The organism is Alteraurantiacibacter palmitatis, from assembly GCF_037154115.1.
Taxonomy (GTDB): Bacteria; Pseudomonadota; Alphaproteobacteria; order Sphingomonadales; family Sphingomonadaceae; genus Alteraurantiacibacter; species Alteraurantiacibacter palmitatis.
In genome coordinates, this window is the sequence record NZ_JBANRO010000003.1 from 113,796 (window position 1) to 223,670 (window position 109,875).

Annotated in this window: 114 protein-coding genes, 4 tRNA genes and 1 other RNA gene (2 of these 119 running past the window's edge); 43 read left to right on the forward strand and 76 right to left on the reverse strand. The window is 64.6% G+C overall.

The genetic code is table 11. The features are described from left to right. The 5 genes from WFP44_RS04365 to WFP44_RS04385 all read right to left on the reverse strand — a co-directional run. On the reverse strand, positions 1 to 331 hold the start of the coding sequence (locus WFP44_RS04365) for a UdgX family uracil-DNA binding protein (RefSeq protein ID WP_336925159.1). 1,163 nt of this gene lie to the left of the window's left edge; 331 of the gene's 1,494 nt are visible here — the first part of the coding sequence; its start codon is at positions 329 to 331; its stop codon lies off the left edge, out of view. After that, positions 331 to 1,572: a putative DNA modification/repair radical SAM protein gene (locus WFP44_RS04370; RefSeq protein ID WP_336925161.1), complete on the reverse strand. Its 1,242-nt coding sequence runs from the start codon at positions 1,570 to 1,572 to the stop codon at positions 331 to 333. Before WFP44_RS04370 ends, WFP44_RS04365 begins: the two co-directional genes overlap by 1 nt. A 54-nt stretch (positions 1,573 to 1,626) precedes the next feature. Next, a complete protein-coding gene (locus WFP44_RS04375; protein ID WP_336925162.1) occupies positions 1,627 to 3,255 on the reverse strand; it encodes a Y-family DNA polymerase in 1,629 nt (542 codons plus the stop codon). Then, positions 3,143 to 3,913, reverse strand: coding sequence for a hypothetical protein (locus tag WFP44_RS04380; RefSeq protein ID WP_336925163.1), 771 nt, complete (start codon positions 3,911 to 3,913; stop codon positions 3,143 to 3,145). Before WFP44_RS04380 ends, WFP44_RS04375 begins: the two co-directional genes overlap by 113 nt. Before the next feature lie 97 nt (positions 3,914 to 4,010). Then, entirely contained in the window at positions 4,011 to 5,426 is a 1,416-nt protein-coding gene (locus WFP44_RS04385; RefSeq protein ID WP_336925165.1) for a sodium-dependent transporter, read from the reverse strand. Positions 5,427 to 5,544: 118 nt separating this feature from the next. Here WFP44_RS04385 and panB point away from each other — a divergent pair, with 118 nt between their 5' ends. Next, a complete protein-coding gene (panB, locus tag WFP44_RS04390) occupies positions 5,545 to 6,414 on the forward strand; it encodes a 3-methyl-2-oxobutanoate hydroxymethyltransferase (protein ID WP_336925166.1) in 870 nt (289 codons plus the stop codon). 69 nt (positions 6,415 to 6,483) lie between these two features. Continuing rightward, positions 6,484 to 7,548: a DUF475 domain-containing protein gene (locus WFP44_RS04395; protein WP_336925168.1), complete on the forward strand. Its 1,065-nt coding sequence runs from the start codon at positions 6,484 to 6,486 to the stop codon at positions 7,546 to 7,548. Here WFP44_RS04395 and WFP44_RS04400 read toward each other — a convergent pair. The 5 genes from WFP44_RS04400 to WFP44_RS04420 are packed head-to-tail and all read right to left on the reverse strand — an operon-like array spanning position 7,532 to position 15,196. Then, positions 7,532 to 8,497 carry a bile acid:sodium symporter gene (locus tag WFP44_RS04400; protein ID WP_336925169.1) on the reverse strand — a complete coding sequence of 322 codons (966 nt, stop codon included), beginning with the start codon at positions 8,495 to 8,497 and terminating at the stop codon, positions 7,532 to 7,534. The two genes, WFP44_RS04395 and WFP44_RS04400, sit on opposite strands and share 17 nt — an antisense overlap. A 46-nt stretch (positions 8,498 to 8,543) precedes the next feature. Next, positions 8,544 to 10,319 carry a tetratricopeptide repeat protein gene (locus WFP44_RS04405; RefSeq protein ID WP_336925170.1) on the reverse strand — a complete coding sequence of 592 codons (1,776 nt, stop codon included), beginning with the start codon at positions 10,317 to 10,319 and terminating at the stop codon, positions 8,544 to 8,546. Further along, positions 10,303 to 11,667 (reverse strand): PEP-CTERM-box response regulator transcription factor, encoded by a 1,365-nt coding sequence (gene prsR, locus WFP44_RS04410; protein ID WP_336925171.1) that lies wholly within the window; start codon positions 11,665 to 11,667, stop codon positions 10,303 to 10,305. Before prsR ends, WFP44_RS04405 begins: the two co-directional genes overlap by 17 nt. After that, positions 11,664 to 13,811 (reverse strand): XrtA/PEP-CTERM system histidine kinase PrsK, encoded by a 2,148-nt coding sequence (prsK, locus tag WFP44_RS04415; protein ID WP_336925172.1) that lies wholly within the window; start codon positions 13,809 to 13,811, stop codon positions 11,664 to 11,666. Before prsK ends, prsR begins: the two co-directional genes overlap by 4 nt. Further along, positions 13,811 to 15,196, reverse strand: a complete 1,386-nt coding sequence (locus WFP44_RS04420; protein ID WP_336925173.1) for a TIGR03013 family XrtA/PEP-CTERM system glycosyltransferase — start codon at positions 15,194 to 15,196, stop codon at positions 13,811 to 13,813. The genes prsK and WFP44_RS04420 overlap by 1 nt, the downstream gene beginning before the upstream one ends. A gap of 214 nt (positions 15,197 to 15,410) precedes the next feature. Between WFP44_RS04420 and WFP44_RS04425 the strand changes: the two genes are divergently transcribed. Continuing rightward, positions 15,411 to 15,929 (forward strand): hypothetical protein, encoded by a 519-nt coding sequence (locus tag WFP44_RS04425; RefSeq protein ID WP_336925174.1) that lies wholly within the window; start codon positions 15,411 to 15,413, stop codon positions 15,927 to 15,929. Positions 15,930 to 15,936: 7 nt separating this feature from the next. On the opposite strand, the gene WFP44_RS04430 is transcribed toward WFP44_RS04425, so the two are convergent. The 4 genes from WFP44_RS04430 to efp form a co-directional block, all read right to left on the reverse strand. Continuing rightward, positions 15,937 to 17,736 (reverse strand): SLC13 family permease, encoded by a 1,800-nt coding sequence (locus WFP44_RS04430; RefSeq protein ID WP_336925175.1) that lies wholly within the window; start codon positions 17,734 to 17,736, stop codon positions 15,937 to 15,939. A gap of 88 nt (positions 17,737 to 17,824) precedes the next feature. Next, a tRNA-Leu gene (locus WFP44_RS04435) sits at positions 17,825 to 17,908 on the reverse strand. A 94-nt stretch (positions 17,909 to 18,002) separates the two neighbouring features. Then, a complete protein-coding gene (locus tag WFP44_RS04440; protein ID WP_336925176.1) occupies positions 18,003 to 18,824 on the reverse strand; it encodes an inositol monophosphatase family protein in 822 nt (273 codons plus the stop codon). Between the two features lie 6 nt (positions 18,825 to 18,830). Next, entirely contained in the window at positions 18,831 to 19,394 is a 564-nt protein-coding gene (gene efp / locus WFP44_RS04445) for an elongation factor P (RefSeq protein ID WP_336925177.1), read from the reverse strand. A 129-nt stretch (positions 19,395 to 19,523) separates the two neighbouring features. Between efp and WFP44_RS04450 the strand changes: the two genes are divergently transcribed. Further along, positions 19,524 to 19,883 carry an elongation factor P gene (locus WFP44_RS04450; RefSeq protein ID WP_336925178.1) on the forward strand — a complete coding sequence of 120 codons (360 nt, stop codon included), beginning with the start codon at positions 19,524 to 19,526 and terminating at the stop codon, positions 19,881 to 19,883. Here WFP44_RS04450 and thiE read toward each other — a convergent pair. Continuing rightward, positions 19,880 to 20,509: a thiamine phosphate synthase gene (gene thiE, locus WFP44_RS04455; RefSeq protein WP_336925179.1), complete on the reverse strand. Its 630-nt coding sequence runs from the start codon at positions 20,507 to 20,509 to the stop codon at positions 19,880 to 19,882. The two genes, WFP44_RS04450 and thiE, sit on opposite strands and share 4 nt — an antisense overlap. An 80-nt stretch (positions 20,510 to 20,589) precedes the next feature. Between thiE and WFP44_RS04460 the strand changes: the two genes are divergently transcribed. After that, positions 20,590 to 21,000: a hypothetical protein gene (locus tag WFP44_RS04460; protein ID WP_336925180.1), complete on the forward strand. Its 411-nt coding sequence runs from the start codon at positions 20,590 to 20,592 to the stop codon at positions 20,998 to 21,000. Positions 21,001 to 21,008: 8 nt separating this feature from the next. Here WFP44_RS04460 and WFP44_RS04465 read toward each other — a convergent pair whose 3' ends face one another. From WFP44_RS04465 to tkt, 3 genes are read right to left on the reverse strand one after another with little or no spacing between them, the layout of a single operon-like run. After that, positions 21,009 to 22,211, reverse strand: coding sequence for a phosphoglycerate kinase (locus WFP44_RS04465; protein ID WP_336925181.1), 1,203 nt, complete (start codon positions 22,209 to 22,211; stop codon positions 21,009 to 21,011). A gap of 45 nt (positions 22,212 to 22,256) precedes the next feature. After that, positions 22,257 to 23,264 (reverse strand): type I glyceraldehyde-3-phosphate dehydrogenase, encoded by a 1,008-nt coding sequence (gene gap / locus WFP44_RS04470; protein ID WP_336925182.1) that lies wholly within the window; start codon positions 23,262 to 23,264, stop codon positions 22,257 to 22,259. Positions 23,265 to 23,296: 32 nt separating this feature from the next. Then, the gene (tkt, locus tag WFP44_RS04475; RefSeq protein ID WP_336925183.1) at positions 23,297 to 25,294 is read right to left on the reverse strand and encodes a transketolase; all 1,998 of its coding nucleotides are present in this window, start codon (positions 25,292 to 25,294) and stop codon (positions 23,297 to 23,299) included. A gap of 194 nt (positions 25,295 to 25,488) precedes the next feature. Here tkt and WFP44_RS04480 point away from each other — a divergent pair, with 194 nt between their 5' ends. The 5 genes from WFP44_RS04480 to WFP44_RS04495 all read left to right on the forward strand — a co-directional run bounded on the left by WFP44_RS04480 (position 25,489) and on the right by WFP44_RS04495 (position 27,028). Beyond that, positions 25,489 to 25,704: a hypothetical protein gene (locus WFP44_RS04480; protein ID WP_336925184.1), complete on the forward strand. Its 216-nt coding sequence runs from the start codon at positions 25,489 to 25,491 to the stop codon at positions 25,702 to 25,704. Further along, positions 25,701 to 26,012, forward strand: a complete 312-nt coding sequence (locus WFP44_RS04485) for a cell division protein ZapA (protein WP_336925185.1) — start codon at positions 25,701 to 25,703, stop codon at positions 26,010 to 26,012. Before WFP44_RS04480 ends, WFP44_RS04485 begins: the two co-directional genes overlap by 4 nt. Positions 26,013 to 26,022: 10 nt before the next feature. After that, positions 26,023 to 26,176: non-coding RNA, 6S RNA (gene ssrS, locus WFP44_RS15865), on the forward strand. Between the two features lie 43 nt (positions 26,177 to 26,219). After that, the gene (locus tag WFP44_RS04490; RefSeq protein ID WP_336925186.1) at positions 26,220 to 26,816 is read left to right on the forward strand and encodes a 5-formyltetrahydrofolate cyclo-ligase; all 597 of its coding nucleotides are present in this window, start codon (positions 26,220 to 26,222) and stop codon (positions 26,814 to 26,816) included. Next, positions 26,816 to 27,028 (forward strand): DUF2842 domain-containing protein, encoded by a 213-nt coding sequence (locus WFP44_RS04495; RefSeq protein WP_336925187.1) that lies wholly within the window; start codon positions 26,816 to 26,818, stop codon positions 27,026 to 27,028. The genes WFP44_RS04490 and WFP44_RS04495 overlap by 1 nt, the downstream gene beginning before the upstream one ends. An 81-nt stretch (positions 27,029 to 27,109) precedes the next feature. Here WFP44_RS04495 and WFP44_RS04500 read toward each other — a convergent pair. After that, positions 27,110 to 27,186: transfer RNA gene (locus tag WFP44_RS04500), tRNA-Asp, on the reverse strand. Between the two features lie 95 nt (positions 27,187 to 27,281). Then, entirely contained in the window at positions 27,282 to 28,226 is a 945-nt protein-coding gene (thyA, locus tag WFP44_RS04505; RefSeq protein WP_336925188.1) for a thymidylate synthase, read from the reverse strand. A 162-nt stretch (positions 28,227 to 28,388) separates the two neighbouring features. Here thyA and WFP44_RS04510 point away from each other — a divergent pair. The 4 genes from WFP44_RS04510 to WFP44_RS04525 all read left to right on the forward strand — a co-directional run bounded on the left by WFP44_RS04510 (position 28,389) and on the right by WFP44_RS04525 (position 31,275). Further along, positions 28,389 to 28,465 (forward strand) — tRNA-Pro (locus WFP44_RS04510). Positions 28,466 to 28,640: 175 nt separating this feature from the next. Beyond that, positions 28,641 to 30,116: an amidophosphoribosyltransferase gene (gene purF / locus WFP44_RS04515; protein WP_336925190.1), complete on the forward strand. Its 1,476-nt coding sequence runs from the start codon at positions 28,641 to 28,643 to the stop codon at positions 30,114 to 30,116. 2 nt (positions 30,117 to 30,118) lie between these two features. Beyond that, a complete protein-coding gene (locus WFP44_RS04520; protein ID WP_336925191.1) occupies positions 30,119 to 30,847 on the forward strand; it encodes an SDR family NAD(P)-dependent oxidoreductase in 729 nt (242 codons plus the stop codon). A 77-nt stretch (positions 30,848 to 30,924) separates the two neighbouring features. After that, on the forward strand, positions 30,925 to 31,275 hold the full coding sequence (locus WFP44_RS04525; RefSeq protein WP_336925193.1) for a PilZ domain-containing protein: 351 nt from the start codon (positions 30,925 to 30,927) through the stop codon (positions 31,273 to 31,275). Here WFP44_RS04525 and WFP44_RS04530 read toward each other — a convergent pair. The 6 genes from WFP44_RS04530 to WFP44_RS04555 are packed head-to-tail and all read right to left on the reverse strand — an operon-like array spanning position 31,272 to position 39,058. Next, complete coding sequence (locus WFP44_RS04530; RefSeq protein WP_336925194.1) at positions 31,272 to 32,459, reverse strand: serine hydrolase domain-containing protein; 1,188 nt, start codon at positions 32,457 to 32,459, stop codon at positions 31,272 to 31,274. The two genes, WFP44_RS04525 and WFP44_RS04530, sit on opposite strands and share 4 nt — an antisense overlap. Next, entirely contained in the window at positions 32,456 to 33,682 is a 1,227-nt protein-coding gene (locus WFP44_RS04535) for a cyclopropane-fatty-acyl-phospholipid synthase family protein (RefSeq protein WP_336925195.1), read from the reverse strand. The genes WFP44_RS04530 and WFP44_RS04535 overlap by 4 nt, the downstream gene beginning before the upstream one ends. Before the next feature lie 37 nt (positions 33,683 to 33,719). Continuing rightward, positions 33,720 to 35,105, reverse strand: a complete 1,386-nt coding sequence (locus WFP44_RS04540; RefSeq protein WP_336925196.1) for a cryptochrome/photolyase family protein — start codon at positions 35,103 to 35,105, stop codon at positions 33,720 to 33,722. A gap of 4 nt (positions 35,106 to 35,109) precedes the next feature. Then, positions 35,110 to 36,018: a metal-dependent hydrolase gene (locus tag WFP44_RS04545; RefSeq protein WP_336925197.1), complete on the reverse strand. Its 909-nt coding sequence runs from the start codon at positions 36,016 to 36,018 to the stop codon at positions 35,110 to 35,112. A gap of 20 nt (positions 36,019 to 36,038) precedes the next feature. Then, on the reverse strand, positions 36,039 to 37,085 hold the full coding sequence (locus WFP44_RS04550; RefSeq protein WP_336925198.1) for a 2-oxoacid:ferredoxin oxidoreductase subunit beta: 1,047 nt from the start codon (positions 37,083 to 37,085) through the stop codon (positions 36,039 to 36,041). Then, complete coding sequence (locus WFP44_RS04555) at positions 37,082 to 39,058, reverse strand: 2-oxoacid:acceptor oxidoreductase subunit alpha (RefSeq protein WP_336925343.1); 1,977 nt, start codon at positions 39,056 to 39,058, stop codon at positions 37,082 to 37,084. The genes WFP44_RS04550 and WFP44_RS04555 overlap by 4 nt, the downstream gene beginning before the upstream one ends. A gap of 179 nt (positions 39,059 to 39,237) precedes the next feature. On the opposite strand from WFP44_RS04555, the gene WFP44_RS04560 reads away from it, so the two are divergent. Next, positions 39,238 to 39,720 (forward strand): RNA pyrophosphohydrolase, encoded by a 483-nt coding sequence (locus WFP44_RS04560; RefSeq protein WP_336925199.1) that lies wholly within the window; start codon positions 39,238 to 39,240, stop codon positions 39,718 to 39,720. Positions 39,721 to 39,724: 4 nt separating this feature from the next. Here WFP44_RS04560 and WFP44_RS04565 read toward each other — a convergent pair whose 3' ends face one another. From WFP44_RS04565 to guaB, 3 genes are all read right to left on the reverse strand, one after another. Continuing rightward, entirely contained in the window at positions 39,725 to 40,228 is a 504-nt protein-coding gene (locus WFP44_RS04565) for a tetratricopeptide repeat protein (RefSeq protein ID WP_336925200.1), read from the reverse strand. 77 nt (positions 40,229 to 40,305) lie between these two features. Continuing rightward, positions 40,306 to 41,484, reverse strand: coding sequence for an RsmB/NOP family class I SAM-dependent RNA methyltransferase (locus WFP44_RS04570; protein WP_336925201.1), 1,179 nt, complete (start codon positions 41,482 to 41,484; stop codon positions 40,306 to 40,308). A gap of 6 nt (positions 41,485 to 41,490) precedes the next feature. Further along, the gene (gene guaB / locus WFP44_RS04575; RefSeq protein ID WP_336925202.1) at positions 41,491 to 42,942 is read right to left on the reverse strand and encodes an IMP dehydrogenase; all 1,452 of its coding nucleotides are present in this window, start codon (positions 42,940 to 42,942) and stop codon (positions 41,491 to 41,493) included. Between the two features lie 315 nt (positions 42,943 to 43,257). Between guaB and WFP44_RS04580 the strand changes: the two genes are divergently transcribed. Beyond that, positions 43,258 to 43,560 carry a cold-shock protein gene (locus WFP44_RS04580; protein WP_336925203.1) on the forward strand — a complete coding sequence of 101 codons (303 nt, stop codon included), beginning with the start codon at positions 43,258 to 43,260 and terminating at the stop codon, positions 43,558 to 43,560. Between the two features lie 70 nt (positions 43,561 to 43,630). Beyond that, positions 43,631 to 43,840 carry a hypothetical protein gene (locus WFP44_RS04585; RefSeq protein WP_336925204.1) on the forward strand — a complete coding sequence of 70 codons (210 nt, stop codon included), beginning with the start codon at positions 43,631 to 43,633 and terminating at the stop codon, positions 43,838 to 43,840. Between the two features lie 11 nt (positions 43,841 to 43,851). On the opposite strand, the gene WFP44_RS04590 is transcribed toward WFP44_RS04585, so the two are convergent. Together WFP44_RS04590 and WFP44_RS04595 are read right to left on the reverse strand one after the other, a co-directional pair. Then, on the reverse strand, positions 43,852 to 44,184 hold the full coding sequence (locus WFP44_RS04590) for a YnfA family protein (protein ID WP_336925206.1): 333 nt from the start codon (positions 44,182 to 44,184) through the stop codon (positions 43,852 to 43,854). Further along, positions 44,181 to 44,936, reverse strand: coding sequence for a 3-hydroxybutyrate dehydrogenase (locus WFP44_RS04595; protein WP_336925207.1), 756 nt, complete (start codon positions 44,934 to 44,936; stop codon positions 44,181 to 44,183). Before WFP44_RS04595 ends, WFP44_RS04590 begins: the two co-directional genes overlap by 4 nt. Before the next feature lie 122 nt (positions 44,937 to 45,058). Here WFP44_RS04595 and ypfJ point away from each other — a divergent pair, with 122 nt between their 5' ends. Beyond that, positions 45,059 to 45,937: a KPN_02809 family neutral zinc metallopeptidase gene (ypfJ, locus tag WFP44_RS04600; RefSeq protein WP_336925208.1), complete on the forward strand. Its 879-nt coding sequence runs from the start codon at positions 45,059 to 45,061 to the stop codon at positions 45,935 to 45,937. After that, positions 45,897 to 46,538, forward strand: coding sequence for a hypothetical protein (locus WFP44_RS04605; RefSeq protein WP_336925209.1), 642 nt, complete (start codon positions 45,897 to 45,899; stop codon positions 46,536 to 46,538). The genes ypfJ and WFP44_RS04605 overlap by 41 nt, the downstream gene beginning before the upstream one ends. On the opposite strand, the gene WFP44_RS04610 is transcribed toward WFP44_RS04605, so the two are convergent. Further along, positions 46,535 to 47,914, reverse strand: a complete 1,380-nt coding sequence (locus WFP44_RS04610) for a M56 family metallopeptidase (protein WP_336925210.1) — start codon at positions 47,912 to 47,914, stop codon at positions 46,535 to 46,537. The genes WFP44_RS04605 and WFP44_RS04610 overlap by 4 nt on opposite strands. Continuing rightward, positions 47,911 to 48,315, reverse strand: a complete 405-nt coding sequence (locus tag WFP44_RS04615; RefSeq protein ID WP_336925211.1) for a BlaI/MecI/CopY family transcriptional regulator — start codon at positions 48,313 to 48,315, stop codon at positions 47,911 to 47,913. The genes WFP44_RS04610 and WFP44_RS04615 overlap by 4 nt, the downstream gene beginning before the upstream one ends. Positions 48,316 to 48,439: 124 nt before the next feature. On the opposite strand from WFP44_RS04615, the gene WFP44_RS04620 reads away from it, so the two are divergent. The 3 genes from WFP44_RS04620 to WFP44_RS04630 all read left to right on the forward strand — a co-directional run bounded on the left by WFP44_RS04620 (position 48,440) and on the right by WFP44_RS04630 (position 50,785). Then, complete coding sequence (locus WFP44_RS04620; protein WP_336925212.1) at positions 48,440 to 49,615, forward strand: alpha-hydroxy acid oxidase; 1,176 nt, start codon at positions 48,440 to 48,442, stop codon at positions 49,613 to 49,615. A 91-nt stretch (positions 49,616 to 49,706) separates the two neighbouring features. Further along, the gene (locus WFP44_RS04625; RefSeq protein ID WP_336925213.1) at positions 49,707 to 50,306 is read left to right on the forward strand and encodes a peptidylprolyl isomerase; all 600 of its coding nucleotides are present in this window, start codon (positions 49,707 to 49,709) and stop codon (positions 50,304 to 50,306) included. A 113-nt stretch (positions 50,307 to 50,419) separates the two neighbouring features. Next, positions 50,420 to 50,785: a CZB domain-containing protein gene (locus tag WFP44_RS04630; protein WP_336925214.1), complete on the forward strand. Its 366-nt coding sequence runs from the start codon at positions 50,420 to 50,422 to the stop codon at positions 50,783 to 50,785. 54 nt (positions 50,786 to 50,839) lie between these two features. Here WFP44_RS04630 and sdhA read toward each other — a convergent pair whose 3' ends face one another. From sdhA to sdhC, 3 genes are read right to left on the reverse strand one after another with little or no spacing between them, the layout of a single operon-like run. Then, positions 50,840 to 52,675: a succinate dehydrogenase flavoprotein subunit gene (gene sdhA, locus WFP44_RS04635; RefSeq protein ID WP_336925215.1), complete on the reverse strand. Its 1,836-nt coding sequence runs from the start codon at positions 52,673 to 52,675 to the stop codon at positions 50,840 to 50,842. Then, positions 52,675 to 53,076 (reverse strand): succinate dehydrogenase, hydrophobic membrane anchor protein, encoded by a 402-nt coding sequence (gene sdhD / locus WFP44_RS04640; RefSeq protein WP_336925217.1) that lies wholly within the window; start codon positions 53,074 to 53,076, stop codon positions 52,675 to 52,677. The genes sdhA and sdhD overlap by 1 nt, the downstream gene beginning before the upstream one ends. Positions 53,077 to 53,091: 15 nt before the next feature. Next, the gene (gene sdhC, locus WFP44_RS04645) at positions 53,092 to 53,472 is read right to left on the reverse strand and encodes a succinate dehydrogenase, cytochrome b556 subunit (protein ID WP_336925218.1); all 381 of its coding nucleotides are present in this window, start codon (positions 53,470 to 53,472) and stop codon (positions 53,092 to 53,094) included. Between the two features lie 125 nt (positions 53,473 to 53,597). Between sdhC and bla the strand changes: the two genes are divergently transcribed. Genes bla through WFP44_RS04665 form a run of 4 tightly spaced genes read left to right on the forward strand, consistent with a single transcriptional unit; the run spans position 53,598 to position 57,377 of the window. Then, complete coding sequence (gene bla / locus WFP44_RS04650; protein WP_336925219.1) at positions 53,598 to 54,530, forward strand: subclass B3 metallo-beta-lactamase; 933 nt, start codon at positions 53,598 to 53,600, stop codon at positions 54,528 to 54,530. Beyond that, the gene (locus WFP44_RS04655) at positions 54,527 to 55,432 is read left to right on the forward strand and encodes a 50S ribosomal protein L11 methyltransferase (protein WP_336925220.1); all 906 of its coding nucleotides are present in this window, start codon (positions 54,527 to 54,529) and stop codon (positions 55,430 to 55,432) included. Before bla ends, WFP44_RS04655 begins: the two co-directional genes overlap by 4 nt. A gap of 35 nt (positions 55,433 to 55,467) precedes the next feature. Beyond that, the gene (locus WFP44_RS04660; protein ID WP_336925344.1) at positions 55,468 to 56,109 is read left to right on the forward strand and encodes a DUF2459 domain-containing protein; all 642 of its coding nucleotides are present in this window, start codon (positions 55,468 to 55,470) and stop codon (positions 56,107 to 56,109) included. Beyond that, on the forward strand, positions 56,082 to 57,377 hold the full coding sequence (locus WFP44_RS04665) for a glucuronyl esterase domain-containing protein (protein WP_336925221.1): 1,296 nt from the start codon (positions 56,082 to 56,084) through the stop codon (positions 57,375 to 57,377). Before WFP44_RS04660 ends, WFP44_RS04665 begins: the two co-directional genes overlap by 28 nt. Positions 57,378 to 57,407: 30 nt before the next feature. On the opposite strand, the gene WFP44_RS04670 is transcribed toward WFP44_RS04665, so the two are convergent. The 9 genes from WFP44_RS04670 to WFP44_RS04710 form a co-directional block, all read right to left on the reverse strand. Continuing rightward, a complete protein-coding gene (locus tag WFP44_RS04670; RefSeq protein ID WP_336925222.1) occupies positions 57,408 to 59,507 on the reverse strand; it encodes a TonB-dependent receptor in 2,100 nt (699 codons plus the stop codon). Positions 59,508 to 59,609: 102 nt separating this feature from the next. Next, positions 59,610 to 60,713 carry a DUF2059 domain-containing protein gene (locus tag WFP44_RS04675; RefSeq protein ID WP_336925223.1) on the reverse strand — a complete coding sequence of 368 codons (1,104 nt, stop codon included), beginning with the start codon at positions 60,711 to 60,713 and terminating at the stop codon, positions 59,610 to 59,612. Between the two features lie 64 nt (positions 60,714 to 60,777). Then, positions 60,778 to 61,158: a hypothetical protein gene (locus WFP44_RS04680; RefSeq protein WP_336925224.1), complete on the reverse strand. Its 381-nt coding sequence runs from the start codon at positions 61,156 to 61,158 to the stop codon at positions 60,778 to 60,780. Positions 61,159 to 61,210: 52 nt separating this feature from the next. Further along, entirely contained in the window at positions 61,211 to 61,387 is a 177-nt protein-coding gene (locus WFP44_RS04685; protein ID WP_336925225.1) for a hypothetical protein, read from the reverse strand. A gap of 32 nt (positions 61,388 to 61,419) precedes the next feature. Then, positions 61,420 to 63,480, reverse strand: a complete 2,061-nt coding sequence (ligA, locus tag WFP44_RS04690; RefSeq protein ID WP_336925226.1) for an NAD-dependent DNA ligase LigA — start codon at positions 63,478 to 63,480, stop codon at positions 61,420 to 61,422. Next, positions 63,480 to 63,986, reverse strand: coding sequence for a hypothetical protein (locus WFP44_RS04695; protein WP_336925227.1), 507 nt, complete (start codon positions 63,984 to 63,986; stop codon positions 63,480 to 63,482). The genes ligA and WFP44_RS04695 overlap by 1 nt, the downstream gene beginning before the upstream one ends. Before the next feature lies 1 nt (position 63,987). Beyond that, complete coding sequence (gene recN / locus WFP44_RS04700; RefSeq protein ID WP_336925228.1) at positions 63,988 to 65,652, reverse strand: DNA repair protein RecN; 1,665 nt, start codon at positions 65,650 to 65,652, stop codon at positions 63,988 to 63,990. Between the two features lie 66 nt (positions 65,653 to 65,718). Next, a complete protein-coding gene (locus tag WFP44_RS04705) occupies positions 65,719 to 66,555 on the reverse strand; it encodes an outer membrane protein assembly factor BamD (RefSeq protein WP_336925229.1) in 837 nt (278 codons plus the stop codon). Between the two features lie 89 nt (positions 66,556 to 66,644). Then, positions 66,645 to 67,568: a CmcJ/NvfI family oxidoreductase gene (locus WFP44_RS04710; protein WP_336925230.1), complete on the reverse strand. Its 924-nt coding sequence runs from the start codon at positions 67,566 to 67,568 to the stop codon at positions 66,645 to 66,647. Between the two features lie 136 nt (positions 67,569 to 67,704). On the opposite strand from WFP44_RS04710, the gene WFP44_RS04715 reads away from it, so the two are divergent. Both WFP44_RS04715 and WFP44_RS04720 read left to right on the forward strand, forming a co-directional pair. Beyond that, positions 67,705 to 68,763: a methyltransferase gene (locus WFP44_RS04715; RefSeq protein WP_336925231.1), complete on the forward strand. Its 1,059-nt coding sequence runs from the start codon at positions 67,705 to 67,707 to the stop codon at positions 68,761 to 68,763. Between the two features lie 98 nt (positions 68,764 to 68,861). Then, complete coding sequence (locus tag WFP44_RS04720; RefSeq protein WP_336925232.1) at positions 68,862 to 69,053, forward strand: Flp family type IVb pilin; 192 nt, start codon at positions 68,862 to 68,864, stop codon at positions 69,051 to 69,053. Positions 69,054 to 69,068: 15 nt separating this feature from the next. On the opposite strand, the gene lepA is transcribed toward WFP44_RS04720, so the two are convergent. Beyond that, complete coding sequence (gene lepA, locus WFP44_RS04725; protein WP_336925233.1) at positions 69,069 to 70,889, reverse strand: translation elongation factor 4; 1,821 nt, start codon at positions 70,887 to 70,889, stop codon at positions 69,069 to 69,071. A gap of 87 nt (positions 70,890 to 70,976) precedes the next feature. Then, positions 70,977 to 73,784, reverse strand: coding sequence for an EAL domain-containing protein (locus WFP44_RS04730; RefSeq protein ID WP_336925234.1), 2,808 nt, complete (start codon positions 73,782 to 73,784; stop codon positions 70,977 to 70,979). A 154-nt stretch (positions 73,785 to 73,938) separates the two neighbouring features. Here WFP44_RS04730 and WFP44_RS04735 point away from each other — a divergent pair, with 154 nt between their 5' ends. Next, entirely contained in the window at positions 73,939 to 75,258 is a 1,320-nt protein-coding gene (locus WFP44_RS04735) for an FAD-dependent oxidoreductase (RefSeq protein WP_336925345.1), read from the forward strand. Here WFP44_RS04735 and WFP44_RS04740 read toward each other — a convergent pair. The 5 genes from WFP44_RS04740 to WFP44_RS04760 form a co-directional block, all read right to left on the reverse strand. Next, positions 75,255 to 75,656: a hypothetical protein gene (locus tag WFP44_RS04740; protein WP_336925235.1), complete on the reverse strand. Its 402-nt coding sequence runs from the start codon at positions 75,654 to 75,656 to the stop codon at positions 75,255 to 75,257. The two genes, WFP44_RS04735 and WFP44_RS04740, sit on opposite strands and share 4 nt — an antisense overlap. Beyond that, positions 75,656 to 76,789, reverse strand: a complete 1,134-nt coding sequence (gene dnaN, locus WFP44_RS04745) for a DNA polymerase III subunit beta (protein ID WP_336925236.1) — start codon at positions 76,787 to 76,789, stop codon at positions 75,656 to 75,658. Before dnaN ends, WFP44_RS04740 begins: the two co-directional genes overlap by 1 nt. A 192-nt stretch (positions 76,790 to 76,981) precedes the next feature. Further along, entirely contained in the window at positions 76,982 to 77,734 is a 753-nt protein-coding gene (fabG, locus tag WFP44_RS04750; protein WP_336925347.1) for a 3-oxoacyl-[acyl-carrier-protein] reductase, read from the reverse strand. Next, a complete protein-coding gene (gene fabD, locus WFP44_RS04755) occupies positions 77,734 to 78,672 on the reverse strand; it encodes an ACP S-malonyltransferase (RefSeq protein ID WP_336925237.1) in 939 nt (312 codons plus the stop codon). The genes fabG and fabD overlap by 1 nt, the downstream gene beginning before the upstream one ends. A 49-nt stretch (positions 78,673 to 78,721) precedes the next feature. After that, positions 78,722 to 79,534: an LD-carboxypeptidase gene (locus WFP44_RS04760; RefSeq protein ID WP_336925238.1), complete on the reverse strand. Its 813-nt coding sequence runs from the start codon at positions 79,532 to 79,534 to the stop codon at positions 78,722 to 78,724. Positions 79,535 to 79,590: 56 nt separating this feature from the next. On the opposite strand from WFP44_RS04760, the gene WFP44_RS04765 reads away from it, so the two are divergent. Then, positions 79,591 to 81,015, forward strand: a complete 1,425-nt coding sequence (locus WFP44_RS04765; protein ID WP_336925348.1) for a glutamate ligase domain-containing protein — start codon at positions 79,591 to 79,593, stop codon at positions 81,013 to 81,015. Between the two features lie 109 nt (positions 81,016 to 81,124). Beyond that, the gene (locus WFP44_RS04770) at positions 81,125 to 81,490 is read left to right on the forward strand and encodes a hypothetical protein (protein WP_336925239.1); all 366 of its coding nucleotides are present in this window, start codon (positions 81,125 to 81,127) and stop codon (positions 81,488 to 81,490) included. Here WFP44_RS04770 and WFP44_RS04775 read toward each other — a convergent pair. Continuing rightward, a complete protein-coding gene (locus WFP44_RS04775) occupies positions 81,435 to 82,382 on the reverse strand; it encodes a DUF808 domain-containing protein (RefSeq protein ID WP_336925240.1) in 948 nt (315 codons plus the stop codon). The genes WFP44_RS04770 and WFP44_RS04775 overlap by 56 nt on opposite strands. Before the next feature lie 30 nt (positions 82,383 to 82,412). Beyond that, the gene (locus WFP44_RS04780) at positions 82,413 to 82,925 is read right to left on the reverse strand and encodes a DUF3237 domain-containing protein (RefSeq protein WP_336925241.1); all 513 of its coding nucleotides are present in this window, start codon (positions 82,923 to 82,925) and stop codon (positions 82,413 to 82,415) included. Positions 82,926 to 83,109: 184 nt separating this feature from the next. On the opposite strand from WFP44_RS04780, the gene rpsF reads away from it, so the two are divergent. Genes rpsF through rplI form a run of 3 tightly spaced genes read left to right on the forward strand, consistent with a single transcriptional unit; the run spans position 83,110 to position 84,316 of the window. Next, the gene (gene rpsF / locus WFP44_RS04785; protein WP_336925242.1) at positions 83,110 to 83,475 is read left to right on the forward strand and encodes a 30S ribosomal protein S6; all 366 of its coding nucleotides are present in this window, start codon (positions 83,110 to 83,112) and stop codon (positions 83,473 to 83,475) included. After that, entirely contained in the window at positions 83,475 to 83,699 is a 225-nt protein-coding gene (rpsR, locus tag WFP44_RS04790; RefSeq protein ID WP_336919668.1) for a 30S ribosomal protein S18, read from the forward strand. Before rpsF ends, rpsR begins: the two co-directional genes overlap by 1 nt. A 14-nt stretch (positions 83,700 to 83,713) precedes the next feature. Further along, on the forward strand, positions 83,714 to 84,316 hold the full coding sequence (gene rplI / locus WFP44_RS04795) for a 50S ribosomal protein L9 (RefSeq protein ID WP_336925243.1): 603 nt from the start codon (positions 83,714 to 83,716) through the stop codon (positions 84,314 to 84,316). Between the two features lie 72 nt (positions 84,317 to 84,388). On the opposite strand, the gene WFP44_RS04800 is transcribed toward rplI, so the two are convergent. The 11 genes from WFP44_RS04800 to WFP44_RS04850 all read right to left on the reverse strand — a co-directional run bounded on the left by WFP44_RS04800 (position 84,389) and on the right by WFP44_RS04850 (position 91,390). Beyond that, on the reverse strand, positions 84,389 to 85,147 hold the full coding sequence (locus WFP44_RS04800; RefSeq protein WP_336925244.1) for an alpha/beta fold hydrolase: 759 nt from the start codon (positions 85,145 to 85,147) through the stop codon (positions 84,389 to 84,391). 68 nt (positions 85,148 to 85,215) lie between these two features. Continuing rightward, on the reverse strand, positions 85,216 to 85,581 hold the full coding sequence (locus tag WFP44_RS04805) for a carboxymuconolactone decarboxylase family protein (RefSeq protein ID WP_336925245.1): 366 nt from the start codon (positions 85,579 to 85,581) through the stop codon (positions 85,216 to 85,218). A gap of 81 nt (positions 85,582 to 85,662) precedes the next feature. Next, positions 85,663 to 86,688, reverse strand: a complete 1,026-nt coding sequence (locus tag WFP44_RS04810; protein WP_336925246.1) for an aspartate-semialdehyde dehydrogenase — start codon at positions 86,686 to 86,688, stop codon at positions 85,663 to 85,665. Positions 86,689 to 86,797: 109 nt separating this feature from the next. Beyond that, positions 86,798 to 87,169 carry a 50S ribosomal protein L19 gene (gene rplS / locus WFP44_RS04815; RefSeq protein WP_336925247.1) on the reverse strand — a complete coding sequence of 124 codons (372 nt, stop codon included), beginning with the start codon at positions 87,167 to 87,169 and terminating at the stop codon, positions 86,798 to 86,800. A gap of 5 nt (positions 87,170 to 87,174) precedes the next feature. Beyond that, positions 87,175 to 87,903 (reverse strand): tRNA (guanosine(37)-N1)-methyltransferase TrmD, encoded by a 729-nt coding sequence (trmD, locus tag WFP44_RS04820; protein WP_336925248.1) that lies wholly within the window; start codon positions 87,901 to 87,903, stop codon positions 87,175 to 87,177. Next, positions 87,900 to 88,181, reverse strand: coding sequence for a hypothetical protein (locus tag WFP44_RS04825; RefSeq protein WP_336925249.1), 282 nt, complete (start codon positions 88,179 to 88,181; stop codon positions 87,900 to 87,902). Before WFP44_RS04825 ends, trmD begins: the two co-directional genes overlap by 4 nt. Positions 88,182 to 88,183: 2 nt before the next feature. After that, a complete protein-coding gene (gene rimM, locus WFP44_RS04830) occupies positions 88,184 to 88,696 on the reverse strand; it encodes a ribosome maturation factor RimM (protein WP_336925250.1) in 513 nt (170 codons plus the stop codon). 95 nt (positions 88,697 to 88,791) lie between these two features. Next, positions 88,792 to 89,238, reverse strand: a complete 447-nt coding sequence (gene rpsP / locus WFP44_RS04835; protein ID WP_336925251.1) for a 30S ribosomal protein S16 — start codon at positions 89,236 to 89,238, stop codon at positions 88,792 to 88,794. 33 nt (positions 89,239 to 89,271) lie between these two features. After that, the gene (gene ffh, locus WFP44_RS04840; protein WP_336925252.1) at positions 89,272 to 90,744 is read right to left on the reverse strand and encodes a signal recognition particle protein; all 1,473 of its coding nucleotides are present in this window, start codon (positions 90,742 to 90,744) and stop codon (positions 89,272 to 89,274) included. 124 nt (positions 90,745 to 90,868) lie between these two features. Then, positions 90,869 to 90,944 (reverse strand) — tRNA-Ala (locus tag WFP44_RS04845). A 122-nt stretch (positions 90,945 to 91,066) separates the two neighbouring features. After that, positions 91,067 to 91,390 (reverse strand): TIGR02300 family protein, encoded by a 324-nt coding sequence (locus WFP44_RS04850; protein WP_336925254.1) that lies wholly within the window; start codon positions 91,388 to 91,390, stop codon positions 91,067 to 91,069. Between the two features lie 216 nt (positions 91,391 to 91,606). On the opposite strand from WFP44_RS04850, the gene aroA reads away from it, so the two are divergent. Then, positions 91,607 to 92,950 carry a 3-phosphoshikimate 1-carboxyvinyltransferase gene (gene aroA / locus WFP44_RS04855; RefSeq protein ID WP_336925255.1) on the forward strand — a complete coding sequence of 448 codons (1,344 nt, stop codon included), beginning with the start codon at positions 91,607 to 91,609 and terminating at the stop codon, positions 92,948 to 92,950. A gap of 2 nt (positions 92,951 to 92,952) precedes the next feature. Here the strand turns inward: aroA and WFP44_RS04860 are convergent, their stop codons facing one another. Next, complete coding sequence (locus WFP44_RS04860) at positions 92,953 to 93,273, reverse strand: DMT family transporter (protein WP_336925256.1); 321 nt, start codon at positions 93,271 to 93,273, stop codon at positions 92,953 to 92,955. A 144-nt stretch (positions 93,274 to 93,417) separates the two neighbouring features. Here WFP44_RS04860 and WFP44_RS04865 point away from each other — a divergent pair, with 144 nt between their 5' ends. Further along, positions 93,418 to 94,053: a (d)CMP kinase gene (locus WFP44_RS04865; protein WP_336925257.1), complete on the forward strand. Its 636-nt coding sequence runs from the start codon at positions 93,418 to 93,420 to the stop codon at positions 94,051 to 94,053. Positions 94,054 to 94,055: 2 nt separating this feature from the next. Here the strand turns inward: WFP44_RS04865 and WFP44_RS04870 are convergent, their stop codons facing one another. Further along, entirely contained in the window at positions 94,056 to 94,535 is a 480-nt protein-coding gene (locus WFP44_RS04870) for an Mpo1 family 2-hydroxy fatty acid dioxygenase (RefSeq protein WP_336925258.1), read from the reverse strand. Between the two features lie 315 nt (positions 94,536 to 94,850). On the opposite strand from WFP44_RS04870, the gene rpsA reads away from it, so the two are divergent. The 3 genes from rpsA (at position 94,851) to gloB (ending at position 97,830) form a co-directional block, all read left to right on the forward strand. Then, positions 94,851 to 96,560, forward strand: coding sequence for a 30S ribosomal protein S1 (gene rpsA / locus WFP44_RS04875; RefSeq protein WP_336925259.1), 1,710 nt, complete (start codon positions 94,851 to 94,853; stop codon positions 96,558 to 96,560). A 105-nt stretch (positions 96,561 to 96,665) separates the two neighbouring features. Then, positions 96,666 to 97,082 carry a GFA family protein gene (locus WFP44_RS04880; protein ID WP_336925260.1) on the forward strand — a complete coding sequence of 139 codons (417 nt, stop codon included), beginning with the start codon at positions 96,666 to 96,668 and terminating at the stop codon, positions 97,080 to 97,082. Next, positions 97,072 to 97,830 (forward strand): hydroxyacylglutathione hydrolase, encoded by a 759-nt coding sequence (gloB, locus tag WFP44_RS04885; RefSeq protein WP_336925261.1) that lies wholly within the window; start codon positions 97,072 to 97,074, stop codon positions 97,828 to 97,830. Before WFP44_RS04880 ends, gloB begins: the two co-directional genes overlap by 11 nt. On the opposite strand, the gene WFP44_RS04890 is transcribed toward gloB, so the two are convergent. The 9 genes from WFP44_RS04890 to WFP44_RS04930 form a co-directional block, all read right to left on the reverse strand. Next, positions 97,827 to 98,690 (reverse strand): alpha/beta hydrolase, encoded by an 864-nt coding sequence (locus tag WFP44_RS04890; RefSeq protein ID WP_336925263.1) that lies wholly within the window; start codon positions 98,688 to 98,690, stop codon positions 97,827 to 97,829. The genes gloB and WFP44_RS04890 overlap by 4 nt on opposite strands. Positions 98,691 to 98,767: 77 nt before the next feature. Then, complete coding sequence (locus tag WFP44_RS04895; protein ID WP_377922910.1) at positions 98,768 to 99,367, reverse strand: F0F1 ATP synthase subunit B family protein; 600 nt, start codon at positions 99,365 to 99,367, stop codon at positions 98,768 to 98,770. Continuing rightward, the gene (locus tag WFP44_RS04900; RefSeq protein ID WP_336925264.1) at positions 99,360 to 99,854 is read right to left on the reverse strand and encodes a F0F1 ATP synthase subunit B family protein; all 495 of its coding nucleotides are present in this window, start codon (positions 99,852 to 99,854) and stop codon (positions 99,360 to 99,362) included. Before WFP44_RS04900 ends, WFP44_RS04895 begins: the two co-directional genes overlap by 8 nt. Positions 99,855 to 99,941: 87 nt before the next feature. Beyond that, complete coding sequence (locus WFP44_RS04905) at positions 99,942 to 100,166, reverse strand: F0F1 ATP synthase subunit C (protein WP_048885460.1); 225 nt, start codon at positions 100,164 to 100,166, stop codon at positions 99,942 to 99,944. 47 nt (positions 100,167 to 100,213) lie between these two features. Continuing rightward, a complete protein-coding gene (locus WFP44_RS04910; RefSeq protein WP_336919636.1) occupies positions 100,214 to 101,002 on the reverse strand; it encodes a F0F1 ATP synthase subunit A in 789 nt (262 codons plus the stop codon). A 53-nt stretch (positions 101,003 to 101,055) separates the two neighbouring features. After that, positions 101,056 to 101,373 carry an AtpZ/AtpI family protein gene (locus tag WFP44_RS04915; RefSeq protein ID WP_336925265.1) on the reverse strand — a complete coding sequence of 106 codons (318 nt, stop codon included), beginning with the start codon at positions 101,371 to 101,373 and terminating at the stop codon, positions 101,056 to 101,058. Positions 101,374 to 101,527: 154 nt separating this feature from the next. Further along, the gene (locus WFP44_RS04920; protein WP_377922907.1) at positions 101,528 to 101,917 is read right to left on the reverse strand and encodes a YdbL family probable chaperone protein; all 390 of its coding nucleotides are present in this window, start codon (positions 101,915 to 101,917) and stop codon (positions 101,528 to 101,530) included. Between the two features lie 22 nt (positions 101,918 to 101,939). Then, complete coding sequence (locus WFP44_RS04925) at positions 101,940 to 102,140, reverse strand: YnbE family lipoprotein (RefSeq protein ID WP_336925267.1); 201 nt, start codon at positions 102,138 to 102,140, stop codon at positions 101,940 to 101,942. A gap of 47 nt (positions 102,141 to 102,187) precedes the next feature. Further along, positions 102,188 to 105,436 (reverse strand): intermembrane phospholipid transport protein YdbH family protein, encoded by a 3,249-nt coding sequence (locus WFP44_RS04930; RefSeq protein WP_336925268.1) that lies wholly within the window; start codon positions 105,434 to 105,436, stop codon positions 102,188 to 102,190. Positions 105,437 to 105,504: 68 nt separating this feature from the next. On the opposite strand from WFP44_RS04930, the gene radC reads away from it, so the two are divergent. The 4 genes from radC to WFP44_RS04950 form a co-directional block, all read left to right on the forward strand. Then, positions 105,505 to 106,236 carry a RadC family protein gene (radC, locus tag WFP44_RS04935; protein WP_377922904.1) on the forward strand — a complete coding sequence of 244 codons (732 nt, stop codon included), beginning with the start codon at positions 105,505 to 105,507 and terminating at the stop codon, positions 106,234 to 106,236. Then, a complete protein-coding gene (locus WFP44_RS04940; protein ID WP_336925269.1) occupies positions 106,233 to 108,110 on the forward strand; it encodes an acyltransferase family protein in 1,878 nt (625 codons plus the stop codon). Before radC ends, WFP44_RS04940 begins: the two co-directional genes overlap by 4 nt. A gap of 45 nt (positions 108,111 to 108,155) precedes the next feature. Then, positions 108,156 to 109,466: an adenylosuccinate lyase gene (gene purB, locus WFP44_RS04945; protein ID WP_336925270.1), complete on the forward strand. Its 1,311-nt coding sequence runs from the start codon at positions 108,156 to 108,158 to the stop codon at positions 109,464 to 109,466. A gap of 100 nt (positions 109,467 to 109,566) precedes the next feature. Next, a protein-coding gene (locus WFP44_RS04950; RefSeq protein WP_336925271.1) for a LapA family protein crosses the window boundary here: on the forward strand, positions 109,567 to 109,875 show its 5' portion. Its footprint extends 63 nt past the window's final position; only the first 309 of its 372 coding nucleotides appear in the window; the start codon lies at positions 109,567 to 109,569; the stop codon falls past the right edge of the window.

Here is a 109,875-nt window from a genome sequence, read left to right on the forward strand (position 1 = left end):
GATGGGCCTGCAAACGCCACAGCAGGCGGTAGAGCAGACCGAACCGCTCGCTGTCCGAATGGCAGATGGCCAACTGCGCTGCCTGCACGAAAGCCTTGCTGGCGCGCACCGGGGTTGCGTCGGGCGGGGCTGCGGGCAGGCGCGTTTCTCCTGATCCAAACAGGCTGCCCATTGCCCCCGGCTCCACCCAGGCCACACGATCGGGCGGCACATCGCATTGCACCAGCGCACGCGCGCGTTCGCGCCAGAAGGCGAAATCGTCAGCTTCGGGCAGGTGCACGGCGTAAAATGCGCCCAGCCGCACCGTGCGCCGCTGGCGGGGCGCGGTCATCACCCGAACAGCTCCAATTGCTCCTGCCGGGGCGCGACCAGCGCTTTCAGATCAGCCCGGTCGGTCAGCAGCGTGGGCCGCCAGTCTGCGGCAACGATGAAGGGGCGGATTTTTGCCAGCGAGGTGGTCAGCCGCGCCACATCCTCCAGCCTCAGCGTGCGGTGGCGGCGGCTGGCAAGGATCTGCCCCACTGCGCGCGTGCCCAGCCCCGGCACCCGCAGCAACATTTCGCGGGAGGAACGGTTTACATCCACGGGAAATTGCGCGCGAAACTTCAGCGCCCAGGCGAGCTTTGGATCGATATCCAACGGCAGATTGCCATCCGGCCCGGCGACGGCCACCACTTCATCGGCGGCAAAGCCGTAAAAGCGCATCAGCCAGTCCGACTGGTAAAGGCGATGTTCGCGCACCAGCGGCGGACGCTTCAGCGGCAGCACGGCGCTGGCATCGGGAATGGGGCTGAAGGCCGAGTAATAGACGCGGCGCAAACGGAAATCGCCATAGAGGCGGCTGGCCTTGCCCACGATATCGGCGTCACTCGCCCCGTCTGCCCCCACGATCATCTGCGTCGATTGCCCGCCGGGGGCAAAGCGCGGGGCGTGGCGAAAGCGCTTTTTCGCATCCTTTGCCTCCTCGATCGCCTGCGTCATGCCGCCCATCGCGCCCTCGATCGTGCCCTCATTCTTGTCCGGCGCCAGACGGGTCAGGCCCGCCACCGTGGGCAGTTCGACATTGATCGACACGCGGTCGGCCAGCAGGCCCGCCCGGTGGATCAGTTCGGGCGAGGCTTCGGGAATGGTCTTGAGGTGGATATAGCCCCTGAAATCGTTATCCTCCCGCAGGATACGGGCGACTTCTACCATCTGTTCCATCGTATGATCGCCGCTTTTGACAATGCCGGAGGAGAGGAACAGCCCTTCGATATAATTGCGGCGGTAGAAGCTGAGCGTCAGGTCCGCCACTTCCTGCGGCGTGAAGCGCGCGCGGGGCACATTGCTGCTTTTGCGGTTCACGCAGTAATGGCAATCGAAGATGCAGTGATTGGTCAGCAGGATCTTGAGCAGCGAGATACAGCGGCCATCGGGGGCATAGGAATGGCAGATACCCATCCCCTCGGTCGAACCGATGCCCTTGCCGCCTTTCGAATTGCGCTTTGCCGTGCCGGAAGAGGCGCAGGAGGCATCGTATTTGGCCGCATCGGCCAGGATGCCGAGCTTTTCGAGAGTGCTGAGCTGGCGCATTTGTTCTGTATATGTTCTTATAGTGCGCCTGCCTAGCCCCTGCTTTTGGCCACATCAGGCGAACAGGCCGTGCAGGAACCAGTCGGGCATTGCGCCGTGCCGGTCGGCCCCGCGCCCATCGCCCGCAAGGCCAGCGCGAAATATCCAGTAGCGGCGCCCCTCCCCGTCCTCGACCCGGTAGTAATCGCGCAGGCGTGCGCTGCCTTTCTCGCGCCACCATTCGGGCGCGATGCGTTCGGGCCCCTCCGCCCGCGCCACTTCACGCAAACAGCCGCGCCAGGTGAATTGCCGGGGCTGCCCATCGGGCGCGGCATAGGTGACAAGGATACGCTCTGGCGTATCGAGCAATTTCAAGGGTCTGGTATGGAAAGCGAGCAGATGTTGCGAAGGCGGTTCGGGGGCCAACGGCTCCGCCCAGCCTTGCGCGCGTTCGGGCAGATGGCTGCCGCGCGGCACCGGGCGGCGCACCGCGTGCGGGCCAAGCCGCACGGTCAGCCGGTCTATACAGGCCGCCAGCGAGGTGCCATGCACCTCTGCCGCCGCATCCAGATCGGCCTGCGCCAGCGCCAGCGGCTCGGCCCATGTCGCCATCAGGCGCGCCATTTCGATGCCAAAGCCCGCCTCCACATCGTCCAGCCGCGCGGCGAACAGGCGGCAGATATGCGCCCCGTCACGCGTGGACGCCGCCAGTTCCAGCCGCCGCACCGCCACATCGCCATCCACCCGCCACAGCGCCAGTTCCAGCCGCCGCACGCCTTCTCCCCGCGCCTCCAGCACGCGCACCAGATCGGCGGCAAGGTCAGCCAGCACCTGATCCAGCAGCGGGCGGTGGCGGATGGGGTCAAGCAGGCGGCGCTGCACCAGCGCGGGTTCTGCCGCCACCACCGGCAGCAGCGGTTCGGGCACGCGGCCCGCCAGCTGGTCAAGCCGCACCAGCGGATTGGCCGCGGGGGATCGGCGGTTGCGGAAGCGTCGCTGCACCGCATCGCGCCCGCCTTCGCCCGTTGCAAGGCCGGCCATATCCCCCACCCGCTTGATGCCGAGGCGGCGCAGCACCAAGAGCACATCTGCGTCGAGCCGCAATGACGCCACTGGCAGCGGCGCAAGCTGTTCTGCCACATCCTCCCCCGGCGCGATGATGGCACTGTCCGGGCCATAGCGGGCCAGCGCCCAGGCCGCGCCTGCGGTGGGGGCAATCGCCGCGCGCGCCGCCAGCCCCTGCGCGGCAAAGCGGGCATGGGCATCGGCCAGCAGCCGTTCCTCCCCGCCGAACAGATGCGCCACCGCGGTCACATCGACCAGCAGGCCATCAGGCGCATCCATCGCCGCCCACGGCCCCCAGCGCCGCGCCCACAGCGCCAGCCGTTCCAGAAAGGCCAGATCGCCCGCCGGGTCAGCCGGAAGGGCACGCAAATGCGGGCACAGCGTGCGCGCATCGGCCAGCATCATGCCCGGCGCCGCGCCGCCTGCCTGGCCCGCATCGTTCACCGCGGCGATACGCGGGCCGTGCGCGGTTTCGGTTATCAGCGCCAGCGGGTCGGCATCCGCGCCTTGCCCGCGCGCGCAACCTTCAGCCTGCCGCCAGCGATCCAGCGCCAGCCGCGGGCACCAGATCGCCATGATCCGGCGCGGCGGTTTGGATGGCGGCAGCGGGGCGTTCGGCGACAAGGGTTTCCCGGTCATTGCGCAAGATCCATTCTCCCGGCGGGTGCGCGCGGGCGCGGAACAGTTCGGCGTGCCAACTGGGCGCACCGGGCGCGGCAGGGTTCCAGCAGCCACGCGGCGACGGGGCGGAACGCACCTGCCAGCGCATCCGGGCAGAGCCGAGATCGCGCGCCGCATCGTGCCGCACCAGGAACAGCGGCACGCCATGCTTTTCTGCCGCCAGGCTGAGCCGGCGCGAAGCGGTGAGGCCCAGTTCGCGCGGATTGCCCGCCACTTCCCCGATCACGAAGGCAAGGTCACGGCAGCGCAGCCCTTCTTCCAGCGCGAACAGCGCGTCCTGCGCGCCGCGCGCGGCGACATGGATGATCCGGTGTCGCAAGGCAGGCGGCAGGCCGGGGCGATAGGGCCGCCCGGTCTTTTTGAGCGAGCGTTCATCCTGCACCCACAGCACGGGCTTTTCCTCTGCAACGCCCCCTGCCCCGGCCTCCTGCTGATAGCGCAGATCATCCAGAGCCAGCGCCAGCGCGGCGGCCACCCCGGCCCCGTCATCACCATGCGCAAAGATTTCGCTGTGCAGCACGCGCACACCTTCACGGCCAAGGCCCGGTTGCCAGCGCTGCGCCGTGGCCGCAGGCGCCAACAGCCCTGCGGCTGTGGGAAGAGAAGAAAGGTCCATCTGATTCGCTCCGATGTTCTTCTTATGTTCTTATCGAAGACGATTCGCAACCGCCCGAAAGGCGGCGCGCGCAAAGGGCCGCGCAGAAATCACAGCATCAGGACGTCAACCCCACCCACAGGATCGCCAGCAGCGCCACCGGACACACCCAACGCACGAGAAAGCGCCAGACCTGGTGCGCACCGCTGCCCAGCCCGCTCTCGCTGTCAACCAGCCGCCGGTCGGCTACCCAGCCGATGAAGATGCAGGTAAGCAGCGCGGTGATCGGCATGGTCAGGCGCGAGGTGAAGATGTCGAGCACATCCATCACGCCCTTGTCGGCAAACAGCGGCACAATATCGAGCGGGTGAAACCACGCCAGCATCCCCGTGGACAACGCCGAAAGCACGCCCAGCACCAGCCCGGCGAAGGCAATGATGATGGAGGCGGCAATGCGGCGCAGGCCGAACTTGTCGATCAGCCAGGCAGTGGGCACTTCCAGCAGCGAGATTGAACTGGTCAGCGCGGCAAAGGCGACCATGATGAAGAACAACAGGCCGATCAGCGAACCGAAGGGCATATCCTGAAACGCATGGGGCAAGGTCTGGAACATCAGGCCCAGCCCGCCTTCGGGCGCAAGGCCAGCGGCAAAGACGATGGGGAAGATGCACAGCCCTGCCACCATCGCCACCAGCGTATCGGAACCCGCAATAATGCCGCTCGATCTTGCCAGGTTGACATCGCGTCCGACATAGGAGCCATAGGTCACCATGCAGGCCATACCCAGCGACAGCGAGAAGAACGCCTGCCCCACGGCCGCCAGCATGACCGGCCCGGTCAGCTTTTCGGGCTCGAACTTGAACAGGTAATTGGCCGCATCCATGAAATGCCCGCCGGTTGCGCCGTACATCGTGATCCCCAGCATCAGCACGAAAAAGGCGGGCATCAGCCACACCGCCGCCTTCTCGATCCCGCCCGACACACCGCGCGCCACAAAGGCCAAGGTGATGAGGAGGAAGGCGACATCCAACGTCACCGTCAGCGGGCCATTGCCGATCAGCGCGGGGAAAAGGCCCTCCACCGCATCATCCGACATACCCTGAAACGCCGTGCCCGAAACGCCGGTGGCCGCCAGATCGCCTGCGAAAATGCCGATGTAATACAGCACCCAGCCGCCCAGCACGCAGTAAAAGCCCAGCACCAGCGTGGAGGAAAACACGCCAATGCCGGCAACCCATTCCCATCTGGGCGATGCGCCCGATTCCACCGCCAGCTTGCGGTAACTGGCAGGCGCAGCAGCCTGCCCATGCCGGCCGATCAGCGTTTCGGACAGCAGCAGGGGAATCCCGATCAGCACCACGCAGAACATATAGAACAGCACAAAGGCCGCGCCGCCATTGGCCCCGGCTTCTGCCGGAAAGCGCACCAGATTGCCCAGCCCCACCGCCGAACCGATGGACGCCAGCACGAAAGCCGTGCGCGACGACCAGTGATCGCCCGAACCCTGTGCTCCCGATCCGATTGCTGCTGCCACGCCCATAAATCCTGCTGTTATGCGAAGATGCTGTTCTGCCCTGACTTCGCAGCGGCGTCGAGAGCCTCTGCCCAAGAAGTGTTGGAAGATGGCCCCGCGCACCGCTAGAAGGCGGGCCATGTCCACGACCTTCAATCTCGACACCTCGACCAGCCGCGCGCATCCCACGCCCCAGCCCATGCGCCGCCTGACGGTGCCGGCCATCCGCGCGCGCAAGCAGGACGGGGTAACGGCGGAACCTATCGTGATGCTGACCGCGTATACCGCGCGGCAGGCGCAATTGCTCGATGCGCATTGCGATATGCTGCTGGTGGGCGATTCGCTGGGGCAGGTGATTTACGGCTTGCCCTCAACCGTGCCCGTCACGCTGGACATGATGGCGAACCACGCGGCGGCCGTGGTGCGCGGTTCCTATCACTCGGCGGTTGTGGTCGATATGCCCTTCGGCTCCTACGAGGCATCGCCTGCGCAGGCGTTTGAAAGCGCGGCCATGCTGCTGAAGGCGAGCGGCGCGGCAGCCGTAAAGCTGGAAGGCGGCGCGGCGATGGCGGAAACGGTCGCTTTCCTGTCCGAACGCGGCATCCCGGTGATGGGCCATGTTGGGCTGACCCCGCAGGCGCTGAACGTGCTGGGCGGCTATGCCGTGCGCGGGCGCAGCGAGGCAGAAGCCGCCAAGATTCTCGACGATGCGCGCGCGCTCGATGCAGCCGGCGCGTTTGCCATCGTGGTTGAAGGCGTGGTGGAACCCATCGCCATTTCGGTGACGCAGAATGTCGCCTGCCCCACCATTGGCATCGGCGCATCGGCGCAATGCGATGGGCAGGTGCTGGTGACCGATGACATGGTCGGGATGTTCGAACGCGTACCCCGTTTCGTGAAGCGGTATGAGGATGTGGCGCAGATTATCGCCCGCGCGGCCGAAACCTATGCCGCCGAAGTGCGCACCCGCGCCTTCCCCGGCAAAGAACAGACCTATCAACCGAAATAGCCTGCCCCTTGCGGGAACCACGCGGCTGGACTAGCGCGCCGCACACTTATCCTGCCGGGGGAACACCGCATGGCGACCTTGTTGCGCTATTACACCTTTTCGCTGGTCTTTATGGCGGTCTGCTTTGGCCTGGCGCTGTGGTATGGCGTGGCCAGCACGGGCAGTATGGCGGGCACGCTGTCGCTGCTGTGGATCGTGCTGGTGCTTTCGATCCTCGAAATCTCGCTCAGCTTCGATAATGCGGTGGTCAACGCCTCCATCCTGAAAGAGATGGACGAAGTCTGGCAGCGCCGCTTCCTGATTTACGGGATCGCCATTGCGGTGTTCGGCACGCGCATCGTGTTTCCGCTCGCCATCGTCGCGGTGGCGGCAGGGATCGGCCCGATGGAGGCGATCGACCTCTCGCTCAACCAGCCGCAGGAATATGAGCGCATCGTTTCGGGCGCGCATATCGGCATTGCCGGGTTTGGCGGGGCCTTCCTGATGATGGTGGGTCTGCGCTTCTTCTTCGATGCGGACAAGGAGGTCCATTGGATCGCGGTGATCGAGGAGCGGCTGACACGCGTTTCCGCGCTGCCTGCTGTGGAAATCGGCCTGCTGCTGCTGGTGCTGTGGGGCATTTCTGCGCTGCTGAGCGATGCGGAGGCGCTGACCTTCCTGACCGCCGGGCTGTGCGGGCTTGTCACTTTCATCGCGGTTGACGCGCTGGGCACATGGCTGGACCTGCGCGAACAGGCGAAGAAGGCGAGCGGCATGGTGGTGCGATCCGGCCTTGGCGGCTTCCTCTATCTCGAAGTGCTCGACGCCTCCTTCAGCTTTGATGGGGTGATCGGGGCCTTTGCGCTGTCAAACAACATGATCGTGATCGCCATCGGCCTGTCGATTGGCGCGATGTTCGTGCGTTCGATGACGGTGCATCTGGTGCGGCAAGGCACGCTGGCGCAATACCGCTACCTTGAACACGGCGCGTTCTGGGCGATCATCGCGCTGGGCTCCATCATGCTGGTATCCGCCCGCTTCCACATCCCGGAAACGATCACCGGGCTGATCGGCGCGGTGATGATCGGCTTTTCCCTGTGGTGGTCAATGCGCTGGCAGCGGCGCCACGGGCACGAAGCTATCCCTGCCGATTGAGCCTGCTTGCCAGCGGCGCGGACAGCACCAGCTGGAGCAGATGATAGACCAGCACCGGCAACAGGATCAGCCCCGCCAGCGCAGGCGGAAACATCACGCTGGCCAGCGGCGCGCCCAGGGCAATGCTCTTCTGCGCGCCGGCAAACAGGAAGGATATGCGCTGCGCCCGCGCCAGACCGACCGCGCCGCCCAGCCACCACGCGCCGCCAAAGCCGATGGCAAGGAAGGTCGCGACGAATGCCAGCAACACTGCCCATTGCGCCGGGCCGACCAGGCTCCACAGCCCTTGCTCCACCGCGCTGGAAAAGGCGACATAGACCGCAATCGCAATCGCGCTGCGATCCATCCAGCTGACCAGCGACCGCCTCTCCTTGACCAGGCCGCCAAACCGGTTCTGCAAGACCTGCCCGATGGCAAAGGGCAGCAGCAGGATCGTCGCTATCCGCTCCAATCCGGCCAGATCTATCCCCGGCCCCGCCCCGCCCGCCATCAGCGCCAGCAGCGGCGCGGTGACGAACACGCCTGCCACATTCAGCACCGCCGCCGCGACCACCGAGATTGCCACATTGCCGCCTGCCAGCGAGGAATAGGCCGTGGCCGATTGCACGGTGGAGGGCAGCACGCCCAGAAACAGGAAACCCAGCGCGACCTGCGTGGGCAGCAGTGCAAGGCCCGCCTGCCACAAGGCCCAGCCCGCTGCGCCCATGCCGAAGAAGCACCACAGAAATAGCGGCGAAAGGAAACGCCAATTGGCAATGCCCACCGCTACGTCACGGCGCGGCAGGCGCAGGCCGTTGAGGAGGAACAGCAGGAAGATCGCCGCATCGGCCACGATTTGCGCGGCGGCCTTGCCCTCGCCGCTTACGGGTAGGAAAGATGCCAGCAGGATCGCCAGCACCAGCAGGCGGACAAGCGGATCAATGCCGGACACCAGAGAGCGCAGGGTCATGCTTTGCGCCCTGCAACGCGCCTCGCGGTCTGTCCAGTCCGGTGCCTTACGGCGCGGGGGAGAGTCCTGTGCCTTGCGCCTTGGCCAGCAGTGCGCCCGTGCCTGCACCGGTATCGCCCTGCATTTCCCGGATACGCCCGAAAACCCGCGCCACATTGCGGTTGCCGCGCCACAGGCGGTGCGCTTCATTGGCGCGGCTCAAGGCCGCCTCGCCATTGCCCAGTGCCGCTTCCATCTGCGCCAGATCGGCCAGCAGCAGCGCATCGCGTCCACCTGCGCCCAGGCTGGCCGCGTGGCGCAACAACGCGGTGGCGCGCGCGGGATTTCCCGCATCACGGTGCATCCGGCCCAGCAGCGCGGCAGCAGCCTGCTGGCGCGGATTGCCCGCAAGATAGTTCGCCAGAACTTCACGCGCCTGCGCCGGCGCGCTGTCCTGCAATGCCACCATGCGCTGCACCAGCGGCCAGTCGCGGCGGATCTGCGCCGCCGCCCGGTAATAGGCCATCGCACTTGCGCGCGATCCGGCCAAAAGGTGCACATCACCCGCCAGCATCTGCAAATCGGCAGAACCGGCATATTGCGCGTTCAATCGTTCCACCATGGCACGGGCGGCGGGCAGATCGCCTTCGTTAAGCATTTCGCGCAGTTGCAGCAGCGGATTATCAGGATCGGCCATGCGTCCCGCGGAATCGCGCGGCAGAAAGGCGGGCATGGCGCGGCCCGGCTGGGCAGCAGCAAAACTCGCCCGGTCGAGGTAATCGCCCGCCCGCGCCCGATTACCTAATTGCTCATGCGCACGCGCGGCCAGCACGAGCATATAGGGCGAGGCATCGGGGCGCTGCGCGTGGGGTTCGAGCACCGCCAGCGCGGCATTCGCCTCGTCATTGGCGACCAGCGCGCGGGCATAAAGCAGCAGCGCGGCATCACTCATCGGCTGCATCCGGCGCAAGCTGTCGAAGAGTTCCACCGCCACCGCCGGATTGCCCGACCGGTATTCGAGGACGCCGTTCACGATCAGCCCGGCGGCGTTGCCGTCAAATTGCCCCTCGGTGCGCCACCACAGGCGCTGGGCCAGATCATCCTGCCCGGCACGCGCCGCCATCACCGCCTGAAGGTAAAAGGCGAAGGGATCGTTGCCATGCTCTTTCACCAGTGCGCGCACCGCGTGCAGCATCCGCCGGTATTCACCCGCATCGCCCAGCGTTGCGGCATATTGCTGCATCAGCGCCTTGTCTGTGGGCGCAGCTTCCAGAGCCCGGCGGAAGAGCGCGAGCGACGGCACGACCCCTTCCGCATCGCGCACCAGCTGCGCCTCGAATTCCAGCGCGCGCGGATCGCTGCCGTCCAGTTCAACGGCGCGGCGCGCGGCTTCCAGCGCCTGATGATGCAGCCCAAGGCGGTAACGCATCCGCCCGATATCGACCCACAAGGCGGCACTTTCGCGCCCTTCGGAGACCATCAGATCATAAGTGGCGATGGCAGCGGCATAATCTCCCTCGGCCATCTGCAACCGGGCAAGCGCGCTGAGGCCGCGCGTGCGCGTGGCATCCGAAAACGCCGCATCGCCCAGCCAGCTGCGCGCATCAGCCAGATCGCCTTGCAGCAGTTCCCCTTCGCCCACCAGCGCGGCGACATCGGCACGGGCCGCACCTTCTTCCAGCGCGCGCTTGCCGGCAAGTTCTGCCGCCACGCCGTCCTCGCGTGCCAGTGCCGCCTCCGCCTCGGCCAGGGCAGCATCGCCCGGCGCAGCCGCCAGCGGCGCGGCAAGAGCTGCCGCACCCAGCAGCAGGCTTGCAAAGAGGCGTTCAGGCCGAAAGGTCATACTGCTTGAGCAGATCGTACAGAGTCGGGCGGCTGATCCCCAGCAGTTTGGCGGTGCTTGAGATATTCCCCTCGCTGCGCGCCAGCGCATGGCGGATCACGCGCCTGTCCGCCGCTTCGCGAGCGGCCTTCAGGTTCAGCACCGAGGTGTCCTCGCCCGAACCGATCATGTCGAGATCGTCCGCGCTCACCAGCTTGCCATCGGCCATGATAACTGCCCGCTTCACCCGGTTTTCCAGTTCGCGCACATTGCCCTGCCACGGCCAGCCATCAATTGCCGCCAGCGCATCGGGCGTAAAGCCGGTAACGGCGGGGTTCATCTCTTCGGCAAAGCGCTTGAGAAACGCCTTGGCGAGCAAGGTGGCATCGCCTGGCCGCTCGGCCAGGGAAGGCACCTTCACCACGACTTCGGCCAAGCGGTAAAACAGATCCTCGCGGAAAGTCCCCTCCCCGATCATGCGCTCCAGATCCTGATGCGTGGCGCAGACAATGCGGGTGTCCACATTGATCGCCTTGCGTCCGCCGATCCGCTCGATCGTGCGTTCCTGAATGAAGCGCAGCAGCTTTACCTGAAGCGGCAGAGGGATATCGCCCACTTCATCAAGGAACAGTGTGCCGCCGCTGGCCTGTTCGATCTTGCCCTCTGTTGTCTTGACCGCCCCGGTGAACGCGCCCTTTTCATGGCCGAACAGCTCGCTTTCCAGCAGGTTTTCCGGGATTGCCGCGCAATTGATCGCCACAAATGCCCCGTCCCTGCGGTCGCTGGCATCGTGCAGGCCCCGCGCCAGCAATTCCTTGCCCGTGCCGCTGGCTCCCAGCAGCATGACCGAGACATTGGTGTTGGCCACCCGCTCGATCGTGCGGGCCACCTTCACCATTTCGGGCGCAGCGGTGATGATGCGGCCAAGCACCCGATTGCCATCGGCCGCACGGGCGGCGAGCGCGCGGTTCTCCGCCTCGATCTGGTGCAAGTTGAAGGCGCGGCGCACGATCAGGCCCAATTGCTCGATATCCACCGGCTTCTGGTAGAAGTCATAGGCTCCGCGTTCGATCGCGGACAGCGCGCTTTCGCGCGCGCCATGTCCGGACGCTACAATCACCTTGGTGTCGGGTTTCAGCGCCATGATCGCATCCAGAACGGCAAAGCCTTCGCTCGTACCGTCGGGATCGGGCGGCAGCCCCAGATCGAGTGTGACGACGGCAGGCTCTTCCGCACGCAGCGCGGCAATCGCGCTGTCGCGATCACCCACGATCACGACATCGAAATCGTCATAGGCCCATTTGAGCTGCGCCTGCAGCCCCTCGTCATCCTCGACGATCAGCAGCTTGGGCTTGTATTCGGCTTTCATGCGGCCTCCGGGGGTGATCCGGGCGCAGGCGTGGCGCTCCGGACTGACGTGTCATTCGCAAACTGGGCGTGAAGCATCTGCACGGTGCGGGCCATCGGCAAGCGGATGAGGAAGCGCGTTCCGATCCCTTCGCACGATTCCACATCCAGCCGCCCGCCCATCGCGCGCACCAGTTCGCGCGCTTCATAGGCGCCGATGCCAAAGCCGCCCTGCTTGGACGACTGGAAGGGACGAAACAGGCGCGTGCGGATGAATTCCGGGCTCATGCCGCAGCCGCTGTCGATCACCTCGATCACGGCGTGCGCGCCGTCCACTCGCTGGTCGATCATCACGGGCGCGTGCGGCGGGCTGGCATCGATGGCGTTCTGCACCAGATGCACCAGCGCCTGTTCCAGCCCCTCGCCATCGCCGATAACGCTGATGCTCTTGCGGTCCAGCACCTTCACGGCGTGCCGGCTGGCATATTGCCGCGCCACACGTGCCAGCAATTCATCCAGTGCCACGGGGGCGAGCGCACCATGCCCCTGCGCGCCATAGCGGCCCAGACGGTTGAGCAGGCCTTGCAGCTTATCGGTCGAATTGCGCAGTGTCAGGATCATGTCGGCGCGGAATTCGGGCTTTTCCGCGTGCTTTTCGGCATTGCGCGCCAGCAGCGACAACTGGCTGGCGAGGTTCTTGATGTCGTGCATCACAAAGGCGATGCGGCGGTTGAATTCGTCAAACCGCTGCGCTTCGCCCAACGCGTCCTGGCTCGTCTGTTCGGCCAGATAGCTGGCGAGCTGCCGCCCGATCACGCGCAGAAGATCAAAATCCTCCCAATCCAGCTTGCGCGCCAGTGGCGGGCGGGAGAGCACGACAAGGCCCACCAGCCGTTCGAAATGAAACAGCGGCACAATCGCCCAGGCGGCATCGTTCGCGCGCAGCCACGCGGGGATTGCCGCATGGGGAATGCCTTCCTGCCGCCCTCCCCGCGCATCGTCGAGGTCGAGGATGAACTGGCTCTCCTCGAAAAAGCGCACCGCTGCGCTGTCGAGTGCGGGCGAAGGCACATCGATCTGGGGCCAGTTCCAGCGCGCGGCCAGCGCCATGCCCCCTTCCTCGTGCGGGGTCAGGAGCAGGCCTGCGGAACTGTCGGTTATGTCAGCCACCGCCTGCACCGCGCGTTCGGGCAGCGGCGCGGACTGCGCACCCGCGCGTCCGATCGTATCGGTGAAGCGCAGCCATTCGTTGCGGTAGTCGTAACGGTGCTGAAACAGGTTCTTGACCAGCGTGACACGCAGCCAGCTGCGCAGTTTTCTTGACGGGACCAGCGCCAAGGCCACACCGCTTGCGACGAGCACGAAGGCGATCTGCAGCACGCGCCCGTAATCGCTGCCCGCATATGCGAGCGCCTGCGCGATCAGGACCATCACCATCAGATACACGCCAATCACACCCAGCGAGAAGGAGCGGAAGGCAAAGCTGCGTGAAGGCTGGAAGCGCAGATTGCTGCGCTGGCGCATCGTGCCATAGCCCAGAAACGCCAGCGCCATCAGCAGCGCCAGGCTGCGCAATTCCACCAGCGGCGCAGGCAAGGCATGGGCCAGATAGCCGATCGTGTAGAGGTTAAGGTCGTAAAGCCAGATCACCGCCAGCGCCGCCGCGGGCCAGCGCAGCGCCTGCCGGGCCGATTGCGCGGCGCCAGCATATAGGTTGTGCACCAGCACCAGCGCGCCAATCGCAAACAGCAGCCGCAGCATCACCGCCAGCGGCTCCAGCAGGGCGGAGCTCCCAAACCTGTCCAACAGGCCCAACGCCGACAGCGTCACGCCGATCTGGAGCGCTTCGACGAAGATGAGCGCATGGACGACGGGCCTGATCGGACGCAGGGTTTCGTCGCGCTTGTCATTGGCGAACAGGCCAAACAGCAGCCACAACCACGCCAGATATGTCGCGCTGACAAGCACCTGCACCCCGATCGCGCGATGCCCCAGTGCGGCAGCAGCAAAGGCCCACCCCGCGCTGAGCACCAGCGCGGCGACGACCCGCGGGCGCAAATGGCCCGCCGCATCCTTGTGCGACAGGTGCCACAGCGCCAGGATAACGGCCGCGCAGCCTGCCAGCGCGTGCAGCGCATCGAGGAAGATTTGCTCCAGCGCTGCCATCACCGCGCCCCTTCCGGCCACAGGATCACGCGCAATGTCTGCAACAGGATCAGCAGGTCGAGGAAGGGCGTGTAATTCTTGGCGTAGTAGAGATCATATTCCAGCTTGTGCCGGGAATCCGCAATCGAGGCGCCATAGGGGTAGTTGATCTGCGCCCAGCCGGTAATGCCCGGCTTCACCATATGCCGTTCAGCGTAATAAGGCAGCTGGCTTTCCAGATCCTCCACGAACTGGGGGACTTCAGGACGCGGGCCGACAAAGCTCATCTCGCCTTTCAGCACGCACCAGATTTGCGGCAATTCGTCGATCCGCAGCTTGCGGATGATGCGACCCACCCGCGTCACGCGCGGATCGGCCTTCTGCGCCCATTGCGCACCGTCCTTTTCCGCATCGGTGCGCATCGAACGCAGCTTGATAAGCTGGAAGGGCTGCCCATACAGGCCGACGCGCGTCTGACGGAAGAAGGCGGGGCCGGGGCTGTCCAGCTTCACCGCAACGGCAAACACCACAATAACCGGAAAAGTCAGCGCCAGCAGCAGCAGGCTGACTGTGATGTCGAACACCCGCTTCACCGCGCTCGACAGCATCCGGCTCGACGAAAAGCCATCGGAAAAGATCAGCCAACTTGGGTTGAGCGTATCGAGATCCACCCGGCCCGTCTCGCGTTCCAGAAAGCTGGAGAAATCGTTCACATGGACGCCCAGCGTCTTGATTCGCAGCAGGTCTTTCAGCGGCAGCGCATTGCGCCGCTCCTCCAGTGCCAGCACCACTTCGCTCGCGCCCAGATTGGCAGTGTGGCGTTGCAGATCCTCGATCGCGGCGCGCGGAATTGCCTGCTCCACCGCCGGGTTGGCAGTGCCCATCGCCACGGTGCCGACCACGGCAAAGCCGCTTTCCGGCCGCTCTGCCAGATCGACAATCCGTTTGGCCCGCGCGCCGGCACCCAGCACCAGCACACGGCGGCGGAAAGCGGAATTGCCCAAGATTCCCCCAACCACCAGACGGTTGAGCATCAGGAAGACGATGGAAAAACCCATCGCATACAGCAGGATCGAACGCCAATAGGTGTGGCCCGGAAGCAGGAAATCGAGGAAGGCCAACCCCAGCACCGCCAAGCTCACCGCTACCAGCAGCCGTGCCCCGGCAAAGCGCATGGAGCGCAGCGCTTCCGGCCCGAAAACGCCCACTGCAATCATCGCGGTCAGCGTAACGATAGCGATACCGCCGATTGTCGGCATCCGGTCGAGCAGCAGTCCCTGATCCATGCCGATCTGGCTGGCGCGCATTGTCCAGGCCAGGTTGTTTGCCACCAGCAGCAGCACCAGGTCGATCAAACCCAGCAGCAGCACGGCGTGCGGCACGTAATGTTTGAAAAGTCTGACCATTGGCCCTTTTGCCTGCCTGCGTCGCGGATGACGCGCTTACCTGCCATTGGCCTAGCGAGCAGAGGTGAAATGTCGGTAAACTTTACAGTCACTATATCGCCAGAGGATGTCTGCGCACCATGCGCGCTCATCCCGCAGCAGGCTGCGGCAAAGTGCGAAATTAACCATGCCTGTCCGCTGGGACGTTAAGGCCCTTGGGTTATCGCCGCGGCCCATGGCGCAAATTACAAAGCCCCAGGTCACGGCCAAAACCTATCGCCACATCGCGATCATCACGGTGACATTTGCCACCGTGGTGGCGCTGCTTGCGGGCAATGGCGAAGGGGCAATGCCCGGCAATGGGGAGAACCGCGCGAACGCATCCTCAACAAGCTCGATCAGCACACCCCGCCCCGCCAGCACGCCTGCCTATGGCGAGGCCAATTTTTCCACACGCGGCGGGGACAGCGCGAGTTTTGGCGAGGAAGCCGCACCGGGCGGAGGCTTCGGCAAGGGCCAGAGGGTGCGCGGGCGCAGCGGCTTCATCTCCTTCTCCAATGTTCCGCCCGCCAATTCCGAAAACGCACAGCTGACCCCCGCCTATCTCGACACGCTGACGGACGAGGAACTCGACGCCATGTTGCAGGCCCTGCGCGACGGGGGGATTACCAGTCCTGCGGAAATGCAGCGGGTCACGGCGATCATCGAAGCCGGATCGCGCCGCCGCAGCGGCCATATGCAGCACGTCAACTAGCGCCGCGCTACAGCAGCCAGTAGATCGCGCAGGAGGCGGCCAGCCCCACCACGATATTCATCGGGACGCCGATCTTGACGAAATCCATGAAGCGGTAATTGGCCGCGCCGTAAACCAGCGTGTTGGTCTGGTATCCGATGGGCGTGGCAAAACTGGCGCTGGCCCCGAACATCACCGCCACCACCAGTTGGCGCGGGTCGATATCCAGCGCACTGCCCAAGGCGATAACGATCGGCGTCATGATGACCGCGACCGCATTGTTGGTGACCGTTTCGGTCAGCAGGCTGGATACCGCATAAATGGCGACGATGAGCAGAAGCGGGCTCATCGTGGCCAGAAAGGGCTGCGCGGCACCCACCAGCAATTCGACCGTGCCGGCATTCTCCAACCCGCGGCCAAAGGCGAGCATTCCGAAGATCAGCACCAGCGTGTTGCCGTCAATGGTCTGCCAGGCTTCCTCCGGCTCGACACAGCGGAACAACAGCACCACGCCCACCGCCGCCAGTGCCAGACCCTCGATCGGCCAGCCCATCGTGGCGGCCAGCAGCACCACGCCTGCCATCGCGGCCACCGCAATGGGAGCTTTCTTCCGCCGAAAGGCGCGCACCGGCGCCACCGCCACATCGGCAAGGCCGACATTGGCCTGCAGCGCCTGCGCCGCATCGCTGCCGCCTGCAATCAGCAGCCGATCGCCTGCCCGCACCCGCACATTGGCAAGGTCAGGTCCCGCCACATGGCGCGGGCGCGACAGGCCGAGCACGCGCACCTTCAGGCGCGAAAGCAACGGAATTTCCGCCAGACGGCGGCCGATGATCGGATGCGAGGAGGAGATGACCGCCTCGATCAACTGCATATCCTTGGGCCGGTCGGGGCCGGACGTGCGCACCCCTCCGCCCACGCCAGTCAGCCCGGTCTGAAAGTCGCTTGCCTCGGCCAGAGAGGCAAGTTCGACCGGGCTGGCCTCAACCACCAGCTGATCGCCTGCGCCCAGCACCCATTCGTCCAGATCGGCCCGCTCGATCGTCGCGCCGCGCTGGATCCCGATCAGGCGGATGCCGGGACGCTTGAACACGGCAGCATTTTCCACCGATGTGCCAATCAGATCGCTGTCTTCCTGCACCTGAAGATGGGAAAGGTAGGAATCGCTTTCCCCTTTCTCGGACATTGCGTGCGCCGGTCTGTCGGGCAGCAGGAAGCGCCCCGTGGCAAGCAACAGCAGCAATCCGGCACCCGCGCTGACAAGGCCGACAATGGTGATTTCGAAGATACCGAAAGCGGCCAGCCCCTGCGTCTGCGCCACCCCGTCGACCAGCAGGTTGGTTGATGTGCCGATGAGCGTTAGGGTGCCGCCCATGATCGCGACATAGGATAGGGGAATCAGCAAGCGCGTGGGTGCAATATCCAGCGCCTTGGCCAGCCGCTGGATGATGGGGATCATCACGATCACTACCGGCGTGTTGTTCATGAAGGCCGAGGCGATCATCGTGCCCCCGCCCACTTCGACCACGGCGAGCCGCGGGCTGCGCTGCGTGCGATGGATCACCCATGCGGCGATTGCTTCCAGCGCTCCGGTGCGCAGCAGCGCCCCGCTCAGCACGAACATGGCGGCAATGGTAATGGGCGCGGTATTGCTGAAAACCGACAGCAATTCGCCCGTGCTCAGATATCCCAGTCCGAGCATCGTAATCCCGGCCACCACCGCAATCACCACCGGCGGGCGCCGTTCCATCGCAAATGCAACGAATGTGACGATCAGCAGCAAGAGGCCGATATACGCGCTGTAATCAGACAGAATCGATGCCAGCAAGTGCCTGCCGCCTCCGCAAAATGCCTGACCGATCCAACCATCGGCGCTGGCCGCGCCGCGGATGCCGAATTGGCTTTATAATGAACCCTGGTACCCCTGGCCGGACTCGAACCGGCACTTCAAAGAAACTCGATTTTGAGTCGAGCGCGTCTACCAATTCCGCCACAGGGGCCTGAGTTCCCAAATCCGTTCCTGAAAATCGGTTCCGGCGAATTAGCCGGGCAATCGGGCAGGTTCAAGGCACGAGGAGCCTGCCAGCCAAGAAATCAGCCTTTCAAAGCTTCCACCACGATCTTGTGCAGGCGCGAATGCAGCGGATCATTGCCCGCGATCACCTGCGCATCGCACACTGGCAGCGAACGGCCGCGGTAATCGGACACGAAACCACCCGCCTCGCGCACCAACAGGCATCCGGCAGCGGTGTCCCAGGGGGCAAGGTCACTTTCCCAGAACCCGTCAAACCGGCCAGCGGCGACCCATGCCAGATCGAGCGAGGCCGCGCCAAAGCGGCGGATGCCCGCCACCTGCGGCCCCAGCGCGCCGTAGATTTTCATCCACTCACCAAAATCGCCATGCGCCTGATAGGGCATTCCCGTGGCAATCAGCGCTTCAGACAGCTGGCGGCGGCCCGACACACGCAGACGCCCGTCATGCAGCCACGCGCCGCGCGATTTTTCGGCCCAGAAGGTCTGGTCGGTGATCGGCTGATAGACAACGCCAGCCACCACATCACCCCAGCCGCTGCCATCGAGCTTTGGCTCCTGCGCGGCAATGGAAATGGCGAAATGCGGGATGCCGTGGAGGAAATTGCTGGTGCCATCGAGCGGGTCGATGATCCAGCGCGGCTTGGTCGGATCGCCTGCGATCTCGCCACCTTCCTCCATCAGAAAGCCCCAGTCGGGCCGTGCGGCGCGCAATTCGTCATAGATCGTGCGCTCGCTCGCCTGATCGGCCTTGGAGACGAAATCGGATGGCCCCTTGCGGGACACCTGCAAATGCTCAACCTCGCCAAAATCGCGGCGCAGGCGGCTGCCCGCCTTGCGGGCAGCCTTTTCCATCACGCGGATAAGACCGGAAAGAACAGCCATTATCGGTCAGCCGGCCTTGCCGACATAAGCCTGTTCATACACATCCACGATGATGCGCGTGCCGCTTTCGATATGCGGCGGCACCATGATGCGCACGCCGTTGTCCAGAATGGCGGGCTTGTAGCTGGAGGAGGCAGTCTGCCCCTTCACCACGGCATCGGCTTCCACGATGGTCGCTTCCACTTGGGCAGGAAGTTCGACCGAGATGGGGCGTTCGTCCCACAGTTCCAGCATCACCTGCATTCCGTCTTGCAGGAAAGCCTTGGCATCGCCCAGCAGGTCGGACGGCAGGTTGATCTGCTCATACGTATCCTGATCCATGAACACCAACTGGTCGCCGTCTTCATAGAGGAACTGGTAATCCTTGGTGTCGAGGCGCACGCGCTCCACCGTGTCGGCGCTGCGGAAGCGGACATTGGTCTTGCGGCCATCGATCAGGTTCTTCATTTCGACCTGCATATAGGCCCCGCCCTTGCCCGGCTGGGTATGCTGGATCTTGGCAACTTTCCAGATGCCGCCTTCATATTCGAGGATGTTGCCGGGACGGATATCAACGCCGCTGATCTTCATGGCAGAAGGGCCTTCGCAAATTTTTGGAGTTTTCAGGATTGCGCGCGGCCCTAGCCGCCAGCGCGGCTTTGGGCAAGTGTGCGCAATCATTCATGACCGGGCACACGCGCCGTGCTATGGCCGCTTGCCATGAAAGCCTTCCCCCTGATCCCCGCCGCCGGACTGCTGCTTGCCGCCAGCGCATCCGCCCAGCTTCCCGCCAATGGCCCCATCGGGACGGTGGAGCGCGGGCGCTATGTCTGCGAATTGCCGGGCGATGCGGGCGGCGATGTGGGTATTCACCAGCCGGAAGAGGATTTCACCATTGCCAGCGCCAGCCGGTATCGCAGCCCACAGGGCAATGGCACTTACCTGAGGCGCGGCGACGTGGTGACGATGAGCAGCGGCCCGCGCAATGGCGATCAATATGCGGTCATCTCGCCGGTGTTCCTGCGCAAGATCGAAAACGGCCAGCCGGGCCGCCTGCGCTGCTACCGGCGGGAGCGTTAGGGTTTCAGCACCTCGGCAAAAGCCTTCACCGCCGCCACCTCATCGCCGTTCCATACCGCCCCCGATACGGCAAGGAAATCCGCGCCCGCCTCTACCAGCGGGCGGCAGTTTTCCGGCGTGATGCCGCCGATGGCGACACAGGGAATTTCGAACAGGTTTGCCCACCATGTGAGCAATTCGACGTCAGGCTTTTCCGCGTCAGGCCCCTTGTCCTTGGTGCCGGAAGGGAAGAACGCGCCAAAGGCGACATAATCCGCCCCCGCCTCGCCCGCTTCCATCGCCAGATGGCGGCTGGCATGGCAGGTGACGCCGATCTGCGCCTCGCGCCCCAGTTCCTCGCGCGCCTCGCGCGGAGAGCCATCGTCCTGCCCCAGATGCACCCCATCGGCCTTGAGCCGTTTGGCCAGCGCCACGCTGTCATTGACGATGAAGGCGACATCGCGCTGCGCACAAATGGCCTGAAGCGGCGCGGCGAGGCGCGCAGCCTCGTGCTGGTCGATGTCTTTCACGCGGAACTGGAAGGCGGCGACAAGCCCCTGGCCCGCATCGATCGCGCGGGCAAGCCGATCGGGAAAGGTGCCGCCGACATCGAGCGGGGAGATCAGATAGAGTTGGCAAGCCGTCATGGCTCGCGCCTTTAGCCCACGCACCGCCCCGCGCCAATGCGTTAAGCAAAGAGTAATCGGTCTGCGCGCCATAAGCCGGCATGACAAAGCTCCTGCTCACCCTTTGCGCCCCGTTGCTGATCGCCGGATGTGCCACCACCCCAATCGTGGATGCAGGCCCGCCTTTGCCCGCAGGCAGCGCGGTAGCGCTGGGCGAGGCCGTATCGGTGGCGAATATCGCTCTCACCCCCATGCGCGTGACCGAGGATTCGCGCTGCCCCATCAATGCGCGCTGCGTGTGGGCCGGGCGGATCGTGGTGGAAACGCGGGTAGACGGCCCCGGCTGGCGGGAAACGGTGCCCCTGACGCTGGGCGAGCCGGCTGGCGTGCGCGGCTACATCCTCAACCTGATTTCTGCCGAACCGGGGCAGTTGGCGGGCGGCCCGGCCCCAAAGCCTGCCGATTACCGCTTTGCCTTTGAAGGCTGGCCTCCCGGTCGTCCCCCGGAATAATCAGCGCATCAGCGCATCAGCGCGGCAACGCCGGGCAATTCGCGCCCTTCCATCCATTCCAGGAACGCGCCGCCCGCGGTCGAGACATAGGTGAAGTCGCCCGCCACCCCCGCATGGTTGAGCGCGGCGACCGTATCCCCGCCGCCCGCCACTGACACCAGCGATCCTTCCACGCTGAGCGCCGCGGCCATGCGCGCAAGCGATATCGTTGCCGCATCAAAGGGCGGTGTCTCGAACGCGCCCAGCGGCCCGTTCCACACCAGCGTGCGGCAGGTTTTCAGCACATCGCCCAGCGCCACTGTCGCCTGCGGACCCACATCGAGGATCATCTCGTCCGCTGCAACTTCGTGCACATTGCAGGTGCGAAGCGACGGGGGATTGGCGGCAAATTCCTTTGCCACCACCACATCGTAGGGCAGATGCACAATGCAGCCCGATGCGTCGGCAGCGTCCATGATCGCCTCCGCCTTCGCGGTCAGATCATGCTCGCACAGCGATCTGCCCACATCCACCCCGCGCGCGGCAAGGAAAGTATTCGCCATGCCCCCGCCGATGATGAGATGCTGCACCCGGCCCACGAGGTTTTCCAGCACGGCAAGCTTCGTGGAAACCTTCGCCCCGCCCACAACGGCGGCCACCGGCTTTTCCGGATTGCCCAGCGCGGCGTCAAGCGCCTTGAGTTCCGCCTCCATCGAACGGCCGGCATAGGCCGGCAGAAGATGCGCCAGCGCCTCGGTGGTGGCATGGGCGCGGTGGGCGGCAGAGAAGGCATCGTTCACATAGAAATCGCCATTGGCAGCAATGGCGCGGGCGAAATCGGCATCGTTCGTCTCCTCGCCCTTCCAGAAGCGGGTATTCTCCATCAGGCCCACATCGCCGGGGCGCAGGATGTCGATCGCCTGTGCGGCGACCGGCCCCGACACTTCGGGAATGAACATGACTTCACGGCCCAGCACGCCTTCCAGCGCGCCCTGCACCATGCTCATCGACATGGTCGAATTGCGCTCACCCTTGGGGCGGCCGAAATGGGCGAGCAGCAGCACTTTCGCGCCCTTGTCCGCCAGTTCGAGGATCGTCGGTGCAACGGCCTGCGCGCGGGTCAGATCTGTCGCCAGCCCATCCGCCATCGGCAGGTTCAGGTCCACGCGCACCAGCGCCACCTTGCCGTTGAGGTCGGCGGGCAGGTCGTCGAGAGTTTGGAAACCGGTCACTGCTTCTTCCTCCTCCCCTCCCGCAAGCGAGAGGGGAATGAACCGTCAGAGCAGCTTGCCCATCACGCCGGCGGTATCCACCATGCGGTTGGAGAAGCCCCATTCGTTGTCATACCAGCTGAGCACGCGCACCAGCTTGCCGTCGATCACCGCCGTTTCCAGGCTGTCGATGGTGGAGCTGTTCGGGCAGTGGTTGTAATCAATCGACACCAGCGGCTCGTCCGAAAAGCCGAGCACGCCCTTCAGCGGGCCATCAGCGGCGGCCTTGAGCAGCGCGTTCACCTCGTCCTTGGTCGTTTCGCGGCCGGGCATGAAGGTGAGGTCCACTACCGAGACATTGGGCGTCGGCACGCGGATCGCGCTGCCGTCCAGCTTGCCCTTCAGTTCGGGCAGCACTTCGCCCACGGCGCGCGCGGCGCCGGTGGTGGTGGGAATCATGCTCATCGCGGCAGCGCGGGCGCGGCGCGGGTCATCGTGGATCTGGTCGAGGATCTTCTGGTCGTTGGTATAGGCGTGCACCGTGGTCATCAGGCCGCGCTCGATCCCGATGGCGTCGTTCAGCACCTTGGCAAAGGGCGCGAGGCAATTGGTGGTGCAACTGGCGTTGGAGACGATGGTGTGCTCCGCACTCAGCTTGTCGTGGTTGACGCCGTAAACCACCGTCAAATCGACATTCTTGCCCGGCGCGGAAATCAGCACCTTCTTTGCGCCTGCCGCCAGATGCTTTTCGCAAGATGCGCGGTCGGTGAAAAAGCCGGTGCATTCCAGCGCAATGTCCACGCCCAGTTCGCCATGCGGCAGGTTGGCGGGATCGCGCTCTGCCGTCACGCGGATGCGCTTGCCGTTGATCACCAGATCATCGCCGTCCACTGAAACCGTTCCCGAAAAGGGGCCATGCACACTGTCGCGCGCGAACAGCATGGCATTCGCCTTCGGGCTGGCCAGATCGTTGATATGCACCAGTTCCAGATCATGATCGGCGCGCTCCAGAATGGCGCGCGCCACATTGCGCCCGATGCGCCCGAAGCCGTTGATGGAAACCTTGATGGTCATGGACTTAACTCCTGATTAGCCGGAGAAGCGGCTCAATTGGTCAGCTTGACAAGGATTTGCGGGACGATCTTTTCAGCAGTGAAACCGAAATGGTCGAACAGGACATTCGCCGGGGCCGACGCGCCAAAGCTGTCGAGCCCGATATTAAGGCCGTTTGGGCCAGTATAGCGTTCCCAGCCCTGCGTCACGCCTGCCTCGATCGAAACAATCAGCGCGTCTGCAGGCAGCAGGTCGGCCTTGTAGGCGGCATCCTGTGCGTTGAACAGTTCCTGGCACGGCATGGAGACCACATCCGCCCCGATCCCCTGTTCCTCCAGCGCGACGGCAGTATCCATCGCCACGGCCACTTCGCTGCCCGTGGCGAGCAGCACCACGCGGCGCGCGGCAGATGCGGCTTTCAGGCGGTATGCCCCTTTGGCGCAGCGGTTTGCGGCCGCCGTCCAGTTCGCATCCCCTTCCCCGCGCACGGCACGAAGGTTCTGGCGCGACAAGGCCAGCACCGAAGGCGTTTCCGGCGTTTGCAGCGCCAGCGCCCAGCATTCCGCCGTCTCGATCGCATCCGCCGGGCGGAAGACATTGAGATTGGGAATGAGGCGCAGGCTCATCACCTGTTCGACCGGCTGGTGCGTGGGGCCGTCTTCGCCAAGGCCGATGCTGTCATGCGTCAGCACATAGACCACGCCCGCGTGCTGCAAGGCGGACAGGCGGATGGCGTTGCGGGCGTAATCGCTGAAGATCAGGAACGTGCCGCCGTAAGGCACAACCCCGCCATGCAGGAACATCCCGTTCATTGCGGCAGCCATGCCAAACTCGCGGATGCCGTAATAGACATAGCGCCCGCTGTAATCCTGCGCCGTGAACGGCAGCAGGCTGGGCGTGTCGGTGTTGTTCGATCCGGTCAGATCGGCAGAGCCGCCCACCAGTTGCGGAATTGCCGCTGTCAGCGCCACCAGCGCCTTTTGACTTGCCACGCGGCTCGCGATTGCTGGCGGGTTCGCCGCGAGCTCGCGGATATGCGCTTCCAGTGCGGGCGCGGCCTTGTCGGCAACGGAGGCGAAGCGGGCGGAAAACTCTGCACCCTGCGCGCTGGCGGCGTGCCGCTGTTTCCATTCGGCATTGAGCGCTGCGCCCCGTGCGCCCAGCGCGCGCCAATCGGCCAGCACATCGGCGGGCACCACGAAAGGTTCGTGATGCCAGCCCATATATTCGCGCGCGGCGGCCACTTCGTCGGGGCCAAGCGGCGAGCCGTGCACCTTGTGCGTGCCTTGCTTGTTGGGCGCCCCCTTGCCGATCACGGTCTTGCAGGCGACCAGAGAGGGGCGCGGATCGGCCAGCGCTTCGTCCAGCGCCTTGCGGATGGACGCCGGATCGTGCCCGTCGCATTCCACCGTGTGCCAGCCGGTTGCGCGGTAGCGGGCCGGAATATCCTCCGACGAGGCGAGCGAGACCGCGCCGTCAATCGTGATCTTGTTGTCATCCCACAGCACGATCAGATTGCCCAGCTTGAGGTGGCCCGCAAGGCCGATCGCCTCGTGGTTGATGCCTTCCATCAGGCAGCCATCGCCTGCGATTACCCAAGTGCGGTGATCGACCAGATCATCCCCGAACTGCGCGTTAAGGTGCCGCTCGGCCATCGCCATGCCCACAGCCATCGCCAGGCCTTGCCCCAGCGGGCCGGTGGTGCATTCCACCCCGTCGATCAGGAAATTTTCCGGATGCCCCGCACAGGGGCTGCCCAGCTGGCGGAAATTGCGGATGTCGTCCAGCGTGGGGCTGGCATAGCCGGTGAGGTGCAGCAGCGCGTAGATCAGCATCGAACCGTGGCCGGCGGACAGCACGAAACGGTCCCGATCGGGCCATTTGGGATCGGCCGGATCGAACTTCAGATAATCGGACCACAGAACCGTTGCCACATCGGCCATGCCCATCGGCATACCGGGGTGGCCGATATTCGCGGCCTGCACCGCATCCATGGTGAGCGCCCTGATGGCATTGGCCATTTGCGTGAAACGGGCGGCGTCCTGGCTCATGGTCGGGTTCTCTCCACTCAAATTCTTCGGCACGATTCGGTTGCCCGCTCATTGGGCAGCGTGGCCGCAGGCGTCAAGCAAAGCCCGCCCCAAGCCCTCCCCAAGCGCTCCCCTGTCCCAGCGGACGGCGCTTATTCACAGCTTCGCAGGACACCGCTTTGCCGCATTTGCCGCTTTGCGATAGGCTGTCCGGCATGGAGGAAGAGGAGCGCATCACGGCCGCAATGGCCCGGATCGAGGCCGCCGCCCGCCGCATCGAGACGGCGCTGGAAGGGCAAGCCGCGCCGCCATCCCCCCCCGCCCCTACCCTGTTCGAAAGCGATCTGGTTCAGCGCCACGAAAAATTGCGCGAGGAGGCATGGGCTGCGCTGGCGGAAATCGATTCGCTGATCGAGGCGCTCGACTCATGAGCAATGTCACTCTCGATGTCGGCGGACGGCGCTACACCGTTGCCTGCGCGCCCGGTGAGGAGTCGCATATCGAAGCGCTGGGCGCGCTCATCAACGCCCGTTTGGCCGAAACGCCGGGCCTTGCCGGGCAGACCGAGGTGCGCACATTGCTCTATGCCGCGCTGCTGCTGGCCGATGAAGTGGCAGAAGGACAGAAAGCGACCAAAGGGCACCAAACGGCCCCGAACATGGCCGAACCGCTCGAAAATCTGGCTGAAAGGCTCGAATTGCTCGCCGCCAGACTTGAGGGATCAGCTGCGGCTTCCTAGATTGGCGATGGCGGAGCTGCCCGGCACGAGCCTTCGAACATCCCTGAGGCTATAAGCAATCCATGGGAGCTGTCCCTACCTGAACCCTGGTTCAGGATATACGGTGCCCACCTGACGTCAGGCGTCAGAGGATTTCCCGGCAAACGACCCATGGTGGTTCCGCTTCCTGCCCCTGCCCTACGCAGCGGCGGGCGCAAGGAACAGGGCATGACGACGACCTCCCCCGACATCACCGCCCGAAAGGCCGCGCTGCGCAAGGAGTTGCGCGCGCGTCGCCGTGCCCATGCCGCAGCCTTGCCGCGCGAAGTGAGAGCGCTGGTGTTCAACCGCCCGCCGCGCCCCGTGCTCGATATGATCCCCCAAGGCGCCACCATCGGCCTCTACCGCGCCGATCCGGGCGAGGCGCCGTCGGCCCGCTACATCCGGCATTTCTTCGAGGGCGGGCACACCATTGCCCTGCCCCGCATCACCACGCTTGCCGAGCCAATGCGGTTCCATCACCACACCGACCCGTTCGGGGAAAGCGATCTGGAGGAAGGCCCGCTGGGCCTGCGCCAGCCTGCCGCCAGCGCGCCCGAACTGGTGCCAAACGTGCTGTTCATGCCGCTGGTCGGCTTTACGGCGCGGGGCGAGCGGCTTGGGCAGGGCGGCGGATTTTACGACCGCTGGCTGGCTGCCAACCCTTCCACGCTCGCCATTGGCATGGCGTGGGACGTGCAGGAAGTCGATTCGCTGCCGCTGGAGGATCACGATATGCCGCTAGCCGCCATCATCACGCCGACTCGCATATTGGGCCCATTCTGATGCGCAAGGAGCCGACCTGGCGAATCCCCATCGGAATGCTGGCGCTGCTGGCGGGAATCCTGATCTATGCGCTGGCCGTGATGTGGGCGTCCGACTGGATCGGGCAGCTGCACGTTGCATTCCAAACGGTGATCTATCTGGTGCTGGGCGTAGCCTGGCTGCTGCCGCTGCGCCGTTTCCTGATCTGGATGGAAACCGGCCGCTGGGGCTGACCCTTTCAGGCAGAAAAAGGACGACCGGGAATGGGCTGCAACAGCAACCAATCATCCCCGGATTGTCCGAAATTTCCCAAGTGGCGCGAGTGACGGGACTTGAACCCGCGACCCTCGGCGTGACAGGCCGATACTCTAACCAACTGAGCTACACCCGCGCATCTTTGCGATAGCACCGCTTGGGAGACGCGCCTCTAAGGCCTGCTTTTCGGGCTGTCAACCGGCTGAAACGCCGCTTTCGAAAAACCTGCCCTCACACCGCCACCGGTGCGCGGATAACCCCCTGCGGGGCATAGTCGCGCACCTCGAAATCGTCCGCACGGTAGCCAAAAATCGAATCCGGCTGACGCAGCAGATGCAGCGTCGGCTGCCCCGAAGGTTCACGCGAAAGCTGTTCTTCCACCAGATGCGCGTGGTTGAGATAGAGGTGCGTGTCGCCCCCCATCCACACCAGTTCGCCCGGCTCATACCCCGTCTGCGCCGCCATCATGCGGGTGAGAATCGTCGCCCCCACCAGATTGAAGGGCAGGCCCAGCGCCACATCGCAGCTCCTCTGATACAAAATGCAGCTCAGCCGATTGCCGGAAACATGAAACTGATAGGTCTTGTGGCACGGCGGCAAGGCCATCCGGTCAAGCTCCGCCACATTCCACCCTTCGATGATATGGCGGCGGCTGCCCGGATTGCTGCGCAGGCTTTCCACCACCTGCGCCACCTGGTTGATTCCAGGGCCGCGGGTGTATTTGCCATCGGGGCCATACTGGTAAGTCGGCCAGTCCACCCATTGCTTGCCGTAAACCGGCCCAAGATCGCCCCATTGTTTGGCGAACGCCTCGTCCGCCACAATCCGCGCCTCGAAATCGCCTTGCGCAATATCATCTCCGGTTGCCTTGCGGTATTTCGCCAGCGGCCAATCGCTCCATATCGTGACGCCCTGTTGCAGCAGCGGGCGGATATTGGTGTCGCCGGTCAGGAACCACAGCATCTCGCGCGCCGCGGCTTTCCAGAAAACGCGCTTGGTGGTGAGAAGGGGAATCCGGCCGTCCGAAAGGTCGAACCGCAATTGCGTGCCAAAGATCGCGCGCGTGCCAACTCCCGTGCGGTCAATCCGCTCGTCACCTTCGGCCCAGATGCGGCGCATCAGGTCCAGATATTGCCATTCGAAGTGCATGGGATCAGGTCGGTCGGCGTGTGTCATGGGCCAAGGGGCTAACACCGCGCGTGCGGCCTTTCCACCCTGCGGACAATCTATTCCCCGAACCTTCCAATACCTCCTTGCAAGTGCAAATCTTGCTCTCTATAGGCTCGCGCCTGCCTCCGGGGGCCTGGTCATTTGAGCCGGGCCATTTGGAAGTCCGGTCGGGGAGTAGCTCAGCCTGGTAGAGCACTGTCTTCGGGAGGCAGGGGCCGGAGGTTCGAATCCTCTCTCCCCGACCATTTTCCTGCCATTTTCACGAAACACGCAGGCCCGCTGGGTTTTCAGCGGCGCTGCTGGAACGTAACGGCTGCAACAATTCCGTCGCAAAAGGGTGGATCACGCCTTGTCTTTGTGCCCTGCGATTGCCATTGGAGGCAGCGCCTGCCCACCCTTGCGAAAAGCAGCACCCAGTTCATGACCAATCTGACCCATCCCTTCCTCGACCTCGACGGCGACAAGCTGCGCGAGGAATGCGGCATTTTCGGTGTTATCGGCCTTGCCGATGCGGCAGCCACCTGCGCGTTGGGGCTGCACGCATTGCAGCATCGCGGGCAGGAAGCGGTCGGCATCACCAGCTTTGACGGAACCGAATTCTTCACCCGGCGCGGGCTTGGCCATGTGGCGGAAAACTTCGCCAGCGGCGAATCGGTGGCTGAATTGCCGGGCATGATGGCGGCGGGCCATGTGCGCTATTCCACCACCGGCGGTTCCAATATGCGCAATGTGCAGCCGCTCTATGCCGATCTGGCCAGCGGCGGCTTTGCCGTTGCGCATAACGGCAATATCTCGAATGCGCGCAAATTGCGGCAGGAACTGGTTGAAAAGGGGGCGATCTTCCAGTCGACCTCTGACACCGAAGTCATCATCCACCTCGTCGCCACCAGCCGTTACCCCACCATGATGGACAAGCTGGTGGACGCGCTGCGTCTGCTCGAAGGCGCCTATGCGCTGATCGTGATGACGCCGCGCGGGATGATGGCCTGCCGCGATCCGCTGGGCATTCGCCCGCTGGTGATGGGGCGGCTGGGTGACGCGACCGTCTTCGCCAGCGAAACCGTGGCGTTTGACGTGGTGGGCGCGCAGTTCATCCGCCAGATCGAGCCGGGCGAATTCGTCGAGGTCGATTTTGACGGCACTTTGCGCACCAGCCGCCCCTTTGGCGACGTGCGCCCACGCCCCTGCATTTTCGAGCACGTCTATTTCAGCCGGCCCGATTCGATCTTCAACGAACGCTCGGTCTATGCCAGCCGCCGCGCCATCGGCATGGAATTGGCAAAAGAAGCGCCGGTGGAGGCCGATCTGGTGGTGCCGGTGCCCGACAGCGGCGTGCCGGCGGCCATCGGCTATTCGCAGGAATCGGGCATCCCGTTCGAACTGGGCATTATCCGCAGCCATTATGTCGGCCGCACCTTTATCCAGCCGGGCGATGGCGCACGCCATTCCAGCGTGGCGCGCAAGCACAACGCCAACCGCGCGATCGTGGAAGGCAAGCGCATCGTGCTGATCGACGATTCGATCGTGCGCGGCACCACCAGCCTCAAGATCGTGCAGATGATGCGCGATGCCGGCGCCAAGGAAGTGCATTTCCGCGTCGCCAGCCCGCCTACGGGCCACGGCTGCTATTACGGGGTCGATACGCCCGAACGCTCCAAGCTGCTGGCTGGCCGGATGGATCTGCCCGCCATGCGCGAATTCATCCAGGCGGATAGCCTTGCCTTCATCTCGATTGACGGGCTGTATCGCGCGGTAGGCCTTGCGGGGCGCGACAATGGCTGCCCGCAATATTGCGATGCGTGCTTTACCGGGGATTACCCCACCTCGCTGACCGACCTTGCCCTGCGCCAGGACGAGGAAGCGCAGCTCAACCTGCCAGTGGGCAAGGTGGCCTGATCATGACCGATCGTATTGCCAAGCCGCTGGAAGGCCAGGTCGCGCTTGTTACTGGCGCAAGCCGCGGGATCGGGGCCGAAACCGCGAAGGCGCTGGCGGCGGCGGGCGCGCACGTCGTGCTGGCCGCGCGCAAGGTGAAGGATCTGGAAGCCGTCGAGGACGCCATTCACGAGGCGGGCGGCACCTCCACCATCGCGCCGCTCGACCTGATTGAAGGCGATTCGATTGCGCGGCTGGCGCAGGCGATTGCGCAGCGGTGGGACCGGCTGGACATTCTGGTGATCAACGCCGCCATGCTGCCCTCGCTCACCCCGGTGACGCAGATCGATCCCAAGCAGTTCAGCACCGCCATCACGCTCAACGTGCTCGCCACACAGGCCCTGCTCGCCAATTGCGATCCGCTGCTGAAGCGCAGCAAGAATGCGCGCGTGATCGGCCTGACCAGTTCGGTGGGCGCGGAACCACGCGCCTTTTGGGGCGCCTATGGCGCGACCAAGGCGGCATTTGACACGCTGCTGTCGTGTTATGGGCAGGAAGTGGGGCGGATTTCGGACATTCGCGTTGCCATTCTCGACCCCGGCGCAACCCGCACCGCCATGCGTGCGCGCGCCTATCCGGGCGAAGATCCGCAAAGCGTGAAACCTCCGCAAGTGGTGGCGCAAAGGATTGTGGAACTTGCACAAAACGGGTTCGCCAATCTGGTGCGCGAAAGAGTGGGAATCCCGGCTTAACCACATTTGGCAAGCGCGCGGTAAGCAGCCTCGATCATCCTGTGCAAAGCAGACAGGTTAACGAGCGAGTACCAAGCATGAACCCCATTCACGAGCTTCGCAGTCGCTATGACATGGCGGCGCAGGAAGACCGCTCTGCCCCGCGCACGCGCATCCTGATTCCCGCGCAATTGCGGGCAAGCGGGATGCGTGCGTTTCAGACGGTGGTGAATGACCTGTCGCTTTCCGGCTTTTCCGCCACCGCGCTCACCCGGATGCACCCCGGATCGATCTGCTGGCTGACACTGCCCGGCCTCGAATCGCTGCAGGCGGAGGTGATCTGGTGGCAAGACAGCCAGTGCGGCTGCGCCTTTGCCAATCTGCTGTCGCCCATCGTGCACGACAACATCCTCGCCCGGTATCGCGGCGATGGGGTTTATCGCCGCTAAGGCGGGGTAACGGGCACTGCCGCGCGCACCGCCGCATAAAAGGCTTCACGCCCCGCCCAATATTCGCGCGCGCTGGCGACAGGCCAATTGCCGTTGGTGGCGATCACCAATCGGCGCGCGGGGTCGATATAGATGCCCTGCCCGAAGATGCCCTGCGCAGCGAACGAACCATTGTCATAGGTCCACCACTGGAAGCCATAGCCGCGGCCCGCTTCGCCAATATCGGCCTGCTTTGTTCCCGCGCTGGCAAACCAGTCGGCGGGCACCACCTGATCGCTTCCGATTCGCCCGCCATCCAGCACGAAAAGGCCAAACCGCGCCATGTCGCGCGTGGCGGCCTGGATGCAGCAGCCGCTTATCTCGTGCCCGGTCGCGCCAAGCAACCAGGTGGCATCCTGCTCCATCCCCGCGCGCGCCCAGATCTTTTCGGACAGATATTCCGCCAATGGCTTGCCCGTGGCCGAACTGACCAGCACCCCCAGCAAATTGGTCTCGCCCGTCTTGTAGAGCCATTTTTCCCCCGCCGGCGCCTCACGCGGAAGGCTGCGCATATAGCTGACCGTGGCATCAATTCCCGGCGCGGGATCGTGCGCGTTGAACCGCGCGACATCCGATTGCGGATCGCCGTAATCCTCGTTCCAGGCCACGCCGCTGGTCATGGTGAGGAGCTGGCGCACGGTCACATCGTCATAGGTCGAGCCTTGCAGATCAGGGATATAGGCGCTGACCTTGTCATCAAGGCTGCGGATTGCGCCGTCCTGCAGCGCCGCTCCCACCAGAGTCGAGGTAAGGCTTTTCGCCACCGAAAAGCTCGTCCAGCGCCCTTCCGGCCCGAAGCCGAGGCCGTAGCGTTCGAGAACGAGCTTCCCATCCACCAGCACCACCAGCGCCGCCACGCGTTGCCGCGTCAAATAGGCGTCGAGGTCGAAATCGAGCGCCAGCGGATCGCCCGGTGGAAGCGCACGCACCGGGCCGTCACCCCGCGAAATCACGCGGCTGTCCACCAGCCAGCCCAGCCGGTCGAGCATCCGGAAACCCGCGTCGCGCTGCGCATCGCTCCAGAACAGGATATCGGTGTCGGTCGGCGCGCTCGCCACCAAGGCGCGCATATCGCGGTCGAGCGACAGCCAGCCCACGCCGCCCAATGCGGCCAGCGCCGCCAGCACCATCAGCGCGCGTTTCATGCCGCCTTCACCAGCGTCACCTGGCTGACGGTAATGCCACCGCCGCGAAAGCCGCCTTCGCAATATTGCAGGTAATAGCGCCACAACCGGCAGAAGCGGGCATCGAACCCTGCGGGCAGGCGCCCTTCCCTCGCGGCCGCGTCGAATCGCTCGCGCCAGCTTTTCAGCGTTTCGGCATAATCCAGACCGAAATCCTCAGAATCGCGCCATTCCAGCCCGCGCGCCTCGGCCAGCGCGCGGAACTCGGACGTGCGTATCAGCAAGCCGCCGGGGAACACATAAGCCTGAATGAAATCGGCGTTGCGGGCATAGCCGTCGAACAGCTCCTCCTGCATGGCGATGAACTGGATCGCGGCGCGTCCGCCAGGCTTCAGGTTGCGCGCCACGCAGTCCATGAAGGTGGGCCAGTATTCGCGGCCCAGCGCCTCCACCATTTCCACGCTGACAATGGCGTCGAACTGGCCGGAGACATCGCGGTAATCCTGCTTGCGGAAATCCACGCCCGGATGGTGCCGGCGGGCAAAGGCGAGTTGTTCGTCCGACAGGCTGATCGCGGTGACACGGGTGCCCCGCCCGGCAAAATGGCCCGCCAGCCCGCCCCAGCCGCAGCCGATTTCCAGCATGGAGTCCGGCTGGCCCACTCGCTCCGCCAGCCGCGCCCATTTGCGCCGCTGCGCCGCTTCCAGACCGTCATCCGCCATCCGATAGGCGCTCGAATAGCTCATCGTCGGATCGAGCCAGGTGGCGTAGAAATCATTGCCCAGATCGTAATGTGCATGGATGTTGCGCGCCGCCTGCGCCCGCGTATTGCGTTTCAGCCAATGCAGCGCCGCGCCTGCCACGCGCCACGGCCCCTTGGCGCGGCCCGTCTCGCCCAGCGCTACACCGTTCGCCATGAACAGCGCGAACAGCGGCACAGGATCGGGGCTGTCCCATTCACCCGCTTCCCACGCCTGATACCAGCCGGCCGATCCGCCGGTGGCAAGCCGCACGAGCGCGCGCCAGTCCTTCAGATCGACGCGGCATTCGAAACCCGGCGCGCGACCACCCAGCGTGCGGTGCGTCCCATCGGGCAGGCGGGCATGGATCGCGCCGGTTTCCAGCCCCGCATCGATCCGGTCGAGCATGGCGGAAAAGCCGGGCGACAGCAGACGCGCCAAAGGGCCGGGCCGCGCCCCGAAATGCCTTCCGGCGTCCAGCAGCTCCGCTCCCCTCGATGCCATGATCTGCTTATGCGCCCGCCCCTTGGCAGAGGCAAGATCAGCCCTTCATCGCCTTATAGGCAGCCAGTGCCCGCTCGCGCCCTTCCCTGTGGCCGATCACCGGCGCGGGGTAATCGCGCGGGCGGCAGTGGAAGCTTTCGGGATCGTGGACATAGGGGTCTGACAGCTTGGCGAGTTCAGGCACCCATTGGCGAATATAGGCCCCCGCATCGAACTTCTCACTCTGGCTGAGCGGAGCCATGATGCGTACAAACATATTGCTGTCGACGCCCGTGCCCGAAACCCATTGCCAGTTGGTGGCGTTGCTGGGGTAATCGGCATCGACCAGCGTATCCCAGAACCACGCTTCCCCCTGCCGCCAGTCGATCAACAGGTGTTTGACGAGGAAACTGGCCGCGATCATCCGCACGCGGTTGTGCATCCAGCCGGTGTGCCAGAGCTGGCGCATCCCGGCATCGACAATCGGGTATCCGGTGCGGCCCTGCTGCCACGCGGCCAGGTCTGCGGCGGCGGAATCGTCCGTATCGGGATTGCGCCACAGGCCGTCATCATAGCCATCGCGGTAGGATCGCGCGCCGTAATCGGGGAATTGCTGCACCAGATTGGCGGCGTAATCGCGCCAGATCAGTTCGGCCTTGAAGAAGCCCGGCCCCTGCCCCTCCATCCCCGCGATCGCGTGCCATAATTGGCGCGGGGAGACTTCCCCAAAATGGAGGTGCGGGGACAGGCGCGATGTGCCGTCGATGGAGGGCATTTCACGGTCCTGCCGATAGGGGCCGAGAATCGCCTTGAACGCCTCCATCCGTGCCAGCGCGGCGGCGCTGCCCGGCGTCCATGCCTCGTGAAAGCCGCCCGCCCAATCGGGCTTGGTCGGCAGCAAGGCCCAATCGCTCAGCTTGTCCGAGACAGGCCAGCTTTCGGGTGCGGACAGCTTGGGCGCGGGCAGCACATCGACATCGCCAATCGCATCCATCAGCGCGTTCTTGAACGGGGTGAAGATCTTGTAGGGCGTGCCCCCGCCCGTCCGCAGCGAACCGGGCGGCAGCAGATACAGCCCGTCATAGAGGCGCAGATCGACCGCCTTCGCCAGTTCCTTTTCGGCCATGCGCCACCACGGCTCCACATGGCGCAGGGCATGGATGGCACCAGCGCCGGTTTCTTGCGTCAGCGCCGCCAGCACATCTGCCGCCTTGCCCCGCCGCAGGATGAGGCGCGAACCCTGCGCTTCCAGCTCCTTCGCGAGCGCTTCAAGCGAATGATGCAGCCACCAGCGGCTCGCCGCGCCCATGCGGCGGTGCCGGGGGGTCTCATCATCCAGCACATAGACCGGTATCACCGGGCCGAGCGCGGCGGCGGCATGAAAGGCGGCCTGATCGGCCAGACGCAGATCGCGCCGCAGCCAGACGATGTGGGGCTTGCTCAAGACACTACTCCGCCGGTGGCGGGGCGCAGGCGTGATCGGGCAGAACGACCGTGAACCCGCCTGAGGCGCGCCCCATATAGCGCGCGTCGGTTAAAGTGCAGGTGCCGTCCTCGGCAACACGGACCAAAGGCGTGCGCGACCAGAACAGGAAAGGTGCAGCTCTGGGCTCCAGCGCCGCCAGCACCGGCTTGTCTGCATCGGTCAGGGTGAGCAGACCCACCTCCTGCCCGCCCACATTGTAGCGGCCGCTGCCGCCAACGATCATCTCGCGCTGCCAGAACATCACTGGCGGCGGGCTGGCAATCACTACGTCGCCCTGCCCTGCCAGCGCGCGTTCACTGGCATGGGTAATCCCGGCATTGAGGCCGATATAGGCCAGCATCACCGCCATTGCGGCGCGCGCAGGGCTTTGCCATGCGCCGCCCGCCTTTTCCCGCCGCAGCGAGAACCACACTCCGAAAATCAGCAGCGCCCACAGCCAGATGTCGATGATGAACAGCACATCGCCATAGAACCAGCGCGACGAAAACGGCTCCAGCAGGTGGATGCCGTAGACATTCATCCAGTCGAGCGCCGGATGGCTGAGGCAGCCAATCAGGCCGAGGATGTAGAGCCATGCAAAGTTGACCGGCAGGCGGCTCTCAGGTCGCTTGCCACGCTTCGCCTGCCACCGATCAAAGCCGTAAAGCAGCCCCGCCAGCACCAGCGGCAGCAGGAACCACGCCGGCGGGCCGTGCGTAATGCCGCGCCGGAAGGCCAGATGCTCCACCCCGTCGAGCCAGAAGAAACACGCCGCATCCACATCGGGCAAATTCGCCCCGATGATGAGCGCGGGCATGGCAAGCCCGGTCTTGCGCTTCAGCCCGCACTGCCCAAGCAGCGCGCCGGTGAGCGAATGGGTGAGATTATCCATTCCGGCGCGCGTCCGTCAGATCAGGCCGGATGCCCTTCATTCGCGCGGGATTTTTCTTCCACTGTCCAGGTTTGCCCCTTGGCCAGCAGCTTGGCGAGGCTGGGCACCTTGCCTTCGCTGGCGCGGGCGCGTTCGTCGGCCACGGCTTCTTCAAAAGTGGGGCGCGGATCGTCGTAAATCACGCCCAGCGCCATCGGGAAGGGGCCAAACGGCAGTTCCACCAGCATATGCGCGATCGATCGGTTGCGGACATTGTGCACCAGCACGCCCGCCGCCTGCCAATCCCCGTCCACCACATCGACCACCTTCAGTTCCAGCAGATCACGGTCAAGCGCGATGCCCTTGGTGCCGCCCGCGAACAGCATCGGCTCCCCGTCGGCCAGCCACAACTGGCGATCCTCCGCCCCCTTGGGCGCGGCGAAATCGTTGAACACATCCTTGTTGTAGACGATGCAGTTCTGGAAAATCTCGATAAAGGCCGCGCCCTGGTGCGCATGGGCGGCTTTCAGCACATCGGGCAGGTTCTTCGATACGTCAAAGCCGCGCGCCACGAACCGCGCGCCCACGCCCAGCGCAAAGGCGCAGGGGTTGGCAGGCCGGTCGACCGAGCCGATCGGCGTCGACGGGCTTTTGGTGCCGATGCGGCTGGTGGGCGAATATTGCCCCTTGGTCAGGCCGTAAATCTCGTTGTTGAACAGCATGATCTGCATATTCACATTGCGGCGCAGCACATGCATCATGTGGTTGCCGCCAATGGACAGGCCATCGCCGTCCCCCGTCACCAGCCACACATCCAGCGCCGGATTGGCCAGCTTGATGCCGGTGGCAAAGGCCGGCGCGCGGCCGTGGATCGTGTGGAAGCCGTAGGTTTCCATGTAATAGGGGAAACGGCTGGAACAGCCGATGCCGGACACGAACACGGTGTTCTTCGGATCTGCGCCCAGTTGCGGCAAGGTGCGCTGCACCGCTTTGAGGATCGCATAGTCCCCGCAGCCGGGGCACCAGCGCACTTCCTGATCGGTTTCCCAATCCTTCAGCGTGGTTTCGACCTTGGTCATCTCGTTCATTGCGCGTCTCCGCCCGCCTTCAGCGAGCCATCGTCGTGCCCGCTTTCGGGCGTGGGCAATTGTTGGCGATTGGCGGGCACTTCGCCGCCTTCGTTATTGGCAATCCCATCGAAGAAGCGGTCAATCGCCGCATCCAGTTCGGCAATCTGGAACGGCTGGCCGCTCGTCTTGGTCAGGCTCACCGCATCGATCAGCAATTGGTCGCGGATGACGGTCTTGAACTGGCCGGTATTCATTTCCGGCATCAGCACATGGTCGAACCCGCGCAGCAGATCGCCCAGATTTGCGGGCAGCGGATGAATATTGCGCACATGGATATGGCTGACCGCACGGCCCTTCTTGCGCGCATTGTCGACGGCACGGCGGATCGGGCCATAGGTGCTGCCCCAGCCCACCACCGCCAGCGCGCCGGTTTCCTCGCCCAGCGTCACCTGCTGGTCGGGCACGGCGATATTGTCGATCTTCGCCTTGCGGGCATCGGTCATCGCCTGGTGGTTTTCGGGCGAGTAATCGATGTTGCCGGTATCCACCTTCTTCTCGATCCCGCCAATGCGGTGCATCAGGCCCGGCGTGCCCGGCTTGATCCACGGCCGCGCACCCTTTTCGTCACGCTTGTAGGGAAGCAGGACATCGCCCGCATTCTTCTCTTGCAGGAACTTGACCTTGAACGGCGCGAACGTTTCGGGATCGGGCACTTTCCACGGCTCGGCCGCATTGGCGATATAGCCATCGGTCAGCAGCATCACCGGGGTCATGTATTCCACCGCAATGCGGCACGCCTCGATCGCGCATTCGAAGGCATCGGACGGGCTGCGCGCGGCAATCACTGGCATGGGCGCATCGCCGTTGCGGCCATAGACCGCCTGATACAGATCGCTCTGTTCTGTCTTGGTGGGCAGGCCCGTGGACGGCCCGCCGCGCTGGCTGTTCACGATGACCAGCGGCAGCTCGGTCATGATGGCAAGGCCCATCGCCTCGCCCTTCAGCGCGATGCCGGGGCCGGACGAACTGGTCACGCCAAGGCTGCCCGCATAGCTGGCGCCAATCGCGGCGCAGATCGCGGCAATCTCGTCCTCGGCCTGGAAGGTGGTGACGCCAAACTCCTTCAGCCGCACCAGATAATGCAGGATCGAGGATGCGGGCGTGATCGGATAGCCGCCAAAGAACATCTCAAGGCCCGCCAATTGCGCGCCTGCCACAAGGCCAAGGCTGACCGATTCCGCGCCTGTGATCGTGCGGTAGAGGCCCGGCGCGGCGGGGACGGGATCGATATGCAGCTTCTTCAGCGGGCCCGACAATTCCGCCGTCTCGCCATAGGCGTGCCCTGCATTGAGCGCCGCGATATTGGCGGCGGCGATATCGGGCTTGGTCTTGAACTTGGCGTTCAGCCAGTCAATCAGCGGCTGCCGGTCGCGGTCGAACATCCACAGCGCCAGCCCCAGCGTCCACATATTCTTGGACCGCAGCGCATCCTTGTTGCCAAGGCCAAAGGGCTTCACCGCCTCAATCGTGAGCGCGGAAATGTCAAAGGCCAGCACGTTCCACTGGGCAAGACTGCCGTCTTCCAGCGGGTTGGTATCGTATTTCGCCTTTTCGAGGTTGCGCTTGGTAAACTCCCCGCTGTCGGCAATGATGAGGCCGCCGGGCTTGAGCGCGCCCACATTCACCTTCAGTGCCGCCGGGTTCATCGCCACAAGCACATCGGGCGCGTCACCGGCGGTGCTGATCTCGCGGCTGCCGAAATTGATCTGGAAGGCCGACACGCCGAACAGCGTGCCCTGCGGCGCGCGGATTTCCGCCGGAAAATCGGGGAAGGTCGCAAGGTCATTGCCCGCCAGCGCGGTGGACAGGGTGAACTGCCCGCCGGTCAGCTGCATACCGTCGCCGCTATCCCCGGCAAAGCGCACGACGACGCTGTCCGGAGCGGTGTCCTGAGTTGCGGAAAGCGCGGGTTCGGCCATCTGGGTTGCCATTATCAATTCCTGCTTGCGCGTCTGCGCGCCGGTTTCATCTACCACGGGGCAGATTCCTGTCGCGCTGCCCTATGGTCCTGCCCCCTATGGGCCAGCCTTTGCCGGGGCAATCAAGTTTTTCTGTTCGGCCCGCAATCGGGCGATGGAATTGCCGCTCCGCTTTGGTTATCGCACCCCGCATGACCAATCCAGACCCTGCTCTCTACCGTCCATGCGTTGGCTGCATGATGGTGAACCCTGCCGGACTTGTCTTTGTGGGCAAGCGGATCGACGGGGCCGATACCGATTTCTGGCAGATGCCGCAGGGCGGTGTTGATCCGGGCGAGGATCTGGAAGCGGCCATGCTGCGCGAACTGGAGGAGGAAGCCGGCGTTGCGCCGCGCCTTCTTTCCATCCTGGGCAATCTGGGGCGTGAGCTGTTTTACGACCTGCCGCCCGAACTGAAAGGCAAGCTGTGGAAGGGCCGCTATATCGGCCAGCGGCAAAGCTGGTATCTGGCGCGCTTTGCCGGCGCGGACAGCGATATCGACATCGCCGCGCACAAGCACCCGGAATTCTGCGAATGGAAATGGGTAGAACCCGACGCGCTGCCGCGCCTGATCGTGCCGTTCAAGCGCCCGGTTTACGAGGAAGTGCTGGCGGGCTTTCGCAACCTTATCTGAACGCTCAGTTCGCGGTCACGCCCGCATCGGGATTGACCGCCTCGGCGGTCAGCACACGCGGAAGCGGGCCGCGCGCGATGGCTGCGGCAAGGCTCGCCGTCTCCGGGCATTCCGCGCCGCAGAGCGTTTCCAGCCGGGACAGATTTTCGCGTGCATTGGCGAGCGCGCCCTTTTCCGCCAGCGCTTCCCCCTCGCCAGCCAGTGCAGCGAGATTATCCGGATCGCGGGCAAGCGCGCGGCGGTAATACATGATGGCCTTGCCCGGCAGCCCCACGCTGCGCGACGCATCGGCAAGGTCGATATAGAGCGCGCCATATGCCGGATCGATCGCCAGCGCCGCCTCGAACGCATCAATCGCGCCCTGTGCATCGCCTGCATCCAGCAGAGCGCGACCATCCGCCTGCAAGGCCACGGCGCGCGGATCGGGCTGCGGCCCCTGCGCCAGAAGCGCGCTGGAACTCACCGCGAACAACAGCGCCACGGCAAGGGCGGCGGGGGTGTGGCGCATCACGAACTCCTTGATTGATGGCCAGTGGATCTTTGGCCAATCGGGCGAAACCGAAAAGGACATATCCGGGCCAATTATCATGCGCGCGCTAAACAGGCGATGAAAAATCCGTCCGTCCCGTCATGGTGCGGCGTCAGGCGCAGGCCCGGCCCGCGCGGCATTCCGAGCGGCACATCGGGCCTTGTCGCCTCGAATGCGGAATTACGCCCAAGGAAGGCGGCCGCCTGCCCTGCCCCTTCCTCGTCGAGCAGCGAACAGGTGACATAGACCAGCCGCCCGCCGGGCTTCACCAGCGCGGCTGCGATGTCGAGCAAGCGGGCCTGCAGGGCGGTCAGCCTCTCCAGTTCGCGCGGGGTCAACCGCCAGCGGCTTTCGGGATTGCGGCGCCATGTGCCCGTGCCCGAACACGGCGCATCCACCAGCACGAGATCGGCCTTGCCCTGCCAGTCCGCCAGCGCCTCTGCCTCGCGGCCAGGATCGAGCAGCAGCGTGTGCGCAATCTGCGCGCCTGCGCGTTCGGCACGAGGGGCCAGCTGTCCCAGTCGGCGGCGATCGGTATCGCAGGCGATCAGCGTGCCCTGATTGCCCATCGCGGCGGCCAGCGCCAGCGTCTTGCCTCCTGCCCCTGCGCACAGGTCGATCACCGTTTCACCAGCTTGAGGCCCTGCGGCAAGGCAGGCAAGCTGGCTGCCCGCATCCTGCACTTCGATCAGCCCTTGGGCAAAGGCGGGCCATTGTTCGACCATGGTGCCTGCGGGCAAGCGCAGCGCGCCGGGCACCGGCAGGCTCTCCGCCTCTACCGGCAGCACCAGTGCAGCAGGATCGGCCTGAAGGCGGTTCACCCGAATGTCGAGCGGCGCACGAGCCAGCAGCGCAGCGGCCTCGTCCCCGCTGATGCCTGATGCTGCCAGCCTTTCTTCCAGCCAAGCCGGGGCGATGCCGGGCTGCGCGGCCACTTCGTTGCTGCCAATCGGCGCAGGCGCATGGGCCGATCCGTCGAACAGAGCTGCCAATTGTGGATCGCGTTGCGCCAAAAGCAGCATGGCCGCGCGCCCGCTGGCGGGAATCGGCCCGCAGGTGCGGATCGCGGCATAGACCAGATCGCGGATCGCGCGCCGGTCCTTCGATCCGGCATAGCGGTTGCCGCGCGCCCAATCCGCCAGGATGCGATCGGCCGGAGCGCCCTGCGCCGCCGCAGCGGCGATGACCGCATCGAGTATCTCGATGGCCGATTGCAGGCGGGCGGCGGGGGTCACGCCCCGTTACCGCGTCGGATAATTCGGCGCCTCGCGCGTGATGGAGACATCGTGCACATGGCTTTCCGAAAGGCCCGCATTGGTAATGCGGATAAAGCGCGCACGCTCTTTCAGCTCGGCAATCGTGGCGCTGCCGGTATAGCCCATCGCCGCCTTGATCCCGCCCACCAGCTGGTGCACCACATCGCGTGCCGGGCCCTTATAAGGCACCTGCCCCTCGATCCCTTCGGGCACCAGCTTCATCTGGTCCTTGATGTCCTGCTGGAAATAACGGTCGGCGCTGCCGCGCGCCATCGCGCCCACGCTGCCCATGCCGCGATAGGCCTTGTAGGCGCGGCCCTGATACAGGAACGTCTCGCCCGGCGCTTCCTCGGTTCCGGCCAGCAGGCTGCCGATCATCACCGCGCTGGCGCCGGCGGCCAGAGCCTTGGCGGCATCGCCGCTGGTGCGCAGACCGCCATCACCGATCACCGGCACATCGCCCGCTGCGCTCGCCGCTTCCATGATTGCGGTCAGCTGCGGCACACCCACGCCCGCGACGATGCGGGTGGTGCAGATCGAGCCGGGCCCGATGCCGACCTTTACCGCGTCCGCGCCTGCATCCACCAGCGCCTTGGTCGCCTCGGCCGTGGCGACATTGCCGGCGATGACCTGCACGGCATTGGACAGCTTCTTCACGCGCTCCACCGCACGGGCCACGTCCTTGTTATGGCCGTGCGCGGTGTCGATCACGATCACATCGCATTCGGCATCCACCAGCGCTTCGGTGCGGGCAAAGCCCTTGTCGCCAATCGTGGTCGCCGCCGCAACGCGCAGGCGCCCCGTGCCATCCTTGGTGGCATCGGGATGCAGCACCGCCTTTTCGATGTCCTTCACCGTGATCAGCCCCACGCAGTGATAGGCATCGTCCACCACCAGCAGTTTTTCGATGCGGCGGGCATGGAGCAGGCGGCGTGCTTCCTCCTGGCTGACACCTTCGGATACCGTGGCCAGATTCTCGCGCGTCATCAGCTCGCGCACCGGCTGCATCGGATTGTCGGCAAAGCGTACATCGCGGTTGGTGAGAATACCCACCAGCTTGCCACTCGCATCGACCACCGGAATCCCGCTGATGCGGTTCTGCATCATCAGCGCCTGCGCCTCGCCCAGCGTGGCATCGGGGTGAATGGTGATGGGATTGATCACCATCCCGCTTTCAAACCGCTTCACCCGGCGCACCGCAGCGCATTGCTCCTCGATCGTGAGATTGCGGTGGAGCACGCCGATGCCGCCCAGCTGCGCCATGACGATGGCCATCTCGGCTTCGGTCACGGTGTCCATCGCAGCGGAAAGAACCGGAATGTTGAGCGCGATCCCCCGCGTCAGCCGTGTCCGCGTGCTGGCCTGGCTGGGCACAATATCGCTCTCGCCCGGCCGCAGAAGGACGTCGTCGAAAGTAAGGCCGGTTTCGATTTCCATGGGTGCCACCTGAGTGTTGCGCGCGTGTCGATTCGTGGCGGCCCATGTAACCGCACCCTGTGACAATCGCTAGGGGGACGGCAAACATTCCTGTCCCCGCATTACCAGCGCTTTTGCGCCCCGACAGCGCCCCGCGGCACACCCCGGTGTGTTCTTTGCCGCGCTGGTTGTAATCGGGGCTTATGGTAGCCATATCAAAGACTGCGGCCAGTCGAAATTGAGACGGTTCAGAGCGTCCGCCAAGGTACGCCATTTCCTTTTCATTGCATCTTCCGGTTGCGGCCGCGGTCAATTCTGGCGCGCGCATAATATGCATTGGAAACAGCCATGGTCTTGTTCGGCAACATTACTTCGTATGACAGCGTCAAGGGTGTCGGCGTTATCTCACCCGAAAAAGGGGGGGAGGATCTGGCTTTCAAGAAAGGCGATCTTCAACAGCAGGCGCGCGATCCTGAACTGGAGCAGCGCTACCGCTATGAAACCGTCCACCTTGATGTCGGGCGTATGCGCGCGGTGAACCTGCGCCAGGTGTATCAGGGACAAGTCAGCCAGGGGCCGGCAACCGCTGGAAGCCACGAAAATCTCGTGCGGGATCAGGCGCGTCAGCAAAAAGGCTGACTGGACGCGCGGCCGGGGAAAAACCAACCCCGGCCGGTTCGCGCCGCTCTCGCCATCAGGAGAACCAGCCATGGACATGAACCAGTTGCTCTACAACCACCAGGCCGCGCTGATTGAGGCGGAGAGCGCTGATACGGCGGAAAGCCGCGAGTTGTCAGACCAGCGCGTGGGACATCATGGCGCGCGCATCACCGCCTTTCGCCGCGCCAACAACCTTTCCGAAACCGGCTGGCCCAAAGACGAACGGGGCGACGAGCAACTGGACAACAGCGGGACATAAGTAACGGCACTTCAGGACGCCACGCGCGGACCCCACAGGATCACGCCCGCCCCGATCAGGCAGATGGCGACCCCGGTCACATCCCATTTGTCAGGCCGAGTGCCTTCCACCGCCCACAGCCACACCAGCGCGGAAAGAATATAGATCCCGCCGTAAGCCGCATAGGTGCGCCCGGCATTGGCCGCCTCGGCAAGCGTCAGCAACCAGGCGAACAGACACAGGCTCGCCACGCCGGGGATCAGCCACAGCGGCGATTTGTCCAGCCGCGCCCATGCCCAGAAAGCAAAGCAGCCCGCAATCTCGGCAATCGCCGCGCCGATGAATGCGGGGATGGTCCAGTTCATTCCGCTGTCCAGCCGCCGTCAATGCTCATATTCGCGCCGTTGATATTCTGCGCCGCATCGCTGCACAGGAACACGGCCATCGCGGCCACCTCCTCCACGGTAACAAACTTCTTGGTCGGCTGCTTGGCCAGCAGGACATCGCGCATCACCTCCTCGCGCGTCAGGCCGCGCGCGGCCATCGTGTCCGGGATCTGGTTTTCGACCAGCGGCGTCCAGACATAGCCGGGGCTGACGCAATTGGCGGTAATCCCCGCCTCCGCCAGTTCCAGGCTGAGCACCTTTGTCAGCCCCGCCAGACCGTGCTTGGCGGCGACATAGGCGGCCTTGAACGGGCTGGCGACCAGCGAATGCGCGCTGGCAACATTGATGATGCGGCCCCAGCCCGCTGCCTTCATCTGCGGCACGGCCAGCCGCGCGGTATGAAACGCGGCCGACAGGTTGAGCGCGATGATCGCGTCCCATTTTTCCGGCGGGAAGCTCTCCACCGGGGCGACGTGCTGCATCCCGGCATTGTTGACGAGGATATCGACCTTCCCCGCCCCCGCCATCAGGATTTCCGCCCCTGCCGCCGTGGTCAAATCGGCCGGAATATGCGCAGCCGCCAGCTCCTGACACAGCGCCGCGATCGCCTCTGGCTCGCCAAAGCCGCTGAGCACGATATCGGCCCCTTCAGCTTTCAACGCGCGGGCAATCGCCAAACCGATGCCCGATGTGGAGCCGGTGATCAGCGCGCGTCTGCCAGCAAGGAACATTTGCGAATCCCGTCTATTGTATGGCCTGAATTGTCTGGCATAGGTTTCCCATGATCGGGGCGCCAAGGTCCAGCCCCATTTCGCAATTGCAATATCGGCCGCACATCCGGGGGGATTTATCCATGCGCCTCAACCAGTTCGATCCGCGTTCCATCAAGGTCAGGCGCGGCGGAGGAGGGGGTGGAGGCACCGCGCTTGGCGGTGCGGGCAGCCTGGGCTGCGGAGGCATCGTGATCGTGCTGATCGGCTCGCTGGTGTTCGGCATTGACCCGGGGCAGATGGTCGGCCTGGTGGAAGGCGTGCAGCAGACCACCGGGCAGACACAGGCCCCCGCCGCCAGCAGCGAAAGCGCGATGGAGATCTGCGACGATAACCAATACGCGATGGAAGGGTGCAACGCGCTCGCCAGCCTGAACCAGACGTGGGAACCGATCTTCGCCGCTTCCAATGTGGCCTTCGAACAGCCGACGCTGAATTATTATTCGGGCCGCGTCACATCGGGCTGCGGCGCGGCGTCCAGCGCGATGGGGCCGTTCTATTGCCCGGCCGACATGGGCATCTATATCGACACCAGCTTCTTTGACGTGATGCACCGGCAAATGGGCGCAGGCGGCGATTTTGCGCGCTATTACGTCATGGCGCATGAATACGGCCACCATATCCAGACGCTGACCGGGGTGGCAAGCCAGGTGCGCCAGATGCAGCAGCGCGATGCCCGCCTCGCCAACCAGCTGCAGGTGCGCATGGAATTGCAGGCCGATTGCTATGCGGGCGTGTGGGCGGGCCGCAACCGGAACCTTATCGAGCCTGGGGATTTTGAAGAAGGTATGACAGCCGCTGCCGCTATTGGCGACGATACGCTCATGCGCAACGCAGGTCAGGCCGTGCAGCCGGAGAGCTTCACCCACGGTTCAAGCGCGCAGCGTATGGAATGGCTGAGACGAGGGATACAGACCGGCGATGAAAACCAGTGTGACACATTTGCAGACCTCCGGCGGTAAGGCCGCGATTGCGGCCTGCGTGATCGGCGCGCTGCTCGCTTCCAGCCCTGCCGCAGCCCAGCGCCGGCCCGTAACCGATCCCGACGCCAGCGTGCGCGATGTGGCAATGACGCCGCTGTCCGACCTCAATATCAGCCGCGATCCCATTCCCGACATTCTGCTGGCCGCGCGGGCCGAACCCTATTCGCGCCGTGGCATCGCCGGATGCGACGATATCCTGCGCGCCGTGGCCGGCCTCGACGCGATTTTGGGCCAAGATTTTGACATTGTCGCGCCTGAGGAGCGCGGCGTTTCGGTCACCAATCTTGCCCAGCGCGTCATCGGCAGCTTCATCCCCTTTCGCGGTATCATCCGCGAGATTTCAGGCGCCAATGCGCACGAATTCGAATTCCGCGAGGCCATTGCTGCTGGCCTGATGCGCCGCGCCTATCTGAAGGGGATCGGCCAGGAAATGGCCTGCCCCTATCCCGCCAGCCCGGCGACGCCCGAAATGGTTGCACGCCTGCGCGCCGCACCGGCCAAGGCAGAGGCACCGCCGCCACAACCGGTGGCATCGGCAGAGGGGTTCTATTCCAGCCCGGTGGTGCAGGACATCAACTAGATCGTGCGGGGAACTTCCGCAGGGGTCGCAGGCTCCGCTTTTACGCTTTCGTGCGCCACGGCTGCCCCCAGCGAAGCCGCTTCGGCAACAGATAGAGGTGCCTCGCCAAAGGCGTGGGCAGCGGCATCATGTGGAACGGCTACGATCAGGATGCTGGCGCGCACCATCACCAGTTCACCCGCAAGGCTGTAGGCGGCTTCTTCATGCCAGCCGACCAGATGCACGTGCGCGCGCTCGCCATCGGACAGGGGGAAGATCGCAGTATCGTCGGCTTGTGAAGGAGACGCGGCCAGCGCATCGCGCGGCAGGGCAGGCCAGTCGGGCGAGCGCGAAGCGACGTCCGGCCGTTCGATGCGGGGAGGAGCGGGAGATTGGGGCTCGTCAACTTCTGCAACCGCCACAACGGCAGGCGCGCCCACCCCCGCACGATCGGCCCGTTCCAAGGCAGCAGAGGGCGGCGGCGACGCGTAGCGCAGCGAGGCGGTGAGCGGCAAGGCGAGCAAGGCGGCCCCGCCGATGACTGCCAAGCCCAGCCTGTGCCGCCGTGATGAGACCTCGCCCCGCGTCAGGCTGCGCAAACGGTGGATGATCGATTTCTCGCCCAGTACCGGGCAGGCAATCGCCGCCACCATCGTCAGCCGCTGGCCCAGCCGCCCGCCTGCCGCACATTCGGCAATCAACTGGCCGTAACTTGCCCGATCGGCCCGGCCTCGCCCCGCCAGCACACGCGCATCGCAGGCCGCCTCCTGATCGCTGCGCATCGCATACCAGCCGGCCCAGGCGAGCGGGTTGAACCAGTGAAAGCCCAGCAGCAATTGCGCGGCGGCATTGGCCCACAGATCACGGCCCCGGTGATGCGCCAGTTCGTGTTCAATCGCCATGTCGCGCGCGGCAAGGTCAGCCTGCGCCATGAAACCCGGCGGCAGCGCCACCACCTTGTCACGCAGGCCGAACGCCACGGGTGAGGATACGGCGGGCGTTTCCACCAGCCGCACATCGCCCGCCTCGCCCATGGGGCGCGCATCGCGCAGGACGGTGCGACGCATGGCGCGGTAATCGCGCAGACGCAGGGCCAGAAACAGCAGTGCGCCGCCCAGCCACAGCGCCAGCACCGCGCCCAGCAGCCATGCACTGCCCTGCGAAGCGGGTTCCCCCAGCAGGCCAAACCCTTGCGTCCCGCCTCGCGCCACTTCCGGCGAAGGAGCCATTGACGCGGGCAAGATGACCGGCGGCAGGAACAGGCGCAGCAGCGGCAAGGCCCACAGCGCATAAGCCACCTGCGGCCCGAAATGCCGCGCCACCGGACGGCGCAGCAGCAACACCGCCGCGATCAGCGCGCCCGTCCAGACGAAGCTGTCCACCAGCCAGCCGATCATTTGCGCAGCTCCTTCAGCAGCCGCTCGATCTCGGCAATATCCTCGTCGCTCAATTGTTCGTTCGCAGCCAGATTGGCAAACAGCGGCGCGGCCCGGCCCCCAAACAGCCGGTCGACCAGGCGACGGCTTTCGCTGCCCACATAATGGCTGCGCGCAATGAGCGGTGTATAGAGAAAGCGGCGGCCTTCAGGCGTGGTGGCCAGCGCGCCCTTGGCCACAAGGCGGGCCAGCAGCGTCTTGACCGTGGGCATGGACCAGCCGCGCGCCTTGCCAATCCGCGCACAGACATCGGCGGCGCTCTGCGGAGCTTCTTCCCACAGCACTTCCATCACCGCGAGTTCCGCCTCGCTGATACGTTCGGCCGGCGCTTCGGCTGCCGCGCTGCCCTGATCCGCGCTCATCGCTGATGTCCCCGCACTCTCTGACCTCGCGCCAAAGGACTACGGATGTAAACTGAACTGCCTGTGAATAGGCATCGGGGCGACGATCTGGTCAGCAGGCGCGCCGCGCTTTACACACGCGCGCATGGTCAAGCCCTTTCCCTATACCGTGCGCCGTCTGGAGGATTGCCAGAACATCGCCGATTTTCGCGAGCTGGCGCGCCGCCGCCTGCCCTTCCCCGTGTTCCATTATATCGACGGGGCGGCCGATGACGAAATCACGAAAGACCGCAACACCGCCGCCTTTGCCGATGTCGATCTTGTGCCCGATGTGCTGGCGGGCGTGGAACGCGTGGACCCCTCCACCACCATCATGGGCCGCCCATCCGCATTGCCGCTGATGCTGTCGCCCACTGCATTGCAACGCCTGTTCCACTGGCAGGGGGAGCGCGCCGTGGCCGCCGTGGCGGAGAGGTTCGGCATCTGGTTCGGCATTTCCAGCCTTGCCACGGTCAGCATTGCGGAAATCGGCGCGCGCTATTCCGGGCCGAAGATGCTGCAATATTATTACCACAAGGACCGCGGGCTGAACGCGGCACTGCTGGAACAGGCGAAGGCCGCGAAGTTTGACGCGGTCACGCTGACGGTGGACACCATCGTTTCGGGCAATCGTGAACGGTGCAAGCGCACCGGCTTCACCAGCCCGCCGCGCATTACGCCCGCCAGCTTCCTGTCCTATGCCACCCGCCCGCGCTGGGCGCTCGATTATCTGTTTCGGGAGAAGTTCGACCTGCCCAATCTGTCGGGCCATGTGGCGGCGGGCAGCAATGTGGCCTTGAGTGTGCAGGACTATTTCAACACCATGCTCGATCCGTCGATGGACTGGAAAGCGGCGGAGAAGCTGCGCGACGAGTGGAGCGGCACATTTTGCCTCAAGGGGATCATGTCGGTGGGCGATGCCCGGCGCGCGGCGGATATGGGCGCGGATGCAATCATGGTGTCAAACCATGGCGGTCGGCAGTTGGATGGCGGGCGCGCCCCGTTCGACCAGCTGGATGAGATCGTGCAGGCGGTGGGCGACCGGGTCGAAGTGATCCTGGATGGCGGCGTGCGGCGCGGTTCGCATATCCTCAAAGCCATGGCGCTGGGCGCAAAGGGCGTGAGCGGCGGGCGGCTTTACCTCTATGCGCTGGCGGCGGCGGGGCAGGCCGGGGTGGACCGCGCGGTGGGCCTGCTGGATGCGGAAATCCGGCGGGGGATGCAGCTGATGGGCGTCACCCGGCTGGACCAGCTGAGCCGCGATCATCTGCGCTGGCGTTAGGTGCTTCACGCCCCCGCTCGGGTGGAGCGCAGGCGAGACTGCGTGCCGCCATGCCTCGACTTCACGCGGCCACGGCGGATAGGTTTGCCTGATGCTGAAACGATTCGCGGCCCTCGCCCTCTCTATTGCAACCCCTGCCTTCGCGCAGGACGCGCCGCAAACCGTGCCGGTCGTGCTGGAAACCACCATGGGAACCATCACCGTGGCGCTGGAAACCCAGCGCGCGCCGATCACGGCGGGCAATTTCCTGCGCTATGTTGATGAAGGCCGGATGGACGGCACGGTGTTCTACCGCGCCATGCATCTCGATTGGGAACCACGCCCCAACGGCCTGATTCAGGGTGGCACGCAATTCGATCCCGCCCGCATCCTGCCGCCGATCGCGCATGAACCGACCAGCGTGACCGGCCTCACCCATGCGCGCGGGGCGCTGTCCATGGCGCGGCACGATCCGGGCAGCGCCACGGGCGATTTCTCGATCCTGCTGCAGGCCCAGCCCAGCATGGATGCCGGGCCGAACAACCCCGATCCGCTCGGCTATGCCGTGTTCGGCACGGTCGTGGAAGGGATGGATGTGGTCGAAGCCATCCACGCCGCCCCGCGCGATCCGGACAAGGGCGAAGGCTGGATGAAAGGCGAAATGCTGGCAGAGCCGGTGGTGATCGTGCGGGCGCGGCGGGCGCAACCTTAATCCGCAAAAACCTGAGCTTAGGCGGTTTTGCGGAAAGGTCGCCGCACGAAGGATCAAGTGCCTCCTGCCACAGGGACCTTGTCCTGAAATCCACACGCAAGGGTGCCGCCCCCATGTCTTCCACCGCCGAACAGATCAACGCCGCCATCGGAGCGCACGGAATGTGGAAGCTGCGGCTGAAAACCGCGATCACCAGCGGAGCGAAGGACCTCGATTCACGCACGGTCAGCCAGGATTGCGAATGCGCCTTTGGCAAATGGCTGTACGGGCCGGAAATCGATGCCCGCACCCGCGCAAGTATGCCTTATCAGGTCGTGAAACGCCTGCATCAGGAGTTTCATCATTCGGCCGGACGCGTGGTGCAGGCGGTCGAATGCGGTCAGAACCAGGCCGCCAAGCAATTGATGGAATCCGACTTTGTCCCGCGTTCCGAGAAGCTGGTGCGCGCCCTGATGAAGTGGAAAGGTGAAGTCGCCTGATAGCCGCTGGCGTCAAAAAAGGGGGCGACTGCGAGGCCTCCCCCTTTCGGCTGCTCAATACACCCGCTTCTTCGGCTTGATGTATTCGATATCGTCGGTCAGCGTGTATTCGTGCACCGGGCGGTAATCGATCCGGCCCATGCCGCCGTTTCCGCCCCAGCCTTCGAACCAGGCGACGGTGTGCTTCATCCAGTTGACGTCGTCCCGCTCAGGGAAATCCTCGTGCGCGTGGGCGCCGCGGCTTTCCTTGCGGTTTTCCGCGCTGTTCATCGTCACCACGGCCTGCGCCATCAGATTGTCGAGTTCCAGCGTTTCGATCAGGTCGCTGTTCCAGATCAGGCTGCGGTCGGTGACATGAATGTCCTGCATACGCTTGTTGGTTTCCGCCAGCAGCGAAACGCCTTCGGCCATCAGCGCGCTGTCGCGGAACACGGCCGCGTGCTTCTGCATGGTCTTCTGCATCTCGGCGCGCACCTGCGCGGTGGGCGATCCGCCCTTGGCGTGGCGGAAATGGTCGAGCCGGGTCAGCGCCATGTCCGCGCTGCCGCCGGGCAGTTCGTCATGCGCGGTGCCGGGTTTGATCGTTTCCTTCAGGCGGAAACCTGTTGCACGGCCGAACACCACAAGGTCGATCAGCGAATTGGAGCCAAGACGGTTCGCCCCGTGGACCGACACGCAGGCCGCCTCGCCCACGGCGAACAGGCCGGGCACCACATGGTCCGGGTTTCCATCGGGGCCGATGGTCACGACTTCGCCGTGATAGTTACACGGGATGCCGCCCATGTTGTAATGCACCGTGGGCGTCACGGGCAGCGGCTGGCGCGTCAGGTCAACGCCGGCAAAGATCTTGCCGCTTTCGGTAATGCCCGGCAGGCGTGCAGCAAGCGTTTCGGCGGGGATATGGTCGAGGTGGAGGTAGATATGGTCCTTTTCAGGCCCCACGCCGCGCCCTTCGCGCATTTCCAGCGCCATCGAGCGTGACACCACATCGCGGCTGGCCAGATCCTTGGCGCTGGGGGCATAGCGCTCCATGAACCGTTCGCCTTCGGAATTGGTGAGGTATCCGCCCTCGCCCCGTGCGCCTTCGGTAATCAGCACGCCCGCGCCGTAAATGCCGGTGGGGTGGAACTGGACGAATTCCATGTCCTGCAACGGCAGGCCTGCGCGCAGCACCATGCCGCCGCCATCGCCGGTGCAGGTGTGCGCGCTGGTGGCGGTGAAATAGCAGCGGCCATAACCGCCCGTCGCCAACACCACGGCATGGGCGCGGAAACGGTGGATCGTGCCGTCATCCAGGCACATGGCAATCACGCCAACACAGCGCTTGTTCGGCCCTTCGCCCGCCATGATCAGGTCGATGGCGAAATATTCGATAAAGAAATCCGCCGCATATTTCAGGCTCTGCTGATACAGCGCGTGGAGCATGGCGTGGCCGGTGCGGTCAGCCGCCGCAGCCGTCCGCTGCACCGGTGGGCCTTCGCCCATGTTCTGCATATGGCCACCAAACGGGCGCTGGTAGATCGTGCCATCGGCATTGCGGCTGAACGGTACGCCCGCGTGCTCCAGTTCATAAACCGCAGCCGGGGCTTCACGCGCGAGATATTCGATCGCGTCCTGATCGCCCAGCCAGTCCGCGCCCTTCACCGTGTCGTACATATGCCACGACCAGTGATCGGGCGAATTGTTGCCCAGCGATGCGGCAATCCCGCCCTGTGCGGCCACCGTATGGCTGCGCGTGGGGAAGACCTTCGAAATGTTCGCGGTTTTCAGGCCCGCCTCGGCCGCGCCCATCGTGGCGCGCAGGCCCGAACCGCCCGCGCCCACCACCACCACATCATAGGTGTGGTCGATGATCTTGTAGGCAGGCTGTGTGGATGCAGTGGCGGCCATCAGGCTGCTCCTCCAAGCGAAGTGGTGGCAAGGGCAAGGCGGAGAATGGCGAACAGGCCAAAGCCTGCGCCGGCAAAGGTAAACAGATTGAGCGCCACCAGCGCGGCAAACTTGTTTCCTGCCTCGTGCACGTAATCCTCGATCAGGACCTGAAGGCCCAGACGCGCGTGCCAGAATACGCTGATCAGGAACAGCGCCAGGATCGTGGCGGGCACCGGGCTGGCGAAATAATCGCGCATGGTGGCAAAGCTCGCGTCAGGCAGAAACAGGAAGCTGGCCACCAGGAATACGCCGCCAAGGAAATTGCCAGCCGCGGTAAAGCGTTGCAGCAGCCAGTGGTGCGTGCCGTGGCCTGCCGCGCCCAATGCGCGCACGCGGCCGATGGAGGTTCCGTTACCCATTGTCCCAGTCCCCTGTCAAAACGCGAAGATCGCGGCCCAGAAGGCCGCCGTCAGCACCAGCGCGCCGATCATGGAGCCAATCGACCAGCGGCGGTTGGCATCCAGTTCATACCCGGCGCCCATGTCGAGCACGAAGTGCCGCAGGCCCGAGCACAAATGGTTGAAAAAGGCCCAGCTAAGGCCAATCAGCACCACCATGCCATACGGAGCCGTCGCGTGGGACAGGAAGCTGTCATACGCCGCCGGGCCGGATGCCATGGCGGCAATCCACCATACCAGCACCGGCAAGCCGACCAGCGCCAGCCCGTCACCCGAAACGCGGTGGAGAATGGACACCAGCATATGCGGCCCCCATTTCCAGATGCCCAGATGCGGGGATAAGGGTCTGTTCGCCATGATCGCGGTCCTGCGCTTGAGTCCTTCGTTGCGCTCCACTTAGCGATTGTAAACGCAGAGGCAAGCGGACCATGGACCGTAATGGGGCATGACTTTGCGCCTGCGCGCTGGCATGAGGCGCGGTGATGACCACACCGTTAGCCAAAATTGCCGCTGCTCCCCTGTTCGCTCTGCTCCTGTCCGCCTGTTCAGGCGGAACAGAGGGAGCCTCGGCCGCGATCACCCTGCCCCCTGCCAGCGATGCCCGCGCGCAAGGCGCCGCGTTGGCCTCTGCCTGCGAGGGACGCGATGGGTGGGGCGATGCTGCACCACCCGCGCGGATCCACGGCAGCACCTATTATGTCGGCACCTGCGGCATCGCCGTGCTGCTGATCGCGGGCGAGGACGGCCATATCCTGATCGATGCCGCAGTTGACGAGGCAGTGCCGTCGATCCTTGCCAACATCACCGCCCTCGGCTTTGACCCGCGCGACATCCGCCACATCCTCTACACGCACGAACATTACGACCATATGGGCGGCCTTGCTGCCATGGCGCAGGCGACCGGCGCGAATGTGTGGAGCGCGCCAGTGGCAAAAGACGTGCTGGAAGCAGGCACCGTCGATGCAGGTGATCCGCAATTCGGCCTGATCGACGGCGCTCCGCCGGTGCGTGTCACGCACACTTTCGCGCCGGGACACGTCATCGCGGCGGGCAATGTCGCCGTAACCGCCGTGCCCACCCCCGGTCACACGGCGGGCGGCACAAGCTGGACATGGGAATCGTGCGAAGGCGGCGAATGCGCCACATTTGCCTATGTCGATTCCCTCAGCGCGGTAAGCCGCGACGGATACCGCTTCACCGACAATCCGCAGCGCGTGGCGCCTTTCCGCACCACTTTTGCCACCGTGGCACAAATGCCCTGTGACATCATGGTCACGCCGCATCCCTCGTTCAGCAATCTGTTCGACCGGTTGGCAGGACGCGAACCACTGATGAACAATGCCGCCTGCCGCGATCTTTCCGCCCTGATGGCCGCACGGCTCGATACCCGGCTGGCGCAGGAGGCCGCGCAGTGAGCTGGAAGCTGGCCGTTACCGCCCCGCGCCTTGCCGTGGAGGCCGCGCTGGCCCGGCAGGAAGCCGCTGCCGATTGGGATCCCGATCTGGTCGTGACGGGGTTCGAAGTTGACCCGAAGGAGCCGGAGATCTGGCAGCTCGACGCCTATTGCCCCGATAGGCCAAGCCAGCGGCAGCGCAATGCGGTAAAGGCGCTGTTCGATGACCCCGCGCCGCATATCCGCGCCGAGGAACTTCCCGACGCCGATTGGGTGACCGAAAGCCAGAAGGGCATGGACCCGATCCGTGCGGGCCGGTTCTTCGTCCATACGCCCGATCATCCGGCCTATGCGGAAAAAGGTGTGCGCAGCTTCTGCATTCCCGCCGCGCAGGCCTTCGGCACCGGACAACACGCAACCACTGCCGGGTGTCTGGTGATGCTGGATGCGATGAAGCGCCGCGGCGTGGTGGCGCGCAACCTCGCGGATATCGGCACCGGCACCGGCCTGCTGGCCTTTGCCGCGATGCATTTGTGGCCGCGCGCCCGCGCCACCGCCAGCGATATCGACCCGGTCTGTCTGCCAGCCTTATGCGACAATGCGGAACGCAACGGTGTGCCGCTCGGCACTGGACCGGGTGAACTGGCAATGGTGATTGCCGAGGGGATGGACGACGGCCTGATCCAGCAGCGCGCGCCTTATGATCTGCTGATCGCCAATATCCTTGCCGGGCCGCTGATTGATCTGGCCCCCTCCTTTGCCGCCGCAATGGCGCCGCGCAGCCATATCGTGCTGTCGGGCCTGCTCACCACGCAGGAAGCCGCCGTGCGCCGCGCTTACCGCAAGGTGGGCTTCCGGCTTCAGGCGCGGCTGACCAATGGCGACTGGTCGATATTGTGGCTGCGACAGCGTTACCTTTTCTGAAGCGGATACTGCTCGCAGCGGGCGCGGCTTTGGCCGTGCTGGCCGGGGCAGTGCTGGTCTTTCTGCTGAGCGCCTGGATCGGCAGCAGCCTGCCGCGCGAGGTGTCACAGTCGTCGGCGGGCGAAGGCATCACCATCATGGTCGAAACCAACGGTGTGCATACCGGCATCATCATGCCCATCGTCTCGCCCGAAATGGATTGGCGCGCGGTGTTTCCCAGCGCAGGCTGGCCTGTCAACGGACGCGTGCCCACCCATATCGCGGTGGGCTGGGGCGAACGGGAAGTGTTCCTCAGCACCCCCACATGGGCCGATCTCAAAGCCTCCACCGCCTTGCGCATTGCGCTGGCAGGGGGTGAGCCGGTGATGCGGGTGAGCCATTATGTCCGCCCCGCGACGGGAGAGAATTTCCGCCCGCTGACCTTGTCCCGCGCCGATTATGCCCGCATGGCCGAAGCGATTGCCGCCAGCCTTGCGCCGGCCGATGGCCCACACGCGCCCTTGCGCGGCGTGGACCCGCACGATGCCTATTACCCGGCGCGCGGAACCTACACGCTGGCCCAAACCTGCAACAGCTGGGTGGGCGATATGTTGGCGCATGGCGGCGTAAAGATGGGCCGCTGGACGCCTTTTGCCGGAGGAGTGATGAAATGGATCGATCCGCCTTCCGCATCCTGATGGCAGGGCTGGTGCTGCTGGCTTCGGCCGCCGCTGCGCAGGAAACGGCCGAGGATGTCCACACGGCCGAGCGCGCCGCTTTCCATTTCGGCACGCTGCGGCAAGGCGCCGATGGCAACAACCCGGCCGCACCCAATGCCGCCAACACGCGCGAGGACCGCGTGGGCAGCTATACCCTGCCCCCGTTGTTCGAGAGCGCATGGCAGCAGACCCCGCAAGGCTGGCCTGCACGCCGCGCTGAAATCGCACGGCTGGTGGAAGACAACTGGGTGGGCCGCATCCCCGCCGTGGTGGAGAGCTTTCGCATCGAATGGCGAAAGACGATCCTGCCTGCCCGCCCCGGCCTTGCGCTGGCAGAGGACTGGGAGGGCCGCGTAATCGCGCCCGATGGCCGCAGCGGCCCTGTCATCAGCGCGACGGTGACCGTGCCGCAACGCGCACAGCCCGTGCCAGCAATCATCAATTACACCTATGTGTGGCCGAATGGCCGCACGCCCGATTTCGGCGGCCCTCCTCCGCCCGACGCCGAAGCGCAGGCGCACGCGCGTGGCTGGGCCTATATCGCCTACCGCCCGCAGGCGCTTCAGGCGGACAATGCGGGGGAGATGCGGGCTGGCGTGATCGGCCTTGCGCGTTGGCCGCGCGCGCAGCACGATTGGGGGGCGCTGCGTGCCTGGGCCTGGGGCGCGAGCCGCCTGCGCGAGGAACTCGCCCGCGATCCGCGCATCAACGGCCAGTTGGTATCACTCACCGGCCATTCGCGCTTTGGCAAGGGCGTGCTGGTCGCCGCCGCCTTCGACCATGCCTTTCACGATGCCCACGTCTCCAGCAGCGGCGCAGGAGGGGCCAAGCTGATGCGGCGCGATTTTGGGGAGCGTTGGGAAAATATGGCATCGAGCGGCGCGTTCCACTGGTTCACGCCGCATATCATGCATTATGCGCGCGATCCCTTCACCGTGCACGATCTGCCGGTGGATGCGCATATGCTGATCGCGCTGCGCGCGCCGCGCCCGCTGTTCATCACCAGCGGCCTTGCCGAACGCGGGGAAAGCTGGGTCGATCCGGTGGGAATGTGGGCCGCCTTTGACGCAGCGCAGCCAGCGTGGGAGCTGCACGGAGCCGCCACGCCGCGCACCCCCATGCCTGTGGCGCAAAGCCGCGAGCACAAGGCCTTTCCGCTGGGATGGTTCCAGCACGGCGAAGGCCATGTGCCCTGGCCCGCCTACGCCGATTTTTACGACCATGCGGAGCGGTTTGCCGGGCTGTAGCGCACCCCGCCAACCGCCCCGCAGAGTGGATCAGAAGCGCAGGCTGGCGCGCACCCAGACGCCGCGCCCAGCCCCCGGAAGGCGCTGCCTCACCGGCACATCGGATGCGCCCACGCGGTTGAGCCCCGCCAGATGCGGCTGGTAGAACCGGTCGAACAGGTTCTCGATACCTGCATCCAGCTCCACTTCCGGAGCAATAGTGACGCTGGCGAACAGATTGACCACGGCATAGCCAACGCTCGCCGTCTCGCCATTCGTCGCCGAAACCTTGGCCTGCTTCGCCGCCGCCGTGACCTCGGCCCCGGTAAACCAGCCCTGCCCGTGCCACATCGCCGCCAGCCGGGCGGACAGGGGCGGCACGCGGTAGAGATTGTCGGCCGCATCGCGCCGTTTGCCGCGCACATAGCTGGCCGTGCCTTCCAGCATGATCCGCGCGCCCAGCATCGCGCTGAAATCGGCATCGAGGCCGTAAAGCTCGGCATCCACATTGCGGAACATCAGCGGGGTGGAATCGCCGTTCATGCTGGCGACCATTTCGACCGTGCTGTCGATCACGCCGGGTGTCGCGTCGAAAGGCGTGCCCTGAATGTAATCATCCACCCGTCGATAAAAGGCGGTGGGGCGGAAGGTGAAGCCCCCGCTGTCGAGATCCATCCCGGCTTCGGCCACCCAGGCGACTTCGGGCTTCAATGCCGGATTGCCGACATAGATATTGCCATCGGCCAGGCCATAGCTCGCCTCGGTCGGCAACCAGGCAAACCGCTCCAGCACCGAAGGAACGCGGGTCTTGCGGGCCAGCGTCAGGCGCGGGGTCATCACATCGCCCGGAAGCCACAGCCGCATCACCGCATCCAGCGTGGTGTCGGACGCCTCGCGCGCACTGGCGATGAAGGCATTGGCCAGACCCCGCGGCCCCATCGGCACCGCCGTGCCCAGCGTGGGCACCCCCGCATTCTGCGTGGTTCGGTCAAGCCGCAGGCCCGCCTCGCCTTCCAGCGCGCCAAGGCCCAGCCGCGCCTCGACAAAGCCGCCGATCCGCTGCGCCTCCACATCGGGCTGCGAATCGATATGGAAATTGGCGTTGGTCGGGTCGGTGATGCGCACGAACCGGTCTGCTTCCTCCAGATCCGCACCAAAGGCGATGCGGCGGGTGGGCGAGCCGAACCGCAGGCGCGCATCGGCAGTGAAGGTATCGGCGGAGGCGAAGGTGGACCGCCGTTGCACGGGGATCGGGCGGCGCAGCGTGACATTGTCCATCAGGTGCCGCACCGCGACATGGCCAGCCTTCACTTCCAGCGCAACTTGCGGTGCCAGTTCACCACGCCAGCCGCCTTGCAGGAAATCGGTATCGAAATAGACGATATCGAGGGCGAAGGGCGGATTGCCCGAAGGATCGGTCTCGCTGCGGCGGTATTCGGCGAACACTTCGCCTCCCGCCACCTTCAGCCCTGCATGGACGCCGTAGAGATTGCGCTCGAACAGCGTGCCGCCCGCGATGCGGCTGTCGGCAAAGCGGTAATCATCGCCCTCTTCGCGGCTGGCGATGACGCCGATGCGCCAATCCTGCGTCGCAAGACCCACGCGGCCGCCCACCGCGCCGCTGTCATCGGCGGATCGGTATTGCGCGGCCAGATAGCCGCTGGCTTCAACCCTGTCGCTGCGGGTGAAGCCGGTTTCGACCAGCCGCGCATTGACCGCGCCGGCAAGGCTCGGCCCCTGGCTGACCGGAGCCACGCCGCGGGCAATCTCCAGCACCTCGACAAGAATGGACGGCGCGTAATGCATGGGCGGGTCCATTGCGTTTGGCCCACCCGTGGCGAAGCGCTGGCCGTTCACCCGGCCCAGAACGCGCTCGCCAAACAGGCCGCGATAGGAGAACTGGCCCGACACGGCACCATTGCCCACCGCCCCGCCCCCGGCCGCGCGCGCGGCAAGCGACACGGTGTCGGCCGGCAGCGGAATATGATGCGGCGGCTCTGCGGTATCGACAGCCTCGGATCGCGTGGCGGCGGTGACAAGGATGATATCGGTCAGAATGTCGTCACGATCACCGCTCTGGGCCAGAACTGGCTGTGCTGTGCAAAGTCCTGCCGCAAGCGCGAGAATGGAAGAGAAGCGAAGAATGGGCATCCGGGATGTCCTGCAATGATGGGGCAAAGCGAAGGTGCCATTGTGCCGGGCACCGCCTGTTGAAGGGGCGCTGCGGAGAAAGCAGCGCCCCGCGTCAGTTCCTCAGAATGTCTGCGCTAGCGAAATCGACACGCGCCAATCGCGCGGCAATTGGATGCCATTCAGGTTCTGATAAACGGGAACGGCAAATTCGGCACCCAATTGCGGGCGGCGCGCCGTGCCGGTGGGCAACAGCCAGTTCAATCCGAAGCCTGCGCTTACCACGTCGCCACCGTAATTGGCCTGAATATCCACCGGCGTGTTGTGGTTGTGCGGGCCGTTGTAATGGCCAAGGATCGCGCCTTCGTGTTCGTATTCCACACGCGCGGTCGCGCCCCACTCCGATCCAAGCAGATAGCTGAGCCAACCGGTGATCCGCGCCTTGTCACCCAGCGCGTAACCGCTCTTGTTCTCGCCATCGGTGCGCCAGCGGTAGCTTGCCTGACCGCCCCAGCCCATGCTGCCTGCCTGACCCGACACGGTAAGCGATGGCTCGATATCCCATGTCCCGCTGCCCGGCTGCATCATGTAATGGGTGAAGCTGCCGTTGGGATTGCGCAGTCCAACCTTGCCCGTGGGCACCCACACACCAATTGTGCCATGCGCACGAAAGCTGTCCGTGCGCGCCAGCCTGTAGCTGGCAGATACCAGCGTGTCGCCAAAGCCCTTCGATCCGTGCGCGTGCGTTTCGCCAAAGGGCAGACCACCATGGCCGTGGCCGCTGCCATGCCCCTCGTCATGGCCGCCACCATCGCCCATCCCGGTATTCGCCGGATCGATGCCCACCATGGTCATGCGGTGCCACATATAATGCGGCATAACCATAAGGGTAAGATTATCGGTCGGCGCGAACATCAGGTCGAGCATGACCATGTCCATTTCCATGGTGCCAACCTTGGTGTTGTAACCAGCGGCCAGCACCTGCGCATCATCAAGCGTATCAGTGCCGCGTTGGTTGAGCCCGCCGAAACGCTGACGCTCGAACCGAAGGCCCACCATGATTTCGCCGCCTTCATGCATATGGTCGTTCATCAGACCGGCGGCGGGCGTCAGCAATTGGTGCGTAACTTCGATCACGTCCTGGGAAGCGGCGGCCTCCTGCGCCACGGCGGGAGTGGCAACAAGGGTAGCAAGCGCCGGGGCGGCGCACAAAATAATGCGGTTCATTGCAAAATGGTCCTGTCAAATCTGGTTGGGTGCGCGTGCCGGATCAGGCACGCGGATGGGCAAATCAGATTTTGGCAGGCGGGCCCGTGGCAGGGGGCAGATCGTGGGCCGATACGGGCGAAAGCGCCCGTTCGCGCGTGGCATTCCACACTGCCTCGGCCACCTGGGGCAAGGCTGGGCGGGCAAGCGGATCAGGCGGAACCGAATTGTCCGCCAGATGGACAAAGGCGCAGGTCTTTTCGCCACCCTCATCGCCAGGGAGGGGCGCCTTTTCCTTCATCGGTATGGTCATCATCGCATCGCTGTTGCACAGCGTGACAACCAGATCGCCCCGACCGTCAGCCGCCACCATCGTGCCGCCCGGCAGAAGCGCACGCATCGCCAATGCGGCTGCAACCAGCAGCAGCAGCAAAGTGCCATGGCGGGATGCGCGGAATATAGTCATCGGCGCGGGCCCATACAGGTTTTGCGGAAAATATCCAGACCCGCTTTTCGGGCTAATCGCCGCTCCACGGACTTCCCGCATCGGTCGAGCCGCCGCTGACGATCACCACGCCCGCAGGCAGAAGGATCGCCAGCACCATCGCCCAGGTCGGGCCGCCCAACGCCATGCCGCCGAAATAGCCAATCGCGGCACCGGCTGCGATTCCGCCAAGAAGATGCAGGATGTTCACATCCCGCGATCTAGCAGGACATGGTTTCCAAGCTATTGCGCGGCCGCGACAATTTTCGCCCAGGCAGCCTCGTCGATCACCTCTATGCCCAGCGCGGCGGCCTGCTTCAGCTTGCTTCCGGCGCCCGGCCCGGCCACCACCAGATCGGTCTTGGCACTCACCGAACCGGCCGCCTTGGCGCCCAGCCGTTCGGCCTGCGCTTTCGCCTCGTCGCGGCTCATCGTTTCCAACTTTCCGGTAAACACCACGGTCTTGCCTGAAACCGCGCTGGCCTTGGTCTCCACCACGAATTCAGGCGGGGTCACTTCGCTGAGCAAGTCCTCCCACACTGCGACATTGTGCGGCTCGTGGAAGAAATCGCCCAGCGCGGCAACCACTGCGGGCCCGATTCCGTCGATCGAGGTGAGTTCAGCCAGCGCCTCGGCATCGCCAGCACGGGCAGCTTCTGCCGTTTGGCGCAGCGCAGGAAGGGTGCGAAACCGCTTCAGCAGATCGCGCGCAGTCACCGCGCCGACATGGCGGACGCCGAGGCCAAACAGCAGCCGCGCGGCGTCGGGGCTGCGGCGCGCCTCGATACTTGCCAACAGATTGTCCACAGACTTGTCCTGCCAGCCATCCAGCGCGAGAATATCCGCACGGCGGCGGCGCAAGCGGAAAATGTCGGCCGGGCTTTCCAGCCAACCCAGCGCGAAGAACTGCTCGATGGTCTTTTCGCCCAGCCCATCAATATCCAGCGCTGCGCGGCTGACGAAATGCTTCAGGCGTTCGGTGCGCTGCGCCGGGCAGATGAGGCCGCCGGTGCAGCGCACATCCACTTCGCCCTCCTCCGCCACCGCCTCGCTGCCACATTCGGGGCAGAGGTCGGGGAAGACATAGGCCGGACGATCGGCATCGCGGGTAAGGTTCTCCACCACTTGCGGAATCACATCGCCCGCGCGCTGGATCACCACACGGTCGCCCGGACGCACGCCCAGCCGCGCAATCTCGTCCCGGTTGTGCAGCGTGACATTGGTCACCGTGACGCCGCCCACCAGCACCGGGGCCAGCCGCCCCACCGGCGTCAACTTGCCCGTGCGGCCCACCTGAATGTCGATCTGTTCCAGCGTGGTCTCGGCCCGCTCTGCCGGGAACTTGTGCGCAATCGCCCAGCGCGGCGCCTTGGCGACAAAGCCCAGCCGCGCCTGCAAATCCAGCCGGTCAACCTTGTAGACCACGCCGTCGATATCATAGCCGAGCGAAGGCCGCGCTGCACCAATGCGGCGGTATTGCGCCAGCATATCCTCCACCCCGGCACACAGCATCAGATTGGGAGAGACAGGCACGCCCCAGCTGGCGATGGCGCGCATTACCTCCATCTGCGTGACACCGGGAACCGCGCTTGCCGCGCCCCAGCCATGCGCCAGAAATCGCAAGGGACGCTGTGCGGTGATACGCGCATCCTTTTGCCGCAAACTGCCCGCCGCCGCGTTGCGCGGGTTGGCGAACAGCTTGCCGCCGCTCGCGTCCTGGCTTGCGTTGAGCGCAGCAAATGCTTGTTTTTCCATGTATACCTCGCCGCGTATCTCGAACACGGCGGGCAGGCCCGAACCGGCCAATTGCTGCGGGATATCTGCGATATGGGCGACATTTGCGGTCACGTCCTCGCCCACCTGTCCATCGCCGCGCGTGGCCGCGCGCACCAGCCGGCCGTGCTCATACCGCAGCGAGCAGGAGAGGCCATCAATCTTGTCCTCTGCCGTAAAGGCCAGCGGCACATGGTCGGGCAAAGCCAGAAACCGCCGCACACGGGCGACAAACTCCGCCACCTCCTCATCGGCAAAGGCGTTGTCGAGGCTCATCATCCGCACCTCGTGCACCACTTTGGACAGGGGCGAGGCGGCGATCTGGTGCCCTACCTTCTGCGATGGGCTGTCGGGCCGCACCAGATGCGGAAAGGCTGCTTCTAGTTCGGCATTGCGGCGCACCAGCGCATCATATGCCGCATCGCTGATTTCGGGCGAATCCTCGGCATGATACAGCCGGTCGTGATGCGCGATGGCCTTGGCAAGCCGCATCAGTTCATTGGCGGCTTCGGCTTCAGAAATGCCGTCCATTATGGCTCGCCAAGCAACCGATCATCGCGGGTGAAATTCCAGCGCTTGCCGCCCCAATCCAGTTTGTAGCGGCTGGTGGGGGAAGTGGTCTGCCCGAACATATACTGCCCAAATCCGCTGCAACTGTTGGCCGTGGTGCAGGTGAAGCTGTGCAGGGAGAATACCATGGCCGGCTCACCCGTTTCGGCATCCTGCCAGACGCCATCGAGCAGCGCACAGCGCGAAAACGGCGCCAGCGCCGGGTAGCGCGCCATCAATTCGCGTTCCCACCCCTGTTCCAGCGCCACTTCCTCGCGCCCGTCGGTGGTGGCAATACACACGGTGGGGCGCATGGCGACATCGCTGGCGAAATAGGTGCCCAGCACGTGATCCGCCAGGGCGAGCTGCGGCATTTCGATCTCGCTATCAAGCGGCGGGAGGCGTGGAGGGCTGTCGGATGCCTCCTTGTCGGCGCTGGTGCATCCGCCAAGGGATAGAGCCACACAGGCGGCAATAAGGCGTTTCATATCACACTCCTTCCAGCAGGCGATCGGCCTGCGCGCGAGCCTCTGCGGTGATTTCCGCGCCCGACAGCATCCGCGCGATCTCCTCCTGCCGCCCGCCCGCATCGAGCAGCGCGACAGATGTGCGCGTGACGGTGCCTTCGGACGATTTGGCGATCAGGTAATGCCGGTTGCCGCGCGCGGCGACTTGCGGGCTGTGCGTCACCGCCAGCAATTGCCCGCCCGCAGCCAGCCGCGCCAGCCTTTCGCCAATCGCGCTGGCAACCGCCCCGCCAACGCCCCGGTCAATCTCGTCAAAGATGATCGTGGCCGCCCCGCCCTGTTCGGCCAGGGCCACTTTCAGCGCGAGGATGAAACGCGACAATTCCCCGCCGCTTGCAATCTTGCCCAATGGCGCAAAGTCCGCACCGGGATTGGTGGAGATGAGAAACTCCACCCCGTCCATGCCATGCGCGCCCCAGCGCTCCTCCTCCAGCAAAGCGACTGCCGTGCGGAAGCGCGCGGCATCCAGTTTCAGAGGGGCAAGTTCCGCCGCTACCGCCGCATCCAGTCGCGCCGCTGCTGCCGCGCGCAATTCGTGCAAGCGGCGCGCCTGTTCTTCATAAGCGGCGCGCGCCTGCGCAACCTTCTGCGTCAAGGCGGCAATATCCGCCTCGCCATGTTCGATCGCGTCCAGCGAAGCGCGCATTTTCAGCATGACCTGCGGCAGATCATCGACCTGGCAGCCATGCTTGCGGGCCAGTGCGCGCAGTTCGAACAGCCGCGTTTCGATCCGGTCAAGTTCAGCGGGATCGAACAGCATCGCCTCGGCCGCGGCAGCCAGTCTCTCCTCCGCTTCCCCCGCCTCGATCACGGCACGGTCCAACGCGGCGAGCGCTTCGGCCAAGAGCGGGTGCTGGTCGGCAATCCGGTCGAGCTTGCGGGCGGCCACGCGCAATTGCGCCAGTGCGCTGTCCGACCCGTCCCAGAAGGCGCGCAGATCCTCCAGTTCGCCCGAAAGCTTCTCGCCCTTCTGCATATCGGCACGCGACAGGGCGAGCACCTGCTCCTCCCCCTCTTCCGGCGCAATGGCGGTGAGTTCGGCCAGATGCGCCAGCAGCAGATCCTGCTCCGTCCTGGCAGATGCAATGGCCGCGCGCGCCTGTTCCAACGCATCCTCTGCCGCGCGCCAACCGGCATAGGCTGCGGCAACGCCGGCCGCATCGCCCCCCGCATAGCGATCGAGCAGGCTGCGGTGCCCGCGCGGATTCACAAGGCCGCGATCATCGTGCTGTCCATGCAGTTCGACCAGAGCGGGTGCAATCTCGCGCAGCAGCGCCACGCCAACAGGCTGATCGTTGATAAAGGCCTTGCTGCCGCCATCGGCCTTGAGGCTACGGCGGATGACCAGCGCTTCCCCCGGCTCAAGCGCAATTTCCGCCTCCGCAAGAGCAGCGGCGACCGTATCGGGCAAAGTGGCAAATTCAAAAGTGGCGGTAACGCCGGCGGCATCGGCCCCGGCCCGCACCAGAGCGCTGTCCGCCCGGTTGCCCAAGACCAGCCCCAGCGCGTCGAGCAGGATGGATTTGCCTGCCCCCGTCTCACCCGTCAGCACGCCAAGGCCTGGCCCGAAAGACAGGTCCAGCGCTTCGATCAGCACGATGTTCCGGATCGCAAGAGTGGTCAGCATGGCAGGCGCACAGGCTTACGGTGCCGCCCGCCGAATCGCAATCACTCCCCGCGCAAAGCCCGTGGATCAGCGGGCAGCAGCGACCGCCGGTAGCCCAACGGCGGGGCCGTGCCGCTCAATCAGCGCATAGGCGCGCGCATACCAGTCATTGCCGGGATAATTCGCCCCCAGCACGGCGGCATAACGCTGCGCTTCTTCCGGGATACCCAGCGCCAGGCTGGTTTCGGTCAGGCGATAGAGCGCTTCGGGCGCGTGGCTGGTGGTCTGGTAATTGTCGATCACGCGGCGGAACCGCAATTGCGCCGCCAGCCAATGGCCCGAACGCTCATAAGCGCGGCCGATTTCCATTTCCTTGCCCGCCAGATGGTCATTCACCAGATCGAGCTTGAGCCGGGCATCGGCAGCATATTGGCTGGTCGGATAACGGCGGATGACTTCATTGAGCGCGCGCTGGGCCTGAAGCGTAATCGCCTGATCGCGTTCCACATCGCTGATCTGCTCGTAATAGCACATGGCGATGAGGTAATAGGCATAGGGCGCGTCGCGGTTGCCGGGGTGGATCGACAGAAAGCGCGAAGCGGACTGGATGGACTGGTTGTATTGCTTGCGCGAATAATAGGCAAAGGCACTCATCAATTGCGCCCGGCGCGCCCAAGGCGAATAGGGGTGCTGACGCTCCACCTCGTCAAACAGCGCAGCGGCAATCGCGGTATCGCCGCGGTCAAGCCGTTCCTTGGCCGCGTTGTAGAGCGTTTCGACGTCGCGCGCGACATAGGCGGTTTCGGTGCCTCCGCCGCCCCGCCCCCCCATCGAGGCGCAGCCGGGCAGCGCCAGGACAGAGGCAGCCACAAGGCCAATCAACGCCGCCTTGGGCGACACGACAGAGTTCTTCGCGATCTTCATGGCCTGTGCCTATAACCAGCACACAGGTGAACGCCAAGTGAAGTCGGCTGAATGAGGGCGCTTTTCGACCGCTTTGCTGACTGCCGCTCTCATTCCCAGAATGCCACGCTGCGGCATTCAATGCTTTCGCGGATATTGCCCCTGCCATTCGCGCCGCCGTTCAGGCTGGTGTCGTGAAAGGCTGTGTGCGGGCAGCGCCATGTCACCGAATGGTCGCTGTCGTGAAACTTGAACAGCAGGGCATCGTCTGCCTCCATTCCCTGAAAATACCACCAGCGGTGGCCGGGGTGATAGCTGAAGATGGTGGCGGCCAGCTTCCGTTCCTCCCCTTCCACCGGAGCGATCAGCGCATCGCCCACCGGAAACTCGTCCACGATGAACAGCGTGTTCGATTTCTCCTCCCCGCCAAAGCTGGTGCGCCCGTCGCACAGCGCCAGCGGCACATCCTGCGGCGGGGGCGAGAAGGTGCGCCAGAAGCTGGAAATCAGGAACCGCTTGTAACCCGGCCCATCAGGAAAATGCTGGCGATAGGTCATCTCCGCCATGCGCCGCGCTGTAGGGCCGTTGATATCGACATGGACTTCGCCGGCAGTGGGCTGAATGCCGCCGCTGTGCTGGTAATTTTCCACCTTCTGCGCCGCGTGCTGCGACAGGTCGGCGCTGGTGCGCAGCATCCACCCGCGCGCTACGCATTTGTCCGCGCCCGTCAGAGCCAGGACTGCCTCTTCCACCTCGCGCTCATAGAGCGCATCAACATCGGCCTTGTCATGAAAATCGCGCACGTGGCTCGGCACTTTTGCGATCATGAAGCCGTGGGTGTCGAGCGTGAAATGATCGCGGATCGGCATTCCGTCCCGCACGATTACCGCGTGATCGGAATAGGTGCCGGTGTTGATCTCGCGCCCCTGACTGACATAGCGGCGCGTTACAAAATCGCCCTCATCGACATAGCGCAGCGTGGCGCGCACCTGGCGCGCGCCGTCCTCGATATCGCCCTTCACCCGCGTTGCCATCACCTTCTCCCGCTTACCCTGTGGCCGCCTGTCCCGCTGCGACTCTATCGCTCGTTAGAATTGTGCCACGGCCCACTGGCAAGAGGCAAGCGCGCCCGCTACACCTGAGAGCGGGAGAAACACGGGGAGAGAGCGCATGAGCGCCGCATACACCAACGCCTTGCCGCCGACATCGGACGACTGCGCCATCTGGGACATATGGCTCAGCCAGTTCCGCCTGCCGATCGTCAATGTGAATGTGGAAGTCGGCACTTTTGCCGCACTGGCCGAAGGGCCGCGCACGTGCGAGGATCTGGCAGCGCATCTTGGCGTGGATGCACGCGCGCTGGCAATGCATCTGGCCGCGCTGTGCGCGATGGGGCTTGCCGAAAAGCGGCTGGGCCATTGGCGCGCGACGCATCTGGCGCGCACCTGGTTGCACCCCGATGGCGAAGGCTATTGGGGCTATTTCTACCGCCAGATCGACCGCAATACGCATTTGCAGGGCCAGCTGCTCGAATCGCTGCGCACGGGCCGCCGTCCGGGCGAGGCAATGGAGGGCGACAGCGCGTTTGTTGCCCGTCCCGCCGAATGGGAACGCGGCACGATGAGCGCGGAGGCCGCGCATGGCATTGCCGCCTTCATGCACGCGCACAGCCAGGCGCCGGCGCTGGGCGCGGCGGCGCAGCCGGTGTTCTCAACCCTCAAATGCCTGATGGATGTGGGCTGCGGATCGGGCGTTTACGGCATCGAGATTGCCCGCGCCAATCCGGGCCTGCCGGTGATCTTGATGGACCTTGCCGAGATGGCGGCGGAGGCGCAAGGCTATGTCAACCGCGCCGGCCTGGGCGATCAGGTGCGCACCGCCGGCGTGAATATGTTCACCGAAGAATGGCCGCGCGAGGCCGACGGGCACTTCTTCTCCAATGTGTTTCACGACTGGTCGGACGAAACCTGTCGCCTGCTCGCCCGCCGCAGTTTCGAGGCGCTGCCCAGCGGTGGGCGCATTTTCCTCAACGAAATCCTGATGGATGACGAGGGTACCGGCCCCTTCCCCGCCGCCGCATTCAGCCTGCTGATGCTCATCGGCACGCTGGGAAAGCAATATTCGCTGGCTGAGTTCCGCGACATTTTGGAAAGCGCCGGCTTCACCCACGTGACGGCCGAGCGCACCGGGGGCGGATATTACTCGCTGGTCAGCGCGGTGAAGCCGTGAGGGCCGAGCGGGCTTAGGCGGCAATACCTAACCCCGCACTAGCGCCGCGGGAACGATCGGATGGCACAACCTTCGGCATAAGACTTGGGGATTTGCCGATGACGATACGCCGCCTGATCGCACAGGCCGGCCGCCTTCACGCACACGAAGGCGGCGCAACGGCCGTGGAATATGCTCTAATCGCGGCGCTGCTGGCGGTCCTTGCCGTGGGTGCCTTTGTGACTTTGGGCAACCAGGTCGACAGCAGCTTCAACCAGATTGAAACAAGCATGGAGAATGCCGGGAACTGACCTGGCGCGGCTCCGCTATTCCTCACCCATGCGCAGGGCGGCAATGAAGGCTTCCTGCGGGATGCTGACATTGCCGTATTCGCGCATCCGCGCCTTGCCCTTCTTCTGCTTTTCCAGCAGCTTCTTCTTGCGCGTGATGTCGCCGCCATAGCATTTGGCAGTCACATCCTTGCGCAGCGCCGCAATCGTTTCACGTGCGATCACCTTGCCCCCAATCGCCGCCTGAATCGGAATCTTGAACAGATGGCGCGGGATCAGATCCTTCAATCGCTCGCACATACCGCGCCCGCGTTCTTCGGCCACATTGCGGTGCACGATCATCGAAAGAGCGTCGACCGGTTCGTTATTGACGAGGATATTCATCTTGACCAGATCGCCTTCGCGCAGGCCAATCTGCTCGTAATCGAAGCTGGCATAGCCGCGGCTTATCGATTTAAGCCGGTCGTAGAAATCGAACACCACTTCGTTCAGCGGCAATTCGTAAGTCACCTGTGCGCGCCCGCCGACATAGGTGAGGTCGGTCTGGATACCGCGCCGATCCTGGCACAGCTTGAGAATAGATCCGAGATATTCGTCCGGCGTATAAATCGTCGCCTTGATCCATGGCTCCTCGATCACCTCGATCCGGTTGGGGTCGGGATAGTCGGCCGGATTATGCAGATATATTTCGCGCGCGTCATCGGTGCGGCTGGCGGACAACTGGATGCGGTAAACCACGGATGGCGCAGTGGTAATCAGATCGAGATCATATTCGCGGCTGAGGCGTTCCTGGATGATTTCCAGATGCAGCAGGCCAAGGAAACCGCAGCGGAAGCCAAAGCCCAGGGCCGCGCTCGATTCCATTTCATAGCTGAAGCTGGCATCGTTCAACCGCAGCTTGGCGATGCTTTCGCGCAGTTTCTCAAAATCGGCCGCGTCCACCGGAAACAGCCCGCAGAACACCACCGGCTGCACTTCCTTGTAGCCGGGAAGCGCCTCTGTCGCGCCGTTCTTGACCGTGGTGATGGTGTCGCCCACGCGGGCCTGCTCCACCTCCTTGATCTGCGCGGTGATGAAGCCGATTTCGCCGGGGCCGATTTCGGGCAAATCGGTGCGCTTGGGGGTGAAACAGCCTACACGGTCGACCAGATGTTCGGTGCCGCCCTGCATGAACTTGACGTTCAGCCCCTTCCTGATGACGCCGTCGAGCACGCGCACCAGAATGACCACGCCCAGATAGGGATCGTACCAGCTGTCCACCAGCATTCCCCGGAGCGGCGCGTCGCGGTCGCCCTTGGGCGCAGGGATACGGGCGACGACGGCTTCCAGCACATCCTCGATCCCGATGCCCGATTTGGCGCTGGTCAGCACCGCGTTGGACGCATCGAGGCCGATAATGTCCTCGATCTCGGCCTTCACCTTTTCGGGTTCGGCGGCGGGCAGGTCGATCTTGTTGATGACCGGCACGATCTCGTGGTCATGCTCGATCGACTGATAGACATTGGCGAGCGTCTGCGCTTCCACGCCCTGCGCTGCGTCCACCACCAGCAGCGCGCCTTCGCAGGCGGCCAGGCTGCGGCTGACTTCATAGGCGAAGTCGACATGGCCCGGCGTGTCCATGAGGTTGAGCTCGTAGGTCTTGCCGTCCTTGGCCGTGTAATTCAGGCGCACCGTCTGCGCCTTGATGGTGATGCCGCGTTCGCGCTCGATATCCATGTTGTCGAGCACCTGCTCGCTCATCTCGCGCGCAGTCAGGCCGCCGGTGAACTGGATCAGCCGGTCGGCCAGCGTCGACTTGCCGTGGTCGATATGCGCGATGATCGAGAAATTGCGGATCAGGGAAAGGTCAGTGGACATGGGGCTGCCCTCTAGCGGGCATCAGGGCCGCTGTCAGCAGGGTTCAAAGGCCAGAGCCAGGCGTGCTGCCAATTCGCACGGTCGCCGCTAACCGCGACGCCCCGCCTGCGCGGGATAGCGCAAGGGATAATCAGGCTCGGGTGGCAAAGCCGCAGAGCCAGGCGGCGAAGCATTCGGGATGCCCGCCTGCCGCGCAGGCGCGGCGCCCTGCATCGCCAGCAACTGTCCCGACCCGTCCCGCTGGAGCGGATTGGCAAACTCCACGCCGATCCGGTCATCCTTGGCCCAGCGCACGGTGCAGCTTACAAAGAATGTCTGCGAAATCTGCAAGCGGAAGATCGTGCCCACCGGCACGTGCCACACACCTTCGATCATTGCGCCTGTGGTGGAGATATTGCGGATGGTGCCGTCATAGCGGTTCTTGCCATGCTCCAGCACCACCTTGCGCAGCATGGTCTGGCGCGGCGCGCGCGCGGATCGCGGCCCCTTCGCCTCGGCCTGCAAGCCCTGTTTCAGGCGCGCAAGTGTCGCTTCCTTGGTCAGCGGGCGCTCGTAGATATAGCCCTGCACATGGCTGCACCCGTGGCGACGCACCAGTTCCAGCTCGTCCATCGTCTCCACGCCTTCGGCGGTGGTTTCCATGCCCAGCGCCTTGGCGAGACTGGTAATCGAGGCAATGATCGCACCATTGCGGCTACCCGGCTGCGTGGCGCCGTGCACAAAGCTCTGGTCGATCTTGATCTTGTCGAACGGCGCCTTCTTCAGATAGCCGAGCGAGGAATAGCCGGTGCCAAAATCATCGAGCGCCAGACGCACACCGATGCGTTTGAGCGCCTTGAACATTGCCTCGGTGCCCTCATCATCGGACAGGAACACGCTTTCGGTGATTTCCAGTTCCAGCTGATCGGGCCGGATCCCGGCACGCGCAATCGCCTGCGTGACCACGGCGGGAAGTTGTGGGCTGGAGAATTGCAGCGGCGACACATTCACCGCCACGCGCACTTCCGGCGGCATACAGGCCAGATCCATGCAAGCGGTACGCAGCGCCCATTCGCCCAGTTGGGTTATCAGCCCGGCATCCTCCGCCGTGCCGATGAAGCGATCAGGCGGGATCCATCCCTTGACCGGATGCTGCCAGCGCAACAGCGCTTCAAAGCCGGTAATCTGCTCGTTCTCCATCGACACCACCGGCTGATAGAACAGCTCCATATCGCCTTTGGTGATGGCATCGCGCAGGTCTTCCTCCAATTGCGCCCGCGCCTCCGCCTCGGCGTGCAGGTCGTTGGAATAGAAGTGATAGCGCCCGCGCCCGCCATCCTTGGCAGCATACAGCGCCAGATCGGCATTGCGCACCAGATCGTCGGCCTTTTCGCCATCCTGCGGGGCGATCGCCACGCCGATCGAGGCCCCAATGATCACGCGCTGCCCCTCAATCGCATAGGGCTGCGAGAGCGAATTGATCACCTCGCGCGCCAGATCGGCAAGCATCTGGGTTTCGTGACGGCCGGGGATGACCACCTTGAACTCGTCTCCGCCCAGGCGGCCCACCTGCCCCATCTTGCCGATTGTGCGTTCCAGCCGCTGCGCCACCTGCTTCAGCAGCGCATCGCCCGCCGGGTGGCCCATCGTATCGTTCACGTGCTTGAACCGGTCGAGATCGAGCAGGAAGATGGCGCAGGCGCGGCCCGCTTCGTGCGGCGAGGTCAGGAACTTTTCCAGCACCAGCGAGATGCGGAAACGGTTGGCCAGCCCGGTGAGCGAATCGAAATTGGCAAGGCGCGACACCTCCTCCTGGCTGCGCTTGCGTTCAGTGAGGTCGGTGCCCGCGCCGCGAAAGCCGATGAAATTGTTGAAGCTGTCATAGATCGGGCGTCCGCTGATCGACCACCAACGCTCGTCGCCGTCCACCGCCGCGCGCACCGCCAGTTCCTTGAACGCCGAACGGGTGGAAAGGTGGAACATCAGCGTCCGCTCGCTCGCTTCATTCGAATTGGCGAGATTGAACAAGGCGACCAACGGGCGGCCGATTAGGTCGCCGGCCTTGGTGCCCAGAATGCGCGCCACGGCATCGGATACATAGGTGATCTGCGCACGGCGGTCGGTTTCCCAGAACCAGCCCTGCCCGCCTTCCTCGTAATCGGAGAGAATATCCCGCGCGCGGTTTTGCGCCCGTTCCTGCGCGGCGCGGCGACGGTCCTCGCGCTCTTGCATGGCCACCTGCTCGCGCCCGGCAAAGGCCACCACGGCAAGACCCGCAGCAAGTCCTGCAAGCACTTGCGGCGTCAGGTGGGACAGGCAGAAACCAAACCACAGCAGCCATTGTCCCGCCATGAGAAGGGCTGGCTGTCGCCGCAGATAGACGGCCGCCAAGGCGCCGGTCGTCGCCAAGGCACAAACGGCAATTTCCCAAACCAGCCCAGCAATCGCGACAAAGCCGCCCATGCCAAGTCCGAACAGGAACAATGGCACCACCGGAAGGGCAAAACTCGCGCTGCGCCCCAGCAATTCCTTGCTGCGGATGTTGTCCGATAGCCCCAAAATACCGTGCAGCCGGGCCGACAGCGCGACCAGCCCCAGCGCGGCCAGCAGCGCCGCCGATCCCATCGCGCCGGGCCAACTCAATGTGAACAGGATCGCGGTTGCCACCGATGCGCCCATCACCACGATCATCGCCCAGCCATAACCGGCAGAGGGCGTTTCCACGGGCTCGGGCTCGTCCAGCGGCGCAAAGGCGCGATCGGGAGCGGGCTGGCGGCGCGCACCGTTGCGGCGTTCATTCGGCGCGCCCTGTATGCCGGGCGTTGGCGTCTGAGCCGGCACCCGCGCGGCGGGCACGCCATCCGGGGCGCGCAAAGGCGCGCCTTCCAGGCGTCGGTGGGATGATGGCCCGCTCATGGCAATGGAATGCCCGCTGCGCGCTTGAAAATCGGTTAACTTCTGCCCGCTTTTCGACGACTTTCCACGCCGCTGCATCTTGGCTTGAGCGGCGCACGTTCTGCTCTACTATCCGCTGGCGCCTTCAGGCGGGAAAGAGAGCAGGCACATGGCCATGCGGCATATCGCGATCATCGGTTCAGGCCCGGCCGGATATTACACCGCCGAAGCGGCGCAAAAGGCATTTGGCGAAGATGTGCGCGTCGATATTTTCGATTGCCTGCCCGTGCCTTATGGCCTCATCCGCACCGGCGTTGCACCCGATCACCAATCCATCAAGGGCGTGGCGCGCCGGTATGAACAGGTCGCGCTGACCGACAATGTCCGCTTTGTCGGCAATGTGACCGTGGGGCGCGACATTTCCGTGGCCGAATTGCAGGGCCTGTATGATGCGGTTGTGCTGGCGACCGGCGCACCGAAAGACCGCCCGCTGGATATTCCCGGCTCAGATTTGGTTAACGTTTTTGGCAGTGCGGCCTTTGTCGGCTGGTATAACGGCCACCCGCAATTCGCATCGCTCGATCCCGACCTGTCGGGCAGGACCGCGGTGGTGATCGGCATGGGCAATGTCGCGCTTGATGTTGCGCGCATCCTCGCCAAGACCGAAGCTGAGTTTGCCGGCAGCGATATCGTGGCGCACGCGCTGGGCGCGCTGCGCGCCTCGCGCATCGAACGGATTGTGCTGCTGGGCCGGCGCGGGCCGCACCAGATCATGATGACGCCCAAGGAGCTGGGCGAACTGGGCCAGCTTGAACGCGCCGCCCCGCATGTACAGCGCGGCGACCTGCCGCCCGAAGCCGAGGATGCGATCCTAGAGCCGGGCCTGCGCAAGAGCGTTGCCGTGCTGCGCCAGTTTGCCGCAATCCCCGAAGATATCCGCGCCGAAAAGCCCGTGGCCATCGAATTTGCGTTCTGCGCACAACCCGTTGAGTTATTGGGCGAGGATGGCCACGTCACCGGAGTGGTGATCGAGGAAACGGAGGTGGTCAAAGGCAAGGCCGTGCCGACCGGGAGGCGTGGCACGCTGGCCGCCGATCTTGTCGTCTCGTGCATCGGATACCGCAGTGTGCCCATTCCCGGCGTGCCGTTCGAGGAACGCGAGGGCCGCTTTGCCAATGATGAAGGGCGCATCCTTCCCGGTCTCTATTGTGTGGGCTGGGCCCGGCGCGGGCCCTCGGGCACGATCGGCACAAACCGGCCCGATGGCTATGGCGTAGTTGAAAAGATCGCCGAGGACATGACCGCTGGCCAATTAGGACATGGCGGAAAGCAGGGCCGCGAAGGCTTTGATGCCTTTGCAAAAGATCGCGCGATCGACATCGTCACCTTCCGCGACTGGAAGAAGATCGAGGAAGCCGAGAAGAAGGCCGCACGCGAAGGCGCCCCGCGCGAAAAGTTCGTTGATGTCGAAGCGATGATCAGGGCCAGAACCTAACGGCTGGAGCCCTGCGCACTCAATCTTTCAAGCACCGCGCCCCAGGCGACCATGCGCTCACCATAGCCGGTCATGTGATCGGCGCACCGCTGGGTCACACCTTCCATGTCGGCAGCCAAGGCGTTGCCCGCCGCCATGTTGTCGCCAATGGCGATGCTGCGGCCCGTCTTGCCTTCGTAGACGCCGACGAAATAGTTGACCGCAAACAGCAGCGCCTGCGCCGTCTCCTGATCGTCAGCCAATTCGGTGCTGAGGAACGAGGCCCAGATGGCGCATTGCCGCGCATCTTCTGCCGTGATCGTCACGCGCTCCTGCTCGCGGGCCTGCGCGAACACGGGAGAGGCCGTAACAGTCATCAGGGGCAGCACAAGAGCCGCGAGGGCGAGCACGCGGCGCATCAGACGCGCATCGGCATGAGGACATAGAGCGCCGGGCTCTTTTCGTCCTTGCGGATCAGCGTGGGCGCGCCGGCATCGGCCAAATGCAGTTCCACCGTGTCGCTGTCGATCTGCTGGAGGATGTCCTTGAGGTATCCGGCGTTGAAGCCGATTTCCATCGGTTCGCTGCGGTAATCGGCGGCCAGTTCCTCCGCCGCATTGCCGTTATCCGGGCTGGTGACCGAGAGCGTCACCTTGTCGGCTTCCAACGCCATTTTCACCGCGCGGGTCTTTTCGGTGGCAATGGTGGCCACGCGGTCAACGCCGGCAAAGAAGCTCTTGGGATCGAGCTTGAGCAGCTTGTCGTTTGCGGTGGGGATCACGCGGCTGTAATCCGGGAACGTGCCGTCGATCAGCTTGCTGGTCAGCACCACGCCGCCCGCCCCGCCCAGCGTGAAGCGGATTTTCGAGGGTGAGAGGTCGATCTGAACCGCGCTGTCGAGGGATTCCTCCAGCAGCTTGCGGATTTCGTTCACCGCTTTGCGCGGCACAATCACGTCGGGCATCCCCTCCGCACCTTCGGGCCGGGGAATCGTGAACCGCGCGAGGCGGTGCCCATCGGTGGCGGCGGCCTTCAGAACCGGGCCGCCCATCCCGTCTTCCGCCACATGGAGGAAAATGCCGTTGAGATAATAGCGGGTTTCCTCGGTCGAAATGGCAAATTTAGTGCGGTCGATCAGTTCGGCCAGCGTTGCGGCAGGGATCGTGAAGCGGGTGGGAAGGTCGCCTTCCACGATCACCGGGAAATCGTCGCGCGGCAAAGTGGGCAATTGGTAGCGGGTGCGCCCGGCTTTCACCACCATGCGGTTATCCGCCGTTTCGAGGCTCACCTGACTGCCATCGGGCAGCTTGCGCGCAATGTCGAACAGCAGGTGGGCTGAAACGGTGATCGCGCCCGCGCTGTCCACGCTGGCCGCATCAAGGCTTTCAACAACTTGCAGATCAAGGTCGGTCGCCATGATCTTCACCAGACCGTCGCCCGATGCCTCGATCAGCACATTCGACAGGATCGGGATCGTGTTGCGCCGTTCCACGACCGACTGGACATGGGACAGGCAGCGCAGCAGCTTCGCGCGTTCGATGGTGGCCTTCATCGCGTTTACAAACCCCTCTTGATGCCCATTCGTGACACGAACGGGCCGGAATCGCCCGCAGGCGCCGGAAACTTCACGCTCAGTCTTAACCGGGGCACCCCAAGGGGCAAGGATTCACTCGCAATTCCTGCCGGCACGGACGGATTCCTTGGGGATAAAGGCAGGGAAAAAACCGGCGCCCTGTGCCTCCGGTCAGGAAAGCATGGCCATGCCGCCGTTCACGTGCAGAGTCTGCCCGGTAATGTAGCTTGCCTCCCTGCTGGCGAGGAAAGCCACCGCCGCACCGATATCAGCGCCTTCGCCCATGCGGCCCATCGGGATGCGGGCGTTAAGCGCCTCCTTCTGCGCATCGGGCAGCACATCGGTCATCGGTGTGCGGATGAAGCCGGGCGCCACGCAATTGGCGGTAATGCCGCGGCTGGCGACTTCCTGCGCAAGGCTCTTGGTCATGCCGGTAATGCCCGCCTTGGCCGCGCAGTAATTCATCTGCCCCGGATTGCCCGTGGTGCCCACGATGCTGGTGATGGTGATGATGCGGCCGAAACGCGCCTTCATCATCGGCCGCGTCACCGCGCGCATCAGGCGGAATGTGCTTTCGAGGTTGATGCGGATCACCGCGTCCCATTCCTCGTCCTTCATGCGCATGGCGAGGTTGTCGCGCGTGATGCCCGCATTGTTGACGAGGATATCCAGCCCGCCCAGCGTATCGAGCGCGGCGGGCACCAGTTCCTCGACCTGGGTGGTGTCGGACAGGTCACAGGTGATTTCCACATGATCGCCGCCGAAATCCGCGATCAGCTCCTCCCGAAAGGCGCGCAGCTTAGCTGCGTTGGAGCCCGAAAGTGCCAGCCGCGCGCCCTGCGATGCCAGAGCGCGGGCAATCGCCGAACCGATCCCGCCAGCAGCGCCAGTGACAAGGGCATTCATTCCGGTCAGGTTGAACATCATCCAATCTCCTTTGCCAGCGCCTCGATATCGGCCATGGTCACTATGCTGTCCTGCGTGCTGTCGGGCACGATCTTGCGGATCATCGGGCCAACCACCTTACCGCCCAGTTCGACGAAGCGGGTAATGCCCGCATCGCCCATCACCGCCATGCTTTCGCGCCAGCGCACGCGGCCGGTCACCTGTTGCACCAGCAAGTCCTGCTCGGTCGCAGGATCGGTCACCACTGCGGCAGTGACATTGGCATAGACCGGCAGCAGCAAAGATTGCACCGGGCAGGCGGCCAGCGCTTTTGCCATCGCATCGGCAGCAGGCTGCATCAGGCTGCAATGGAAGGGCGCCGACACCGGCAGGATGACCCCGCGCTTGATGCCGAAATCCTTGACCATGGCAACAGCCCGCTCGATCGCGCCGATATGGCCGGAGAGGACAACCTGCCCCGGATCATTGTCATTGGCGACCTCGCACACCTCTCCGCGCGCCGCCGCCTCGGCCAGCTTCTGCGCGGTGTCGATATCCGCACCCAGCAGCGCGCACATCCCGCCCACGCCCACCGGCACCGCCGCCTGCATTGCCTGCCCGCGAATTTTCAGCAGCCGCGCGCAATCGGCAAGGCTGAAGCCGCCCACAGCGGCCAGCGCCGAATATTCGCCCAGACTGTGCCCGGCCACCGTTTCGCCCTTTTGGGTCAGCGACACGCCGAATTCCCGCTCCATCACGCGCACAATCGCCAGCGAGTGCGCCATAATGGCAGGCTGCGCGTTTTCGGTCAGCGTCAGCGCGTCCTCCGGCCCCTCGGCCATGATGGCGGAGAGCTTCTGGCCCAGCGCGTCGTCCACTTCCTGAAACACTTCGCGGGCGTGCGGACTGGCGCCAGCAAGCTCCACGCCCATGCCGACCTTCTGGCTGCCCTGCCCCGGAAACACGAAAGCGATCATCTGGCCACATCCTCCTCAATTGCCCCCGCGCCTATGGCGATGCGCGCTTTCAGGCAAGACCGAAGGGGACAATCCTGTTGGCAGCATCGTGCCCGATATCCGCGCGGCCCAGATAGGGTATGCCGCGGCGCTGGCACCAGAAACGGGCGATTTCCTCCGCGTCCGCGCCAAAGGGGCGGTCATTTTCCGGCACATCGGATACCCGCCCCAGCCGCAGGCCCGCCACGCCTTGCAAATGCTGCGTCACATGGAAGAACAGGCGGTCCACGGCATAAAGATGCTCGGCCACTTCCTCCACCAGCACCACATGATCGGCCAGATCGGGCATGAATTCGGTGCCCACCAGCATGGCCAGCGTCATCAGGTTGAAGGCCACCGCCGGGCGATGGTCCAGCCCGCCCTCGATCCCCTGTCGGTTGCCCGAAAACCAATCCAGCACGCGGCGTACCGCATCCTCTCCCCCATCGCGGCGGATATCGCCCGCCAGCGGCCCGTGCACCGGATGGCCGATGCCATTGCGATACAATGCGCCAAGCAGCGTGCCGCAATCGGAATAGCCCAGATAGGTCTTGCCGCCTGCCGCGTCACGCAGGCCCGCAATGGCGGCAGCCGCTATGCGGTTGGAACCGTATCCGCCCATGGCAAACCACACGCCGTCCACCGCCGGATCGTTCGCCACCTCCAGAAACGCCGCCAGCCGCACCTCGTCCGGCCCGGCAAAGTGGCCGTGTTCGAGGAAGCATTGCGGGTGAAAGACAAGGTCGATGCCGGGATATTCGCGCTGCGCCAGCGCCAGCACGGCATCGGCCCGCTCGCGCAGCAGCGGCTTTCCGGGGCAGACAAGGGCAATGCGGGTTTTCACGACGCCTTCTCTAACATCCGCTTCACAAAGTGCCACTGCCGCAATAGGCAGGGATGATGACCGCCAATCCCGACGCGACGCTGCTGGCCCACCCCTTCTTCTTCTGCGGAATCGGAGGTTCGGGGATGCTGCCGCTGGCGATGATCGCGCACGGCATGGGGGCGCAGGTTGCGGGATCGGATCGCAGCCGCGACCAGGGCCGCACACCGGAAAAGTTCGCCTGGCTGGAAGCGCAAGGCATCGCGCTGTTCCCGCAGGATGGCAGCGGGATCACCTCGCCCGATCAGGTGCTCGTTGCCAGCGCCGCGATCGAAGATTCCGTGCCCGAAGTGGCGCGTGCGCGCGAATTGGGCTGCGCCCGGATGACGCGGGCCGAACTCCTCAGCCGCCTGTTCAACGCCGCACCCCATTCCATCGCGGTGGGCGGCACCAGCGGCAAGAGCACGGTGACCGGCATGATCGGCTGGATCATGGATCAGGCGGAGCGCGACCCCACGATCATGAACGGCGCGGTGATGAAGAACTTCGTCACGCCGGATGCGCCCTTTGCCAGTGCACGGGTGGGCTATCACGGCACTTTCGTGGCGGAAGTGGATGAAAGCGACGGATCCATCGACCTCTATAATCCGTCTGTCGCGGTGCTGCTCAATGTCAGCCTCGACCACAAAAGCATCGAGGAACTGCGCCGCCTGTTCGGCAATTTCGTGGCCCGCGCAGGGATTGCCGTGGTCAATCTGGATGACGAGGATGCCCGCTTTCTGGGCGAACGGGCGAAGAAGCGCCTCACATTTGCCATCGATCATCCCAAGGCCGATCTGGGAATAGAGCCGGGCACGATCGTGCAGGATGATCGCAGCGTCCGCGCCATCATGGTGGACCGGCGCACCGACACCGCCCATGCGCTGCGCGTGCCTCTGCCGGGCCGCCACAACCTTGCCAATGCGCTGGCCGCTATTGCGGGGGCCGTGGCCGCCGGGGTCGATGTGCACGAAGCCGCCATTGCGCTGTCGGGTTTCAAGGGACTGGCGCGGCGCTTCGACATTGTCGGCACCAGTGCGAACGGCATCACCGTGATCGATGATTTCGGCCATAATCCCGAAAAATGCCGCGCCACGCTGCGCACGCTGAAAAGCCGGCCGGGCCGGGTGATCGCCTTCTTCCAGCCGCATGGATACGGCCCTTTGCGCCAGATGGGTCACGAACTGGCGCGAACCTTTGCTGGCGAACTGGGGCCGGATGATGTGACCATCATGTGCGACCCGGTCTATTTTGGCGGCACGGTGGATCGCAGCGAGGGAACGGAGCGGATCATCCGCCTGATCCGCGATGCCGGCGGCCAGGCCGAGTATCTCGCCTCGCGTGAGGATTGCGGCAAGCACATTGTGCAGATGGCGCAGGCAGGCGACCGGATCGTGGTGATGGGCGCACGCGACGATACGTTGAGCGAATTTGCAAAAAGCATCCTCTCCCGCCTCCCCTGAGGCTGCCCATCCGACCCCTTCCGGGCCGTTAACCCTGCTCCTTCGCCCTGCCTTCAGTCCCGCGCTGCCATTCTGCAAGCGTAATCCGATCAAGCGGCAAGGAACAGTGATGGCCAAGACATACCGTCCCGCAGGCGTGGGGATGCTCCCGGCGGTGGCAGGGACTTATGTGCTCAGCGCCTATTTTGATGGCGAGACGGTGGATCTGGTGCGCGCCAATGTGCTGGGCTGGCAGGTCACTTCCGAACGCAGCCTTGTGCCGCTGCTGATTGACCCGCAGGCCTGCGACGCCGAGCCGTGGTATGTGCAGCACCCCGATGGCCGCGTGGAAGCCAGCGACGGGCGCTGCTGGAACGCCATGCGCGACTGGCTGGCGCAGGAGCGCGAAAGGCAGCGCAGCGCGCTCGCCCCGCGCCCGATCAGTGGCTCTGATGCGCCCCCACCTTCAGAACCTTATGCAACAGCAGCACAATGATCGCGCCCAACAGCAGGCCGAACAGCGCGGACAAGCCTGCATAGGTCATCCAGCCCAGCACCGGCCCGATTGATCCCGTCGCCGCTTCCACGCCGTGCTGGATTTCGTGCGCGAGATGCGGCAGCGCGCCCACACCCAGTTCCTCCATCCCGTGCAGCACGATCCCGCCGCCTACCCACAGCATTGCGACCGTGCCCACCACCGACAGCATGACCAGCACGCGCGGCATGGCAAGCAGCAGCGCACGTCCGGTCTTGCGCGCCAGCAGCGAAGGCTTGCGCGCCAGATGCAGCCCCGCATCGTCCATCTTCACCAGCAGGCCGACTGCGCCATAGACCACCACCGTAATCACAATGCCCACCACCGCCAGCACGCCGGCGCGCGTCACCAGGCTTTCCGCCGCCACTTCGGACAAGGTAATCGCCATGATTTCCGCCGACAGGATCAGATCAGTGCGGATTGCACCCGAAATGCGCGCCTTCTCGAAGGCGGCCACATCCTCGATGGCATCCTCCAGCGTTGCCCCGTGCTTTTCGCCGCCCAGCTTCTCGATCACCTTTTCCGCGCCTTCATAGGCAAGGAACAGCCCGCCCAGCATCAGGATCGGGATGATCGCCTGTGGCAGAAACTCGCTCAGCACCAGTGCGCCGGGTAGTAGCAGCACCAGCTTGTTGAACAGGCTGCCGCGCGCGATGCTTGCCACGATCGGCAATTCCCGGTCAGGCGTGAAGCCGGTGACATAGGACGGCGTGACGGCTGCATCGTCGATCACCACGCCCGCCGCTTTCGTGCCCGCCTTGCTGGCAGCAAGGCCGATATCGTCAGCCGAAGCTGCCGCTGCGCGCGCGATCAGCGAAATGTCGTCAAGCAGCGCGACAAGGCCGGATGGCATCGTTTATCCTCTTATATGGGGATCGAAAGGTCAGTTGGCCCGGTAAACCGTGATTATGACATGGGGTTCTGTAACTGACGGGTCAAAACCCAGCGTGCCGATATAGCCGCCCTGCCCCAGCCATTCATAGCGTCCGCGCGGTGCCTCGAACACCGGACTGGTGCGCGCGGGCCGCGGCGTGCCGTCCTCTGCCGGGCGGCACAAAGCGCCCGAATTGACCACATTGATCACCACCCCGTCATCGGTGCGCAGGAAATAATCCGCGATGATCTGCGTGCAGCCATCGGGCCGGTCGAGCTGCCAGTCCCACCCCATCGGCAGGATCTCGCCGCGCATATTCGGCCCTTCGAATGTGCCCCCGGTGATGGGGATGATGCGGCGCATACCGAGGGCAGTTTCGCCCACCGGGATCATCTGCCCCAGCTTGACAACCGAGCGGTAGAGCAGTTCCAGCCCCGGTTCTGCAGCGGGGAGCGGCGCGTCCTGCGCGGCGGCGGCGACCGGGACAAAGATCCCAAGGACGGCAGCAAGCAGACGTTTCATTGCACAGATTCCCCTCTCCGATTGCCGCTCTGCCTAGCCGCACTTGCATTGCTCCGCAATTCGTCTAAGAGCGCCGCTTCCGCAGGGGCCGACGGGCCTTTGCGGAAACCGAAGAAAGCCGGAGGGGCCCCGTCATCCGGACGGACAAGCCAGCGATCGGCAGAAACATGAAAGGAAGCGTGACATGGCTCTTTACGAGCACGTGTTTCTCGCGCGTCAGGATTTGAGCCAGGCTCAGGTCGATGCGCTGGCTGCCAACGCCACACAGATTGTGGAAGGCATGGGCGGCAAGGTCACCAAGACCGAAACCTGGGGCCTGAAGTCCCTCGCCTACAAGATCGACCGTAACCGCAAGGCGCATTATGTGCTGCTCAACATCGAAGGCCCCGGCAATCTGGTGGCCGAGCTTGAGCGCCAGAACCGCATCAACGAAGACATCCTGCGCTGGCTGACCATATCGGTTGACGAGCATGAAGAAGGCCCTTCGGCCATGATGCGCAAGAACGATCGCGACCGTAAGCGCCGCGAACCGCGTGAGGAGCGTTTCTGATGGCCCGCCCGTTTTTCCGCCGCCGCAAGTCCTGCCCGTTCGCGGCCAAGGACGCCCCCGCCATCGATTACAAGGATGTGCGCCTGCTGCAGGGCTTCATGTCCGAACGTGGCAAGATCGTGCCGAGCCGCATCACCGCCGTTTCTGCCAAGAAGCAGCGTGAACTGGCCCGCGCCATCAAGCGCGCCCGCCATCTGGGCCTGCTGCCCTACATCGTGAAGTGAGGGGAGCTTAAACCATGCAAATCATCCTCCTCGAACGCATCGAGAACCTCGGCACCATTGGCGATGTCGTCAATGTGAAGGACGGCTATGCGCGCAACTTCCTGTTGCCGCAGAAGAAGGCGCTGCGCGCCAACGATGCCAACCGCCGCGTTTTCGAAGCCAATCGCGAGCGTCTGGAAAAGGAAAACGCCGATCGCCGCGCCGCTGCTGAAAAGCAGGCCGAGACGGTTGCCGGTGCCGAGATCGTGCTGATCCGCGCCTCGTCCAATTCGGGCCAGCTCTACGGTTCGGTCAATGTCCGCGACGTGGCCGAAGCGCTGGTTGCGCAAGGGCACAAGGTGGACAAGCGCCAGGTCATCATGGGCGCGCCCATCAAGACGCTGGGCGTGTTCAACGTGACCGTGGCCCTTCACCCCGAAGTGCAGGTGACGGTGAAGGCCAATGTCGCCCGTTCGGACGACGAAGCCGAACTGCAGCGCCAGGGTGTCGACGTGATCGGCAATCTTGCCGCCGAAGACCGCGCCGAAGGCGAAGGCTTCACCGAAGAATTCGACCCCAACCGCGAACTGGGCGAACTGCCCCCCGCGGAAGAGGAAGAGGAAGCGGCGGGCGAATAAGCCTCCCCCCCCTTTCAAGTGTTCGACGAAATCAGGGCGCCTCCCCATCGGGATGGCGCCCTTTTTCCTGCTTCAGCCTTGCCGCAAAAACGCCACCAGCCCTGCGCCCAGTTCGGGCATGGTGACACTGGACATATGCGTGCCGGGGATCAGTTGCAGGCGCCCATTAGGCAAGGCCGCTGCCAGATCGGCGGGGGAGCCGTTGTCACGGTCCTCCTCGCCGCAGAGCACCAGCGTGGGCATGGTGATGCGGGAAAGGTCGGCGCGGTCCATTTCGCCGCCCGCCTGAAGCAGCAGGCGCGCCGCGACCGTATCGACCTTCATCGTCTTCATGAAGGAGACCGCCATGAATGCCCGGTCGCCGCGCTTCATTTCGCCCATCCGATCAATCGCATCGATGAAGAAGGCCGAACGGCGGCTCCAGTTGTCGAGGCTTTCCAGCCCCATGCCCGCCAAGACCAGCCGGCGCGGCGCAAGGCCCGCAATCACCGCAGCGGCGGCCGTGCGCGCGCCCAGCGAAAAGCCGACAAGATCGAAATCCGAAAGCTCCAAAGCCTCCACCAGATGCAGGCAATCGCGCACGAGCACATCGGCCGGATAGGCGGCGGGATCGTGCGGCGCACCGCTTTGACCGTGGGCGCGGTGATCGGGCATGATAGCCGCGAACCCGGCATCGGCGAGGGCTTGCGCATGGCCGAACCTGATCCAGTTCATCTCGGCGCTGGAAAACAGGCCATGCAGCAACAGCACGGGCCGCCCCGATCCCATGCGGTGCACGGCAAGGGAGGTGCCATCAAAGCTGGCAATATGGCTCGTGGTGATCTGGGACACGCGCGGATGATTCCTCAGCTGTTGAACAGTCACCCAAACAGCACTTTGCCATTCGCGCAAGCGGCCTGTCAGCCCGCGCTGGCCTCAGCCCACTGGTCGAACGCTTCCAGCGCCTGCGCGGCATACATGGCCGACGGGCCGGCCCCCATATAGATGGCAAGACCCACCGTCTCGGCAATTTCCTCGCGCGTTGCGCCGGCGCGGTGCGCGGCAGCAACGTGGTAGGTCACGCACGGATCGCAGCGCACCGCGACCGATATGGCAATCGCCATCAATTCCTTGGTCTTGGTATCGAGCGCGCCCGCTTCCAGCACCGCGCCGCTCATCTCGCGGAAAGCCTTCATCGCGCCCGGCGCGCTCTTGTGCAGTTCGCCCACCGCCGGGTTCAGCGCGCGGGCCATTCCCGGCCAATCCTTGAAATTGCTTTTCGCCATTGCTGCCATCCTTTCCCCGCCAGACCTAACGAACTGGCGGGAAAAGGATTTGCGTCAAATCAAGTGGTCGCGTTTCCGCGCTCAGCCCTTCTTGAGGTGGCGGCGGCCCAGCAGCTCGGCAATCTGCACCGCGTTGAGCGCGGCACCTTTCCGCAGATTGTCGGACACGCACCACAACACCAGGCCGTTATCGACGGTGGGGTCTTCGCGCACGCGGGACACGAAGGTGGCGTAATCGCCCGCGCATTCCGCCGGGGTCACGTATCCGCCGTCCTCGCGCTTGTCGACCAGCATGATGCCGGGCGCCTCGCGCAGCAGATCCTGCGCCTTCTTGGCCGAGATTTCGTTTTCGAACTCGATGCTGATCGCTTCGGAATGGCCGACGAACACGGGCACGCGCACGCAGGTCGCCTGCACCTTCACCTTGGGATCGAGGATCTTCTTGGTCTCGACCACCATCTTCCATTCTTCCTTGGTGAACCCGTCATCCAGGAACGTGTCGATATGCGGGATCACGTTGAAGGCGATCTGCTTGGTAAACTTGCGCGGCTCCACCGAGTCACCGACGAAGATGGCGCGGCTCTGTTCGAACAATTCGTCCATGCCCGCCTTGCCCGCGCCGGAAACCGACTGGTAGGTGGAGACGACCACACGCTTGATCGTGGCCGCGTCGTGAAGCGGCTTGAGCGCCACCACCATCTGCGCGGTGGAGCAGTTGGGATTGGCGATGATGTTCTTCTTCTTGTAATCGTCGATCGCGTCCGGGTTCACCTCGGGCACGATCAGCGGCACGTCCGGGTCCATGCGGTAGAGCGAAGAATTGTCGATCACCACGCAGCCCGCAGCGGCCGCCTTGGGGGCATAGATCTTGGTCGCTTCGCTGCCCACGGCGAACAGCGCGATGTCCCATCCGGCAAAGTCGAAATGCTCCAGATTCTGGCACTTCAGCATCTTGCCGGTGTCGCCCAGTTCCACTTCGGAACCGACGCTGCGCGACGAGGCGACGGCAGCCACTTCATCCATCGGGAATTCGCGCTCTGCCAGAATGGCGAGCATTTCGCGCCCGACATTCCCCGTGGCGCCCACTACTGCAACACGATAACCCACAAAAACCTCCATCAAATCATTGATGCGCAAGGAAAAGGGGCGCTCCCGACCGTTCCGTCAGGGCGCCCCTTCTCACCGATACAAATTGGTTGTTTCGAGAAGACGGCCCTTACTGGCCGGTAATCTCCCGGCGCTCGGCAATGCGAGCGCGTTTGCCGGTGCGGCCGCGCAGATAATACAGCTTGGCACGACGCACGATGCCGCGGCGCACCACGGTGATCGAATCGATGTTGGGCGAATAGAGCGGGAACACACGCTCCACACCTTCGCCGAAGCTGATCTTGCGGACGGTGAAATTGCTGTTGATCGAGCGGTTCGAGCGGGCAATGACCACGCCTTCGAACATCTGCACGCGGCTGCGCGTGCCTTCCACCACCTTCACGCCCACGCGAACCGTGTCGCCTGCGCGGAAATCGGGGATATCCTTGCCTTCTACCAGAGCGCCGATGGCTTCGGCTTCCAGTTCCTGAATCAGACCCATGGTCGTCAGTCCTCAGTTTCACGCCGCGCATCAGAGGCAGGCTGGTCCCGAACGCCACAATGGCGTTCCCAAAGGTCCGGCCTGCGTAACCGTGTATCATCTTCTGCCTGTTGTTTCCGCCAGGCAGCGATTTTCGCATGATCCCCCGATCGCAGCACTTCAGGGATCGTGCGCCCTTCCCATTCAACAGGACGGGTATATTGCGGATATTCGAGAAGGCCGCTTTCGAAGCTTTCCTCGATACCGCTGGAAGCCGCGCCCATTACGCCGGGAATGAGGCGAATGCAAGCATCAAGAATGGCCAGCGCGGCAGGCTCTCCGCCCGACAGGACGATGTCGGCAAGGCTCACCTCCTCGACATTGCGGGCGGCAAAAATCCGCTCGTCAAACCCCTCGAACCGGCCGCACAGGATGATCGCGCCCGGGCCTGCGGCAAGCTGCCGGATGCGGTCTTGCGTGATCGGCTTTCCGCGCGGCGTCATCGCCAGAACGGGGCGGCCATCGGCAACGCTGTCGATCGCGGCGGCGAGCACATCGGCTTTCAGCACCATGCCGGCCCCGCCGCCTGCGGGCGTATCGTCAACCGTGCGGTGCTTGTCGTTGGCGAATTCGCGGATCTGGATCGTGTCGAGCGTCCAGTCCCCTCTCTCCAGCGCGCGGCCAGCAAGGCTTATGCCCAGCGGCCCGGGAAACATTTCCGGATAGAGCGTCAGGACGGTGGCGGCGAAAGTCACGGCTCGGCGCGCCGCTGGCCCAGCATATGCCCCACCATGCCCAGGCCAAAGCCGCACAAAAGCGCCATCACGCCAAACACCAGCGCCGCCGCGACGCCAAAGGGCGCGGCATTGCCGCTGCTCACGAAACTTGCCACCAGCAGCGCGAACACCGCCAGCAGCGGCAGGCTGGCCAGCAGCGCGGCGGTGAAGGCGGCCATGGCGGGCCGCTTTCGGGCCAGCGCGAAACCCGCCGCAACCGGCATGGCGAGCGCAAGAAGGATCAGCAGCGCGGCCATGGTCAATCCTCCAGAAAATCGGCAGATACAACGAGGCGCGTGGCATCCCAATGCGGCACGGCTTCCACCCGCATGGGCACCATGAAGCGTCTGGGCCGCTGGCCTTCTGGCGCTGGCCGCTCGATCTCGATCACATCGCCCGCGCCGAAATTGTCGACGGCGATCACGGTGCCCAGCGGTTCGCCCGCATCGGAGACGGCGGCAAGGCCGATCAGGTCGGCATGGTAATATTCGCCCTCGGCCAGCGGGGGCAAAGCCTCGCGCGGAACGGCCAGCGCGGTGCCGCGCAGCTTTTCGGCCGCGGTGCGATCGGCACATTCGGCAAAGCGGGCAATGCCGCCGCCCTTGCCATCATCGCGCAGCGATGTGAGAGTGAGCGCACCGCCGTTGAAGGACTTGTGCGCCTTGAGCGACGCAATGCCTTCGCCAAACAGCTTCAGGCGGACCTCGCCCGTCACGCCGTGCGCGCCGGTAATGGCGGCAAGGGTGATATCGCGCCCTGTGGCCCCTCCCACCTGAGGGAGGGGTTTGGGGTGGGCCTGGCCGGACGCGTCATCTTTCGACGCGCCCACCCCCGGCCCCTCCCGCGAGCGGGAGGGGGGTTTTGCCATCAGCCCTGGGCCTGTTCTTCGGTGGCTTCTGCAGCAGGAGCTTCCTCAGCCGGAGCAGCAGCGGCGGCAGCGGCTTCCTCCGCAGCGGCCTTGGCGGCTTCTTCAGCTTCGGCCAGCTTGGCGGCCTTGTCTTCGGCGCGCTGCTTGGCGGCTTCGCCCGGCTCACCCTTCTTCGGGTTGTTGCGCGCGGGACGCTCCTTGATGCCGGCAACGTCGAGGAATCGCGCCACGCGGTCGGTCGGCTGCGCGCCAACCCCCAGCCAATAGCGGATGCGGTCTTCGTTCAGGCGCACGCGGTTGGCATCGTCCTTGGCCAGCATCGGGTTGTAGGTGCCGATCTGCTCCAGGAACTTGCCGTCCCGCGGGGAGCGGCTGTCAGCTGCCACGATGCGGTAGTAAGGACGCTTCTTGGCGCCGCCGCGCGAAAGACGAAGAGAAATTGCCATGTAATATTACCTTTCCAATTCAAACCGTTGAAATTACTTGTTCTTGAGAAAATTCTGAAGTTCCGGCGGCAGGCTGGCCGGGCTTCCATTGCCGAGACCCGGCAAACCGCCCGCACCGCCGGGGATACCGCCCGCGCCGCCCATGCCGCCAGCGCCGCCGAGCAGCGAGGCAAGGCCCTTGATCCCGCCCATCTTGCGGATCTGCTTCATCGCGCGGCCCATTTCCTGGTGCATCTTGAGCAACTTGTTCACATCCTGCACGCTGGTGCCGGACCCGGCAGCCACGCGCTTCTTGCGCTTGGCATTAAGCAGTTCGGGGCGCGCGCGCTCCTTGGGCGTCATCGATCCGATGATGGCATCCATATGCACCAGCACCTTGTCATTCACGCCGCTGGCTTCCATCGCCGCCTTGGCCTTCTTCATGCCCGGCATCATGCCCGCCAGCATTCCGAGGCCGCCCATCTTCTGCATCTGGTTGAGCTGCATACGAAGGTCGTTCATGTCGAACTGCCCCTTCATCATGCGCTGGGCGGCCTTCTCAGCCTCGTCCTTGTCGATGACCTCTGCAGCGCGCTCGACCAGGCTGACGATATCGCCCATGCCGAGGATTCGGTCGGCCACGCGCGCCGGGTGGAAAGGCTCGATCGCGTCGAGCTTTTCGCCGGTGCCGGCAAACTTGATCGGCTTGCCCGTAACCGCGCGCATCGACAGCGCCGCACCGCCACGCGCATCGCCATCCATACGGGTGAGGACAACGCCCGTCAGCGGCACTTCATCGCTGAAGTTCTGCGCCACATTGACCGCGTCCTGCCCGGTCAGCGCATCGACCACCAGCAGCACCTCGGCCGGGTTGGCAACGCCTGCCACCGCCTTCATCTCGGCCATCAGCGCCGCATCGACGTGCAGGCGGCCCGCAGTATCGAGCATCAGCACATCGACATTCTGCAACCGCGCAGCTTCCAGCGCGCGGCGGGCAATGTCCACCGGCTGCTGCCCCGCGATGATCGGCAGTGTGGCGACCGATACCTGTTCGCCCAGGACCTTGAGCTGTTCCTGCGCTGCCGGACGGTTCACGTCCAGCGAGGCCATCAGCACCTTCTTGCCCTGCTTTTCCTTCAGCAGCTTGCCGATCTTGGCGGTGCTGGTGGTCTTGCCTGAACCTTGCAGGCCCACCATCATCACCACGGCAGGCGGACGCACATCGAGGTTGAGCGGGGCTGCATCGGCAGCGCCCGCATCATCGCCGCCCAGCATGGCGACCAGCTCGTCATTGACGATCTTGACGACCTGCTGGCCCGGCTTCACCGATTTCAGAACCGCTGCGCCCACCGCCTTTTCGGTCACGCGGTTGATGAAATCGCGCGCCACGGGCAGCGCCACATCGGCTTCGAGCAGGGCCACGCGAATCTCGCGCATGGCTTCGCGCACATCGGCCTCGCTCAGCGCGCCGCGGCCGCGCAGGCGGTCGAAGACAGAGCCAAGATTGCCGGACAGCGTATCGAACATGGGCGTCGTGCAGCTCCAATAAGCCAAAAGCGAAAAACGCCGGCGGATGAACACTCATCGGCCAGCGGGCAGTTCAGACATCACGCAGATCAGCCTGCGCAGTGTATTTCAGTATTCACCGGAATGGTGGAGCCTAGCGGGATCGAACCGCTGACCTCTACAATGCCATTGTAGCGCTCTCCCAGCTGAGCTAAGGCCCCGAATTTTTCCATTCCTGCCGCACCCTGGGAGGTGCAGTCCCTTGCGGGAAGCGGCCCATTATGGCCGTTCAAGCCGAAGCGCAAGAGGGAATTTTCAGGCCCCTTGCGCTTCGCTTGCCCGTTTACAGATCGTCCGCGTCGTCGTCCGAACCGGTGTCCACGCCCAGATCGTCGTCGCCGCCAAGATCCACATCGTTGTCGGGCGAATCCTCGCCCTCATCGATATCTTCCAGATCGGGATCGGCCAGATCCGCGTCCGCATCCTCCAGCGCGACTTCTTTCTTCACTTCTTCGAACGGGATCGGCTGCTTGGACTTGAGCACGGGTTCAGGCACCCACTGGTTGCCGCATTCGATGCAGACCACGGGATCATCCTTGCCCAGATCATAGAAGCGTTCACCGCATTTGGGGCAGGTGCGCTTGGCGCCCCATTCAGGCTTCACCATAAATCCAATTCCTTCATTCGTCCGCGCAAAGCGTGAGGCAGCGGACGCAAGATGTGCATGCAAAATGCCGGAAGCGCCCCTTTCCCGATTCGCCGGTGAATATCAAGGGCGATAATGGGGCGGCAAAAGGGGATCGCTGTCGCGCCCGCCTTGCCACGGCCCCCCGGCGCTGGCAAGGACGCGCCGCATTTGCGTCCCTCGTGAAAGAAATCGCCCGTGTCCGCATCAAATGTCAGCCTGCCCCAACCCCGCCGCTTTGCCCCCGCCGGGGCGCTTTCGGGTGCGATCCGGGTGCCGGGCGACAAGTCTATCAGCCACCGCTCGCTGATGCTGGGCGCGCTGGCCCTGGGGGAGACGCGGGTAACGGGCCTGCTGGAAGGCGAGGACGTGCTCGCCACCGCCGCCGCCATGCGGGCGATGGGCGCCACGATCGAACGCCTGCCGCACGGCGAATGGGTGATCAGCGGCGTGGGTGTGGGAGGGCTGCTGCAACCTGCCGCGCCGCTCGACATGGGCAATTCGGGCACCTCGACCCGGCTGCTGATGGGCCTTGTCGCCAGCCACGCCATCACCGCCACCTTTACCGGCGATGCGAGCCTGTCCAAGCGCCCGATGGCGCGCGTGATCGAACCGCTCAGCCAAATGGGCGCGCAGTTTTCCGGTGCTAATGGCGACAGGTTGCCGCTCACCTTGCGCGGGATATGCCCCGCCGTGCCGATCACCTACCGCCTGCCGGTGGCGAGCGCGCAGGTCAAAAGCGCGGTTCTGCTGGCTGCGCTAAACACGGCCGGCACCACCACGGTGATCGAGCCGGTGCCGACGCGCGACCATTCGGAACGGATGCTGCGCGGATTTGGCGCAGATCTGAGCGTGACAGAAAGGGACGGAGAGCGCGTCATCACGCTGAACGGCCCTGCCGAACTGTCGGCCCAGACGATCGAGGTGCCGGGCGATCCGTCCAGCGCGGCCTTTTTCGTGGTTGCCGCATTGATCGTGCCGGGCAGCGATGTGACAATCGCCAATGTCGGCCTCAACCCCACGCGCGCCGGCCTGTTCGATGTGCTGCGCCAGATGGGCGGCCAGATCGAGGAAGTGAACCCGCGCGTGGTTGGCGGGGAGCCTGTGGCCGATCTGCGCGTGCGCCATTCCGCGCTCCATGGCATCACGGTAGACCCCGCCATCGCGCCATCCATGATTGACGAGTTTCCGGTATTGTTCGTGGCTGCCGCCCTGGCGCAGGGCACGACGGTGACCAGCGGGCTGGACGAACTGCGCGTCAAGGAAAGCGACCGTCTTACCGCCATGGCCGATGCGTTGGTGCTGGCGGGGGCGCGCGTGGAAGAGCGCGGGGATGGCCTTGTTATCCAAGGCACTGGCGGCACGGCCCTGCCCGGCACGGCAGAGGGGAGCGCCGTTGTGACGCATCTCGACCACCGAATCGCGATGAGCATGGCGGTGGCCGGGCTCGTCAGCTCGGATGGCGTCGAGGTGGACGATATCCGCCCCATCGCCACCAGCTTCCCCAATTTCCTCAGCCTGCTGGAGAGCCTTGGCGGCTAGGATCACGCCGGACTGGAAAGCTTCATCAGCACCAGACCCGACACGATCAGCACCGCGGCCAGCGCGCGCATCGGCGTCACCGCTTCTCCCAGCACCACGATGCCCACGACAAACGCCCCCACGGCGCCGATCCCCGTCCAGATCGTGTAGGCCGTGCCAAGCGGCAGGCTGCGCATCGCCAGCGCCAACAAGCCGAAGCTGAAGATCATCGCCACGATCGTCACGGCGGAGGGGACAGGTTTGGAAAATCCGTCGGACAGCTTCATCGCAAAGGCCCAGACCACTTCCAGCAATCCGGCCACGAACAGGAAAACCCACGCCACGCGCGCACTCCTTTATTGCAAAAGAATGCCGGGCCGTCCCGGTCTTGATTGCCCGCAGGCACGCCGGACGTGGCCAGCGCTGCGCCGAGATAGGGCCGCGAACGGCGGTTCTCAAGCGTGCATTTGCCGGGTACAGCCCTTCCCATGATTATCGCTGTCGACGGACCAACCGCATCGGGAAAGGGCACCATCGCAAAGGCGCTCGGCCGCCATTTCGGCCTGCCGCATATGGATACCGGCCTGCTTTACCGGGCGGTCGGCTATCAGGTGGGCCTGGACGGCGGCGATCCGGATGATGCGGGCGATGCGCTGGCGGCGTGCAATTTCCCGGAAGAACTGCTGGGCCACCCTGCTCTGCGCAGCGAGGCGACCGGAGGGCTGGCAAGCCGCGTGTCGATCCATCCGGCGGTGCGCTCCGCCCTGCTCGAACGCCAGCGCACGTTCGCCGGTCAACCGGGCGGCGCGGTGCTCGACGGGCGCGATATCGGAACGGTCATCTGCCCCGATGCGGATGTGAAGCTGTTCGTTACCGCCAGCGTGGATGCACGGGCAGAAAGGCGCTGGGCCGAAATGCAGGCGCGCGGAGAGGATCACACGCTGGCCGCGATCCGCGAGGATCTGCGCGAACGCGACGCGCGCGACAGCCAGCGCCGCGCCGCGCCGCTCACCATGGCGCCAGATGCGCTGCTGCTCGACACGTCCAGTCTGAGCCGTGATGAAGCGATCGCGCGCGCAATAGAATTGGTCAACGCCGCAACGGGTCAGCAGGCCTGCCCCTGAAATCAGTGCCGGATCGCCGCCTGCACTTCGCGCCGCAGGCCCAGCAGGAAGGCCAGTTCCGCCACCACGAAAAGCGGGCCGACAAGCAGGCTTCTCAGATCATCAAGAAAGGCCGGTTTACGCCCTTCAAAGGCATGGCCGATGAACTGGATCACCCAGCCTGTCAGGAACAGTCCCGCGCCCCAGCCCAGCCAAATGGCCGTGTCACGCGCCGACAGTTCCAGCCCGGCCCCGCAGCACAGCGCCAGCAGCAGCGCCATCACCGCGCCAAAGCGCAGGTCGAGCCGCACATAAAACAGCCCTGCACCCAGTGCCAGAAGCATCGCGGGTGTTAGCGGCAGGCCCACATCCCAGACCGGCCGCGACAGCAGCACGACCACGGCCAGAAAGATCATCGGTATCCCCACCAGATGCGTCGCCACATTGCGCCGATCCTGGTGGTATTCGCCATAGGCGGCGAGATTGCGCTCCAGCGGAGTCATCGCCCCCTCCTCTCTCCTGCACCAAAGAAGGCCAGCCCGCGCCGCGCCTGTCAAGCACCGCTGGCTCAGCGCGACTGGGGCGACCCGGTGTCGCGGCCGATTCGCCTTGCTTTTGCAGCCCCTTTCGCCTAGGCGCGCGCCTGTCCCCAAGGCAGGCTTTCAACGGCTGGCCCCACGGGATGCTGCGGATGGCATACGGCCCCCGTGGCAGTTCGGCCTCTTGGCCCGCTTTTTCGCAATGGTGCGGCAGGCGGAGAAAGACCGGCGGATACAACCGCCTGGCCGGAAAATTGATGATACGGGAATCCCAACCTTATGGCATCCACTGCCAACCCCACCCGCGATGATTTCGCGGCTCTCCTTGACGAACAGCTCGGCGGCGCCGACGGCGGCTTTGAAGGCCGCGTGGTCAAGGGCACTGTCACCGCCATTGAAAACGGCTTTGCCGTGATCGACGTAGGCCTCAAGTCCGAAGGCCGCATTTCCCTGCGCGAGTTTTCCCGCGGCGAGGACGAGCACGGCCTCGTTGTCGGCGGTGAAGTCGAAGTTTTCGTGGACCGCGTGGAGAACGCTGACGGCGAAGCCATGCTGTCGCGCGACCGCGCCCGCCGCGAAGCCGCGTGGGACAAGCTGGAAAGCGAATTTGGCGAAGGCAAGCGCGTTGAAGGGCGCATCTTCGGCCGTGTGAAGGGCGGCTTCACCGTCGATCTCGATGGCGCCGTGGCCTTCCTGCCCGGCAGCCAGGTCGATATCCGCCCGGTGCGCGATGTCGCCCCGCTGATGGATGTGCCCCAGCCTTTCCAGATCCTGAAGATGGATCGCCGCCGCGGCAACATTGTCGTGTCGCGCCGCGCCGTGCTGGAAGAGACCCGCGCCGAACAGCGCAGCGAACTGATCGAAGGCCTGGCCGAAGGGCAGATCACCGAAGGGGTGGTGAAGAACATCACCGATTACGGCGCCTTCGTGGATCTGGGCGGCATTGACGGCCTGCTGCACGTCACCGACATGAGCTACAAGCGCGTCAACCACCCCAGCGAAGTGATCGAGATCGGCCAGACCGTGAAGGTCCAGATCATCCGCATCAATGCCGATACCCAGCGCATCAGCCTGGGCATGAAGCAGCTGGAAAGCGATCCGTGGGAAGGCGTTGCCGCCAAGTATCCCGTGGGCGCGAAGATCAGCGGCGTTGTCACCAACATCACCGAATACGGCGCCTTCGTGGAACTGGAGCCGGGCATCGAAGGCCTGGTTCACGTCTCGGAAATGAGCTGGACCAAGAAGAACGTCCACCCCGGCAAGATCGTCTCCACCTCGCAGGAAGTGGAAGTGATGGTGCTGGAAGTCGATTCCGACAAGCGCCGCATCAGCCTCGGCCTCAAGCAGGCGCAGCGCAATCCGTGGGAAGAGTTTGCCGAAAAGCACCCGGTCGGCTCCACCGTGGAAGGCGAAGTCAAGAACGCCACCGAATTCGGCCTGTTCATCGGCCTGCCGGGCGATGTGGACGGCATGGTGCATATGTCCGATATCGCCTGGGGCATTTCGGGCGAGGACGCGCTGGCCCTGCACCGCAAGGGCGAGGTGGTAAATGCCATCGTGCTCGACGTGGATGTGGAAAAGGAACGCATCAGCCTGGGCATGAAGCAGCTTGAAAAGGGTGCGCCGGCGGCCGGTGCCACCGCTTCAACCAGCGGCCTGAAGAAGAACGAAGTTGTCACCGTCACCGTGCTTGAAGTGCGTGACGGCGGCCTCGAAGTGCAGGTGGGCGACGATGGCGCTACCGGCTTCATCAAGCGTTCGGACCTTGGCCGTGACCGCGACGAACAGCGTCCGGATCGCTTCCAGGTCGGCCAGAAGGTCGATGCCATGGTGATCGGTTTCGACCGTTCGAAGAAGCCGAACTTCTCGATCAAGGCGCGCCAGATCGCGGAAGAAAAGGAAGCCGTGGCGCAGTTCGGCTCGTCCGATTCGGGTGCGTCGCTCGGCGACATCCTCGGCGCCGCGCTCAAGGCGAACAAGGACAGCTAAGCCGGCTCGTCCGGACATCCGGAAATCGGCAAGAATGGGCCCGTCCGCTCAACCGAGCGGGCGGGCCTTTCCTCTAAGGGGCGCTGCGCGTAAGACAGCATCGCCATGAAAGCCTCCTGCCAATGCGGCGCACTGAGCGCACACATCGACGATGCCGCAAACCCGATGACCGTTCTGTGCCATTGCCGAGATTGTCAGCGGCGCAGCGGGTCGCCCTTCGGCGTCATCGCCTACTTCCCGGATGAAGCCGTCAGCCTGCACGGCAAGGCGCAGGAATACACCCGGCCGACCGATGCCGGCAACACCTTCACCAGCGGCTTTTGTGCCACCTGCGGCAGCACACTCTATGCCAGAGCCAGCAAGTATCCCGGAATAACCGGCATAACCGTGGGAACCCTGGCCGATCCCGGCTTCCCAATGCCCAACCGCTCGGTATTTGAAATCAGCCGCCATGCCTGGGTCATTCTGCCCGAAGCCATGCCGCGCCATCCCCGTGGAAGAGACTCCTCTTATGCCGATTGAAGTCCACCAATTCCCCTGCCTCTCCGACAATTACGGCTACCTGCTGCACGATCCTGCCAGCGGCGAGACGGCCTGCATCGACACACCCGATGCGAACGAAAATCTGCGGCAAGCGCGGGCGAAAGGCTGGCGCATCACGCAGATCTGGAACACGCACTGGCATCCCGATCACGCCGGCGGCAACGCGGCGATCAAGGCGGCGACGGGGTGCCGGATTTACGGCCCGGCCGAAGTCGCGGCCAGGTTCCCGCTCGACCATCCGCTGGCTGGCGGCGACAGCGTAACGCTGGGCACGGCGCGGGCGCAGGTCATCGATGCGGGCGGGCACACGGCGGGGCATATCGCCTTCCATCTGCCCGATGCCGGTATTGCCTTTGTAGGGGATGCTCTGTTCGCGCTGGGCTGCGGGCGGATGTTCGAGGGGACGCCGCCGCAATTCTGGAGCTCGCTGCTGCGCCTGCGCGCACTCCCACCCGAAACGTTGCTCTATTGCGCGCACGAATATACCGCCTCGAACGCGCGTTTTGCGCTTCATGCCGATCCGGACAACGCCGATGTGCAGGCCTATGCTGCCGAGGTCACCCGGCTGCGCGCCGCCGGCACGCCCACTGTGCCCTTTCGGCTGGCGCGCGAAATGGCCACCAATCCCTTCCTGCGTGCGGACGATCCGGCAATACAGGCCCGCTGGGGCGGCAGCGAGGCGAGCGAGACCTTTGCCGCGCTGCGGGCTGCGAAGGACAGTTTCTAGGGCGCTGGCGGCGGCATGAAGCCGCGATCGACCATCCAGTCCTCAATCGTAGTCGGCCAGTTCTTGAGCGACACGAAGGCTGTGTTCTCGCCCATATTATAGGCGTGGCCGCCTGCCTGATAGGCGTGAAGTTCGACCGGCGCGCCGCCCGCGTGGAGCGCGGCAAAGATGTCGAGCGTGGATTGCGCACAGCATTCATCATCCAGCGCAGTCGACAGCATCACGGGTGGCGTATCCGGCCCGATCACCTCGCCCGGCATGGCGAGCGGCCCGGGAAAGACAAGTATGCCGAATGATGGCCGCGCATCGCCTGTGTCGATTGGGTCGCCCTCCCCCTCTGGCGGCGCGGGCGGGGAAAGCAGTGTCCAGCGCGCCAGCTCGCCCCCTGCGGAAAAACCCATCACGCCCAGCTTTGCCGGATCAATGCCGAATTCCGCGGCCCGCGCCCGGATCAGGCGCATGGCCCGGTCGGCATCCTGCCGCGAGTCCTCGAAATCCCACGGCGCACCTTCCTCGCGCGCAAGACGGTAATACAGCACGAACGCCGCCACGCCGCGGTCGGCAAACCAGCGGGCAACATCGTGGCCTTCGGATGTCGTGACAAGAAATTCATGTGCCCCGCCCGGCAGGATCAGCACAGCCGACCCATCGGCGCGCACCGGATCGGCGGGATGAAAATGGATCGACGGATCGTTGACGCGGCGCGTCCAGTATTCGCGGGCGACTTCGGGGATAGCGCGGCGTTCAGCAAAGCCGGGAACGCCATCGGGCCAGAGCGGCACGCGCTGCCCGCTATCCTGCGCTGCAAGAGGCTGCGCAAGCGCCACGAGAAACGCCGCGCCCGCCAGTAATAACCGCATGATTCCCCTCCGCTTTTACCGAAGGAGACAGTGCGCCGGAACATCGCCCGCCGTCAAGCGGGGCGCGACCGAAGCAATCAGATAGCGGCTATAACCTCATCCGCCAGCTTGGCGTCGGCATCGGCGTCGTGACGCTCCGCGATCAGCGCCGCCGCCGCAGCGGTAGAGGCCTGCGCCGCACGTGCGCGCAGATCCGCCACCGCCTGCAATTCGGCTGCCGCGATCTTGCCCTGCGCCATCGCCTCGCGGCGCGCGATCATGGCGGCGGTGTCGGCTTCGGCCTTGGCGATGATGGCGTCCGCCTCGCTGCGCGCATTGGCGAGCATCGCTTCCGCATCCTTCTCGGCCGAGGCGATCTTGGCGGCATATTCGGCGCGCAGGGCTTCAGCTTCGGCGCGCAGGGCCTTGGCCTCATCCAGATTGCGGCGGATCTCTGCGATCTTTCCATCAAGGCCGCGCGCAATCACCTTGTGCACCTTGGCAAAGCCGAACGCGATGAGCAGCAGCACCGCCATCGACAGCGAAACCCACTGATAGGGCTGAAGGCCCAGCAGTTCAGGCTGCGGTGCGGAGTGGCTATCATCGACCAGAACCTCGGCCCCGACACCGTGATGCGGGGACATTTCGAGGGTCGTCGTATCAGGCCCGGCGACCGGAGATGTGGACACATTAGCCATGAGCCAGAGCCTTCTTCACAGCCGCCGATGCAGCGGTCTTGGTCACTTTCACGCCGGCAAGGCGCGCCACGATATCCTGGGCAGCTTCCGCTGCAACGCCTTCGATTTCGGCAGCAGCTTCAGCGCGGGCGGCTTCGATGCGCGCTTCCGCCTCGGCCAGCCGCGCGTCGATAGTGGCCTGCGCGGCGGAAAGCTTGGCTTCGGTCGCGGCCGTTGCCTTGGCCTTGGCTTCAGCAACCAGTGCCTGGGCAGCGGCACGATTGGCGTTTTCACGCGCACGCCACGCGGCTTCCTGTTCGTCCGCGGCATCGCGCGCCGCTTGGGCGGCAGCCAGATCGGTCGCGATCTGCGTGTCGCGCTGGCCCACCGTGTCGAGCACCTTGGGCACCATGCCCTTGCCGACGACAAAATAGACAAGGCCGAAAATGATCAGCAGCCAGAACAGCTGGCTGGACCAGATTTCGGGCAATTGGGCGATCTGGGGCATGGACGGATTCCGTCTGTCAGCGCGAAACGATGTGGCGGAAAATCAGACCGGCCGGGCGCTTCTGCCCCCGGCCGGTAATAGCAATCGTCAGACGAACAGGATGATCATCGCAACGACGAAGGCGAGCAGGCCCAGCAGTTCCGCCGCAGCGAAACCGATGAACAGGCGGCCCTGCTGGCCATCGGCAGCGCCGGGATTGCGCAGCGCGGATTCAAGGAACGAGCCGAACACATTGCCCACGCCCAGCGCAGCCATGCCCGCGCCGATTGCAGCGAGACCGGCACCGACCATCTTGGCAGCTTCGAGATCCATGAGATTATCCTTTCAAATGAACTTGATGAAAAACGGTATTGCGAAACTCAGTGCAGATGCTCGGCATCGTGAATGTAGAGCGATGTCAGCAGCGCAAACACATAGGCCTGAATGCCCGAAACCAGGATTTCCAGCGCGCAGATGGCCACCATCAGCACGAAACTGGGCACACCCACCAGCAAGCCGAAACCGGCACCCGCGCTCCACCCGCTGATCACGAAGCTGGACAGCACTTCCAGCAGCACGTGGCCGGCCATCATGGCGACGAACAGACGCAGCGCGAGGCTGAAGGGGCGGAACAGGAAGGAGATGAATTCGATCGGCGCGATGATGATCGCCATCACCAGCGGCGTTCCGCTGGGCACGAACAGGCTGAAGAAATGCAGGCCATGCTTCCAGAAGCCCACGATCAGCACAATCGCGAAAGACAGGATCGCCAGCACGCCGGTAACGGTGAAATGGCTGGTGAAGGTGAACGGGTGCAGCCCGATCAACCCCAGCGGCATCAGGCCGAGAAGGTTGGCAAAAAGGATGAACATGAACAGGCTGAAGACATAGGGCACATACTTCTTGCCGCCCTTGCCGATATTCGCGTCCACCAGATTGTCGATGAAGCCGGTGAAGGTTTCCACCGCCATCTGCCAGCGACCGGGCACGAGCTGGCGCTTCATGCCGCCGATCATGAAGGCATAAACCGCAATGGCGGCGATCAGCATCCACAGCGCCGAATTGGTAAAGGCAATGTTGAAGCCCGCGATTTCCCAGCCCGCAGAGCCGAACATCGGCTCTACCGTGAACTGGTGCATCGGATCGACCTTAGCCGTTTCGCCTGCCACTGTGTCTACCGTTCCCTAAATGCTCAGCCAGCCGCCAGATCATCCCGTGGGGATCATTCGGGCGGCCGGCTTGAATTCCGGATAATGTTTCTGAAGGCGACCACAATGCCCAAGGCAAGGCCAACCAACAGTCCCCAGGGATTGGTGCCGGTCAGATAGCCGATGGCATAGCCGATCACCGTTCCCCCCAGCAGCCCGCCCAGAAGATCCGCCAAGGCCCGGTTGCCGCTGCGATAGGACGCATCGGCCCCTTGCACCGTGGGGCGGTTGCGCTCCTCCTCGCGGCTCTGGGCGGCTTTCAGCCGCGCCTCGATCGCGTCGATTCGCGCATCTTCTTCGATAGGCTCCCGTGCGGGTTTCTCGTTGCTCATGCCGGCCCCTTCGAAATGCAAGGATATGGCATGGGCAACAAGGTGCCCGCCAAGGGCACGCGCCCCTTAGGCGGGGGTCATGGGCAAGTCAACACGCTGGCAGCGATTGTGCCGCTACGCCGGATGGCCGATGCGCGCGGAGAGGAGCCAGGCCTCAGCGCGGGCAGCGCGAATCGCGCTGCGGCGGTGCGGAGGTGCGGCGCTGCCACGAGCCATCGGGCGCCTGATACATTTCGCCCTCCACCGTGGCGGCAATTGCCACGCAGCCGGCGGTGAAGGCGTATTGTTCCAGCGTCGCACTTTCGGCCTGCGCGCGCTGGACATAAAGCGCGCGGCGGCGGTTGTTGATGTCGTTCACCATCGCCTGCAATTCGGGTGTGGAGGCACCGACAATCCCCAGATAGCCATCCATCTTCTCGCCCACCTGCCCGGCGGCACGCGCAGCGGCATAGGCCGGGTCGCGCTGCGCCATGGCTGGGGTCACGGCAAGGGACAGCGCCATGGCGGCAAAGGCCGAGGCGATTGCGATGCGGGGGGTTTTCATACGGGTCATCCTTCGGTCAAACTCAGAAAATATCGGCGTTCTGCTCAATCGCGTTGCTGGCGTCATCGGCCAGCCGATAGATAACTTCCTGCGTGATGTTGATGTTGAGTTCGATCACGATCGGCTCGGTCGGGGCTTCCAGCGTGATGCACCCGGCCAAGGGGATCGTCCCCATCATCATCGCCATCACCATCTTGGTGCGTTGCAGGCCTGCCCCCCTCATGGTGGCCTTATGCGCCTGCATTGCGCCCCTGGTCAAATTCGTCACGGTCATCGCATGGCCTCTCTTTCGGGGGGCTGAATGGCGGATTCACCCTGGGTTACAGGGGGAGATGAAGGAAATCCGGGCGTCTCTGGCGGCGGTGCATCCGCGCCGTTCACCGAATTGCGGATGACGCGCCCGTCGCTGCGGATCAGGCCCAGTCCGCGCGGGTCGCGCACGCTGGAGGGATCGTAGAGCGAACGCATCGAAGATACCATCTGGTAGAACGGTGCGCGCAGATTGACCACCAGCCGGATCGGCAAGCGCGCCAGGCGACGGGTGAGGAAATTGGTCTGCGCCGTGGCCCCTTGCCTCACGCCATCCAGCCGCACCTTGGTGACCAGTTCACCGGTCAACGGCCCGTCAAGTTCCACCTCCATCCGGTCGTAATTGAGATCGCGCAGCGACTGGAAGGCGAAATTGCCGACAAAGGACAGGTCTTCATAGGTCAGCTGGCCAATATAGGAGACATGGCCGCCGGGTGGGCGCGCGGACAGCAAGCCACCTTGCAGGCGGCCATTGCCCATCGCGTCGAACACCACCGGCAACACGCCGTCGAAAAGGCCCGTTGCCGCCAGATTGTTCAGTTCCATCCGTTCGATCAGGCGGGCGGCTGCCAACCCTTCGATCTGGAAGACATAGCGCCGCTCCTCCGCCGCACCGATATTCATGACGAGCGGCTGCATCGACAGCCTGCCATCGAGGAACGGCCATTCGGCGCTTTCCAGCGCCAGCCGCGTGCCATCGGTCAGCGAGAATGTGACAACCCCGTCATCCACCTCGATACCGGGATTGACCATGCCTATTTCCAGCCGCTGGGCTGGCGCGGTGGTCAGGCCCAGAAGGTCGGTGAAGACCACGGTGCCGCGCGCGCGCTCGACCGGGCCGAAGGCGGCGGCAAAGTCCAGGCCGGTGGAGGAGAACGCCCCGCTGCTGGTGACCGCCTCCGCCGTCCAGTCCACGCGCCCGTTTCCGGTGACGGTTCCGCGCACCAGGCTGACGACGCCATAAGCCAGTTCGGACAAGTCGCGCGGCTGGATCCTGTCGCCAAAGGTGATCCCCGGCACGGCGATGCTGGCGCTGCCTGTCGCATCGTCGAGGCGGTGGAGCAGGGTTACCTCGGTCACAGCCGTTCCCGTGGCGGGATGGCGCAGGGTAAAGGCGCTGGTGATGGCATTGCCTGCCAGCGCCAGCCGCGCGCCCTGCGCGACCAGGGGATGAAACCGGTCGACCTCCTGCCGGTCCTCCAGCCGGAACGCAGCCCCCGCCAGCGACAGCACGCCGCCGGCATAGCGCCATTCCCCGCTCGCATCGCGCACATCCAGCGGAACGGCGGCAAGCAGCACATCGGTGCCGCTGAACGAGCCGGTAATGTCATCGCCCAACTGGGCGGTCAGATCGGCCAGTGTGAAGCGGGTCGGCGCGGCGGTCTCGCCCAGTTCCACCCCAATCGTGCGGGCTGTCATCACGCCGGGCCAGGCGAAACCGACCGCGCCGGTCGAAAGGCGCAGCGGTGTCTCGCCCAGCCGCCCCGTAAGCTGGAGCGCGGGAACCCCGGCGGCAAGCCGCAGACCGCCCGCATCGTATCGCAGGATCGGCGCTCCTGAAGGGGGGCACAGGATGACAGAACGGCCATCCAAAGCCAGATTGGCGAGTTGAAGCTGCGCAAAACGCACCGGCGTGCATCCCGGCCACACGCTCACCGCCCCCGCTGCCGAGACCTGCCCCGTCAAGGGCACTTCCAGCCGTTCCGCAAAACCGCCCGGCAAGGCGCCGCTGGCAATCGCGCGGCCGGCAAAGGTCACCCCGCCATCGGCCCCCTGCCGCAGCGCCAGATCGGGCACTTCCAGCCGGTCTGTCCCCACAGCATATTCGGCCATGCGCAGGCGCAGTTCCAGCGCGCCGCTCTCCTCCTGCTCCATCCGCCCCGCAATCTGCGGCAAACCGCGTCCGCCGGTCAGGATATTGCCCGAAAACAGCGGCACCCCATGCGGCGTAAGACCCACCTGCGCACGCGTCAGCAGGACGAGGCTTTCCCCACCGCGCGCACGCAGCCGCGCTTCGGGAATGACAAGGCCAAGCTGGCCCCCGGCGGTCTGCCGCAGGGTCAGGTTGGCACGCAGCGTGCTGCCGGGAAGCTGCGCGCCCAGCTGCTGGCGAAATTGTGCCAGCAGCGGCTGCGCCAGAGTGCCCGCCGCCCCGGCCTCGGCCCCGGTCAGCGCCGCCAGCCATTGCCCGCCCGGCTGCACATTGCGCCCGTCAAGCTCGGTCTCCAGCTCGAACCGGGCAAAATTGTCGAAGATCCGCAGGCGCCCCTCCGCCTCCAGCCGCGACAGCCGCACCGCATCTGCTGCCAGATCCACACCCGCCAGTTCGAAATCGCTGTTGAAATTGCCCCCCCGGTAGGCAAGACGCGTCTCGCCCGTCAGACTGGCAAGCCGGATGGAAGGCGCGCCAACCATGCCGAACCGCAGACCGGCATCGCCGCGCACGCCCTGCATATCGGCATCGGCGCGCAAGGCCAGCTGCGCCGCCCCGCCATCCACCGCAACGCCGTGCCGTTCGCAGGCCATTCGGGCAAAGCGCAAAGGGCCGGCAAAGGAGGGGCGCTGGTCATCAATGGCAATGCGCCCATACAGCGTTGCCTGCTCCGCCGCGCAGCCCGCGAGCCGCAATTGCGGCGCAACCACCGCCAGTTCCCCCGCGAACCCGTCATCCAGCCGGCCCGATCCGGTCAGGCTCGCCGCCAGCGGGCCGTAATCCCCTTCGATCAGCGCGTGCCCTTCGCGCAGGGTAAGTTGGATCGCCGGGAACACGAACGGTTCGGTGCTGTCGGTGAAAATCAGCGGGTCGAGCGTGCCGAAACTGGGCTGGCCGTCCACGATGCGGCCCCATACCCGCACCCCGTCCAGCGTGATCGCACTGATTTGCGGCAGACCGAAAGTGGCCTTCAACCGCACTTCCGCCGTGTCGATCACGGCATCGGGCTGGGCCGGATCGCCGATGACGATATTGCGCAGCACCTGCACTTCGGGACTGATCGTCTCGACTTCGTAGGTGCCTTCGATCCCCATCCGATCGAGCGTGGCGGCGATGTAATCATCGGCAATGCCCTTGCGCTGCGACCACAAGATTCCCGCCGCAACTGCCAGCATCAGGGCAAACCCCAAGATCGCCTTGCCCAGCGGCAGGCGCGGCCAGTTGCCGCGCGTCGGCGGCATTGGCAGTGGTTCTTCGGTTTCGACCTGGGGCGTCATGCGGGGCAACACTTGCGCGAGCGTCGGCACAAAGGCAATGACTTGCCGAGCAAATCAGGGGCACGGGCTTGGCCAGCGGCGATCTTTTCAGCGACCAGCAGCACAGCGCCGATCCGGCGCAGGGCGCCAAGCACGCCGGTTCCGGCCACCGCGCCCGGCTGCGCGACAGGCTGCTGAACGGCGGGCCGGAAGCGCTGGCCGATTACGAAGTGCTCGAATATCTGCTGTTCGGTGCCAATGCGCGCGGCGATACCAAGCCGATGGCAAAGGCGCTGCTCGCCCGCTTCGGCTCGCTGGCGGGCGTGCTCAATGCCGAACCGGCCGCGCTCAAGCAGGTGAAGGGCCTGTCCGATGCCGGTGTGGGCGCGCTCAAGATCGCGGGGCTGGCCGCCCGGCGCATGGCGCGCAGCGAAGTGCAGACGCAGCCCGTTCTGGGCAGTTGGCAGGCGCTGCTCGATTACCTTGCCATCGACATGGCGCATCTCAACCACGAGCGGGTGCGCGTGCTTTACCTCAACATCAAGAACCGGCTGCTGCTCGACCATCTGGTGCATGACGGCACGATTGATGAAGCGACGATTCACCCGCGCGAAGTGATCAAGCGCGGGCTTGATATCGGCGCCAGTGCACTGATCCTCGTGCACAACCACCCCAGCGGCAATCCGGAGCCGAGCCGCGCCGATATCCAGATGACCAACCGCATCGCCGAAGCGGGCCGGCTGCTGGGGATTACCGTGCACGATCATGTCATCGTGGGCCGCGAAGGGCAGGTTTCGCTGCGCGCCAAGGGACTGTTGTGACGCATCCAGCCTATCGCCCGGAAATTGACGGCCTGCGCGCCGTGGCGATCATCCCTGTTGTCCTGTTCCACGCGAAAGTGCCGGGCTTCGGCGGCGGCTTTGCCGGGGTCGATGTGTTCTTCGTGATCAGCGGATATCTGATCACCCGCATCATCATGGCCCAGCTGGCTGAAGGGCGCTTTACCCTCGCCGGCTTTTTCGAGCGGCGCGCGCGGCGAATTTTGCCGCCGATCTTTCCCGTCCTGCTCGCCAGCACGCTTGCCGCATGGGCAATACTGACCCCGCCCGATTTCCGCCAGTTTGCCCAAAGTCTGGCAGCGACCGCGCTGTTCGGGGCCAATTTCCTGTTTGCCCGATCGGCCGACTATTTCACGACGCAGGAAGGATTCACGCCGCTGATCCATATGTGGAGCCTGGCGGTGGAAGAGCAGTTCTACCTGCTGTTCCCGCCGCTTCTGCTGATCCTGTGGAAGGCAAACCGGCGGCTGATCGTGCCGGCAGTCCTTATCGTTGCGCTGGGCGGGCTTGCGCTGGCCATCCTTGCCGCGCCGCGCCACCCGCTGCTGGCCTTCTACCTGCTGCCCACCCGAATGTGGGAACTGGCGGTGGGATCGCTCTGCGCGCTGGCGATCCGGCATATACGGCCCAATGGAACCTTGGCGCTGGCGGGATTGGCGCTGATCGCGGCGGGATTTGCGCTGATCGGGGAGGAGACATCCGTGCCCGGCCCCATGATGCTGCTGCCGGTTGGCGGCGCATCTCTGGTGATCCTCTTCGCGGGCACGCAGAACAGCGCGGGCCGCCTGCTGGCACTGCGCCCGCTGGTCGGGATCGGGCTTGTGTCGTTCGGCCTCTACCTCTGGCATCAACCGCTTTTTGCCATTGCGCATTACCAGTGGCTCGGCCCGCTGCCCGGAGGGATGATCGTGGCCATCATCGCCATGGCAACCGCACTGGCCACGATGTCGTGGCGCTGGATCGAACAGCCGGTCCGCAGCCGACGGATCCTTGCGAGCCGGAACAAGTTGGCGATGGCGTGTCTTGCCGGAACGCTGCTGGCCGCGGGCGCCGGCCTTGGTGGCCACCTGCGACTGATCGAACCGCGCAGTGCGTCCATCATGCGGCAAATGGACGGAGCGCGGCCCGCGCATTTCGACCAATCGGTGGTCATCCCGGACGGCGCACCCCTGCCCTTCATCCTTTATGGCGACAGCCATGCCGGGCAATATTACCCTGCCTTTGTCGAAAGGCTGGGCAATGGCGCCCTGCTGAGCGAAAACGGCTGTCTCTCCGCCCCCGGCATCAACGGCTGGCCCGATCAGCCCGCCTGCGCCCGCCACGTCGATCGGCTGATCGAACTGGCCGGGGACCGCCAGCCGCCGCTGGTGATCTGGGCGCAGCGATGGGAACGGGAATTGTTCGACAGCGCAACCGGCCAATCGCTCGGCGCGCTGGCTGATGGCGAAGGGGCTGTGCTGTTTGCCGCGGTTGACCGCTTGCTGGGCCAATTGCCACCGCAAACCCGTCTGCTGCTGGTGGGCAATTCGCCCACGGCATGGGCTGCGGGGGACACCATGTGGGGCGGATGGCTGCGCTGCCGCGCCTATCTCAACGCGGATTGCCCCGTCAGCTATCCCGCAGGCATGGCCGAGGGGCGCGCCGAAAGCCGTCTGCTCGCCGCCTATGCCGCGCAGAACCCGCGGGTGGATTATCTTGATGCAGCCGCACCCCTGTGTCCCGATGGACGCTGCACCATTCGCGATGGCGATAGGCTGCTTTATTGGGATGGAAGCCATCTTACCGTCGCTGCGGCGCGCCGTGTGGTGGACAGTCTGGATGTTCGCGCCCTTGCCATCCCGGCTCCCCTTCCCTAGCGCGGCGCGCATAAGCCAACTGCCAGATTCACACCGGAGTTCACCATGGTCCCCCGTTACGCCCGCCCCGCCATGACCGCGATCTGGGAGCCGGAAGCGCGTTATCGCATCTGGTTCGAGATCGAGGCCCATGCCACGCAGAAACTCGCCGATCTGGGCGTGGTTCCGCAGGCCGCCGCCAAGGCGCTGTGGGACTGGTGGCAGACGAACCCGGTGATTGATGTCGCCGCGATTGATGCCAAGGAAGCGATCCTCAAGCACGACGTGATCGCCTTCCTCGACTGGGTGGCCGAGCAGGTGGGGCCGGAAGCGCGCTTCATGCATCAGGGCATGACCAGTTCGGACGTGCTCGACACCACGCTGGCGGTGCAATTGGCCCGCGCGGCCGATCTGCTGCTGGAGGATATCGACGCGCTGCTCGCCGCGATCCGCCGCCGGGCGGAGGAGCACAAATACACCCCCACTATCGGTCGCAGCCACGGCATCCATGCTGAACCGACGACTTTCGGGCTGAAACTGGCGCAGGCCTATGCCGAGTTTGACCGCTGCCGCACGCGGCTGGTCAATGCCCGTGCCGAAATCGCCACCTGCGCCATTTCGGGCGCGGTCGGCACTTTTGCCAATATCGACCCGGCGGTGGAGGAATATGTCGCGGAAAAGCTGGGCCTGGCGGTGGAGCCTGTGTCCACGCAGGTCATCCCGCGCGACCGGCACGCCGCCTTCTTTGCCGCGCTGGCGGTGATTGCGGGCAGTATCGAACGGCTGGCGGTCGAAATCCGGCATTTGCAGCGCACCGAAGTGCTGGAGGCGGAGGAGTATTTCTCGCCCGGCCAGAAGGGGTCGAGCGCGATGCCGCACAAGCGCAATCCGATCCTGACCGAAAACCTGACCGGTCAGGCGCGCATGATCCGCGCCTATGCACTGCCTGCTCTCGAAAATGTGGCGCTGTGGCACGAGCGGGACATTTCGCACTCCTCGGTCGAACGCTTCATCGGCCCCGATGCCACGATCACGCTCGACTTTGCCCTCGCGCGCCTCACCGGCGTGGTGGACAAGCTGCTGATCTACCCCGAACGGATGCAGAAGAACCTCGACCGGATGGGCGGGCTTGTCCATTCGCAGCGCGTGCTTCTGGCGCTGACGCAGGCAGGGATCACGCGCGACAACGCCTATCGCCTGGTGCAGCGCAACGCGATGAAGGTGTGGGAATCGGATGGCACGCTGTCGCTGCTCGACCTGCTGAAGGCCGACCCGGAAGTGCGCGCCGCGATGAGCGAGGCGGAACTGGAGGACAAGTTCAACCTCGATTACCACTTTGCCCATGTGGACACGATCTTCGCCAGAGTATTCGGCTGAAGCGGTTTGCCCGATCCTGCGGGATCGAATGATGCGGCGCAGGGTTCACTTGTCCGGCATTAACGCCTAGCATCGCGCCAAACTGGGAAAGGATCGCCCCATGCAAACCGTAAGAACAGTCCTGTGGGTGCTGCTGCTGGTCGCCCTGGCCATCTTCACCTATGCCAACTGGATCCCGGTATCGGTGCGGATATGGGATAATCTGCTGCTCGACACGATGCTGCCGGCGATTGTCATCCTGTCCTTCCTGATCGGCTTCGTGCCGATGTGGATGTATCACCGCGCAGCCAAATGGCAGCTCAACCGCCGGATCGCCGCGCTGGAACTGGCAGCGCGCAACGCCACACCGCCGACACCTGCGCCCGTTGATCCCATGCCGGAACCCGTGATGGCCGAACCTGTCGCAGAC

What these genes read in the sequence shown, in the direction of transcription:
- WFP44_RS04370 (WP_336925161.1), bottom strand. Translation starts at nt 1,572, where the DNA reads ATGCGCCAGCTCAGCACTCTCGAAAAGCTCGGCATCCTGGCCGATGCG.
- WFP44_RS04375 (WP_336925162.1), bottom strand. Translation starts at nt 3,255, where the DNA reads ATGACCGGGAAACCCTTGTCGCCGAACGCCCCGCTGCCGCCATCCAAA.
- WFP44_RS04380 (WP_336925163.1), bottom strand. Translation starts at nt 3,913, where the DNA reads ATGGACCTTTCTTCTCTTCCCACAGCCGCAGGGCTGTTGGCGCCTGCG.
- panB (WP_336925166.1), top strand. Translation starts at nt 5,545, where the DNA reads ATGTCCACGACCTTCAATCTCGACACCTCGACCAGCCGCGCGCATCCC.
- WFP44_RS04395 (WP_336925168.1), top strand. Translation starts at nt 6,484, where the DNA reads ATGGCGACCTTGTTGCGCTATTACACCTTTTCGCTGGTCTTTATGGCG.
- WFP44_RS04400 (WP_336925169.1), bottom strand. Translation starts at nt 8,497, where the DNA reads ATGACCCTGCGCTCTCTGGTGTCCGGCATTGATCCGCTTGTCCGCCTG.
- WFP44_RS04405 (WP_336925170.1), bottom strand. Translation starts at nt 10,319, where the DNA reads ATGACCTTTCGGCCTGAACGCCTCTTTGCAAGCCTGCTGCTGGGTGCG.
- prsR (WP_336925171.1), bottom strand. Translation starts at nt 11,667, where the DNA reads ATGAAAGCCGAATACAAGCCCAAGCTGCTGATCGTCGAGGATGACGAG.
- prsK (WP_336925172.1), bottom strand. Translation starts at nt 13,811, where the DNA reads ATGGCAGCGCTGGAGCAAATCTTCCTCGATGCGCTGCACGCGCTGGCA.
- WFP44_RS04420 (WP_336925173.1), bottom strand. Translation starts at nt 15,196, where the DNA reads ATGGTCAGACTTTTCAAACATTACGTGCCGCACGCCGTGCTGCTGCTG.
- WFP44_RS04425 (WP_336925174.1), top strand. Translation starts at nt 15,411, where the DNA reads ATGGCGCAAATTACAAAGCCCCAGGTCACGGCCAAAACCTATCGCCAC.
- WFP44_RS04440 (WP_336925176.1), bottom strand. Translation starts at nt 18,824, where the DNA reads ATGGCTGTTCTTTCCGGTCTTATCCGCGTGATGGAAAAGGCTGCCCGC.
- efp (WP_336925177.1), bottom strand. Translation starts at nt 19,394, where the DNA reads ATGAAGATCAGCGGCGTTGATATCCGTCCCGGCAACATCCTCGAATAT.
- WFP44_RS04450 (WP_336925178.1), top strand. Translation starts at nt 19,524, where the DNA reads ATGAAAGCCTTCCCCCTGATCCCCGCCGCCGGACTGCTGCTTGCCGCC.
- thiE (WP_336925179.1), bottom strand. Translation starts at nt 20,509, where the DNA reads ATGACGGCTTGCCAACTCTATCTGATCTCCCCGCTCGATGTCGGCGGC.
- WFP44_RS04460 (WP_336925180.1), top strand. Translation starts at nt 20,590, where the DNA reads ATGACAAAGCTCCTGCTCACCCTTTGCGCCCCGTTGCTGATCGCCGGA.
- gap (WP_336925182.1), bottom strand. Translation starts at nt 23,264, where the DNA reads ATGACCATCAAGGTTTCCATCAACGGCTTCGGGCGCATCGGGCGCAAT.
- tkt (WP_336925183.1), bottom strand. Translation starts at nt 25,294, where the DNA reads ATGAGCCAGGACGCCGCCCGTTTCACGCAAATGGCCAATGCCATCAGG.
- WFP44_RS04480 (WP_336925184.1), top strand. Translation starts at nt 25,489, where the DNA reads ATGGAGGAAGAGGAGCGCATCACGGCCGCAATGGCCCGGATCGAGGCC.
- WFP44_RS04485 (WP_336925185.1), top strand. Translation starts at nt 25,701, where the DNA reads ATGAGCAATGTCACTCTCGATGTCGGCGGACGGCGCTACACCGTTGCC.
- WFP44_RS04490 (WP_336925186.1), top strand. Translation starts at nt 26,220, where the DNA reads ATGACGACGACCTCCCCCGACATCACCGCCCGAAAGGCCGCGCTGCGC.
- WFP44_RS04495 (WP_336925187.1), top strand. Translation starts at nt 26,816, where the DNA reads ATGCGCAAGGAGCCGACCTGGCGAATCCCCATCGGAATGCTGGCGCTG.
- thyA (WP_336925188.1), bottom strand. Translation starts at nt 28,226, where the DNA reads ATGACACACGCCGACCGACCTGATCCCATGCACTTCGAATGGCAATAT.
- purF (WP_336925190.1), top strand. Translation starts at nt 28,641, where the DNA reads ATGACCAATCTGACCCATCCCTTCCTCGACCTCGACGGCGACAAGCTG.
- WFP44_RS04520 (WP_336925191.1), top strand. Translation starts at nt 30,119, where the DNA reads ATGACCGATCGTATTGCCAAGCCGCTGGAAGGCCAGGTCGCGCTTGTT.
- WFP44_RS04525 (WP_336925193.1), top strand. Translation starts at nt 30,925, where the DNA reads ATGAACCCCATTCACGAGCTTCGCAGTCGCTATGACATGGCGGCGCAG.
- WFP44_RS04530 (WP_336925194.1), bottom strand. Translation starts at nt 32,459, where the DNA reads ATGAAACGCGCGCTGATGGTGCTGGCGGCGCTGGCCGCATTGGGCGGC.
- WFP44_RS04535 (WP_336925195.1), bottom strand. Translation starts at nt 33,682, where the DNA reads ATGGCATCGAGGGGAGCGGAGCTGCTGGACGCCGGAAGGCATTTCGGG.
- WFP44_RS04545 (WP_336925197.1), bottom strand. Translation starts at nt 36,018, where the DNA reads ATGGATAATCTCACCCATTCGCTCACCGGCGCGCTGCTTGGGCAGTGC.
- WFP44_RS04550 (WP_336925198.1), bottom strand. Translation starts at nt 37,085, where the DNA reads ATGAACGAGATGACCAAGGTCGAAACCACGCTGAAGGATTGGGAAACC.
- WFP44_RS04555 (WP_336925343.1), bottom strand. Translation starts at nt 39,058, where the DNA reads ATGGCAACCCAGATGGCCGAACCCGCGCTTTCCGCAACTCAGGACACC.
- WFP44_RS04560 (WP_336925199.1), top strand. Translation starts at nt 39,238, where the DNA reads ATGACCAATCCAGACCCTGCTCTCTACCGTCCATGCGTTGGCTGCATG.
- WFP44_RS04565 (WP_336925200.1), bottom strand. Translation starts at nt 40,228, where the DNA reads ATGCGCCACACCCCCGCCGCCCTTGCCGTGGCGCTGTTGTTCGCGGTG.
- guaB (WP_336925202.1), bottom strand. Translation starts at nt 42,942, where the DNA reads ATGGAAATCGAAACCGGCCTTACTTTCGACGACGTCCTTCTGCGGCCG.
- WFP44_RS04585 (WP_336925204.1), top strand. Translation starts at nt 43,631, where the DNA reads ATGGACATGAACCAGTTGCTCTACAACCACCAGGCCGCGCTGATTGAG.
- WFP44_RS04590 (WP_336925206.1), bottom strand. Translation starts at nt 44,184, where the DNA reads ATGAACTGGACCATCCCCGCATTCATCGGCGCGGCGATTGCCGAGATT.
- WFP44_RS04595 (WP_336925207.1), bottom strand. Translation starts at nt 44,936, where the DNA reads ATGTTCCTTGCTGGCAGACGCGCGCTGATCACCGGCTCCACATCGGGC.
- ypfJ (WP_336925208.1), top strand. Translation starts at nt 45,059, where the DNA reads ATGCGCCTCAACCAGTTCGATCCGCGTTCCATCAAGGTCAGGCGCGGC.
- WFP44_RS04605 (WP_336925209.1), top strand. Translation starts at nt 45,897, where the DNA reads ATGAAAACCAGTGTGACACATTTGCAGACCTCCGGCGGTAAGGCCGCG.
- WFP44_RS04610 (WP_336925210.1), bottom strand. Translation starts at nt 47,914, where the DNA reads ATGATCGGCTGGCTGGTGGACAGCTTCGTCTGGACGGGCGCGCTGATC.
- WFP44_RS04615 (WP_336925211.1), bottom strand. Translation starts at nt 48,315, where the DNA reads ATGAGCGCGGATCAGGGCAGCGCGGCAGCCGAAGCGCCGGCCGAACGT.
- WFP44_RS04620 (WP_336925212.1), top strand. Translation starts at nt 48,440, where the DNA reads ATGGTCAAGCCCTTTCCCTATACCGTGCGCCGTCTGGAGGATTGCCAG.
- WFP44_RS04625 (WP_336925213.1), top strand. Translation starts at nt 49,707, where the DNA reads ATGCTGAAACGATTCGCGGCCCTCGCCCTCTCTATTGCAACCCCTGCC.
- WFP44_RS04630 (WP_336925214.1), top strand. Translation starts at nt 50,420, where the DNA reads ATGTCTTCCACCGCCGAACAGATCAACGCCGCCATCGGAGCGCACGGA.
- sdhA (WP_336925215.1), bottom strand. Translation starts at nt 52,675, where the DNA reads ATGGCCGCCACTGCATCCACACAGCCTGCCTACAAGATCATCGACCAC.
- sdhD (WP_336925217.1), bottom strand. Translation starts at nt 53,076, where the DNA reads ATGGGTAACGGAACCTCCATCGGCCGCGTGCGCGCATTGGGCGCGGCA.
- sdhC (WP_336925218.1), bottom strand. Translation starts at nt 53,472, where the DNA reads ATGGCGAACAGACCCTTATCCCCGCATCTGGGCATCTGGAAATGGGGG.
- bla (WP_336925219.1), top strand. Translation starts at nt 53,598, where the DNA reads ATGACCACACCGTTAGCCAAAATTGCCGCTGCTCCCCTGTTCGCTCTG.
- WFP44_RS04665 (WP_336925221.1), top strand. Translation starts at nt 56,082, where the DNA reads ATGGATCGATCCGCCTTCCGCATCCTGATGGCAGGGCTGGTGCTGCTG.
- WFP44_RS04670 (WP_336925222.1), bottom strand. Translation starts at nt 59,507, where the DNA reads ATGCCCATTCTTCGCTTCTCTTCCATTCTCGCGCTTGCGGCAGGACTT.
- WFP44_RS04675 (WP_336925223.1), bottom strand. Translation starts at nt 60,713, where the DNA reads ATGAACCGCATTATTTTGTGCGCCGCCCCGGCGCTTGCTACCCTTGTT.
- WFP44_RS04680 (WP_336925224.1), bottom strand. Translation starts at nt 61,158, where the DNA reads ATGACTATATTCCGCGCATCCCGCCATGGCACTTTGCTGCTGCTGCTG.
- ligA (WP_336925226.1), bottom strand. Translation starts at nt 63,480, where the DNA reads ATGGACGGCATTTCTGAAGCCGAAGCCGCCAATGAACTGATGCGGCTT.
- WFP44_RS04695 (WP_336925227.1), bottom strand. Translation starts at nt 63,986, where the DNA reads ATGAAACGCCTTATTGCCGCCTGTGTGGCTCTATCCCTTGGCGGATGC.
- recN (WP_336925228.1), bottom strand. Translation starts at nt 65,652, where the DNA reads ATGCTGACCACTCTTGCGATCCGGAACATCGTGCTGATCGAAGCGCTG.
- WFP44_RS04705 (WP_336925229.1), bottom strand. Translation starts at nt 66,555, where the DNA reads ATGAAGATCGCGAAGAACTCTGTCGTGTCGCCCAAGGCGGCGTTGATT.
- WFP44_RS04710 (WP_336925230.1), bottom strand. Translation starts at nt 67,568, where the DNA reads ATGGCAACGCGGGTGAAGGGCGATATCGAGGACGGCGCGCGCCAGGTG.
- WFP44_RS04715 (WP_336925231.1), top strand. Translation starts at nt 67,705, where the DNA reads ATGAGCGCCGCATACACCAACGCCTTGCCGCCGACATCGGACGACTGC.
- WFP44_RS04720 (WP_336925232.1), top strand. Translation starts at nt 68,862, where the DNA reads ATGACGATACGCCGCCTGATCGCACAGGCCGGCCGCCTTCACGCACAC.
- lepA (WP_336925233.1), bottom strand. Translation starts at nt 70,889, where the DNA reads ATGTCCACTGACCTTTCCCTGATCCGCAATTTCTCGATCATCGCGCAT.
- WFP44_RS04730 (WP_336925234.1), bottom strand. Translation starts at nt 73,784, where the DNA reads ATGAGCGGGCCATCATCCCACCGACGCCTGGAAGGCGCGCCTTTGCGC.
- WFP44_RS04735 (WP_336925345.1), top strand. Translation starts at nt 73,939, where the DNA reads ATGCGGCATATCGCGATCATCGGTTCAGGCCCGGCCGGATATTACACC.
- WFP44_RS04740 (WP_336925235.1), bottom strand. Translation starts at nt 75,656, where the DNA reads ATGCGCCGCGTGCTCGCCCTCGCGGCTCTTGTGCTGCCCCTGATGACT.
- dnaN (WP_336925236.1), bottom strand. Translation starts at nt 76,789, where the DNA reads ATGAAGGCCACCATCGAACGCGCGAAGCTGCTGCGCTGCCTGTCCCAT.
- fabG (WP_336925347.1), bottom strand. Translation starts at nt 77,734, where the DNA reads ATGTTCAACCTGACCGGAATGAATGCCCTTGTCACTGGCGCTGCTGGC.
- fabD (WP_336925237.1), bottom strand. Translation starts at nt 78,672, where the DNA reads ATGATCGCTTTCGTGTTTCCGGGGCAGGGCAGCCAGAAGGTCGGCATG.
- WFP44_RS04765 (WP_336925348.1), top strand. Translation starts at nt 79,591, where the DNA reads ATGACCGCCAATCCCGACGCGACGCTGCTGGCCCACCCCTTCTTCTTC.
- WFP44_RS04770 (WP_336925239.1), top strand. Translation starts at nt 81,125, where the DNA reads ATGGCCAAGACATACCGTCCCGCAGGCGTGGGGATGCTCCCGGCGGTG.
- WFP44_RS04775 (WP_336925240.1), bottom strand. Translation starts at nt 82,382, where the DNA reads ATGCCATCCGGCCTTGTCGCGCTGCTTGACGACATTTCGCTGATCGCG.
- WFP44_RS04780 (WP_336925241.1), bottom strand. Translation starts at nt 82,925, where the DNA reads ATGAAACGTCTGCTTGCTGCCGTCCTTGGGATCTTTGTCCCGGTCGCC.
- rpsF (WP_336925242.1), top strand. Translation starts at nt 83,110, where the DNA reads ATGGCTCTTTACGAGCACGTGTTTCTCGCGCGTCAGGATTTGAGCCAG.
- rpsR (WP_336919668.1), top strand. Translation starts at nt 83,475, where the DNA reads ATGGCCCGCCCGTTTTTCCGCCGCCGCAAGTCCTGCCCGTTCGCGGCC.
- rplI (WP_336925243.1), top strand. Translation starts at nt 83,714, where the DNA reads ATGCAAATCATCCTCCTCGAACGCATCGAGAACCTCGGCACCATTGGC.
- WFP44_RS04805 (WP_336925245.1), bottom strand. Translation starts at nt 85,581, where the DNA reads ATGGCGAAAAGCAATTTCAAGGATTGGCCGGGAATGGCCCGCGCGCTG.
- rplS (WP_336925247.1), bottom strand. Translation starts at nt 87,169, where the DNA reads ATGGGTCTGATTCAGGAACTGGAAGCCGAAGCCATCGGCGCTCTGGTA.
- WFP44_RS04825 (WP_336925249.1), bottom strand. Translation starts at nt 88,181, where the DNA reads ATGGCCGCGCTGCTGATCCTTCTTGCGCTCGCCATGCCGGTTGCGGCG.
- rpsP (WP_336925251.1), bottom strand. Translation starts at nt 89,238, where the DNA reads ATGGCAATTTCTCTTCGTCTTTCGCGCGGCGGCGCCAAGAAGCGTCCT.
- ffh (WP_336925252.1), bottom strand. Translation starts at nt 90,744, where the DNA reads ATGTTCGATACGCTGTCCGGCAATCTTGGCTCTGTCTTCGACCGCCTG.
- WFP44_RS04850 (WP_336925254.1), bottom strand. Translation starts at nt 91,390, where the DNA reads ATGGTGAAGCCTGAATGGGGCGCCAAGCGCACCTGCCCCAAATGCGGT.
- WFP44_RS04865 (WP_336925257.1), top strand. Translation starts at nt 93,418, where the DNA reads ATGATTATCGCTGTCGACGGACCAACCGCATCGGGAAAGGGCACCATC.
- WFP44_RS04870 (WP_336925258.1), bottom strand. Translation starts at nt 94,535, where the DNA reads ATGACTCCGCTGGAGCGCAATCTCGCCGCCTATGGCGAATACCACCAG.
- rpsA (WP_336925259.1), top strand. Translation starts at nt 94,851, where the DNA reads ATGGCATCCACTGCCAACCCCACCCGCGATGATTTCGCGGCTCTCCTT.
- WFP44_RS04880 (WP_336925260.1), top strand. Translation starts at nt 96,666, where the DNA reads ATGAAAGCCTCCTGCCAATGCGGCGCACTGAGCGCACACATCGACGAT.
- gloB (WP_336925261.1), top strand. Translation starts at nt 97,072, where the DNA reads ATGCCGATTGAAGTCCACCAATTCCCCTGCCTCTCCGACAATTACGGC.
- WFP44_RS04890 (WP_336925263.1), bottom strand. Translation starts at nt 98,690, where the DNA reads ATGCGGTTATTACTGGCGGGCGCGGCGTTTCTCGTGGCGCTTGCGCAG.
- WFP44_RS04895 (WP_377922910.1), bottom strand. Translation starts at nt 99,367, where the DNA reads ATGGCTAATGTGTCCACATCTCCGGTCGCCGGGCCTGATACGACGACC.
- WFP44_RS04900 (WP_336925264.1), bottom strand. Translation starts at nt 99,854, where the DNA reads ATGCCCCAGATCGCCCAATTGCCCGAAATCTGGTCCAGCCAGCTGTTC.
- WFP44_RS04905 (WP_048885460.1), bottom strand. Translation starts at nt 100,166, where the DNA reads ATGGATCTCGAAGCTGCCAAGATGGTCGGTGCCGGTCTCGCTGCAATC.
- WFP44_RS04915 (WP_336925265.1), bottom strand. Translation starts at nt 101,373, where the DNA reads ATGAGCAACGAGAAACCCGCACGGGAGCCTATCGAAGAAGATGCGCGA.
- WFP44_RS04920 (WP_377922907.1), bottom strand. Translation starts at nt 101,917, where the DNA reads ATGAAAACCCCCCGCATCGCAATCGCCTCGGCCTTTGCCGCCATGGCG.
- WFP44_RS04925 (WP_336925267.1), bottom strand. Translation starts at nt 102,140, where the DNA reads ATGAGGGGGGCAGGCCTGCAACGCACCAAGATGGTGATGGCGATGATG.
- WFP44_RS04930 (WP_336925268.1), bottom strand. Translation starts at nt 105,436, where the DNA reads ATGACGCCCCAGGTCGAAACCGAAGAACCACTGCCAATGCCGCCGACG.
- purB (WP_336925270.1), top strand. Translation starts at nt 108,156, where the DNA reads ATGGTCCCCCGTTACGCCCGCCCCGCCATGACCGCGATCTGGGAGCCG.